The sequence below is a fragment of the Streptomyces sp. NPDC024698 genome (assembly GCF_055559015.1).
Genome location: NZ_JBVHLK010000006.1, coordinates 55396 through 170738 on the forward strand (window position 1 = coordinate 55396; position 115343 = coordinate 170738).

Consider the following 115343-nt stretch of genomic DNA (forward strand, 5'->3'; position numbering starts at 1 on the left):
GCCAGAGCGTCAACAGCCCGACGGCCGTACGCAGGGTCAGCGGATCCCACACCCGGTCGGAGAGGAAGCGCAGCGTGCTCGTCCAGTCGGGATGCTCCAGGGCGATCCCGTGCAGGCGGCGGGCGGCGCTCACGTCCAGTCGGCGCAGAGGCCGCCACTGTCCCTCGACCAGCACGAGGAGCAGACCGAACGGCACCGCGGTGATCGCGGCCACCGCGGCCGAGCCGAGCAGCCGGGCACCGAACCGCCGGTCGGCCGTCCGCCGGCGGTCCCGTGGGCCGAGGGTCGTCACGCGTGCCGCCATTCAGACTCCCGGATCGGGTAGGACCGGACCGGGACGCCGCGCCCGCGAGGCCTCCAGCTGCGCGGCGAAGGACAGTCCGAGGAACAGGGCTATCGACGTCAGATAGGCCCAGAGCAGGAGGGACATGAAGGCGCTGAGGGGGCCGTAGACGGTGTCGAAGCTGCCGCTCACCCTGAGATAGAGGCTCAGCAGCAGGGTCAGCGCCGTCCACAGCACCAGGTACACGGCGGCGCCGAACGCCAGCCAGGTGTATCCGGGCTGACGACGGCGGGGGGAGCGGCGGAAGATCGCGCTGGCCGAGATCAGGGCGAGGAGCAGACCGGAGGGCCAACGCAGCACGTCCCAGGCGGTCTTGGCGGCCCCGTCGAGGTGGTAGACGGTCACGACCGCGGAGGCCAGGTCGCCGCCTGCCACCATCAGCACGAAACCGAGGCCGAGCGGGATTCCCGCGCTCAGCGACATCACCAGGCCGCGCAGATACTTCCGGTGGAAGACGCGGTCGCGCTCGTTCCCGTAGATCCGGTTGGCACCGCGCTCGATCTGGCACATCGCGGTGGTCACGTTGACCAGGGAGAAGGCCAGCCCGAACCACAGGGCGACCTGCGCCCCGTCGCCCGCGGTGTGCCGGCTGCGGCGCAGCGCGTCGTCGACCACCTCGGCGCTCGGGCCCGCGCTGATCCGGCGGATCGTCAGTTCGGCGACCCTGCCGATGTCCTCGGTGTGCAGGGCCGAGGACAGACCGACGAACGCGATGGCCAGCGGGATCAGGGCCAGGACCGTCTGGAGGGCGAGCGCCCGGGAGTGGCTGAACCCGTCGGCGTAGCGGAACCGGATGAACGCGTCGCGCAGCAGGGGCCAGCCGCCGTACCGGCGCAGGGACGCCAGTGCCTCGTCGGCGGAGAGGTCCTCCCCGGTCATGGCATGGGTCTCCGGGACCCTGGTCGCGGTACCCATTCACTTCTCCCGGGAGGGCAGCAGCACGGTCAGCGCTCCGGGCTGGATCTCGGCGGTGAGGCGTCGGCCGCGGCCCACCGGATCCCCGTCGAGTTCCCGGGACTGAGGGGAGCCGAAGACGAGTTCGGCGCGCCGGAAGGTGAAGAACTCCACCGGGACCTCGTCGTGCTCCTCGCCCTCGGCCGCGAGGGTGCGCACGGTGGACGGGCGCGGTGGCCGCGCGTGCCCGCGCAGCAGGGTCCCTACGGCCCGCAGCCAGCCGCCGGGTCCGCGCGGGTCGAGCACCAAGAGGTCGAGCAGCCCGTCGTCGGGGCGGGCGGCGGGCAGCAGGGTGATCCCGCCCTGCACGGTTCCGACGTTGGCGACGAGCACCATGCGGGCCGTGCGGTGGAAGGCGGGGGATCCGTCCAGCCGGATCGTCACCCGCATCCGGGGCGTCCGCAAGGTCGTGATGCCCGCCAGCGCGTAGGCCGGCCAGCCGAGCGTGGCCTTGGCGCGAGGATCGGTGTGCTCCATCATCGCCGCGTCGAGTCCGGCCCCGGCCATCGCGGTGAACCGGGTGGCGCTCAGGCCGTCGCCCTCGATGCCCGCGAGGTCGAGCCGGCGCGGGCCGCCGCCCAGCGCGGCTTCGAGCGCGGCGACGGGGGAGAGCGGCAGACCGAGGTTGCGGGCCAGCAGGTTGCCGGTGCCGCAGGGGACGATGGCCAGGGGGACCCCGCTTCCCGCCAGGGCGTCGGCGACGGTGCGGACCGTTCCGTCCCCGCCGCAGACCACGACGAGTGTCGCGCCCTCACGGATCGCGCGGGCCGTCTGCCCGGCCCCGGGATCGTCCGCGGTGGTCTCCAGGAACCGGGGCTCGCGATGGCCGTGCCGTTCGAGGGTCCGCCGCAGCTCCTGGCGCTCGGACGCGTCGGTCACCGTCGGGTTGAGGATCACGGCGGTCGTCCCGGTCGGGCGCTCCTCCGCGGTGCGTACGGCCGTCGCGGCGGGCGCGGACGGCGCCGCGGTCACGGACCGGTCGACCAGCAGGGCGCGTCCCACGATCAGCAGCGACAGCCCGCCGTTGACCAGGCCGCCCATGACGTCCGTCGGGTGATGCATGCCCCGGTAGAGCCGGGCGAGGCCCACGAGCAGCGGCAGGAGCAGCAGCAGCCCGGCCATGACCCTGCGCCACGGTCCCCGGATCCGGGACAGCGCGAGGACCGCCAGTCCGGCGTAGAGAGCGGTCGCCGCCCCGGTGTGTCCCGAGGTGTAACTGGACGTCGGCGGCGAGGCGTCGAGGCGGTCCACGTCCGGCCGGTGACGGTCCACCGACTCGGTGATGGCCAGGAAGACCAGCGACTGGAGCGAGACGGCGACGGCGAGGAACACCGCCTGACGCCACATCGGGAGGCGGGGTATCAGGAGCAGGCCGAGACAGGCCAGCAGCGTGATGGTGATGACCGTGAGGGTGTTGCCGGCTTCCGAGGCGATGGACGACAGCGTTGTGAGGGTGCCGGTCCGGGCCCGTTCGAGGCGCTCGTTCACGGTGTCCTCGGCCGTCAGGGGCCACAGTCCGCGGGCGGGACCGGTGATGAGCAGCCCGAAGCCCACCAGGGTCGCCGCCTGGCACGCGGTCAGCGCGGCGATGCGCACACCGGTCCGGCCCGTGCCCCGGGGCAGTGCGAACCGGTGGGTGGAGCTCCCTGTCTCGGTCCGGCTGCCGGGCACTGCGGCTGCTCCGTCCGGTACGGCGGTCGGCATCGGGGACTCCCAGGGGCAGCGCGTGCGGCCGGATTTCGCCCGGGACGCGCTTCCCCCCGGGTCCACCGCCGTCTGCCCCGGATCGCCCCGTACAGGCCTCCCGGGGCGCGGACACGCTCCGGGAGCCCGGCTCAGCCGTGGTACCCGATGTACCCGTTCCCGTCACGGTCGTTCGCCGACTTGGTGTTCTCCGTCACGGCTCCGGCCTGCTGTGACTTCGCCCACGACCTCTTGTCCCGACAAGAAAGGCATACCTAAGTTCTGACCCATGGCCCCACGAAATCCCCCGCTCCCCGACGGCCCCGACGGTCCCGACGACGCCGGAGCCCCGCGCCCGGCGGGTCACGGCCGGCCGGAGGCCTCCGCGCTGGTCGAGTTCACCGTCGACCTGACCGCCCAGGAGGTCCTGCGGCAGGCCCAGGTCCTCGCCGCCCTCGGTCCCGACTGGGACCCGATGGAGGTGATGCGCCAGGAGGAGGCCGCCTACGCGCTCCTGTACTCCGGTCTCGACGAGGGACAGCGGCGCGTGTACGACGACCTCGTCGCGGCCGGTGTGCTTCCCCGCCGCGGAGACGGCCGTGCTGCCGCTTGACCCGGGGGCCGACATCGGGCGCCGCGCCTGGGTGGCCTGCCCGAACTGCGCCGACAGCCGCGGATGCGCGTCCTGCGAGCAGAAGCGGTCGTGCTCCGCCCACTGGCGCTACCTGCTCTCCAGCACCGGAAGCCTGCTCCATCTGCAATGCCCGTCGTGCACCCATGTCTGGGCCCACGAGACCGGATTCGGCGCGACCCGCTCCCTCTGGAGCCGCGTCAGGGGCGGCCGTCCCGGACGCTGACCCGGCGGGCCCGCATCGCGGGAGCGGACTTCGCCCACCCCCCAGGACCCGCACGTCACGGCGGGGTTATCCTCAGGGGCCCCAGGCGGGTCGAACTCGTCCGATGCGCCACTGTGGGAAGATCGCAACCCCGCGCGACAGCAGTCCGGGCCCGCGCACGCCATCGCTCGTAGATTCGAGGACGCTCGCGGCCCACCGGTGAATGACGGACCGGCCCGCGCGGGTAAAGAAACTCCATGCGCATCTGCGCGAACATCCCACTGCCCGAAGGACTGCCGGTCTTGGACCTCCCACACTCCGAATCACCTGCCGCGCGACGTCCTGGACGCACCTGGACCGTTCGCATCTCCGGCCACAGCGACCGCACCGCGTCGGTCACCTGCTCCTCTCCCTGCGCCATGCCGCCGCGGTCCCGTGACCTCGCCGCGCTGCGCCGCTTCGCCGAGGCCCATGTCGGCGCCCACGCCCGCGCGGCCACCGTCCACGCGGACGCCGCCTGCGCCTGCCGGCAGGCACAGTGCGCGTCCCACGAGGGCAGCCAGGTGCACTGCATGGGCAGCGTCCTGCTGGTGCTGCGTCACGATCCGGCCATTGCCCAGGTGTGGACACTCATGGAGGTCTGCGCCTCCTGTGCCCCGCTGATGACGCACACCCGCGTCCTGGGCCGCGCGGTGCCCCGCACCCGCACACCCTCCACGCCCTCCGCCCCGCCGGCCGCGGCCGGTGCCCCGGTGGCCGCTCCCGCGGTTCCCGGCGGCTTCAGCGCACCGAGCGGGCCCGGCTTCAACAGCGCGGACGCGCCCCCGGCGCCGTCGCGTCGCCGTGCCGGCGGACATGGCCGCCCCCAGCCACGGCAGGGCGGCCGCCGGGACCAGGGCAGATCCCGCGGCTGACCGCGGCCGGCTGACCGCAGCCGCGCCCGCGACCGGCTGACCGCGGCTTCGCCCGCATCGGACCGAGCGCGGTCCGCCCGCACCCGGGCAGGCCGCGATTCCGCACGCCCGGGCCGGCCGGTGGCCCGTCCCCCACCGGGCCGCCCACGGCGTCGGCGCGCCCACGAGGCGCGCGTGCCCGGTCGAACAGGGTCCATCTCGTGCCGGAGGCGGGCGCAAGGCCCGTATCGGGACGTTCTCGTGAACAGTGCCGCGGCGGTTGAGAGTTCACCATCGACTGAAAGATGTTGCATGACTTTGCGCAACTCTTGCAGGCGTTGCAAGGTGGCACGCGCCGCGGCTCCACGGCCGCCGCTCTCGCCGACATGAAGGACGCCTCCATGGTCACCACCAGCCGCTTCGCACGACCGCACGCGATCCGGACGGCTCTCGGCCTGTCCGTCGCCGTTCTGGGGTTGTTGGGTGCCGCCGGCGCACCCGCCACCGCGCTGGACGCGGGCCGGGGTGTCCTCGCCGCCGATGCCGCCGACCCGACGCCCGCCCCGGACTGCGTCCACTACTACAGCGACTGGCGCTACACGACCGTCGTGAACGACTGCGACACCACCGTGGACGTCACCGTGCAGTACACCGACGGGCAGGGCGCTCCGTGCCGCACCCTGCCGCCCCGGGCGATCGCCACCTTCGCCGGCTACGGCCCCCAGCTCAACTACGTCACCGGCCTGAGCGGCTGCACACCGCCGAGCGCCTGACGTCGCCGCGCCCGGTCACGGGCAGCGGTAGGTGAGCTCCGTCGAGACGGTGCGGTGCAACGGCGACAGCAGTCGCAGCTCGGCACGCGCCGCGTAGCGGCCGTCGCCCTGGAACGTCCACAACAGGTGCAGCCGCGCACGCTTCTGGTCGTGCGTCAGGTCCTCGTGCAGGACCTTCGAGGAGGTGCCGTCGCTGCGGACCCAGCGGTAGGTGAGCTCGCCCGGCCTGCCGTTGGTGGTGACCGTGCCGGTGATGTCGGCGGTCTCGTCGCAGCCGGGGGAGGGCGACGCGGTGGTGACCGTGACGCCCTCCACCGCGAGGGACGGCCCGGAGCGGTGCCACAGGAGGAACGCGACGACGATCAGCAGCACCACGGCCGGCAGCGCGTGCCGGCGCCAGGTCCGGCGGCGTACGGGCGCGGCGGGCGGAACCTCGCCCACCGCCCGGCGCATGGTGTCGGCGTTCACACCGGGGCCGAAGCGCAGCAGGGTGCCCTCGACCCGGTCGGGCGGGACCTCCGCGGCCGTGGTGCCCGACAGGACGAGGGTCTCCGAACCGCCGGTGAGGGCAAGGGTGTCGGAGGTCTCGGGCCGCTGGATCCAGTGACTGGCCAGCACCGTCGCGCTGTAGTCGTCGTCGGATGAGGGGGCGCCGGGGGCGCCGGAGTCGTCGGTCATGTCAGTGTGCACCGCCGGGTCAGAAGCTGCTGCCAGGCGCCACCGTCGGCGGAGGCCGGGCGGGTGCCGGCCTGAACGCCCCAGTAGCAGCCGGTTCCCGCGAACGTGTGGTCGAGGGCGATGGTGTACTGGGTCGCACCGCTGCGCTGGTACGTGTCCGCCGCCCCGTCCTGGGTCCCGGGCTGTCCGCCGACCTCACCGGTGAACCACGCGACCGTGAGGGTGACCGGTCCGGTTCCGTCGGTGGTGACGGTCACCGTGGCCGTCGCCGTCGCCGTGCCCGTCTGGCGGAAGCCGCTGAACGCGACCGACTTGACGCCGACGGTGACGCTGGGCGAAGGGGACGAGGTGGGGGGCGCGGACGTCACCGTGACCGGGGGCGTCGGGGGTGCCACGGTCGCCGAGGGGGACGCCCCCGCGGTCGTGGACGCCGTCACGGACGGCTGGGTGGTCGCGTCCGTGGCCGACGCGGAGGGCGTGGCCTGGGCCGACACGGACGACGAGGAGGACGGCGTCGGCGAGCCGGGGCCGTCCGTCGCCGTGGGGCCGCCGTCACCGGCCGGCCGCGCGCTGGTCGTCGCCAGGGCCTCCGCCGCCCCGCGTGGTGTGCCGAAGTCCGGGGCGTGCCGGTCGATGCCGTAGGTCAGCAGCAGGGCCGCGACGAGGGCGGCCCCGGCGACGAGGAGTCCGCGCAGGCTCGGCCGCCAGATCCGCAGCCAGTCGGGCACGCCGCCGAGCACCGTGCGCGCCGTGTCCGTGGCGTGCCGGGGCACGGCGGGGGTGGAGGGGAGCAGCAGCAGCGACAGGGCGGCGAGCGCCGCGAGCCGGCGCCTGCCCCGCTCCTCCCAGTCCGCGCCGTACGCGCCGCCGGCCGTCGCCTCCAGCTCCGCGACGAAGTCCTCGGCGTGCGCGGGCCGCTGATCGGGCGCCTTGGCCAGGCCGCGCAGGACGAGGCCGCGCACCGGCTCGGGGACCTCGTCGGCGGGGATGGTCCCGTCCACGTGCTGGAGGGCGAGCTCGGCGAGGTTCTCGCCCGTGTAGGGCTTGCGTCCGGTCAGGCACTCGAAGAACGTCGCCGTCGCGGCGTACACGTCGGCCGCCGGCGAGGCGGGCGCTCCGGTCCACTGCTCGGGTGCCATGTACGACGGGGTGCCCGCGATGCCGGCCGTCGTGCCGTCGGTGGCGGCGATCCCGAAGTCGACGAGTTTCGAGGTGCCGTCGGGGCGGACGAGCACGTTCTCCGGTTTGTAGTCCCGGTGGACCACGCCGAGGCGGTGGGCGTCGGCGAGACCGAGCAGGGAGCCTTTGAGGAGGACGAGAGCGGCTTCCGGTTCCAGCGGGGCCTGCCGGCCGAGCACGGCCCGCAGGGACACCCCGTCCACCAGTTCCATGACGATGGCCGCGCCCTCGGGCCCCTCCACGTACTCGTAGAGGCCGGCCACGTGGTCGCTGCGCAGCCCGCCGAGCAGCCGCGCCTCCGCCCGGAACTCCTGGACGAAGCCCGGCCGGGTGCGCAGCGACTCGCTGAGGTACTTCACCGCGACCGGATGACCGGTCCCCTCGTGAACGGCCAGCGCGACGCGTCCGCTCGCCCCCGAACCGAGCTCGCGGGACTCGGTGTAGCCCGGTACCGCCCATGTGCTCATGACTCAATGCCTCCCCGGGACGTGGAGCGCGCGCGGGGCATTCCGGTCCCCGCGCGCTCCAGCCGTGTGCTGAGACACGATCCGGGCCGCTTCGGTTGCAGAGGGCGCGGAACGGATCGCCGGGCGGTCCTCACCCCAGTTCGGCGAGGTCCTCCGCGGTCAGTTCGAGTGTTCCGGCGGCGATGTTCTCCTCCAGGTGCGCGAGGGAGCCGGTGCCGGGGATGAGGAGGATGTTGGGCGATCGGGCCAGCAGCCAGGCCAGGGCCACCTGGGGCGTGGTCGCGCCGTGGCGTGCGGCCACCGACTCCAGGTGCTCGGCGGTGACCGGCTGGAAGCCGCCGACCGGGAAGAAGGGGACGTAGGCGACGCCTGCCTCGGCGCAGGCGTCGACGAGGGGATCGTCGTCCCGCTGGGCGAGGTTGTACAGGTTCTGCACACAGGCGATCGGCGCGATCTTGCGGGCCTCGGCGAACTCGTCGGCCGAGATGTTGGAGACGCCGATGTGCCGGATCAGGCCCTCGTCGCGCAGCGCCAGCAGTGTCTCCAGCGGGCCGGCCAGGGACGCGGTGTCGGCCGCGCCGATGTCGCCCATCCGGAGGTTCACCGCGTCCATCCGGTCCACGCCGAGCGAGCGGAGGTTCGCCTCGACACCGCGCCGCAGATTGTCGGGGGTCAGGCCCGTCTTCCGCGCCTCGGGCAGGGAGATGTCGGCGCCCTCGACCAGCGCGCCCACCTTGGTCACGATCACCAGGTCGTCCGGGTAGGGGTGCAGCGCCTCCCGGATCAGCTCGTTCGCCGCGACCCCGTCCCGTGCGTAGTAGTACGAGGTGTCGATGTGGTTCACCCCGAGTTCCACGGCGCGGCGCAGAATCGCCAGTGAGGTGTCCCGGTCGGGCCGCTCGCCTCTCGGCCAGCCCGTCAGTTTCATCGTGCCGTAGCCGATGCGTGCGACGCTCAAGTCGCCGCCGAGTTCCCATCGTTCAGTCGTCGTCACGATCACCACCATAGACGGCGGGCGCGACGCGCCGCCGGGGCTGTGGACGAGTGACCCGGGTGACGTCCGCGGCCTGCGGCAAGGGCCGCGCGCCGGACGGTGTACGCCGTACGGCGCGCACCCGTACGGCGGGCGACACGCCGTCACTCACCCCGGGCTCCGCGTTTCCGTGCGTCGGTCGGGGACAAGCCGGTGTCCACGGGAGACGCTGCTCCCGGGCACGTCGACAGGACCCGGCACCGGGCCGCGTCGTGCCCCGGCCCGCACCGCCGCAGCCCCGCACGAAGGAGTCCCCCGTGACCGAGTCACCGTCGCCCTCGGCAGCCGACGACGCGTACCGCTTCGAAGACCTGCGGGCGCTGTTCATCAACTGCACGCTGAAGCCCGCGCCCGAGCTGAGCCACACCGAGGGTCTCGTGGACAAGAGCAGCGCGATCATGGAGGAGCGGGGAGTCACGGTCGAGGTCGTGCGCGCCGTCGACCACGACATCGCTCCGGGCGTCTACCCGGACATGACCGAGCACGGCTTCGCCACGGACGACTGGCCGGCCATCCAGGAGCGGGTGATGGCCGCCGACATCCTCGTCCTGGCCGGGCCGATCTGGCTCGGCGACAACAGCTCCGTGACCAAGCGGGTCGTCGAGCGGCTCTACAGCGGTTCGGGAGTCCTCAACTCCGCGGGGCAGTACGCGTATTACGGACGCGTCGGCGGCTGTCTGATCACCGGCAACGAGGACGGTGTGAAGCACTGCGCGATGAATCTCCTCTACAGCCTCCAGCACCTCGGCTACACGGTCCCGCCGCAGGCGGACGCGGGGTGGATCGGGCCCGCGGGACCCGGTCCCTCGTATCTCGACCCGGGTTCCGGCGGCCCGGAGAACGACTTCACCAACCGCAACACCACGTTCATGACCTGGAACCTGATGCACCTGGCGGCCCTGCTGAAGCGGTCGGGAGGCATCCCGGCGCACGGCAACCAGCGCTCGCTCTGGGACGCGGGCTGCCGTCCGGACGCCCCGAACCCCGACTACCGCTGAGTCACAGACTCCGCGCGGGCCAGTCGAGCAGCCGGGCGCCGATGACCGCGGTCTGGAGTGTGTAGCGGTGCGCGGGGTCGGCGGGGTCCGCGCCGGTGAGCTGGTGGATGCGTTCCAGGCGGTACGTCAGCGCGCGCACGCTCAGCGACAGCCGGCGGGCCGCCGCCGCGGCGACGCAACCGGTGTCGAAGTACGCGGTGAGCGTGTCCAGGAGCGGCCGGGCTCCGCCACGGGCTCTCGTCAGCGGACCGAGCGCGACGAGGACCAGGTCGGCCATCGCCTGGCGGTCCCGGGTCAGTACGGGGTAGACGAGCAGGTCGGCGGCGCGCAGCACGGGAGCGTCCAGGCCGAGCCGCTCGGCGAGTTCGAGGGCGTTGAGCGCTTCCTCGTAGGACTGGACGACCCCGCCGGCGCCGGGCCTGGGCCTGCCGATCGCCACCTGCCCGCCGTCGGTGGCCGCGTGCGCCTGCTCGGCGAAGTGGGTGAGGACGTCGTCCTGTTCGCCGGGGGCGATGCACAGCATCCGGCCGTCCTTGGTGGTGAACAGGATGTTGCGGTCACCGAAGCGGGCGATGAGGGCCCGTTCCACCTGGCGGGGCACGGGCGCCGACTCGTCGTAGGCGGTCGGGCCCTGCGCGACGGCGACGGCGTGCGTGGGGGAGAGCCGCAGACCGAAGCGCTCCGCGCGTTCGGCGAGGCGGCCCAGGTCGCTGCGCCCGTAGAGGAGGTCGTCGATGAACTCGCGCCGGGCGGCCTCCTCCTTGCGCACGGCGAGGAGCTGGGCCCTGTCGTAGCCCTCGGCGAAGGCGTCGATGACCTGCTGGACCGCGGCGAGCGCGCGGTCCGCCGAACCGGGTGAGGCGGGCCAGGCGGCGCGCGCGGCGGAGAGGTGGGCGCTGACGAGGGCGGGCAGTCCGTGACCGGCGTCGGCGGCCCGTTCGCCCAGGGAGCGCCGGGACTCGATCTCGTTCCGGGTGAGACGCCTGCCGGTGACGGAGACGTCGGCCAGTATCCGGGCGTAGCCCTCCAGATACTGCTCGGGTATCCGCCGTTCCATCCGTTCGTCCCCCGGTTCCTCGACGGCCCGGTGACGACTTCCTGATGGTGACCGGCACCCAGAGCCTAGGCAACGCTGCCGGGAACCGGCAATGCGCATGCCATGCAGCGCGAGGCACGATGACGGCAGGGGAGCACGCGGATGGTCCTGTACCGGACAGCGGCAGCGTCGCCGTTGTCCGGGACACGGATCAGGGTGCGGGCCAGTTCCGCAGCAGGGCGTCGAGGGCGTCCAGAATCCTCGCCCAGCTTTCCCCCGAGTCGGGGGCGCTGTGGCTGAATCCTCCACTCGCCTCCAGGCTCACATAGCCGTGGAACATGCCGCCCAGCATCCGGACCGCATGGGTCTCGTCCGGTTCCGTGAGGTCGTAGCCCCGCAGGATCGCCCGCATCATCCGCGCGTGCTTGACGCCCGCGCTCGCCGCGGCCGTCTCCGGGTCGAGCCTCAGCTGCGCGGCCGCGTAGCGTCCCGGGTGTTCCCGGGCGTAGTCGCGGTAGACGTTCGCGAAGGCGGTCAGGGCGTCCCGTCCGGCCCGTCCGGCCAGCGCGGCGGCGCCCCTCTCGGCGAGTTCGTCCAGGGCCAGCAGGGCGATCCGGGTCCTGAGGTCCTGGGAGTTCCTCACATGCGAGTAGAGGCTCGCCACCTTGACGTCGAACCGCCTGGCCAGTGCGGAGACGGTGACCTGGTCGAAGCCGACCTCGTCGGCCAGTTCCGCCCCCGCCCGCGTCAGGCGTTCGGCGTTCAGTCCCGCACGGCCCATGGCCTACCTGCCCTTCGTGTCCCTGGCGTAACTGATTATGCATTTGCCTAAAGCATTTAGGCAAATTACCGTGAGACCTATGAAGCCGTTGACCGAGCAAGAGATCCGTGCCGCGTTCGTGAACTGCACCAAGGGGGAGGCCAAGCGTCTCTCCGTGCCGCGCGACCTGGCGGACCGGCCCTGGGACGACCTCGACTTCCTCGGCTGGCGGGACCCGCAGGCACCCGACCGCGCCTATGTCGTTGCCGAGCTGGACGACGGTCTGAAGGGCCTCGCGCTGCGCTGCCCCGGCGCGAGCGTGGGGCAGTTGCGGCGCAGCATGTGCTCCATGTGTGTGACCACCCACACCGGAGGTGTCTCGTTGATGGTTGCCCCCAAGGCGGGAAAGGCCGGGCAGCAGGGCAACTCGGTCGGCGCCTACATGTGCAGCGACCTCGCCTGTTCGCTGTATGTGCGGGGGAAGAAGGACGCGGGCATGGGAGGTCGGCTCCGCGAGTCGCTGACCCTGGAGGAGAAGATCCGGCGGACCGTGGTGAACCTCGCCGCGTTCATCGACAAGGTGACGGCCTGAGGGGTGCGTCACGGCGGCGGGCCGCGGCGCGAACGCCGCGGCCGTGACACCGTGCTCCACGGGACTCCACCGAACCTCGCCGGATTCCACCGACCTTCGACGGACTCCGCCGAACCGCACCGGATCTCACCGGGCGAGGCGCAAGTCCCGCACGCGGGAGCGGGGTTGATGTGCCTGGGGCTCCCTAGGCGTCGGCGGTCTTCGCCTCCGCCTTCACCTTCGGCTCGCCCTTGGCCGGCTCTTGCGCGGCGGTCGACGGCGCCGACGGCTCCGCGGCGTCGACCGCTGTGTAGAACACCGAACTGCCCTGCTTGGCGCGGTGGGCATGGCTCTTGGCCACGAGGTTCTCCAGGGTGGTCCGGACGACATTGGTCTGGATGCGGCGCTCGGGATGGGTCTGGCCCAGGGCCGTCGAGACCTCCGCGGCGGACCGCGGTTCCCGCTGATCCGTGAGGTAGCGGCGGATGAGGTCGATCAGGGTGGGCTGTGCCGAGGCGTCCTTGGACGCGGGCTTCGCGGCCGAGGGCGTCCGTGCCGCGGTGGCCTTCGCGCCGTCGGCGTTCTTGGCCCGCGAACGCCTGCTTCCGAGGGACTTGACTGCCGTGGCCTTGCCGCCGGCGACCTTGTCCTCGACGGTCTTGTCCTCGGCGGACCTGGCTCCCGCGGTCCTGCCCTGCGGGGCCTTGCGCTCCGTGGACTTGCCGGACGTCTTCTGACGCGGCACCGCGGTGGCCGCCGGTTCGGGAGCGGTCCCGGCGACGACGCCGGCGGCCCCGAGTGCCTGCTGAAGGTTGGTGAGGACGGCGTGGTCGTGCCGCAGGGCGTTCAACTGCTCCTGGAGCGCCTCCATTTCCGCACCGACGCGTTCCTGCTCCTTGGTGTTGCGTTCCAGGTCGGCGTCCACCTGGGCGGTGTACTGCGATGTCAGTTCGGTGGGAGTCTTGGTCTCGGGCACGAGGGGACCTTTCTTAGGCGCGCGGTCGGCACATGAACACACCGGGAAGAAGGTGCTGTGGTGCGGGGCGTGTTGGTGTGGACCGGGCTGCGTGGCTGGGCGACCGCACATGATGCGTATGCCCCGGCTAACAGATAGTACGGACACTGTTGGCCCGTTGTTCCCTTCGCGTGCGGGTTCGCCCCAAAGGGGAGTTCGGGTCGTCCACCGGAATTGACTCCCGCCATCGGCGACGGTGCCGACTGCGCGGGCGGCTCGCGGGTACACGGCGGGTACGGGAGAACCCGGACAGGACGAGCGGAAGCGAGGTCGGGCGATGGCGGTCAAGGCGATGGGCTGGGCGCACTCGTTCCCGGTGTCGGGAGGGGTGGGCGCCGGACGACGCTGGACCCGACGGCAGCTCGAGTCCCTGGCGTGGACGGCGGACGAACCCGAGACGGTGGACGCCGTCGTGCTGTCGGTGTCCGAGCTCCTCACCAACGCCCATGTCCACGCCCACAGCGACGCGCGTCTCGTCCTCACCTGGGACGGTGAGTGCCTGCATGTGAGCGTCCACGACGAGGACCCCACACTGCCGCTCCAGCGGGACCCGGAGCCGGGAGCGGTGTCCGGCCGAGGGGTGGGAATCGTACGGATGCTCGCCGACGAGTGGGGCATGAAGTGCCAGCGGCACGGCAAGACGGTCACGGCGTGCTTCCGCCCGGCCGCCGCCCGGGAGCGCGGCGCCGACGGCTGAGGCCCGCTGTCCCCCTGCCACCGGCTGCGGCGCACGGCGAGCCCGCCCGGAGCCCACCCGCCGCTCGGCGCGTGGTGTGCCCGGACGGCCCACCCGCCGGGCGGCGCCGTGCCGTGCCGCCTACGTTGGCCGGGTGAGTGGCTCCAGCGTTCCGCCCGAGGACGGTGACGGCACGGTCAGGCCGGCACGTCACCGAACCGACTACGCCGGCGCCATCTACGGCTCGATCCTGGCCGCCTCCGTGGTGGCCACCGCCGGGACGACGGGGGAGTACCCGCGCCTCGAGGCCGTCGTGTTGCTGGAGGTCACCGGAGTGGTGTTCTGGGCGACCCATGTCTACGCGCACCTCGCTGGGGAGCGCATGGTGGGCCGGCCCTGGTCCCTGCGCCAGATCCGCCGGATCGGCACGCACGAGTGGTCCATCGTCGAGGCGGCCACCCTCCCGGCCGTCGCCGTGGCCCTCAGCGCGGTGTTCGGGATGAGCGCGAACACCGGCCTGTGGATCGCCCTGGCCGTCGCGGTGGCCCAGCAGGTCATGTGGGCGTGCCTCGGCGCCGTCCGCGCCGGCGCCACCCTCGGGCTGATCGTCGCCGAGGGCTTCGTCAACCTGGCCCTCGGACTGATCATCGTGGCGGCCAAGGTCCTCCTGAAGCACTGAGCATGCTGCTGGACGCGGCACCCCGCGTCCGTACGCCGTACCCGGTGCGCGCCCCGGGTCCGTACGTCCGAACCCCCCGGACCTCGCGGGAGTGGTTAGCCTGGAGCGGAGGGGGAGGCTCGGGTGACGGCCCAGAGGAGGCCGGTATGGCCGGTACGGCAGACATGTATTCCGCTGTCGGCGAGGACGGACTCCATGGCGCGCCCGGCGGCCCGTACGGCACGGGCAGCCCCCGCTACCTGCCGATCGCCGACCACGGCCTGATCGGCGATCTGCGCAGCGCGGCCCTGGTCGGCACCGACGGCACCATCGACTGGTACTGCTGCCCGCGCTTCGACGCGCCGAGCGTCTTCGCCTCGATCCTGGACGCCGACAAGGGCGGCTGCTTCGAACTCGCCGCGGACGTCCCGGCGCGCACGAAGCAGTTCTACTTCCCCGACACGAACGTGCTGATCACCCGGTTCTTCGCGGACGACGGGGTCGGGGAGATCCAGGACTTCATGCCGGTCGTCGACGGGTCGCGCGAGGCCGACCGGCACCGTCTGATCCGCCGTGTGGTGTGCGTCCGCGGAACCCTTCCCTTTCGCGCGCGGGTGGCCCCCCGCTTCGCCTACGGGACGGTCCCGCACACCGTGCACGTCGACTCCGGCCAGGCCGTCTTCACCACGCCCGCGCTCAGACTGGCCCTGACGTCCACGGTGCCCATCGAGGTCGCGGGGCAGGACGTGTGGGCGCTGTTCAAACTGAGCGAGGGGGAGACCGCGGTCTTCGCCCTGGACCGGATCACCGACGAGGTGGCCCCGCGGTTCTGCGCGGTCACGGAGGCCGAGCGGGACTTCAAGGCCACCGTGCGCTACTGGCGGCACTGGCTGTCGCAGTCGCGTTACCGGGGCCGCTGGCGGGAGATGGTCCACCGCTCCGCCCTCACCCTGAAACTGCTCACCTACGTCCCCACGGGCGCCATCATCGCCGCCCCGACCACCAGCCTGCCGGAGCGGATCGGCGGCGAGCGCAACTGGGACTACCGCTACGTGTGGATCCGCGACGCGGCCTTCTGCGTGTACGCGCTGCTGCGCCTCGGCTTCACCGACGAGGCCGAGGCCTTCATGGGCTTCCTGTCCGAGCACGTCCAGACGGGCATACCGGAGAACGTCGGCCCCGATGGCCCCTTGCAGATCATGTACGGCATCGACGGGCGCCGTGACCTGCCCGAACGCGAGCTGACCCATCTGGAGGGCTATCGCGGCTCCGCTCCGGTGCGGATCGGCAACGGCGCCGTCGGCCAGCTCCAGCTGGACATCTACGGCGCCCTCGTCGACTGCCTCTACCTCTACGACAAATGGGGGCAGCCCCTCTCCAGCGCGCACTGGGACAACATCCGCGGACTGGTCGACTGGGTGTGCGCGAACTGGGACCAGCCCGACGAGGGAGTGTGGGAGACCCGAGGGGGCCGCAAACCCTTCCTCTACTCCCGTGTCATGTGCTGGGTGGCCATCGAACGCGCCATGCGGCTGGCCCGGCACCGTGGTCTGCCCGCCGACGTCCTGCGCTGGGGTGACGCCCGGGACACGATCTACCAGCGCATCATGAGCCAGGGCTGGTCGAAGGAGCGCAACGCCTTCACCCAGGTCGAGAACAGCGACGTCCTCGACGCCTCGCTGCTGATGATGCCGCTCGGGAAGTTCATCTCCCCGACCGACCCGAAATGGCTCGCCACCCTCGACGCCCTGGGGGAGGACCTGGTCTCCGACTCCCTGGTCTACCGCTACGACCCGCAGACGAGCCCCGACGGCCTCAAGGGCGAGGAGGGCACCTTCTCGATCTGTTCCTTCTGGTACGTCGAGGCACTCACCCGTGCGGGCCGGCTCGACGAGGCCAGGCTCGCCTTCGAGAAGATGCTCACCTACGCCAACCACCTGGGCCTGTACGCGGAGGAGATCGGCCACACCGGCGAACAGTGCGGCAACTTCCCGCAGGCCTTCACCCACCTCGCCCTGATCAGCGCCGCGTTCAACCTCGACCGCAGGCTCGGCTGACGCCCGCGGACCCGGCGCTCGCCGCCGGTCCTCGGCTCAGGGCGCGGTGAACAGGCCGGGGAAGCGGGGCGCGAGCCAGGGCTTGCGGCCCCGGACGAGAATGCGGCCGCGGAGCAGGGGGCTGAACTGGCCCTGGCGGCCGAGCGCCATCAGCAGAAAGGTGACCGGCTCGATCGAGATGGTGCAGTCAGGGCCGGCCGGCGGCCGCTCGTCGACGCTCACCACGCCGTCGGTCAGCGTCACGCCGAACGCACCGCCGCCCCACAGGCGTACGACGTAGCGGGCGTTCATGCCGGCGGTGGTGCGCGGTTCGGCCACGCGCGGCATCGCCCTGAGGAGGAACGGCAGGGTCAGCGCGGCCCGGGTCCGGTCGATCATGTGCGGCCGCCCCAGGGCGCGGGCCAGGTCGTAGCCGTGGCCGAGCATGTGGGTGAGCAGATACGCCCCGAGCTCCTGCGGACTCATCGTGCCCAGCGGAGTGACCACCTGTCCCTCCAGGGAGCCCTTGTCCAGGGCTTCGGCGCAGGCGTCGGCGTGTTCGACGATCATCGCGGCCAGGGGCTCGGCCCGCCGCTCCGTGAACTCCGCCAGCGAACGCTCGTTGGCCTTGGCGAGACTGCTCGGTGTGCCGTCCCCGTAGGGGCGTGACTGTCCCGCCGCTATGTGGGCCATCAGTTCGTTGGCCAGGGCCAGATGCGCGGCCGCCTCGCCGACGTTCCACTCGGCTCCGGGGATCCGGCGCGCCATGTCGGTGCCGGGTCCGAGGAGCGCGGCGATCTCCGCGGCGGTCCCGTGGATCGCCGCGCCCAGCCCTTCGGGCAGCGGCCTGCGCACGTCCTGCCCCGTCACTGAGTCCACGTCGTCCGCCTCTTCTGCCGGCCCCGCGTCACCGGGCCGGAGGCGACCGTGCGGCGGCGGGGCGCCTTGTGCACACCGGTCGTACAGGAGACCAGGCATCGCGGGCGGCGGCAAGACCCTGAGCAGGGAGAACGTGTGGAGACGGCGGGATGTCGAGGGCAAAGCGGTCATTCGTCCCGGGGCCGGTGCCCGGTGCCCGGTGTGGCCGCACGCCCGGAAGCCGAGGGGGCCGGACGGGACACCGGTGAGGTTTCCCGTCCGGCCCCGGTCGGTTGTCAGCAGGTGCCCTCGTCCTGCCAGGGACCCCAGTCGACGCCGGTCGGCGTCTCGTTCTGGGTCCACCACTTGGCCTTCCAGTTGTGGTGGTTGTACGAGGCCTCGTTCCCGGCGGTGTAGACCGTGGCCGCGTTCCACGCCGTCTTGCAGGGGCTGCCCGGCGGCGTGGGCGTGGGGGTGGGGGTCGGGGTGGGCGTCGGGGTCGGTGTGCCGGTGGGCGGGGTCGCACCGGCGAACTTCACCGAGTACTTCGCGAAGTCCCAGGGGTTCTGGGCGACGCTGGAGCAGGTGCCCGACGTACGGCCGCCGTTGTCGGCGGGGGAGCACTGGCGGTCCCGGTTGAGGGACCAGAAGGTGAAGCGGTCCATGTTGTGGCTCGTGGCGAAGTCCAGCACGGTCTGGAAGTCGGCCTGGGAGAAGTACTCGCCGCTGTCGCTACGGCCGTTCATCCCGGAGAAGCCCTCATGGGCGTACGCGGTCGCCTGGTCCCAGCCGAAGGTCGACTGGAGGATCGAGTTGAAGCCCGCGAGTGCGCTGGTCTGGGACGCGGCGCCGTTGAAGCCGCCGTCGAACGGCATGATGGAGAAGTTGTTCGGGGTGAAGCCCTGCGACTTCGCCTCCAGCAGCATCTGCTTGCCGAACCAGCCGGTTCCGTCCGCGGTTCCCGCCGTGGTGACGGACACGTACAGGCCCGGGTTGTTCTGCTGGAGGATCTTGGCGGCGCCGATCTCGTTCCTGACGGCCGCCGTGTTCTCGTACTCCGGCTCCTCCAGGTCGAAGTCGATCGCGTGCAGACCGTACTTGGTGATGACCTGCTGGTAGGCGGCGGCGGTGGCGGCCGCGTCCGAGCAGGTCTGGCCGAGCTTGGTGCCGCCGTAGCCGCCGATCGAGATCGAGACGTCGCCGCCCTTGGCGCGGATGGTGTTGATGACCGACTGCACGGCGGTGTCCGAGGAGACCGCCGCCGTACCGCCCCAAGTGGGCGAACAGCCGCCGCCGTCGGGAGCGAGGACGAAGGCGAGCTGGAACGCCTTGAGGCCGGTCGCGTCCATGATGGCGGCCGCGTCCGGCGGGTCGTTGTCGATCGGCATCAGATAGGGGGCGGCGGCGTACCACCGGTTGCTGAGCGCGGTGGTCGCGCCCGAGGCGCTGCCCGCGACGAGGGCGGTCGTGCCGACCGCGGCCAGGCTCACGGCGGCGGCCGCGCCGAGAGCTGCGCGAAGACGTCTCACTGTGCCTCCAGAGGGGTGGGGGAGGCCCCAGCTTCCGGGTTCTGTCGCGATCACGTCAATATGTTGGACTAGACCAAATCGGTCTTTGGACTAGACCAGGCGAAGTCTTTACCCGGCGGCCGTTCCCGCCGCGCTCCCCGTGCTCCCACCGTGCTTCCGCGCGGCCCCCGGCTCTGACTCGACGCCCGGAAATGACGCACGCAGACATCTTGTCACTGAGTGACATCCGCTCCTACTCTCCAGTATGACTCGGGAGTAACTAACAGGCGTCGTACGGGACTTCGACGTCCGTCCCTGCCGAGGACACAGGAACAAGGCGGCACGGAACAACGGGAGACAGAGCCGAACGGCGAAGCCGCAGCCACGAGCCCTCGGGCTCCGCCGAACAGACCCCTCACACCACACTGCCTCGCCCGGCGTCGTACGACGCTCGGGTCGAAGCCGTACCACGCGCCGCCCGGCCGACGGCGCGCGGACGGCGCCTTCGTCCTGTCCACCTCCGCGACGCGGCTCGGCGTGGTCCCGCCCTGCCCGCGTCCGGATCCGAGTGCCGCCCTTCCCCCTCACCGGCCCGGAACGTCACCGGCGGTCCCGCGCCGATGGCCCGGCCGGCTCCCCGGCCGGCACCGGCGTCACGTCCTTGACGCCGTCGGCCGCCCGCACGACCCCCACGTTTTGACGAAGCAGGAGTGAGCCGCATGCAACGACCCCACAGCACGCGTATGCCACGAACGACGTCCGGCCGGCGCCCCGGCGCGAAGCGGTCCTCGCCCGCCACGAGCCCCCGGCCCGCCGCACGCGACGGCGGCCGCCTCCTCGCCACCGCCATCGCGGTCCTCGCCTGTCTGAGCGTCCAGGCGCTTCCCGCGGCGGCCGCGGACGCCGTGGTCTCGCGAGGCGTGACCATCCCCGCGTTCTACACGCCGCCCACCAACCTTCCCGCGGCCAACGGCGCCCTGATCCGCAGCGAACCCCTCCCGCTCGCGCTCAGCCTGCCCGGCCTCGACGGTCCGCTCCCCGGCACCGCGACCCGCCTGATGTACAAGTCGACCGACTCCAACGGACGTCCCGTCGCCGTGACCGGCGCCTACATCGAGCCCTCGGCCGACTGGCGGGGGGACGGTCCGCGCCCCCTCGTGGCCGTGGCCCCCGGCACCATGGGCCAGGGCGACCAGTGTTCGGCCTCCCTGGGCCTCCAGCACCCGATCACCCTCAACGGCCAGACCGTCTCGGTCGGTTACGAGGACCTCGCGATCTACCGGCTCCTGTCCGAAGGCGCCGCGGTGGTCGTCACCGACTACGTCGGGCTGGGCGCGACCGACCGGCTCCACACGTACGTCAACCGCCTCGACGGCGGTCACGCACTGCTCGACGCCGTCCGTGCCGCCCGCGGGCTGAGCGGAGCGTCGGTCACCTCCGGCTCGCCCGTCGGCCTCTACGGCTACAGCCAGGGCGGCGGCGCCAGCGCCTCGGCCGCCGAACTCCAGCCCACCTACGCCCCCGACATCACCCTCGCCGGCACCTACGCCGGCGCACCGCCCGCCAACCTCACCGACGTCATCAAGGGCATCGACGGCAGCGCCCTCGCCGGAGCCCTGGGCTGGTCCCTCAACGGCTTCCTCCAGGCCGACCCCGACCTCCAGGCCGTCGCCGACGCCAACCTCAACTCCGCGGGGAAGGCGGCGCTGAACGACCTCTCCACGATGTGCGTCGGCGACGCCATCCTCGGATATGCGTTCAGGAGCAGCACGTCCTGGACCAAGGACGGCGAGTCCGTCAGCGAACTCGTCGACCACATCCCGGCACTCCAGAACACCCTCGAGAACCAGCGCATCGGCAAGCTCAAGCCGACCAGCCCCGTACGCGTGGTCACCGGCGTCCAGGACGACATCGTCCCGCACGCCCAGGCACGTCAACTCGCCGTCGACTGGTGCCGCAAGGGCGCCGACATCACGTACGACGCCATCATCCTGCCGAACCTCGGCGACAAACTGCTCACCAACCACATGGCACCCCTCCTGACCGACCAGGGCGACGCCATCTCCTGGCTGACCGACCGCCTGGCCGGCAGGCGCGCCGTCTCCAACTGCTGGACCATGCCCCTCCAGCCCTGACCCGCACGGTGCGGGCCCGGCGCCGAAGCCACGGCGCCGGGCCCGTCCGGCCGCCCGTGTCCGATCCGAACGGCAAACGGTCGTCATCGCTCAACGAGTGCCTTTTAGCAGCAAAGTGCCGTGAACACGCCCGGAAATTCCTAGGCTCGCCTCCTGTTTCTCAGCATCCGGGAGGACCCGCGTGCCGCAGCACCATCGGACGAACGAGAACGATCTCGTCCTCCCGAGCGGTTTCGACGACATCGTCCGAGCGATCGACCGGTACGTCATCGACCGCCGGACCGGCATCCACCACCGACAGCGGAGCGCCCGGCACCGGCTGCCCGCCCTGCTCCTCACCCGCGAGGCCGCGGCCGGGACGACCGCGGTGGGCACCACCACGACCGGAGCCGCCGCGCGGGACACCGGGCAGGGAGAGCCCGACCCGGCGCTCTCGGCCCTGGTGCACGTCTACCACCACCGCCTGGTACGCCTGAACAGCGGCGAGACGGGCCATCTGGCCAGCCTCGCGCCCCACGCCATCGTCGACGAGGAACTGCTCGCCTGCGACCACCCGGGGGAGGACGCCGAAGGGCGCGACGGCCCCCACGTACGCCTGCTCGACCGGGTCGCCAGACAACTGCGCGCCACCATGCCGGACGGTTCCGGCACCTTGCGGCTCACGGAGTTCGACGCCTGTCTCTCGGTGCTGCGCGCGGCCATCGTCGACGGGGACGTCAGGGACGAACGACGGGCGCTGCGCGACCGGATCTACGACAAGTACGCCTGGAAGTTCGGGTTCGCCGCCGAGGTCAGCGCCCTCGGCGAGGAACTCGGCGCCCGGCAGTGGTCGGCCATCACGAGACTGGTGACCACACCGCTGGCCTGGCTGTGGCGGTGGTCCTACGGCGTACGCGTCGACCGCGGTGCCCGTTTCCGGTGGGTCGGCGGCATGCTGGACGAACCGGGGCGCAGCTTCCTCAACGCCGCCCTGTCCCTGCGCGACGCCCACCTGCGCTCCCGGGCCCAGGACCGGGCCGACCGCGAAGCACCGGCGGCGGCCGGGGCCCCGGCCGCCTCGGCCAGGTCCGCCGTGTCCGCCGTGTCCGCCCGTGACGAGGCCGTGGTCCGCCAGGTCCTGCTGACCGCGCTCATCCACGATCTGACGCGAGCCGCCCGGCCGCCGGTGTGGAGCGCGCGCAGGCCACGGCGGCGCTGGCCCTTCGTCCTGCTGCTGCCGACGGTCGGCGGCGACGACTCCCCGAGCCGCAAGCTCCTGAACTCCTTCTCCGCCGTGGCCGAGGAGACCGTGACCTGCCCCCTGCTGGTGCTCGCGGCCGCCACGGCGGACATCCCGCCGTACGCGGTCGGCCTGCCCCGGCCCGCCGTCCCGAGCCAGAACGCGCGCCCGAGCACCTACGGCGCGACCGCGCAGGCGGTGGCCTCCGTACTCGCCGCGGGCGCCTGCGGTCAGCCCGTCGAAGCGGTGCGCGCGGTGCCGCTGTCCCGGGTACCGGACAACGGGACGAGCGCCGAACGGCCCGCGGTGCAGCGGACCGTGCGCTCCCGCGAGCGGCGCGGGAGCGACTGGCTGCGTCCCGGTGTCGCCGCCGTCGCCGTGCTGGCGGTGCTCGCGGTGGTCGCGGCCGGACTGACGCGGGTGCCGGGGCTCGGCGGGACACGGCATCGCCCCGCACCCCGGCCCGTGGCCGCCGCCACCGACACCTGGTGTCCGCGGGTCGGTACGGGCGAACGAGTCGGGATCACCGACGGCAGCGACGGGTGCGACCTCGCCCACGGCCTGTACGCCGACGAACTCCGCACTCTCGAAAAGCGGTTGGGCCGCCAGAACGCCGAGGTCGACCGGTCCGGGCCGTATCGCACCCTGGTCTTCTTCGCTCCGCTGAGCGTCGGCTCCACCTCGCGCAGGACCGTGCCCACGGGCTTCCAGATGCTGCGGGGCGCCCTGCTCGCGCAGAAGGAGGCGAACGGCCTGCACCTCAAGTCCCAGATGCCGATCCGGCTGCTCATGGCCAACGCGGGCGAGTACTTCCGCTTCGGCTCGCACGGCGGACTCAACCGGACGAACCACAGCCGGGTCGACGTGGCCCGCATGATCGTCGACCGCATCCACCGGGACCACGTCGCCGGCGTCATCGGCCTCACCCAGAGCCGTCCGGAGTCCCTCCAGGCCGCCGTCGAGCTCGACGCCCAGGGCGTCACGGTCCTCGGCACCGGCGTGTCCGGCCAGCCCATGGTCGAGGGCGACTCCCCGGTGTCGTACTTCCAGCTCTCGGCCCCGGACGAACGGGTCGCGCGCGTCATGGCGTCCTTCGCCCGGCGCTCACCCCGGCTGGCGGCCCTGACCAAGGTCCGCCCGGGGCACACCGCCCCCGCCGCGGTCCTGGTCTTCGACCCGCACGACACCTACTTCAGCGCGGACCTGAAGAAGCGCTTCACCGACGCCTACGGTTCGGCGGGGCCCGTCTACCCGGTGCCGTACAGCGAATCGGGCGACGACAGCCAGACGACCTCCGTGGCGGCCGGGGTCTGCGCGCTGATCCACAGGACCGACGGCTTCGTCCTCTACGCGGGCCGGGCCAGTGTCATGTACGACCTGTTCTACTACCTCCAGAACGACAAACAGTGCCGTACGCACCAGGGCCGCATCGCCGTGATGGCCGAGAGCGCCGCTCCCAGCCTGGTGCTGCATCCCGAACTGATGGCGCAGCAGTACAGCTCACTCAGCCTTTTCTACAACCAGTTCAGCCTGCCCGATCAAAAGGGCTTCTTCGGCACCGAGTTCCGCAAGGACTACGGGGTCTCCTCCGACAGCGACGGCGCCGCCGGCTACGACGCGCTGAACGTCTTCTTCAAGGTGATGAACGAAATCGCCGTCACCGACCCGCAGTTCACCCCCAGTGCCGTGGTCACCTTCCTCCAGTCGACCGGAGTCACCGACTACGTGGGCGAGTCGGGGATCATGACCTTCGGAAAGGGACACAAGTACCCGGTGGACAAGGAGATCGACATCCGCGAGATCACCGGGGACGGCACCAGGATCACCGACCTGACGTGCGGTGCCGTCGCCGCGAAGGAGGACCCGGTGACGCGCTGGGGCCCCTCCCTCAACTTCCTCTGCCCCCAGGACGAATGACACGTCGTCATGACGTGCGTGCGGACACGGACCGTACGCACGGCACGGGCAGGAGGCAACCCTCCGGCATTCTCTTCCGTCCTCGTGGGGCGGGGGAGCGCTTCGGGACCGACGGGGCGACGGGGGTGTATGCCGACCAGGAGGAGAAGAACCTTGTTCCGTGTCCGGCGCATAGGTGTGGCCGCTGCGGTGCTGATCGCAGCGGTCGCGGGATCGCCAGGATCGACCCAGGCACAACAGAACACAGCCGGTTCCGCGCGGTCCGCGCAGCCGGTTCCGGCCGCCGACGCCGACGGCGGGCTTCCCGCCGGGTGGAGCGTCACCGGCCGGGGAGCGGCGCGGCAACTGGTCTGGCGCGCGGACCGGCCGGTGCCCGTCAGCGACTCGGGGGTGGCCTTCTACTCCGGGGACAGGTTCCTCGGCCGCCCCGCCGGCACGGCGGACGGCCGCACCTTCCGGCTCACCCTCGGCCCGGCACCACTCGGCGGGCGGCCCGACCTCCAGGCGCGGACCGGTGAACGGCGCCTGGACGCGGCGGGCGCCGGACAGGACCGGCCCGCCGCGCCGGTCGGGCCCGGAGGACGGCCCGGTCTGTCGGCCGGATCGTCGGCCCGGTTACCGGTGAACGCGGTCGACCCCGGCAGACCGGGCTCCTACCGGACGGCCACCGGCGACTACGAGCTCCCCTCGGTCCGGCTGCCCGGCCTCGCCGAACCCGTGGAGATGCGCGCCGTGGTGGTCGCGCCCACGAACGCCCACGGACACCGGCCGCTGGTCCTGTTCCTGCACGGCCGCCACGCCACCTGTTACACCGGCCGCGGTCAGGACACCGGCGGCGAGTGGCCCTGCCGCGCGGGCGCCCGGTCCATCCCCAGCTACCGCGGATATCTCGCCGACCAGAGACTGCTCGCCTCCCAGGGATACGTGACGGTGTCCATCGCCGCCAACGGCGTCAACGGACAGGACTACGCGGCCGAGGACGGCGGCGCACAGGCCCGGTCCTCCCTCGTACGGCAGCACCTGGCCCGCTGGGCGGATTGGTCCGCGCACCCGGCCTCCGCGCCTCCGATCGTGCGGCGCACGGCCCCCGCCGACCTCGCACGGGTCCTGCTCGTCGGCCACTCGCGCGGCGGTGAGGGGGTGAACCGGGCCGCCATGGACAGTCTCTATCGTGCCCCCGCCGGCCAGGACGGCTACCGCGGCCCGGTGCGCTGGCACATCCGCGGCACCCTCCTCATCGGCCCCACCCTCTTCGGACAGAACCCCGCGCCCGACGTTCCCTCGGCCACGATCCTGCCCGGCTGCGACGGCGATGTGTCCGATCTCCAGGGCGAGATGTACGTGGACGCGACCCGCGGAGTCAGCCGCGGCGCCGCCCTGCACAGCGCCGTCTACATGGTCGGCGCCGACCACAACTTCTTCAACAGCGAATGGACACCGGGCCAGGCCCAGGCGCCCGCGGAGGACGACTTCTGGAGCGGGAACGCGCCCGACCGGGTGTGCTCCCCCGGCACCGCGACGAGGTTGACGGCCCGTCAGCAGCAGAAGGCGGGCGCGACCTACATCGCCGCGGCGGCGCGGCTGTTCGTCGCCGGTGACGACCGCGTACGGCCGCTGCTCGACGGTTCGGGCCGGCGCGCGCCCTCCGCCGGTCCCGCGCGGGTGCTCACCCACGCGGTCGGCGGGCGCCGCACCCCGGCGTTCCTGCCGGACGGGCGGGTGTCCGTCGACGGCGGCAAGCTGTGCCAGGAGGTGACCGAGGTCGTCTCCGCGGCCTGCCTCGGCTCCGCGGGGAGCGGCGTCTCGCCGCACTTCGCCTCGTGGGCGCCCTCGCCCGAGCCCGGCCGGCGTGCCGTGGCTCTGCGTTGGACGGCCGCCGGCACCCCGGTCCGGGTCCGGCCGGAGAGGCCTGTCCCGCTCGCCGGTTCCACGGCGCTGGCGATGCGCCTGATCGTTCCGCCGAACTCCAGGGGCACCCGGTTCGACATCGGGCTGACCGACACCTCCGGCCGGCGGGCGTCCCTGGGGCGGATCCGCGTGGACGGCCTGCCCGGGACCGACCGCACCGCCTCCTACTGGGGCCAGGAGGTCAGGCTGCCGCTGGCCGCCGCCCGCCGCGCGGGAGTCGATCTGCGCCGGGTGAAGTCCCTGGAGATCGTCCCGCGCACCGGCTCGGGGAAGGCGTGGCTCATCGACTCATGGGGATGGCGCGCCGGAACCCCCGTGGTCCGGGCCGCGTACCTGGCCCGCGTCGACATCGGCCGGACGACCGTCGCCGAGGGCGACACGGGCGTGCGGACCTACCACGTCCCGGTGACGGTCACCGGGCACGGGAGCGGCACGGTCCGGCTGTTCGTCGCCGATCCGGACACGGGTCGGACCACCACGCGCGAGGTGACCGTACGGCCCGGCGGCCCGGCGCCCGTGGTGCCGATCGAGGTCAGGGGCAACACGCGTTACGGCTACGACGTGTCCCACGACGTCTTCGTGAAGGCGGTCCACGGCACCGTGACCGGTGCCTACCGGGGCGGTGTCACCGCGCGGAACGACGATCCGGCGCCCACCGTCGAGGTGACCCCGGCGGCCGCCGACGCCACCGAGGGCGGGAACCTGACCTGGCGGGTGTCGCTCTCCGCGGCGGCCGACGTGGAGATCTCGGCCGACGTCGTCGTCCTGCCCGTCACCTCCGGCGTCGAACTGTCCACCACCGACGTCGATTCCCACTGGCTGGCCACGTACTCCGCGGAGACGCCCCTGCCGTCGCGACCGCTGTCCCGGCTGCGCGGACTCTTCCTGTACGCCGACATCCCGCCCGGCCGGACGAGCGCCGGGATCACCGTTCCGACCGCGAGGGACACCCTGACCGAGCCCGCGGAGACGGTACGGCTGCGGCTGCGTTTCTACGACGACCGCACCGGCACGCGGCACGACGGCCCGGAGTTCACGGGCACGGTGCACGACCCGGTGTGACCTCGGCCGACCCGCGCGCCCGCGCCGGTGGGCCGGCCCCGCTCGCCGAGCGGGGCCGGCCCACCGGCCTCGTTCGTCACGGGTGCCCGCGTCACGTTCGGTCAGGGTCCGGTGGCAGGGCGGAGGGGTTGTCCGTGATCTTGCCCCCTGAGGTGAACCGCGTCTGATCACCGCCGTGTTGGCAGTAGGCTCAACCTGCTGCGGCGCCCCGATGATCACTCATGCTCGGCAGGGCATCGAGCCGTGGCGATCGACGGAACACCAACGGCGTGAGGATGAAGCACAAGTGCTGATAGCGGGGCGGTATCGGCTCCAGACCACTCTCGGGCGGGGCGCGATGGGGGAGGTGTGGCGGGCCCACGACGAGATGATCGGCCGGTCCGTGGCCGTCAAGCTGCTTCTCTCCCAGGACGCCGACCCGACGGCCGCGGCCCGGTTCCGTCTGGAGGCCCAGACCGCGGGTCTGCTCAACCACCGTCACGTGGTGGGTGTCCTGGACTTCGGGGCGTACGACAACCGGCTGTTCCTCGTGATGGAACTGGTCGAGGGCGACAGCCTCGCCGGTGTCCTCGCCGGCGCCGGGACGCTCCCCGCCGACCGGGTCGCGCGGATCGCGGCCGAGGCCGCCGCGGGTCTGGCCGCCGCCCATCAGCAGGGCATCGTGCACCGGGACATCAAGCCCGGCAATCTGCTCCTGGACGCCGAGGGCAGTGTCAAGATCGGTGACTTCGGGATCGCCCGCTTCATGGACGATCCGGCGGGCGGTCTGACCGCGACCGGCCAGATCGTCGGCACCAGTCTGTACCTGGCCCCCGAGCGGGCCCTCGGCAAGACCGCCGGGCCGCCGTCCGACATGTACTCCCTGGGCTGCGTCCTGTATCAACTCCTCACCGGACGCCCGCCGTTCCAGGCGAAGAGCCCCGTCGCGGTCCTGCACCAGCACCTCGACTCCACCCCCACTCCGCCGCGGGAGCTCGGCGCCGATCTGCCGCCCGCCTTCGAGAACTACCTGCTCGGCCTGCTCGCGAAGCAGCCCGAGGACCGGCCCACCGCGCACCAGGCGGCCGCCTGGTACAGCTCGGGTGCCTGGCAGGGGCGCCCCGAGCCGCTCCCGGCCGCGATGCCGGAGCAGGGACGGCACCGACAGGACGTCAGGGCCGCGGGTCCGGCGACCACGTACGCCCTGCCGTCGGTGGTACGGGACACCGCGGGCGGCGGCCACCGTTCGCGCCGCCGTCAGCGCTCCGGGGCCGCCGAACTCCTCGCCGAGCGGCGAAGACTCGTGCAGGCGGCCGCCGGAGCCGTGGTCTTCCTGCTGGCCGTGCTCGTGGGCGTGGCGATGTTCTCGCCCGACAGCAGCTCCGCCGAGACCCCGGGGCCCGGTTCGACCGGCGGGGTGAACTCCTCCTCGCCCGCCGCCACGACCCCGGACGGCCCTCCCGCCGGCTCGTGAGGGCGGGCGGGTCGGACGGGTCGGAGGCGGTGACCCAGGGGCGGTCCCGGCGGTGGGGCCGCGAGCCCGGCCTCGGGTGCGTCGATTGGCGTAACTCCCCTGTGTTTGTGGGGAGTTCGCCCATCTGGCACATGTGAGACGTGGCGCTTTCGTGCCATCGGGCCGTTGTTCCCCGCGCAGGTCCGGGGCCGGTAGAAAACGCTCCATGACCTCCCGCATACCTCCCCGCCGAAGCAGCCGAGGCAGCCGAAGGCCGCTCGCGGCCGCGGCCGGCACCCTCGCGGTCCTGACGTCCCTGGCCTCGCCGCCCGGCCTCGCCGCGGCTGACACCTCCTCAGCCCCGGCGAAGGCGAGCCCCGTTGAGGCCACCGGATCCGGACAGCACACCGTCACCCTCCTCACCGGCGATGTCGTACGCGTCGACGGCCTCGCCGGAGACCGGCAGACCGCCGATGTGACCCGCCCGCCCGGCGCTCTCGGAGGCGTGCGCACCGAGACCGTGGGCGGCGACCTCTACGTCTACCCGGACGAAGTCCTGCCCTATCTGGCCGCGAACCGGCTGGACCGGCGGCTGTTCGACGTCACCGCCCTGATCGAGCAGGGTTACGACGACGCCCACAGCGACGGCATCCCCCTGATCCTGGGCTACGGCTCCAAGTCGGCACCCTCGGCGCGGGCCACGCCCGACGGAGCCACCCGGGTGCGCGACCTGCCCGCCATCCACGCGACCTCCGTGCGCACCGCCAAGAAGCAGGCCCGCAAGCTGTGGCGTTCCGTCGCCCCTGCGGCCTCCGCCACCGGTGCCTTCGCGCGGGCCCCGAAGGAGGGATCGGCGTCCGCCGCGCCCCGGCTCGGCGAGGGCCTGTCCAAGATCTGGCTGGACGGCCGGGTCAAGGCGACCCTGAAGGACAGCACCGCGCAGATCGGCGCGCCCGACGCCTGGGGCAAGGGTCTCGACGGCAAGGGCGTCAAGGTCGCCGTGCTGGACACCGGCGCCGATTCGCACCACCCGGACCTGGCGAGCCGGATCAGCGCGTCGCAGAGCTTCGTCCCCGGCGAGACCACCGAGGACGGCCACGGCCACGGCACCCACACCGCCTCCACCGTCGGTGGCAGCGGCGCCGCCTCCGACGGCGCCGAGAAGGGCGTCGCGCCCGGCGCCGACCTGATGATCGGCAAGGTGCTCTCCAACAGCGGCTGCGGCCAGGACTCCTGGATCATCGCCGGCATGGAGTGGGCCGTCGGGCACGGCGCCAGGGTCGTCAGCATGAGCCTGGGCTCCTCGGACCCGTCCGACGGCACCGACCCGATGAGCCAGACGGTCAACAAGCTCACCGAGGAGAGCGGCGCGCTCTTCGTGATCGCGGCCGGAAACTCCGGCAGCGAGGCGAGCATGGGCAGCCCCGGCGTCGCCGACGAGGCGCTGACCGTCGCCGCAGTGGACGCCAACGACAAGCGGGCGTCGTTCTCCTCCCAGGGCCCCCGCCTGAACGACTACGCCCTCAAGCCCGACATCTCCGCCCCCGGCGTCGCCACCGGCTGGTACCAGTCGATGAGCGGTACCTCCATGGCGACCCCGCATGTCGCGGGCGCCGCCGCGATCCTCGCCCAGGAGCACCCCGACTGGAAGGCGCGGCAGCTCAAGGACGCGCTGATGAGCACGTCCAAGCAACTGCCCAACTACACGACGTACCAGGTGGGTTCGGGGCGCGTCGACCTCTCCGCCGCGGTCACCGCGACCGGGTCGGCGTACTTCGGCATCGACTCCTGGCCGCACAGCGACAGCACGCCGGCCGACCGCACGGTGACCTACACCAACACAGGCGACACCGACGCCGTACTGAACCTGGCGCTGAACGCCTCCGTCGCGGGCGGCCCGTACGACACCGACCCGACCGCGGGCAAGGGCACCCCGGCCCCCGACGGGATGTTCACCCTCTCCGCCGACACCCTGACCGTGCCCGCGCACGGCACCGCGACGGTCACCGCGACCGCCAGGCCGAGCCTGGGCGCCGACGGCCGCCGCTACCTCGGCCAGATCACCGCCACGGACGGCTCCGGCGCCACGCTCACCCGCACCCAGATCGGCCTCTACCGGGAAGACACCCGCCACACCCTGCACATCACCCTGAAGGACCGCTCCGGCGACCCGGCCGCGGGCTGGGTCGAGATCCAGCGGCTCGGCAGCACCGAGGACCCGTACAACGTGACCCTCGACGACAGCGGCAAGCTCGACCTGCGCATGCGCGAGGGCACCTACAGCCTCCTGACCTACCAGGACGTGCCCGGCAGCCACGGCCCCGACTCGCTCGGCATGGCGCTGATGGGCGACCCCGAGGTCGTCCTCGACCAGGACCGGGACGTCGACCTCGACGCGAGCCGCACCCGCGAGGTCACCGCGGAGGTACCGCGCCGGACCGAGGACCGGGCCCTGTCCATGAACTGGTACCGCGCGGACGGCCAGGCGGCCAACTCCTACGGCGTGGGCGTCGTGGAGGTGCAGTACCTGCTCGCGTCCGCCTACGACAGCATGTTCGTGCTGCCCACCCGCGAGACGACCCAGGGCGCCTTCGAGTACGAGACCCGCTGGCGCAAGGCCCTGCCGCTGCTCACCGTCACCGACGACGGCAGGCCCGTCCGGGTCGCCGCCCAGGCCAACTCCGCGCGCTACGACGGACACAGGCGCCTGCGAGCGGTGTACGCGGGGACCGGCACCCCCGCCGAGTACGCAGGTCTTGACGTCAAGGGCAAGGTCGCGCTGGTGACCCGCACGGACGCGCTCACCGGCGCGCAGCGTGCGCAGGCGGCGGCCGACGCCGGGGCCGCGCTGCTGCTGGTCGTCAACGACCGGCCGGGCAAGCTGATCCAGTCCGTCGGCACCTCCGCCGACAGCGCCGTACCCGTGTTCTCCGTGACCGCCCGCGACGGCGCCTCACTGATCGCCGACGCGAGGCGCGGCCGGCTGCGGCTGGACGTCGAGGGCGTGCCCAACTCCCCTTACGTCTACGACCTGTCCGACCCGCACCCCGGCCGGATCCCGTCCACCGGGCTGACCTACCGTCCCCGCCCGTCCGAACTGGCCACGGTGGAGATGCGGTTCCACGGCGCCACGCCCACCCAGAGCGGCGAGTGGCGGTCCGGCTTCCGTCCGTACCGCAAGTACGGCTCCGGGTACCTGCTGCGCCAGGACATGCCCGCCGCCCGCACCGACTACGTCTCGGCGCAGGAGGGGACGCAGTGGGTGGAGACCTCGGGCACCGGGCCGGGGTTGCTGCTGTCGAGCCAGAGCACGCGCACCACGTACCAGCCCGGCTCGTTCCAGGTCCGCGACTGGTTCAAGCCGGTGACGCACCCCGCCAACGGAGGCACCTACTGGTGGTCGCAGCGCCAGAAGACCTCGCTCGCGTTCAACATCCAGCCGTGGTCCGACAGCGGTGACGGCCACGGCGGCGTCATCCAGACCAGTGGTCCGGCGACGACCAGTCTGAAGGTCTACCAGGACGGCACCCTGATCAAGACCGTCAACTCGTCGGCCACCACCATCACCCGGCCGCCGGCCACCCCCTCGGTCTACACCCTCGACCTGATCGCCGACCGTGACGCGGACATCTACCGCCTGTCCCCCCACACCCACACGGTGTGGCAGGTCAGGTCGGACCCGGTCACCGACCCGACGGTGATCGACCGGGTGGCGGTGCTCCAGATGGACTACGGCATGGACACGGACCTGGCGGGTGACGCTCGTGGCGGCCGCCAGACGCTCCGGCTCACCCCGCACCACCTCGCCGGCGCGGCCGGCGCCGGGACGATCCAGGGCGCGACGCTGTCGGTCTCCTACGACGACGGCGCGACCTGGACCCCGGTCGCGACCAAGGGCAGGTCCGGTACGTGGACGGCCCGCTACGAGGCCCCGCACCACGGCTATGTGTCGCTGAAGGCAGAGGGCTGGGACGACGCGGGCAACCGCGTCACCCAGGAGGTGATCCGCGCCTACGGTCTGAAGTGATCCCCGCGTGAGGAGGCCGTCGCCCCGAGCCGTCACGTCGCCCCGGCGACAGGCGGGGCGACGGCCTCCGCGGCCGTGAAGGCCCGCTTCCGGCCCCGCGGCGATCCGCCCCGGCGCCGGCCGGGCAACCAATACGGGCGTTCGGCCGTCCTTTGGTCAAGGATCCCGGACGGGAGGCGCCGATGGGCCTGGTGCGTGCACTGCTGCCGTTGTCGCGGGCGCTGGCTCGGCTCGGCCCCGGTCCGGGGCGGCTGCTGGGCGCAGCCCTGACCCGCTGCGTGGCTCCCCACTGGGTGCTGCTGCGGCCTGCCCCGCCGTGGCGCCGGCTGGCCTGGGCCGAGGAGGCGACGGCCGTCTACCGGGCGCTGGCCGGGACGCGGGGTGCCCGCCCCCGGGACCGCGACCTGCTGGCCCGCAGCCTCGTTCTGTACGCCTACACGCTGGTGCTCATGAACCGCTGTGAACAGGCCTGCATGGCGCTGGACGCGGCCTCGGCCGTACCGGGCGCCCGGTGGCCGCCGGCGCAGCGGGCCCTCGGGCTGCATCTCCGGGCGCAGGCACGGTTCGGCCTGGCACGGCTGGACGACGCGCTGGGCGCGGCGGGGGAGTGCGTGGCCGCCTACCGCCACCTCGTCCCCACCCGGCGGGACCGCACCCTGGGCGGTCTGCCGGGTGCGCTGCGCACCTACGCGCTGGTGCTGGCGGCCCTGCACCGCACGGAGGAGTCGGTGGCCGCCTACGAGGAGTGCGCCGCTCTGCTGCGGGACATGTCCGTGAGGGAGTTGAGCCACACGGTCCTCGTACGGGTCCGCGCGCTCTGTGAACTCACCTTCGGACTGGAAGCGTTGGGCCGGTACGAAGAGGCGCTGTCCGTAGGTCGGGAGGCCCGGGACGTGGCCGACCCGATCATGCTGCGCGTCGCGCCCGAGATCGTACGGCCGTTGAGGGTGAGGCTCTTCACCGACCTGGCCCGTTGCCTACAGGTGACCGGAGACCTGCAAGCGGCGCGTACCACCGCCGCGGAGGCCGTGGCCGAGGCCCGGACCCTGGCGGGCCGGGACAGGGCGACGGGTGAACCCCTGCTCATCGTGGCGATCGACCGCCTGGGCGACCAGCTCGGGGAACTCGGCGACCGTACGGCCGAGTTGACCGCTCGAAAGGAGGCGGCCGAGCTCTCCGCCGCCCTCGCCTCCGAACGGCCGGACGTCTACGACCCCCTCCTCGCCGTCTGTCTCGACCGGCTGGCCGACTGCCACAGGGCGGCGGGCGACCCTCATGGCGCGGTCCTGGCCGGTGAACGCGCCGTGGCCGCCCACCGGCGTGCGGCGGACCGTGAACCCGCGGCGCATGAGCCGCAACTCGCGCGCGTCCTCGCCGACTTGAGCCAGTCGCGGCTTGACGACGAGGACCCCTACGGCGCGGTCGTGGCCGCACGCGAGGCGGTCGCCCTCACCCGCCGTCTGGCCGAGTCCGACTGGTCGGCCCACCACGCCCTGACGGCCCGCCGTCTACGGGTGCTCGGCCGCGCCCTGCGCGGCGCGGGCGACCACGGGGCGGCCGTCGCCTGCTACACGGAGTCGGAGTCCATCCTCCTCGACGAGTCCACGGGGTCCGACGCCGGCCGGTACACGGCCTCCCTGGCCGCCGCGCGGCTCGGTCTCGCCCTCACGCTCGACGCCGAGGCCCGGGCGCGTCTGGCCGACGGCCGGGCCGACGACGCCGTGGCCGCGCTGCGCTCGCTGCTCGCGCTCACCCGCCGCACCGATCAGGGGAACGTCCACGGCCGCTGCGTCACCTCGTTCGCGGCCGCCCGCGCGGCGTACCCGGACACGGTCGTGCCCGCCTGGACCCGGGCGACCGGACAGGACTTCCCGACCTTCGTGTACCGATGGTCCGCGGCCGTGAGCGGGGAGCGACCGCCGGGCGCATCGCGGGACTGAAGCGGACCGCTCGTTCTTAAGTGCGGGTTAAACGCGTCTTAAGCAACGATGGGTGCGGCGGAGCTCTACAAGTACTCGCAGGTCACGGGGATTTGGGTGCGCGGGCGGCGGTTGGTCTCTCCGCGACTCGTGCGTAGCATCGGGGCCCACGGTGCCGCCCGGCGGTCGCGGAGAGCGCTCTCACCGTTGCGTTCTCCGCGCCAGGACGGCGAAGGCGGGTGCGGCAAAGGTGCCGCAGCCGGGCGGCTTCCGTCACGGGCGTGATCCCCGCCGGTTCCCCCCCCCCGAGCCTTGCCCGGCACCCACCCCCACCGCCTCGCCGAGGCACACAAGTACCAGGGAGTACACCGAACATGACGGCTCGTCATCAGCGGAACCTGACCCGTCGCAAGGCACTGTTCGCCCTCGGTGGCGCGGCCGTCGCGGCGCCCGCCGTCGCGGCGATCGCCCCGTACGCCATGGCCGGGCCGACGCCCGCCTCCACCAAGGCCGCCGCGGGCTCGCTCCCGCTGACGATCGTCAACAGCAGCGGTTCCTTCGGCAACGCGTCGGTGCACGTGTACATCGTCGGCACCCAGGGCGGAAAGCAGGTCCGCGTCACCCAGGACGGCAGGCTGGTGCCGGTCTCCCTCGCGGACAACGGCGCGGACGGGTTCACCGACTACGCGCTCACGCTGGCCAAGAGCGGGGAGACGAAGCTCAGGCTCCCGTTCATGTCGGGCCGCATCTATGTGTCGCTGGGCGCGAAACTGAAGTTCAAGGCGATCAAGGACGGCAACGGCGACGCGGCCCTCCAGTTCCCGGCCGGCTGGGTCAGGTCCGACCCCAGCTTCAGGGTCCTCCACGACTGCGCCGAGTTCACCTTCAACTCGGCCGGCATGTTCTGCAACACGACCATGGTCGACATGTTCAGCGTGCCCATGAACATCCGGCTGACCGGCGCCAAGCAGCAGACGACCGGCGCCGTCCGCACCGGTGGACGGGCCGCCGCGTTCGCCGCGATCAAGCGGAACGCGGACTTCGCGCCCCTCGTCGTCGACGGCCTCCGCATCATCGCCCCGGGCCACGGTCTGGACGCGGGCCTGTTCGCCAAGGACTACCTCGCCCCGTACATCGACCAGGTGTGGAGCACGTACACCGGCAAGAACCTGACCGTGAAGACCGACGCGGGCACGTTCACCGGCCGGGTGCGCGCGGGAAGGTTCGGCTTCTCGGGGCCCGCCTCCGTCTCCTTCGCCAAGCCCTCCACGCGTGACGTCCTCTTCTGCGACGGGACCCTCGCCGCGCCCAACGACGGCACCACCGGACCGGTGGCCGCGGTGCTCGGTGCCGGGTTCAACCGCTCCACCCTGCTCAGCAACCCGGCGCAGCCGACCGCCAGGGCTGCGGACTTCTACCGGACCAAGCTCACCAACCACTACGCCCGGGCCGTTCACGCGGCCACCAAGGACGGCAAGGCCTACGGCTTCGCCTTCGACGACGTCGCCGACTTCGCCTCCTTCATCCAGGACACCGCCCCCACGGCGATGCGTCTGACCCTGTCGCCCTTCTAGGACCCCGGTGCCCCGCCCGTCCGGACCGCGGAACGGTGAGCCGCGCCGCGCTCCGGTCGCGCGTTGCCGCTGAGCGAATAGGGTGGAACTCTGGCAAAACGGAATGTTTAGGTGGTCAACGGTCTACGGAAGTGTCATGGGTGCATCCTTGGGAGGACCTGGCCGACCGGACCCGGAACTGGACAAGGCCGTTCTCGGGGCGCTCTTCACCGAGTCGACCGTGGGGCTGCACGTCTTCGACACGCGGCTTCGTCTGGTGCGCTTCAACACGGCAGCCCGCTTCGTCAAGGCCTTCGCCCTGGAAGAGGCCCTGGGGCGCCACCCCAGGGAGTGGGCCGGTGACTTCTACGCCGGGAACTACGAGTCGATCATGGCTCAGGTGCTGGACACGGGCGTGCCGGCGCTCGACGTCGAGGTACGCGGCCATCTGAAACCCGACCAGCCCGAACTCGTACTGTCGCTCTCCTGCTTCCGCCTGGAGGACTCGGCCGGGGGCGTTCTGGGGCTCGCGACGGCGGTCGTGGACATCACGGAAAGGACCCGGGCGGCGGCGCGTCTGGCGCTGCTGGAGCGGGCGGGCGGACGCATCGGCACGACGCTGGACATCTTCCGCACGGCTCAGGAGTTCGCCGACGAGTTGGTTCCCGCGCTGGCCGACACCGTGGTGGTCGAGGCGCTGGACTCCGTCCTGCGGGGCGAGGTCGGTGAGCCGGGCACCGTCCTGGAGTACGGGGCGCTGCGGTGTACGAGCCGCCGCTCCGCGGCCCACGACGCCGAGCGGTACCTGCCCTCCATCGGCGAGGCGGTCGGCCTCGCCGCCGCGACACCCTTCGCGCAGTGCCTCTCCGACCTCCGGCCGCGCATCGTGGAGCGGTTGAGCCCGGACGCGGACTGGCTGGTGCGGGAGCCGGTGCGCGGGCGGCGTCTGATCGAGGCCGGGGCGCACTCACTGCTCGTGCTGCCGCTCGTCGCGCGCGGATCCGTGATCGGGGTGGCCCACTGCTACCGCCACCGGACGGCACACCCCTTCGACCAGGGCGAGCTCGCCCTCGCCTCCGAACTTGCCGATCGCGTGGCCCTGTGCCTGGACAACGCCCGGCTGTACGCCAGGGAACGGTCGGCCGCCCGCATCCTCCAGCTCAGTCTGCGCCCGGCCCGGGTCCTTGGACACGGAGCGGTGGAGACCGCCTACAGCTACTGCCCGCTCGGCGCGGGCGGCGACTGGTTCGACGTGATCCCGCTGTCCGGGGCGCGGGTGGCCCTGGTGGCCGGTGACACCGTGGGCCGGGGCCTGGAGGCCGCCGCCACCATGGGCGAGGTGCGGGCCGCGATCAGCGCGCTGGCCGTCCTCGACCTGGCCCCGGAGGAGGTCCTGGAGCGTCTGCACGACCTCGTGACCAGGCTGCACGGCGAGCGGCCGCGGCCCCCGGACACCCCGGCGGACGACGAGCGCCGGGACACCACGTGCCTCTACCTCGTCTACAGCCCCGTCACCCGCCGCTGCGCCGTCGCGAGCGCCGGGCATCCGCCCCCGGTGCTCGCCCTGCCCGACGGGAGCGTCGAGTACGCCGTCACCCCCGCAGGGCCGCCGCTGGGCCGGGGCCTGGCGAAGTACGACACCGCCGAGTTCGAGGTCCCCGAGAGCAGCGTCCTCCTGCTGTCCAACACCGCCCTGCTGCGTGCGTTGTCCGACGATCCGCAGGAGCAACTGGGCCGTGTCAGAGACGCGTTGCAGCCCATGGGCCGGCCGCTCCAGGAGATCTGCGACGAGGTCCTCTACAAGCTGACACCGGAACAGATGGACAACGACGCCGTCCTGCTGCTGGCGCGCACCCGCGGCCTGGGCCCCGACCAGGTCGCCTCCTGGACGCTGCCCAACCATCCCGCGTCCGTCTCCGAGGCCCGCGCCCGCACCGAGCGCGCGCTGGAGGCGTGGGGTCTGGAGCGGCAGGCCTTCACCGTCACCCTGGTGGTCAGCGAACTCGTCACCAACGCGGTCCGGTACTCGGAGGGTCCCATCGACGTGCGGCTGATCCTCGACGGCTCCGTCCTCGTCTGCGAGGTGACCGACGACAGCAGCACCGTGCCGCACCTCCGGCACGCCGAAGAGGTCGACGAGGGCGGCCGAGGCCTCTATCTCACCTGGCAGGTCAGCAGACGCTGGGGGACCCGGCCCGAGACCCGCGGGAAGACGATCTGGGCGGAGGTCGCACTCTCCGAGGCCGAGGACGACTGAGCGCGCGGCGGGCCCGCCACGCCCCGGGGTGACGCGGCGGTCCCGCCCCGCCCCAGGTGACGGCGGCCGGCCGGCCGGACGGTCACCCGCCCGGATGCGCCCGCCGACCGTGTCGTCGGGCCGGGTCCGCAGGACCGTCCGTTACGCTCGCAGCGCCAGACCGGGCCCGAGGTGCGGAGGACACGACGGCGGGGATCAATCGCGAGCGCCTCGTCAGAACGCTGACGTTCTGGCTGCGTCCCGCGTTCGCGCTGCGCGTCCTGAACCGGTTCCAGAAGATCGTGGGCTTCGACCGCTCGATGGCCCTCGCCTCCAGCGCGCTCACCGCGCTCATCCCGCTCACGATCCTCATCGGCGCCCTGCTGAGCAGCTTCTCCGACTACGACGCGGCCGACCGGATCGTCCAGCGCTACGGCCTCACCGGACAGGGCGCCGAGGCGGTCAAGTCGCTCCTGGACCCCGCGGAGAGCGCCAGCGCGAGTGTGGGTGTCTTCGGGAGCCTGTTCCTGATCATCTCCGTGCTGAGTTTCGCGCGTGCCTCGCAGCGGCTGTTCGAGCAGACGTGGGAACTGGCCCCGCTGAGCGTCCGCAACACCAGGAACGGTCTGTGGTGGATCGTCGGGCTCGGCGGCTACGCGATCGTCACCGGGTGGCTCCACGCGCTGCTCGGGGGAAGCAAGCTCGGGGTGGTGGCCTCGGCGTGCGAGATCCCGGTCAGCGTGGCCTTCCTGGTCTGGAGCGGCTGGGCGCTGTCCGCGAAGCGGATCTCCTGGCGCGACCTGCTGCCCTTCGGCGTCACGGCGGCCGTGCTGACGGCGCTCTACTCGGTGGGCGCGTCCGTCTATCTGCCCCGGCTCTTCAACTCCTACGCCGGACGCTACGGGGCGATCGGCGCCGTCTTCGCGATGATCTCGGCGCTGTTCGCCGCGATGTTCGTGATGGTCGCCTCGGCGGCCCTCGGACGCGAGATGCGCGACGAACTCGACCGGATCCGCGCGGGCGACCGGCCCTCGGACGACGAGATCCGCCGCGAGTGGGACAGCGTGGTCGAACAGGCGCGTTCGCGCTGGCGCACCACCCGGGAACAGGTCTCCTCCCGCCGCCGCTCGAAGGACGCGAAGAAGCGGTAGCGCTGTCTCGCGCGGGCGGCAAACGGCGCTGTTTCGCGCGGGGGACCAGAGGGGCTACTTCGCGCGGGCGACGAGCAGGGCCACGTCGTCGTGGTCGTCGGAGTTGCGCAGACCGTACAGGAGCAGGTCGCAGATCTCCTCCAGCGGCCTGCTCCCCTCGTCGAGGAACGAGAGCATGAGGTTCAGCCGCTCGTCGATCGGATGCAGCCGGGTCTCGACGAGACCGTCGGTGTAGAGGACCAGCAGATCGCCCGGGTTGAGTTCGACCATGGTGGTCTCGAAGGCGATGCCACCGACGCCGAGGGGGGCGCCCGAGGGGAGATCCAGCAGGGTGGGGGCGGCGCCGTCACGGACCAGCGCGGGCGGCATGTGGCCGGCATTGGCGATGAGGCACTGTCTGCTGTGCGGGTCGTACACGGCGTACAGGCACGTCACGATGTAGTGCTCCAGATCGCACGTGATCTTGTCGAGATGGTGCAACACCTGGCCCGGGTCGAGATCGAGGTCGGCGTAGGCGCAGGTCGCGGTGCGCAGCCGGCCCATCGTGGCGGCGGCGTCGATGCCGTTGCCCATGACGTCGCCCACGACCAGCGCGGTCCGGTCGTCGGCCAGCGGGATCACGTCGTACCAGTCGCCGCCGACCTCGCTGGTGGACTGGGCCGGCTGGTAGCGGGACGCGACCTCCAGACCGGTCAGGTGCGGGGGATGCTCGGGCAGCAGGCTGCGCTGGAGCGTGACGGCGGTGTTGCGCACGCTCTGGAACCAGCGGGCGTTGTCGATGGCCACGGCGGCACGGGTGGCCAGCTCACCGGCGAGGACCACGTCGTCGTCGTCGAAGGGGAGCGGATTGCGGGTGCGCTTGAGATCGAGCGCGCCGAGCACCTCACCGTGCGCGATCAGCGGCACCGCGAGATACGAGTGGACGCCGGCCTGCGCCAGAAGGGCCGTGCCCTCGGCGTCGCGGGCGATACGCGGCAGATCGCGTTCGCCGACGTGCCGCACGAGGACCGGCCGGCCGGTGTGGACGCACAGGGTCACCAGACGGTCGCCGTCGTAGGAGGCCAGGTCACCGGGAGGGTCGGCCGCGCGCAGGGCCACGGTGGGGTGCGACGCCTTGAGCGCGAGGGCGCGGAAGAACTCCGGGCCGTTGTCCGGCTGGCGCCTGGGGCGGCAGGCCAGGACGGAGTCGAGGACGTCCACCGCGACCACGTCGGCCAGTTCGGGTGCGGCGATGTCGGCCAGTTCACGCGCGGTCTGCTCCACCTCCAGGGTGGTGCCGACCCGGGTCGAGGCGCTGGCGACGAGCGCGAGACGGCGCCGCGCGCGGTCGGCCTCGGCCGCAGCCCGATGGCGTTCGGTGACGTCGACGACCGAGGCGGCCGCGCCGAGGACCCGCCCGCCCGGGTCCTCCAGCCGGTAGAAGGACAGGGACCACGCGTGTTCGTGTTCGGGATCGGCGGGCGGACGGCCCACGTGGTACTGGTCGAGCAAGGGTGTGCCGGTGGTGAGCACCTGCCGCAGTGCCGACTCGACGGTGTCCACGTCGGGGAACGGCAGCGTCTCGCGCAGATGTCTGCCGACATGGTCCTCGGCGGGAATGCCGTCGATCCGTTCCAGCGCCGGGTTGACCATGAGATAGCGCAGGTCGGGATCCATCAGGGCCAGCCCGATGGGTGACTGGTTGATCAGCTGCTCGCACAGGGCCAGATCGGTCTCCACGCGCTGGAGCAGGGTGTGGTCGGCGGCGATGCCCAGGGCGTAGACGTCCCCGTGGTCGTCCAGGAGCCGCATGTTGCGGAACTCCATGAGACGGGTGCTGCCGTCCTTGTGGCGGATGGGGAACGCGCCCGCCCAACTGCGCCCCGTCTCCAGGACGTCGGCGAACAGCTCGCTGACGGACTGGAGGTGCTCCGGGTGGATGATCAGACGTGCCGCGTACTTGCCGAGGGCCTCCTCCGCCGTGTATCCGATGAGCTCCTCGGCCTGCGGGGTCCAGAACACGATGCGTCCGTCGGAGTCGAGGACCAGCGCGCCCACACGCAGCACGTCCAGCAGACCGGTCGGCCGGATCGCTCGGGGTTCCTGGCTGCCCGCACCGTCGAACTGCGTGGACTCGGCTGTCATACCTGGCCCTCCTCCACCGGCCGGCGCGGTGTGCCGGGCTCCGTGGCCGCCGCCGGGCATCTGGGTGCCGACCCCGGCCCTTCCATGCTGCGCCCTGGCCACGGGCTTGCCCACTCCAGAAGCCCCCTTTGGCATGTCCAAGTCCAAGGGAGGGGTGTGTGCCACCGTCCCGGGGTGGTGATCGTCCGCCGGGCCTGCACATCGGGCGGACAAGCAGGAACATGGTCCTGTAGAGGATGAGAGCTTCATGGCTGCTGCTCAGGAAGGTTCCGACGCGCCCGTGTCCGAAGGGCCGGGCGATCCCCTCGACGCGTCCACCGACGCCGTGGCCGTCGTCTCGGCCGACGGGGTGGTGATCGGCTGGACCAGGGGCGCCGAGGAGCTTCTCGGCCACCCCGCGGCCGAGACGGTCGGCTCCCCGGCCGCCCGGCTGCTCGCCCTGCCCAGGGACCCCTCACGGGTGGCCGCGGTCGCGGAGCGCTGCCGCGGCGGCATGGGCTGGAGCGGTCGCGTTCCCCTGCTGCACCGCGACGGCCGGCGCGTCGAGGTGGACCTGCGCGTCTCCGCCTCCTTCGGCATGGGCGGGAGCGAGTGCTTCCTGATCTCGGCACGGGACCGCAGACGGCACTGGACGGTGGGCCCGTCCTTCCTCGACGGCTTCCTGACCCGCTCGCCCGTGGGCATGGCGGTGCTCGACCTCCAGCTGCGCTACGTCTGGATGAACGACACCCTGGAGCACCTCGGCGGTGTGCCCCGCGGGCAGCGGCTCGGACGCCGGCTGACCGAACTGTTGCCGGGGCTCCAGGCGGAGACCATCGAGGGACTGATGCGCAAGGTCCTGGCGACCGGCGAACCGATGATCGACTACGAGTACCTGGGCTGGAGCTGGGCCGACCCCCACCGCCGGCACGCCTACTCCTCCTCCTTCTTCCCGCTGCTCGGCGTCGACGGTTCCTACACCGGCGTGTGCTACATGGTCCTGGACGTCACCGAACGCTGGAACGCCCGGCAGCTCCTGTCGCTGGTCAACGAGGCCGGGACCACCATCGGCGGGACCCTCGACGTCATGCGCACCGCACAGGAGATCGCCGACTTCGCCGTCCCGCGGTTCGCGGACTTCGTCATCGTCGACCTCCTGGAGTCCGTCCTCAGCACCGAAGGACACGGGGCCTGGCTGTCCGACGCGGGACCGGCGCCCGCCAAGCCGCTCATGCGGCGCGCCGGGATGAGCTCCGTACGGGAGGGATGCCCGGAGGCCGTGGCCCGGATCGGCGACCGGGCGGACTTCCTCCCGCCGCCCCACGACGTGCTGCTGCTCACCAGCGGCGAGCCGGTCCTGATCCCGGTCCTCGACCCGGACGACGACCTGTGGATCGCCGAGGAGCCCGCGCGAGCGGCCAGCATCCGCAGATACGGACTCCACTCCCTCATCTCCGTGCCGATGCGGGCGCGCAACACCGCCCTAGGACTCACCACGTTCCTCCGCTCGCTCAACCCGGTCTCCTTCCAGCCCGACGACGTGCTGCTCGCCCGCGAGGTGGTGGCGCGCGCGGCGCTGTGCGTCGACAACGCCCGCCGCTACACCCGCGAACACACGGCGGCCGTCACCCTCCAGCGCAGTCTGCTGCCCCACGCGCTGTCGGGCGGGACGGCCCTTGAGGTGGCCTCCTCGTATCTGCCCGCGGACCCCAGCGGCGGGGTCGGCGGCGACTGGTTCGACGTCATCCCGCTCTCCGGAGCCCGGGTGGGCCTGGTCGTCGGCGACGTGGTCGGCCACGGCATCACGGCGGCGGCCACCATGGGCCGGCTGCGCACCGCGGTGCAGACCCTCGCCGACATGGAGCTGCCCCCCGACGAACTGCTGGCACACCTCGACGACCTCGTGCTCAGGCTCAGCGAGGAGCGCACCCAGGAACAGCGCGTCGACGGAAGCGTCACGGACCAGGAGGCCGCCCGGCGCACCACGGACCAGGAGGCCGCCCGCAGCACCACCGCGTCCTTCCTCGGCGCGACCTGCCTCTACGCCGTCTACGATCCCGTCACCAGGCGCTGCACGATGGCCCGGGCCGGACACCCGCCCCCCGTGCTCGTCGCCCCCGACGGCCGCTTCTCCTATCCGGAACTGCCCGCGGGTCCTCCGCTCGGCCTCGGCGGGATGTCCTTCGAGAGCCGGGAGGTCGAACTCCAGGAGAACACCCTCATCGGCCTCTACACCGACGGCCTCGTGGCCGGAGCGCACTACGACATGGAGCTCGGCATGACCCAGCTCGGTGAGCTGCTCGCCCGGCCCGACCCCGATCTCGAAGGGCTGTGCTCGGCCGCCGTACGGCAGCTCGTGCCCGTTCCGCAGCCCGACGACATCGCCCTGCTCCTGGCCCGCACCCACAGCCTGGGCGACGAGCACGTCCTGTCCTGGGAGGTGCCGGTGGACCCGGCCGCCGTGTCCGAGCTGCGCGCCCGCGCCACGAGCGCCGTGGAGGCGTGGGGACTCGGGGAACTGACCATGACCACCGAGCTCATCGTGAGCGAACTCGTCACCAACGCGATCCGCTACGCCGTACCGCCCATCCGGCTGCGCCTCCTCTGCGACACCCGGCTGACCTGCGAGGTCTCCGACGCCAGCAGTACCGCCCCACGGCTCAGACACGCCCGGAGCACGGACGAGGGCGGCCGGGGCCTGTTCCTGGTGGCACAGCTCGCCCATCGCTGGGGCGCCCGCTACACGGCGGAGGGAAAGATCATCTGGGCGGAGCAGGAGATCCCTTGAGGGTCAGCCGTCCTCGGCGCGGCACCAGGTGCGGTACGCGGCGACCGCCGTGGGCAGCGTGGGAAAGATCCGGTCCTCCCCGACGGACTCGCTCAGCCCGTAGGCGTCCAGATCGTCGCGCAGATCCTGCTTGACCCGGGCCATCGCGAACTCCACGCCGCGCTCGCCCAGTTCGCGGCGCAGCTGGTCCAGTGAGTCCAGGGCGGTGATGTCCACCTCGACATTGGCCTCCGCGTTCAGCACGAACCACCGGACGGGGACCTCCTGTTCGGCCACCGCGTCCAGCGCGCTGCGCCGGAAGTCCTCCGCGTTGGCGAAGAACAGCGGGGAGTCGTAGCGGTAGACCAGCAGTCCGGGGATCACCCGGGCGTCCGGGAAGTCGTCGACGTCGTGCATGCCCGCGAGGCCGGGCACCAGACCCTGCACCGCGTCGTGCGGGCGGGCCACCCGGCTCAGCAGCTCGGCGACCGAGAGACCCACGGCCACCAGCACCCCGTAGAGGATGTCGAGGGCGAGGACGCCGACGAGACAGCCGACGGCCAGCAGGAGTTCGCGGAGCCGGAAGGACGCCAGGCGCCGGAAGCCGGCCAGGTCGATCATCCGGATCGCCGCGTAGACGACCAGCGCGCCGAGGACGGCCGAGGGCGTGTCGGTGAGCAGGGGACTCAGGAACAGCAGGACGGCCAGTACGGAGACTCCGGCCGTGAGCCCGTACGCCTGGGTGCGCGCGCCCGTGGACTGCGCGAGTGCCGTGCGGCTGGCGCTGCTGCTCACCGGGAACCCCTGAAGGGTGCCCGCGCCGAGGTTCGCCGCGCCCAGGGCCAGCAGCTCCTGGTTCGCGTCCATCGCCGTACCGCCGTCCTCGGCCGTGAAGGCGCGCGCGGTCAGGATGAAGTCGGTGTAGCCCACGAGCAGGACACCGACCGCGGGCAGCAGCAGCTGGGGCAGGGTGTCGAGCGGCGGGAAGTCCGGGCGGGGGAGTCCGGCCGGGATCTGCCCGATCACCGCGAGGCCGTGGTCCTGGAGGTCGAAGGCCGCCACCACGGCCGTCCCCGCGACCAGGACGAGCAGCGGTCCCGGGACACGCCAGCGAAAGCGCGTGGCCAGGTACAGGACGACCAGGGTCGCCGCGCTGAAGGTCAGCGTGGCGGGATGGATCTCGTCCAGGTTGCCGAGGAAGGAGGCCAGCTTCGGGAAGAACCCCGAACCGTCCGTCGGCACCCCGGTGAGCTTCGTGAGCTGATCCACCATCATGATCAGGGCCACGCCCGCCAGATAGCCGATCAGCACGGGCCGGGAGAGCAGATCGGCCACGAAGCCCAGCCGGGCCGCCCACGCCACCAGACACATCAGCCCGACGGCGACGGCGAGCGCCGAGGCCAGCACCGCGTACCGCTTCGGATCCCCGTCCGCGAGCGGCCCCACGACCGTCGCGGTCATCAGCGCCGTCGTCGACTCGGGCCCCACCGACAGGAGCCGCGACGAACCCAGGAGGGCGTACAGCACGATGGCGGGCAGGATCGCCCACAGACCCACCACCGGCGGCAGCCCGGCGACGCTGGCGTACGCCATGACCTGCGGCACCAGATAGGCGGCCACCGTCACCCCGGCCAGCAGGTCGCCGCGCAGCCAGCTCCGTCGGTAGTGCCTGAGCACCGGGAGTCCGGGCAGCGCCGGCACGGGGAAGCGCCATCCTCCGCCCGGGGTGCCGTGGTGCTTCGACACGGGCCAGTCCTTCGGATCGTGCCGGCGGGCTCCTGGACGGCGCCCGCGCGGTCAGTCGGTACTCCGCGCCCTGCGGGCGAGGAGCTTACCCACCTCCCACACGACGAGGAGCGCGACGGCGGACAGCAGGGCCCAGCCGAACTGCCGCGCGTCGATCTCGGTGGTGCCGAGGATGCGGCGGAACCCGTCCAGCTGGGTCACCGCGACCGCGAGGACGAACTGGGCGAGCGCGGTCCAGTTCATCTGCTTGCTGTCGAACGTGCTCGCCGTCAGCACCGATTCCGTCTCGCTGCGGCATTCGAACGCGGCCACGATCAGACAGAGCGCGAACGCCGTGAACGCGATCGAGCTGCCGACCTCGACGCTGTCGTAACGGGACTCGCCCAGCTTGATCAGCCCGAGCAGGATCAGGGTGATCGCCAGCCCGCTCAGGCCCACCGTCACCATCACCGGCCGGGTCAGCACCGACTCTCCCCGCGGACGCGGCCTGCGCCGCATGAGCCCCGCGCTCTCCTGGTCGAAGCCGAGCGCGAAGCCGAACGAGGCGTTGACCACGAAGTGGATCCACAGCACCTGCGGCGGAGTGAAGGGCTCACCGGCCGCGATGTTGAAGATGGTCGCCCCGAGGAAGGTCAGCACGAACGTGACCAGCAACAGCAGCACGAACCGGATGTACTTGGTGAGGTTGTCGTAAAGCTTGCGGCCCTGCTCCACGGCGTAGACGATCGTCGTGAAGTTGTCGTCGGACAGGATCATCCGGGCCGCGTTCTTCGCCACGTCCGTACCGCTGCCCATGGCGATGCCGATGTCGGCGGCCTTGATGGCGGGGGCGTCGTTGACCCCGTCGCCGGTCATCGCGACGACGGCGCCCTTCTTCTTGAGCGTGTCCGCGAGCATCACCTTGTGCTCGGGCGCGACCCGCCCCACCACTCCGATGCCGTCGATACGGGCGAGACGCTCGCTCTCCGGCAGCGCGGCGAAGTCGGCGCCGAGCACGGCCTCGCCCGGGATCCCCAGCTGCCGGGCGATGGCGGCACCCGTGGTGACGTCGTCCCCTGTCACCATCCGGACCCGGATGTGGGCCGCCTGGGCACTGGCCACCGCCGCCTTGGACTCCTCGCGGGGCGGGTCGACCATCCCGACCAGACTCGTCATCCGCAGCCCGGTGACATAGCCGAGCAGGTCGCCGTCCGGATCGAACGCGGCCGGGTCCAGGTCCCGGGTGGCCGCCGCCATCACCCGGCGTCCCTCCCCGCCCATGCGCTCGCCCTGCTCGTCGGCCCGCCTGCTGAGCTCCGCGTCCCAGGCGACGGTCGTGCCACCCGACAGCGCGGTCGTCGCACGCGCCTGCACCGCGGGGGCCGCGCCCTTGACGAAGCAGCGCACCACCGGACGCCCGCCGGCGTCCACGGTGGAGTTGAAGGTGGCCATCAGCTTGTACGTGGGGTCGAAGGGCAGTGTGGCGAGCCGGGGCATCCGCTCCCGGGTGGCCTCGACGTCAAGACCGGCCTTGTGGGCCAGCACCAGGAACGCGCCCTCGGTGGGATCGCCCACGACCTCGCCGTCCACCAGCTTGCCGTCGTTGGCGACGACGTACGGGAGGATCGCCTCCTCGATGCCCGCGGCGGAGCCCGCGGCGTGATGGATCCGCCCTTCGAGGCCGTAGCCCGTGCCCGAGACGGTGTAGCGGTCGGCGGGTGTCACCACCTCCACGGCCGTCATCTGGTTCATCGTCAGGGTGCCGGTCTTGTCCGAGTTGATCGCCGACGTGAACGCCAGGGTCTCGACGGACGGCAGTTCCTTCACGATCGCGTTGCGCTTCGCCAGGTTGAGACTGCCCACGGACAGGATCGCCTGGGTCACCGTGGGCAGGGCCTCGGGAATGGCGGCGATGGCCAGCGAGACCGCGCTGACGAACAGGGCGTCCCAGGCCTGGTCGCGGCTGCGGCCCAGCGCGAACATCACGATCATGGTCAGGCCGGCCGCGGCGGTGATCCACAGCGTCAGCGTGTCGAGTTCCGTGGTGAGCGGCGCCTCCTCCTTCTCGGTCGCCGACAGCATCTCCGAGATCTTGCCGAGTTCGGTGCCCTCACCCGTCCCGGTGACGACCACGAGACCGCTGCCGTGGGTGACCGGGGTGTGCATGAACGCCATGTTCGACTGATCGCCGGGTCCCAGCACGACCTTCGCCAGGGTCGCGGCGTCCTTCGACGCGGGGACGCTCTCGCCGGTGAGCGCCGACTCGTCGATCTGGAGCGCGTGGGCCTCGATGATCCGCCCGTCGGCGGGAACCTGGTCACCGGCGGAGATGTGCAGGACATCGCCCACGACGACCAGCTCCGCCGGGATCTCCGACTCGGTCCCGTCCCGCCGCACCCGGGCCGTCGCCGTGAGCATGGACTGGAGCGCGTTCATCGCGCTCTCGGCCTTCCCCTCCTGCCGCAGTCCCACGACCGCGTTCAGCAGCGTCAGCAGGAACAGGAGGATCGCGGTGCTCCACTCCGCGATCGCCAGCGAGACGACCGCCGCCACGACCAGCACGATCTGCATGTAGCTGCGGTACTGCTCGGCGAACCGCCGCCAGGCCGGCTTCGGCTTCTCCTCCGGCAGCGCGTTCGGCCCGTTCTCGGCCAGCAGTTCGGCGGCACGGGCCGCGGTGAGTCCGGACGCGGGGTCGACCCCGAAGGCCGAGGCGACGTCCTGCGGGTCACGCGCGTACCAGAGCTCCGGAGCGGCACGCTCCGGAGCCTTCGGGCCGCTCGACTGCATCGCCATCTCAGCTCTCCGATCCCGGTCCGGTCCGCCCTCGATGCCGCGCCGCGTACGGATCGGCCGGCGCGCCCTTCGGAGCGTCGGCCTCCAGCTCCCGCCGCGCGGCCCGGAGTTCCTTGCGCGCCTCCTTGCCGACGACCGGGTAGGAGGGATCGATGTCCATCAGCGTGTGCGCCAGGACCGCCGCCGTGGAGATGCGCGCGAACCACTTCCGGTCCGCCGGGACGACGTACCACGGCGCCCACGGCGTACTGGTGTGCGAGAGCATCTCGGAGAACGCGTGCTGGTAGTCGTCCCACCGCCGGCGCTCGCGGACATCGGCCGCGGAGAACTTCCAGTTCCGCTCCGGCAGGTCGAGACGCTTCATGAACCGGGTGCGCTGTTCCTCCTTGGACAGGTTCAGGAAGATCTTGACGACCTTGAACCCGTTGTCGGTGAGATAGCGCTCCCAGTCGTTGATCGCCCGATAGCGGCGGTCCCAGATGTCCGGCCCGCGCGCGTCCGCCGGCAGCCGCTGCCGGTCGAGGACCTCCGGATGCACCCGGACGACGAGCACCTCCTCGTAGTGCGAACGGTTGAAGATCGCGATGTCGCCGCGGGCGGGCAGCCGGGCCGCGTACCGCCACAGGTAGTCGTGGTCGAGCTCCTCGGCGGAGGGCTGCTTGAAGCTGCTGACCTTGACGCCCTGCGGGTTCACCCCGCTCATGACGTGCCGGATCGTGCCGTCCTTGCCCCCGGCGTCGAGCGCCTGGAGACACAGCAGGACGCCGTACGTGTCCTGGGCCGCCAGCCGTTCCTGGTACTCGGCGAGCAGCGAGACACCCGCGCGCAGCAGCTCCACGCCCTGCTTCTTCTTCAGGCCGCCCTTGTACCGGGGGTCGAAGTCCTCGCCCAGGTTCACCCGCGACCCCGGCTCGACCCGCAGCGGCTCGATGAGCTCCGCGACGCGTTCGGCTCTGGCATCCGTCATGACGACCCCGCCTCTTGTTCTGTCACGGTGCGCACCGCGTGGTCATGGGCCCTCACCGACACCGCCCAGGTCGGACGCGGAGGCGGGTGCCGGCCGGAGTCTGGCGGGGAGCAGGCGGCCCAGCAGGGGAGAGCGCCGCGGGCGCTCGGCGGACCGCTCCACCGTCCCCGCCGCTCTCGTCTCCCCGATTCCCGTCTCGCCCGGGGTCATGGGCGCGGGTGCGGTCCCTTCCCCTACGAGGCCGGAGAGCAGCGCGCGGACCCTGCGCTCGACCAGGATCGGGACGTACGTCTGCACCTTCGCCTGCCGGAAGGAGCCGCGGGCCGTGGCGACCACCTGGTCCACGACGGAGGGGTCGACCGAGGGGTACGCGGCCTTCAGCCGGGTGGCCAGCCGGTGGAGGGCGACCGCCTCGTCGTGACGGACGTCCTCGGGAGCCGTCGGCGCGGCCGGGGGACCGGTCCGCGTCTGCGGGGCGGGGGCGTGACCGGCCCCGCGGGCTGCTCCGCTCTCGTCGGCCGTGGCTGCCGGCTCGTCCGTCTTCATCGTTCGACCACCCGCGCGCTCGCAAGTCCCGAGCCTCAAGGGGCGAGGACCGCTTGGCCCACGGTCACGATCCGGCTGCCCCGAGACGGCTCGACGGCCGGGTTACGAGGCCGTCCCACTCATTCTGGGTCCGGTCGGTCGAAACCGCCTCACGGACGATCCGCCCCGGCCCGCGGTCTCACGGCTCTCGAACCCGCAGGGTCGGGTGGGGCGTGACCGCCCGCGCCACCCGACCCCTGCCCACGGCCGTGATCCGCGCCCGAGTCGTCCGACGGACGCGGACGGCACGGGATCGGGGGTATGGCCGAGGGAGGCGGGGCGGGTGGCGCGGGTCGCATGATGCTCGGTGCAGACGGGTTGGCTCGAATCACATCAGTGACGCGGGTAGACATAGGTCATCAAGTGCACATGCCATGAGGGGTGTTGCCTGTGCGGGGGCAGGGGGTCAGCCGAGGGCCTTGACCGCCTGGTAGTAGGTCCACGCGGTGCTGTCGCACGTCGTCTTCGAAACGCCGCTGTAGTTGGCGCAGACCCGCTCCAGGTCCGCATAGAGCATGCTGTCGAGGCGCGGTTTGTTGGCACTGAAGGTGCCGGCGGCCTTGTAGTTGCGATAGCCGAAGTCGTGCCGGGCGCACGAGGTGGCGAAGGGGAAGCCGAACGGGTTGTCCGGCGAGTCGGAGCAGTAGTCGGTGGACCAGTCGAACGCATACGCTGACCAGGCGGCCTGGTTGGCGCGGGCGGCCACCCAGGTGTTGTAGCTGGACGCGCTGGTCTGCGTCCAGTTGGACAGGACTTGGGGCTTGTCGGCGGGGGCGGCGCTAGCGGCTGTAGCGGTCGCCGTGACGGCGACGAGGGCCATGGCCGAGGCGGCGAGGCCGGTGGCGAGTCTTCGGTGCATCCCAACACCTCCATGAGGCTGCGACCCGCCCATCGGGCAGCAGGTTCATGACAAAGATGATCGGCATGACGACCCCTCTTGCCTAGAGTCTGGACCTCAACAATCAATTAACTCGCGGGACTTGGGGCTTCATGTTTCACGCCCGCGACCACCATGGCCGACTATGGCTGGATCTGTTCACCTGTTCTCGTCCGCGGGTCCCTGTACGTGTGTGCGCGGCGCCCCCATGTCCGCCGTCTGCCGTCTGCCGTCCGCCGTCCGCCGTCGGGCGCCGGAACGGAGTGCGGTACGTGACATCGGCGGTGCGCTGTCCGGCCGACAGGACATGGGCGCTGCGCCGCCTCGCCGAGAGGGCTTGACCGGGTGACCGGATCGGTCCGCTCCCGGACCCGATGAGGTCTGTCCCGACGGTGTGGGCGCCGGTCAGAGTGGAGGCATGACCCGAGCACTGATCGTCATCGACGTCCAGGAATCCTTCCGCGCCCACCCCCTGTGGGAGACCATCTCCGACCCGAAGATCAGCCACCAGGTGGACCGGCTCGTCGCGCTCGCCCGCCGGGCCGGGGACACGGTGGTGTGGGTCCTGCACTCGGAGCCCGGCAGCGGCGGCGTCTTCGACCCCGCCCTCGGCCATGTCCGGCTGATGGACGAGCTCACGCGCCAGGACGGGGAACCGCTGATCCACAAGACCTCGCACAACGCCTTCACCACCACCAACCTCCAGCAGCTCCTCACCGAACGCGGAGTCCGCGAACTCACGGTCTGCGGGATCCGCACCGAGCAGTGCGTCGAGACCACCACCCGGCTCGCGAGCGACCTCGGCTACCAGGTCACCTTCGTCACCGACGCCACCGCCACCAACCCCGTCCCGCACCGCGACGCCCCCGCCGGACAGAGCGTGGCGGAACTGCTGGCCGACCCCCGCACCCTGAGCACCGAGGACATCATCAGGCGCACCGAATACGCCCTGGCCGGACGCTTCGCCACCATCGCCACCGTCGAAGAGCTGGAGACCTCCGCCGCCTCTCGGGCATGATGACCGGATCGTGAGCCACATCGTCTTCTTCCTGGTGCCCGGAGTCCATCTGCTGGACCTGGCCGGCCCCGCGCAGGTCTTCTCCACGGCCACCGACTTCGGGCACCCCTACACCCTCGACTACGTCGCCGAGCAGCCACGGATCACCACCGCCCAGGGGCTGCCCCTGCTGGCCCGGACCGACTGGCCCGAGCTCGTCCCCGAGGACCTGATCGTCGTGCCCGGCTGGCGCGCGCCCACCCTCGGCGGCGGCCCTCCCATAGACGAGGAGAGCCTGCGGATCCTGCGGGAGCACCACACCCGGGGCGGCACCGTCGCCAGCGTCTGCGCGGGAGCCGACGCGCTCGGCCGCGCCGGGCTGCTCGACGGCCGCCGGTGCACCACCCACCACGACGTCCAGGACGAACTCGCCCGCCGCCACCCGAAGGCGACCGTGATCCGCGACGTCCTTTACACGCAGGACGACCGGGTGGTCACCTCGGCGGGCATCGCCAGCGGGATCGACCTGGCCCTGCACCTGATCGCCACCCGGCACGGCCCGGCCGTGGCCGCCCAGGTCGCCCGGGACATGGTGGTCTACGCACGGCGCAACGGCCACGAATCCCAGGCCAGCACGATGCTCCGGCACCGGTCCCACCTGGACGACACCGTGCACCGCGCCCAGGACCTGCTCGACGCCCGCTTCGACCACCCGGTGCCCCTGCCCGAACTCGCCGCCGCCGTGGGCGTCAGCGAACGCACCCTCACCCGGCTCTTCGCCCGCGCGACCGGCGGTCTCACCCCGCTGCGCTACCAGCAGGCCCTGCGTCTGGAGCGCGCCGAGCACCTCATCAGCCACGGGGTCACCGTCGACGCCGCCGCCCGCGCGGTGGGCTTCGAGGACGCCCGCATGCTGCGCCGCCTGCGAGCACGCGCGGCCTGACCTCAGGACTCCTGTCCGGCCCCCGTGAGCGTCGACCGCTGGCGCGCGGCGCGCACGGCCGCCGTCAGCGAGGCGATGTCGTACGCGCCGTAGTGACGCCGGCCGTCGACGAAGAACGTCGGCGTGCCCGAGACGCCGCTGAGGTCCGCCGACTCGACGTCCCGGGCGATCCGGGCCGCGCCCGCCCCGCCCCGCAGGTCCTCGCGGAAACGGCCGCTGTCCAGGCCGAGCCGGTCCGCGTACCGGAACAGGTCCTTCGGCCCCAGGTCGCCCTGGTGCCCCATGAGCAGGTCGTGCATCTCCCAGTAGCGGTCCTGCCGGGCCGCGGCCTCGGCCGCCTGCGCGGCGAGCTGGGCGTTGGGGTGCACATCGGTGAGCGGCAGATGGCGCCACACATAGCGGACGTCACCGAAGTCGGCGAGCAGTGCACGGACCACGGACTCGGCCAGACCGCAGTACGGACACTCGAAGTCCCCGTACTCCACGAGGGTCACCGGCGCGTCGAGCGGCCCGCGCACATGGTCGTGTTCCACGTCGACGGGTTCGCTCAGATCGACGATCGCCCGGCCGGTGCCGAGAAGCGCCAGCGCGCGGGAGCGCCCGGACAGAGCACCGATCACCAGCGTGACGACCCAGGTGAGCAGGAACGAACCCGCGACCGCCGCCAGAATCCCGATCTTCGCCTGCGCCAGCCGGGCGCCGTCGAAGGCCAGCGACGCGATCAGCAGCGCCACCGTGAACCCCACCCCGGCCAGCGTGCCGCCCGCGGTGATGGCACCCCAGCCCACCGGCGGGTGCAGCCGCCCTCGGCCCGCGCGCGTGGTCAGCCAGGTGCCGCCGATGACGCCGACGGGCTTGCCGAGCAGATAGCCGAAGAGGATGCCGAGCGTGACGGGGGAGGTGAACGCGTCGGCCAGCTGACCGGCGCTCAGCGTGATACCGGCGTTGGCCAGCGCGAACAGCGGCACGATCACATAACTGGTCCAGGGATGGAACATCCGCTGGAGCCGTTCGTTCGGCGAGAGCGTCGAGGCGAGACCGCGCCGCACCGTGCGCTCCAGCTCCGGCGTCGGCTGCTCGCGAAAACGCCGGAACAGCCGGCTGGCGTGCTCCAGATCGCTGCGCTCGGCCGCGTACGCGTACGTCAGCATGCCCATCGCCAGGCCCGTCACCACGGGGTCGACGCCCGACTTCAGGAGAGCCACCCAGATCGCCACGCCCAGCACTCCGTACAGGGACGGAACCCGCGCGCCGATCGTGCGCCGCAGCAGCAGGACGACCACGAACAGGGCGAGCGCCGTCAGCAGCGCGGGCAGTTCGATGGTGCCGCTGTAGGCGAAGACGACGACGGCCAGGGCCAGGAAGTCGTCCACGACGGCGATGGTGAGCATGAAGACCCGCAGGCTCCCGGGCAGCCGCGAGCCGAAGACGGCGAGCATGCCCAGGGCGAACGCGGTGTCCGTCGACATGGCGGCACCCCAGCCGTGCGCCGCCGAGCCGTGACCCCCGGTGATGGCCAGGTACACGACGACGGGGACGACCATGCCGCACAGTCCCGCCAGCAGCGGCAGGGTGACCCGGCGCCGCTCCCGCAGCTCGCCCAGATCGAACTCGCGCCGCGCCTCCAGACCGACGACGAAGAAGAACAGGGTCATCAGTCCGCTGTTCACCCACGCGCGCAGGTCCATCGACACCCCGCCCGACCCGACCCGGATCGACAGCTCGGTGCTCCACACCTTCTCGTACGTGCCGGGGCCGATGTTCGCCCAGGCCAGCGCCAGCAGCGCGGCGGCCAGCAGCACGGCGGCGCTGCCCGTCTCCGTCCGCAGGAACGCGTTCAACGGACTGCGGGCGCGGTTGCCGCACTGGGTACTGCCGGACATGGGCGAGGCGTCGGAAGACATGGTCACTCTCCGATTCTCGCCCCGGACCCGGCACTTCCCCACGCGACCGCGGCCCGCTGCCGGCCGCCGGCGCGGCAAACGGGCACCCGGACCGGTCAGGATGTGAGAAGCGCCGACGGCCCTGACTCGCCTAGCGTGGCGCAAGACGCCCCCGGCGCGCCGCGCGAAGCTGGTTGGATCGGGGGAGGCGATGCCGGCGGGGTCCGCGAAGGCGGCTCCGCCCGACAGATGGAGACACGATGAGCAAGGCCACGAGGACGGACCCGCGGCCGTCCGCGCCGCATGGTGCCGACAGCCACGATCTGATCCGGGTGCTCGGCGCGCGCGAGAACAATCTCAAGGACGTCAGCATCGAGATCCCCAAGCGCCGGCTGACGGTGTTCACCGGGGTCTCCGGCTCGGGCAAGAGCTCGTTGGTGTTCAACACGATCGCCGCCGAGTCGCAAAGGCTGATCAACGAGACGTACAGCAGCTTCGTGCAGGGGTTCATGCCCACGCTCTCGCGGCCCGAGGTCGACGTCCTGGAGGGCCTGACCACCGCGATCATCGTCGACCAGCAGCGGATGGGCGCCGACCCCCGCTCCACCGTGGGAACGGCCACCGACGCCAACGCCATGCTGCGCATCCTGTTCAGCCGCCTCGGCAAGCCGCACATCGGGCCGCCCAGCGCGTACGCGTTCAACGTCCCCTCGGTCAGCGCGAGCGGGGCCATCACCGTGGAGCGCGGCGCCAAGAAGGCGGTGAAGGCGACCTTCAACCGCACCGGCGGCATGTGTCCGCGCTGCGAGGGCCGCGGCGCGGTCTCCGACATCGACCTCACCCAGCTCTACGACGACTCCAAGTCCCTCAACGACGGCGCGATCACCATCCCCGGGTACGGCTCGGACGGCTGGAACATGCGGCTCTACAAGGAGTCCGGCTTCGTCGACCCGGACAAGCCGATCCGCAAGTACACCAAGAGGGAGCTCCACGACTTCCTCCATCACGAGCCGACCCGCATGAAGATCGCGGGCATCAACATGACGTACGAGGGACTCGTCCCGCGGATCCAGAAGTCGATGCTCTCCAAGGACAAGGAGGCGATGCAGCCGCACATCCGGGCGTTCGTGGACCGGGCCGTCACCTTCGCCGCCTGCCCCGAGTGCGAGGGCACCCGGCTCAGCGAGGGCGCCCGTGCGTCGAAGATCGAGCGCGTCAGCATCGCCGACGCCTGCGCGATGCAGATCAGCGACCTGGCCGCATGGGTCGGCGGCCTCGACGAGCCCTCCGTCGCGCCGCTGCTCGCCGCGCTCCGGCAGACCCTCGAATCGTTCGTGGAGATCGGCCTCGGCTACCTCGCCCTGGACCGCCCTGCGGGCACGCTCTCCGGCGGCGAGGCACAGCGCGTCAAGATGATCCGGCACCTCGGCTCCTCGCTCACCGACGTCACCTACGTCTTCGACGAGCCCACGGCCGGACTGCACCCGCACGACATCCAGCGGATGAACGACCTGCTGCTGCGACTGCGGGACAAGGGCAACACCGTGCTGGTCGTGGAGCACAAGCCCGAGACCATCGTGATCGCCGACCATGTCGTCGATCTCGGCCCCGGCGCCGGTACGGGCGGCGGCTCCGTCTGCTTCGAGGGCACGGTCGAGGAACTGCGCAAGGGCGACACCGTCACCGGCCGTCACTTCGACGACCGGGCCAAGGTCAAGGAGACCCCGCGCGAGCCCACCGGCACGCTGGAGATCCGCGGCGCGTCGGCGAACAACCTGCGGGACGTGGACGTCGACATCCCGCTCGGGGTGCTGGTCGTCGTCACCGGTGTCGCGGGCTCCGGGAAGAGCTCGCTGGTCCACGGGTCGATCCCCACCGACGAGGGCGTGGTGTCGGTCGACCAGGCCCCGATCCGCGGTTCGCGGCGCAGCAACCCGGCGACGTACACCGGTCTGCTCGACCCGATCCGCAAGGCCTTCGCCAAGGCCAACGACGTCAAGCCGGCCCTGTTCAGCGCCAACTCCGAGGGTGCCTGCCCCACTTGCAACGGCGCCGGCGTCATCTACACGGACCTCGCCACGATGGCCGGTGTCGCCACCACCTGCGAGGACTGCGAGGGCAAGCGGTTCGACGCCTCCGTCCTTGAGTACCACCTCGGCGGCCGTGACATCAGCGAGGTCCTGGCGATGTCGGTGGACGAGGCCGGGGAGTTCTTCGGCGCCGGTGAGGCGCACACGCCGGCCGCGCAGCGGATCCTCGCGCGGCTCGCCGACGTCGGACTCGGCTATCTCACCCTCGGACAGCCCCTCACCACGCTGTCCGGCGGCGAGCGCCAGCGGCTCAAGCTCGCCACGCACATGGGCGACAAGGGCGGCGTGTACGTCCTCGACGAGCCGACCACCGGACTGCACCTCGCCGACGTCGAGCAGCTGCTCGGGCTCCTCGACCGGCTCGTCGACTCGGGCAAGTCCGTCATCGTCGTCGAGCACCACCAGGCGGTCATGGCCCACGCCGACTGGATCATCGACCTCGGCCCGGGAGCCGGCCACGACGGCGGGCGGCTCGTGTTCGAGGGCACCCCGGCGGACCTGATCGCCGCCCGCTCCACCCTCACCGGCGAACACCTGGCCACGTACGTCGGCGCCTGACCGGATCGGATCGCGTGACACGGGGGCGGCTTCCGGCAGTGACGGGGAGCCGCCCCCGAGGGCGGGAGGGGGGCGGCTTCCGGCACCGATCGGGGCCGCTCCCGGCCGCGGGCACGCCCGTCCCCGGCGGCAGTCGGGGACCGGAGGCCGACACACCTGCCCCCGGCAGCGGGCTGGGGCGGTTCCCGGCGGACGTCGGGACCGGAGGCCGGCACGCTCGTCCCCGGCGGCGGTCGGGCCCCGTACGGGCAGGCCCGCCCCCCCAGCGGCTCCGCGCGCGCCCGCTGCGGATCGCACCTACGGTTGACGCACACAGTGGCGTCCGCGGACAGCGACTTCCTCCGCCCTCGGCGCCCCGTCACCGCATCAGGAGGCCGGCCATCATGACCACAGCATCCGACACCCCTGTTCTCGACACCATCGCCGCCATGACCGTCGACTCCGTCGAGCGGTGCGAACTGCCCCCGGACCAGCTCCTCCTCACGCGCATCGCCGCGCTCGCGGCCTCCGACGCGCCCCCCATCTCCTACCTCGCGCACATCGACCCCGCCATCAAGGCCGACCTGACCATGGCTCAGGTGCAGGACGTCCTGGTGGCCATCGCGCCCATCGTCGGCACGGCCCGGGTGATGACGGCGGCCGGCCACATCGCCACGGCGTTCGGCGTCGCGATCGCGGTCGCCGAGCAGGAGCTCGAAGGTCAGGGCTAGGCCTTACTCGCTCTCCGTGCCGCCCGGCCCTCCGGATCACCGCTCGAACGGGAGCCCGTCGCCCCGAGCGCCGGGCTCCGACCCGCTCCGCTGCTGTCTGCCCTGCTGGACCGCCGACACCAGGAGCCGGGCGGCCACGCCGATCAGCAGCACGTTCACCGCCATCTGCCCTGTCACCACCACCCGGGCCGTCTCACTGCGCGCGGTGATGTCCCCGAAGCCGACCGTGCTGAAGACCGTCACGGTGAAGTACAGGGCGTCGGTGCGCGTCAGTGTCTCGCTGAAGCTGCCCGGCGCGCTGCGTTCCATCACGTAGTAGGCCGTCGCGAACAGGAGCATGTACAGCGGTGCGCTGGTCGCCAGGGCCTCCATGGCCCGCAGTTCGGGCCGCGGCGCGCGGGTGATCTCCCTGATCTGCCAGGCCAGCAGCAGAGCCACCGCCGCGATGCCGCCGACGAGAGAGACGACGGTGGTCGGCGTGAAGGGCTTGTCCAGCGGGAGCAGGTAGTAGAGCGTCACGAGAACGGCCGAGGTCAGAAGCGATCGCAGGGTGGAGCGGATCGCCTCGCGATGGTTCCTCCAGAAACTCCTGACCACCGTTTCGCCCCGCTGCCGTCCGCCACCGCCCGAGCGACCGTGCCGACTCGTGGACCCAGCCTCGCCGGAGCCTCGGGCTCCACGCCGCAGGCGCACCACGTGGTCACCGGAATGGCGGAGCCCTCGTCTCGGCCCCTCGCCCGCACCGCCGCACCGGCGTCACCGCGCGGCGGCCCGCTCCCGCGCCTCCCGGAGCTCACCGCGCACGTCCTCGCGTCCCGCCTACGGGAAGCCCGTCGGCGTGGCAGCCGCCCCAGTCGCCCGCCGCCTTGCGCCCTCCCGCGGGGCGTAGCCAGGGCGCACGAGGGCCGCGCGGCACGGACACACCGGGGTAGCCGCTCCCTTCGCCGGGAACGGCGTCAGTTCGCCCCCGCCGACCGGTACGGCCGGAAGAACGCCCGCAGTTCCTCCGCGTAGATCCCGGGCTCCTCGAACGGGGCGAAGTGTCCGCCGCGGGGCGGCTCGGAGACGTGGGCGAGGTTCGTCGTGCGTTCGAGCCACGCCCTCGGCGGACGCACCAAGTCGGCCGGGAACAGCGAGAATCCGGAGGGCACCTCGACCCGGCGGGCCAGTTGCGCGGGAGGGATCGCTCCGTTCGCCCGATACATGCGCATCGAGGAGCCGATCGTCCCCGTGAGCCAGTAGAGCGTCACGTTCGTGAGGATCTCGTCCTTCGTGAAGGCCCGTTCGACGTCCCCGCCGCAGTCGCTCCAGGCCCGGAGCTTCTCCACGATCCAGGCCGCGAGCGCGGCCGGTGAATCGGTCAGGCCCACGGCGGCGGTCTGCGGCTTGGTGCGGTGCATCGCGGCGTACGCGCCCTCGGTGGCACCCCAGGACACCGCGCGCTCCCTCCACGCGCGCTCCTCGGGAGTGAGGTCGGCCGGGTCCCCGGTGAACACGGGCAGACCCCCGTCCATGCGGTGGACGGCCACCACGTGGTCGGGATGGTCCAGCGCGAGATAGCGGCTGACGTGGCTGCCGATGTCACCGCCGGCCGCGCCGAACCGCTCGTACCCGAGCACCCGCATGAGCTCGGCCCAGAGGCCGGCCACGGCGATCGAGTCGAGCGGCTCGCCCGCTGGGCGGTCGGAGTGTCCGTAGCCGGGCATGTCGGGCACGACGACATCGAAGGCGTCGGCGGGATCACCGCCGTGCGCGCCCGGATCGGTCAGCAGCGGGATCACCTTCGTGTACCGCCAGAACGAGTCCGGCCACCCGTGGCTGAGCACCAGCGGCAGCACGGGCCCGGTCGGCGCGACGGCCCTGGCGTGCACGAAGTGGATGCCCAGACCGCCGAGCCGGACACGGAAGCGGGGGAGCCGGGCGAGCTCCGCCTCCCGGGCCGGCCAGTCGAATCCGTCGGCCCAGTACGCGACGAGCTCGCGCAGATAGCCGAGGTCGGTCCCCAGCGACCACCCGGCGTCCTCGGGGGCGTCCGGCCAGCGCGTCCTGCGCAGCCGGGAGCGGAGATCGTCGAGCGCGGACGGATCGGTGCGCGCGGTGAACGGCACAGGACACGGCGGGACATCGGCCATGCCCGCATCCTAGAGAGCGCGCCGGGCGGATCGGCGCCACCGGCTCGCGCCGTGGCCGCTCGCGGGGCCGCGACGTCGAAGGGCGGGAGCCCGGCACAGGGTGCCCGACTCCCGCCCGGGGAACGCGTCCGCTCAGGTGCGGTAGGCGTAGTACGCGGCGTTCGGGTACGACGCGATGATGCTCGCCAGCGACCGGTTGTAGGTGTTGGTCGAGTGGTACGACACGTACGGCACACCCTGCGGGCTGCGGTACGTGACGATCATCGTGTGGTCCTTGGACCCGTCCTTGTTGAAGTCCATCTGGATGACGTCACCGACGTCGGCCTGATAGACGTTCGCGAGGCTGGTGACCCGCTTCGACGACAGCGCGAACCACGAGAACTCGTTGACACCGACGAACGAGTCCGACTGGATCTCGGAGTTGCCGAACCACTTGTGGAAGTCGGTCCCGTCACCGGGAACGTGCTTCCAGCCGCCGGCCTTCAGGGTCTGGCTGACGAAGTTCGTGCAGTCTCCGCCGGCGCCCTCCCCGTTGAAGTCCGGGTACGCCGGGTTGTACGTCTTCCAGTACTTCGCGGCGTACGCGGCCATCGCCTTGTAGTCGTAGCCGGTCGCCGAGAAGTTCTTCGGCTTCGCCGGCGCCGGCTGCGTGATGGCGGCACGGGTCGCCGAGGGCGGCGTGCTGTCACCGGTCATCGGCGTGACGACGGACGGCGCGGCCTGGACCTGGTTGACCGCGACCCCGGCGTCCGTGTCATGGACCCCCGTGAGCTGCCAGTCGCCCTTGCGGTCGGCCTTGAACGTCAGAGTGTGGTGCGCCTCGAAGCCGGTGGTCTTCGGCTCCGAGCCCGTGGCCTTGTCGTAGGCCAGCGTCGTCGTCTCGGTGACGTCGACCGTGGCCTGACGGCCCTTCACCCGCGTACGGTCCAGCGACACCGTGGTGTTGCCCGAACGGTACTTCTCGCCGAGCTCCGCCAGGCGGGCCTTGCGGCTCTCCAGCTTCGCCAGCGCGGACTTCTCGGCACGCGACTGGGTCGAGGACAGGCGTACGTCGCCGGAGAACCGAGACGTCTTCTGCTTCGTTGCGTCGCTGCCCACCAGGGCGTCGGTACGGTCGGTGAAGACCGCGTCCGCCAGCTTCTGGAAGGTCGCCCTCGTGGACGCGTCCACCTGCGGGTCGGCGGTGACACTCGCCGCGCCCGCGGACCAGTTGGGCAGCAGGGCTGCGCCGGCGACGACCGAGGCGGCCGCCGCCCCGACTATGGTCGCGCGTTGCCGCTTACGGCTCAGTTTCCTTGATTTCAATGGGGATCCCCTCTACACCGGTATTCGATACCGGAGCCGCATCCTCGCACGACGTGTGTGTCCCTTGTGAAGGGGGTTGCCGAAGCGGTATCGAGGCACGGCGGCCGAACGCCGCAGCTCCGCGCTCCGGCCGGCGGTCCCCGGCGGCGGCCGGTGGGCCGAGGACCGCAGGGCCGCCGGAAGGGACATCCACCGATTTCGGTGCCAGAGCGTCATATGCCGCTGGGGGAGGGCGTACTGGAGCAGGGGCTCCCGGCCGGACCGCTCTGTCCGGGTGCCCGCGCGAGCACGTCGAATGATCATGGCCCGCTCACCCGCGTACCCTCGGAACCGTGCCGCCATCTCCCCTGCGCCGCGTCGCCGTTCTCGTGCTCGAAGGCGCCAAACCCCTCGATGTCGGCATCGCCGCACAGGTGTTCACCACCCGGGCGAGCATGCCGTACGAGGTCAGGGTGTGCGGCGCGGAACCCGGCCTGGTCACCGGCGGCGACGGACTGTCGTACCACGTCGCCCACGGCCTCGAACAACTCGCCCGGGCCGAACTCGTCTTCGTCCCCGGCTACCGGTCCCCGGACCGTGAGGACCCGCCGCCCGCCGTCGTCGACGAACTGATCGCGGCCCATGAGCGGGGCGCCCGGCTCGCGGCCATCTCCACGGGCGCGTTCGCGCTCGCCGCCACGGGACTGCTCGACGGCAAGCGCGCCACCACGCACTGGCACTACACCCGGGCGCTCGCGGCGAAGCACCCGCTCGTCGACGTCGACGAGAACGTCCTGTTCGTCGACGAGGGCAGTGTGCTGACCTCGGCCGGAGCCGCCTCCGGCATCGACCTGTGCCTCCACATCCTGCGCGGCGACCTCGGCGTGGCCGCGTCCAACCACGCGGCCCGCCGCCTGGTCGCGGCCCCCTACCGCAGCGGCGGCCAGGCGCAGTACGTGCCGCGCAGCGTGCCCGAACCACTGGGCGAGCGGTTCGCCGCCACCCGCGAGTGGGCCCTGCACCGGCTCGGCGAACCCCTCTCCCTGGAAGCACTCGCCCAGCACGCGGCCGTCTCGCCGCGCACCTTCTCCCGGCGCTTCGCGGAGGACACCGGGTACACGCCGATGCAGTGGGTCATGCGGGCCCGTATCGACATGGCCCGCGAGCTCCTGGAGCGCTCGCAGTGGAGCGTCGAGCAGATCGCCGCGGGCGTGGGCCTCGGCACCGGCGCCAACCTGCGGCTGCACTTCCACCGCATCCTCGGCACCTCCCCGAGCGAGTACCGGCGCACCTTCACCCAGGGCGAATAGAGGGCCCCACACGGCCCGAGAGCGACTGGCGCGATCCTTGCGGACCATGGCGATCTCGCCGCTGTCACCGCCCGGCACCGCGCGCGAGTCTGGGAGGGAGCCGAAGGGACACCACTCATGACACGTATCGCCATCAATGGATTTGGCCGCATCGGACGCAACGTCCTGCGCGCCCTGCTGGAACGCGACACGGACCTCGAGGTCGTCGCGGTGAACGACTTGACCGAGCCCGCCGCCCTCGCCCGGCTGCTCGCCTACGACTCGACCTCCGGCCGGCTCGGCCGCCCTGTGACCGTCGACGGGGACACCCTGGTCGTGGACGGCAGGCGCATCAAGGTGCTCGCCGAACGTGAACCGGGGCAGCTGCCCTGGGCCGAGCTCGCCGTGGACGTCGTGCTGGAGGCCACCGGTCGCTTCACCTCGGCCAAGGCGGCCGGAGCGCACCTCGACGCGGGTGCGCGCAAGGTGCTCGTCAGTGCCCCGGCGGACGGCGCCGACGTGACGCTGGCCTTCGGTGTCAACAACGACGCCTACGACCCGGCCCTGCACACGATCGTCTCGAACGCGTCGTGCACGACCAACGCGCTCGCCCCGCTGGCCGCGGTGCTGGACGAGCTCGCCGGCATCGAGCACGGCTTCATGACGACGGTCCACGCCTACACCCAGGAACAGAACCTCCAGGACGGCCCGCACCGCGACGCCCGCCGGGCCCGTGCCGCCGCCGTCAACATCGTGCCGACCACGACCGGCGCCGCCAAGGCCATCGGCCTGGTGCTGCCGAACCTCGATGGCAAGCTGTCGGGCGACTCGATCCGGGTGCCGGTCCCGGTGGGCTCGATCGTCGAGCTCAACACCACCGTCGCCCGCGACGTGACCCGCGACGAGGTCCTCGCGGCCTACCGCGCCGCGGCCGAGGGCCCGCTCGCGGGCGTCCTCGAATACTCGGAGGACGCGCTCGTCTCCTCCGACATCACGGGAAACCCGGCCTCGTCGATCTTCGACTCGGCCCTCACCCGGGTCGACGGCCGCCACATCAAGGTCGTCGCCTGGTACGACAACGAGTGGGGCTTCTCCAACCGCGTCATCGACACCCTCCAGCTCCTGACCGCCGGCTGAGGCTTGAGCTCTGCGTCCTTGGCTCTGAGTCCTGGGCCCTGAGGTCCGCGTGGACGGCGGTGCGGCAGGATGGACTCATGAGCGTAGTCAAGATCAATGTCCTGACCGTGCCCGCCGAACAGCGGGAGACCCTCGAGAAGCGCTTCGCCTCGCGTGCCGGTGCCGTGGAGAGTTCGGACGGCTTCGAGTGGTTCGAGCTTCTCCGCCCCGTCGAGGGGACCGACGACTATCTGGTGTACACGCGCTGGCGTGACGAGGAGTCGTTCCAGGCGTGGATGGAGGGCCCGATGAAGTCGGCCCACCAGGGGGGCGGCGATCGTCCGAAGCCCGCTGCCAGTGGATCCTCGGTCTGGTCGTTCGAGGTCGTGCAGCAGGCGGCGCCGAAGAAGGCGTGACACCCGCCGGGAACAACACCCGCCCCGCACCCTGCGTTTGGTGCGGGGCGGGTTGCGTCGGGTTCCGTCAGGGGACGCCGACCTCGAACAGGACGTATCCGGCGTAGGAGCCGGAGGCGAGGGCCGCGACGGTCAGGACCGTGCACAGGACCGGGGTGCTGAGCCGGCGCATGGCGGTGGCGAAGGGGATCAGCAGGGGGAAGGCCGGCAGCAGGTAGCGGGACACGTTGCCGAAGATCTGTTGGCTGCCCAGGACGAGCGCGATGGTCAGCAGGGTGCTGACGGTCAGCACCGGTGGCGGGCGCAGCCGGAACAGCAGGGGCAGGCTGATCAGGGCCAGCAGGACGGTGCCGGCGGCGATGAGGTCTTCGTGGGGGAAGGCGAAGAGATAGTCGTAGTGGCCGACCATGAGGGACGTGAACACGTCGACGGTGTGCCGGCCCCCGTCGAACGAGTGGGCCCATGCCTTGTCCTGGAGCGTGAAGTACCCGCCGTAGTCGCCCATGCGGTGGCCGACCCAGCCGAGGTAGCCCGCCAGACCGACAGGGGCGATCAGCACGGCCGCGACGGGGCGCAGGACCGCGTCCAGGTCGCCTGCCGGTCGCGGGGCGGGGGAGCCCCTGTGGCCGCGCGCCGTGCGCCACTGCCGGACCAGGTCCAGGAACGCCGCCAGGGTGAGGGCCGCGATCAGCGCGGTGGCCGTGGGCCGGGTCAGGCCGGCGGCGCAGGTCAGCAGCCCCGCGGTGAGCCAGTTCCGGCGCATGACGGCGTAACAGGTCCAGGCGGCGAGAGCGACGTAGAGGGACTCCGAGTAGCCCGACCACTCGACACCGGACCCCGGCCACACGGCCCACAGCCCGGCGGCTGCCAGCCCGGCGCGCCGGCCGCTGATCAGGGCGGTCACGGCGCGGATGCCCAGCGCGGCGACGAACGAGGCGACGACGGAGACCACGAGGCCCGCGCCGAGCAGCCCGAGCCCGGTGCAGGAGGAGACCAGACGCATCAGGGCGGGGTACAGCGGGAAGAACGCGGCGGAGTTGCCCTCCAGGGTGATCAGGCCGGTGGCACCGCGCACCGGTACGAGGGCGGGGTGGTAGCCGTGCGCGGCGATCTGCTGGTACCACCAGCCGTCCCAGGTGGCCAGGACGTCCCAGACGTGGGCACCCCCTCCGAAGCGGGGGTTCTTCCGGCGGAAGTCACCGGAGGAGTCCAGCAGGCAGATGAAGACGCAGAAGCCGGTGAGCTTCATCGTCCCGTAGAGGGCGAGGACGGGACCGTGCCGCCCCGCCGCCCCGCGCAGCCGTCGGCGCCAAGTACGGTCGCCGTCCGGCACGGTGCTTTCGGGCAGGGTGGCCGTGGGCCAACGGACGCTGTTCCGGGGCCTGTTGTCCTGGCGGGCCGAAGCGACCGCGAGACCGGGCTCGTTCATCGTTCCCCGCCTCCCGTGTCGCCGGTCCGGGTCCCGGTGGTGAACACCCAGGTGCGCAGGAGCAGGAAGCGCAGCACGGTGGCCGCCAGACCGGCGGCGACGAGGACCATGATCTCGGTGGCGCGTCCGGGCGAGCGCGTCCAGTGGTGCAGCGCGGTCAGCGCGCCGCTGGTGAGCGCGAGGCCGAGGCCGAACACGGCCAGCCCCTTGGTCTGGTGACGCAGCGCGCCGCCCCGGCCGCGCAGCCCGAACGTGAGCCGACGGTTGGTGGCCGTGTTGGCGAGCGCGCACACGAGCAGCGCCCAGGCGTTGGCGGCCTGAGGCCCCGTCAGCGGGCGCAACTGCGCGTACAGGAGGACGTATCCGATCGTGCTGAGCGCGCCCACGGCGCCGAACCGCAGCAGTTGAGCCGTCAGGGAGGCCTGCGGCGCGCTCCCGGTGGCGTGTCCGAGCCGTGCCGTGGGCAGTGTGCCGCGGGCCAGCGCGCGGCCGATCCTCGCGATGCCCCGCAGATCGGCGACGGCGGTGGAGACCAGGTCGACCCGGCTGTCGGGGTCGTCCACCCAGTCGACCGGCACTTCGTGGATCCGCAGCCCGGCGCGTTCGGCGATCACCAGCAGTTCGGTGTCGAAGAACCAGCCCGAGTCCTCCACCAGGGGCAGCAGTTGCTCGGCCACATCGCGCCGGACGGCCTTGAAGCCGCACTGCGCGTCGGAGAAGCCGACCGCGAGGGTGGACCTCAACAGGGCGTTGTAGCAACGGGAGATGATCTCGCGCCGGGGTCCGCGGGTCACCCGGGAGCCACGGGCCAGCCGGGTGCCGATGGCGATGTCGGAGTGCCCGGAGATGAGCGGGGCGACGAGCGGCAGGAGTGCGTTCAGCTCCGTGGACAGGTCGACGTCCAGATACGCGAGCACCGGCGCCTTGGACTCCGACCACGCGGTGCGCAGTGCCCGGCCGCGGCCCTTCTCCTCGAGGCGTATCCATCGCGCCTCGGGCAGGTCGGCGGCCAGCCGGGCGGCGATGCGCGGGGTGGCGTCGGTGCTGGCGTTGTCGGCGACGGTGATGCGGAACGGGTACGGGAACGTCTCGCGCAGATGGGCGTGCAGCCGACGCACGCTCGGCTCCAGGTCCGTCTCCTCGTTGAACACGGGGACGACCACGTCCAGGACGGGTTCCGTGTGGTCCGCGGGCAGGGGAAGCCGAGCGGGCAGACGGTCCACGGGCACGTGGCGTGCGGGGAGTCCTTCCGGGCGCGGGGGCTCGCCGGGTGTGCGTTCCGGCGGGGGCTGCCTGTCGTGTCCCTCGAAGTCCTCCAGGTCCGCGAGACTCCCGAAGTCCGTGGGGGCGGACGGAAATGATTTCATCATGGTGTGTCCTGTTCTGTTCCCTGTCGCGGGGCAGGCCGAAGACGCTCACGGCCGAACCGCGCCGACTGGGTGGGGATGTGCGTGTCGTACGGACAGGGGTGGTGCCCGGTGGTGCTCGTGCCGGGCGCCGGGCCTATCCGGTGTTGGCCGCGGCCGACGAGGAGGATTCGGGTCCTGACGGCGGCGGCGAGGTCGTCGGGGTCCCGCTCGGCGTCGCGGGGCCTGTGGCGGGCGCGCTGGTCGTCGCCGTCCCGGGGCCCCCGGGGCCGGTGGGGGAGATGCTCGAACTCCCCGTCGCGCTGGGCGTGTCGGGCGGCCCGGAGGTCCCTGCGGTGCTCCCGGCCGTGGAGGTGGCCGACTCGGTAGGGCTCCCGCCCGAGGACGGGGTCGGGGACAGGGTGGCGTCCGGGGAGGTGGGGCTGACCGCGGGCCGGGGCACGGGACCCAGGGGGCGGTCGCGGTCCGGGGCGTGCGGCATCAGGAACAGCGCGACGCTGATCCCGGCCGCGGCCAGGACGCAGCTCGCGGCCTTCTGGGCCGAGCGGATCCTGCGGCGCGTGCGCACACCGGCCCGGAGGCTGTTCTGCCGCGCCGGCTCGAAGGGGGTGTGTTCCTGGGAGTCGCGCATCATCCGCGCCAGCTCCCGCTCGAAGTGGTCCATTCTTCCCTTCACCCCACCGGCTCGATGACATCCGCCAGGATCTGGCGCAGCCGCGCCACACCGCGTGACGCGTGGGAACGGGCGGTGCCCAGCGGGCAGCCCAGGACCTCCGCGACCTGTCGTTCGGGCAGGTCCTGGTAGTAGCGCAGCACTACGGCCGCCCGCTGCCTGGGCGGCAGTTGGGCGAGGGCCGCCTCCAGGCGCGAACGTTCCACGACGGCCGCGGACTCGTCGCCGGTGTGCGCGAGATCCGGCAGTGCCTCCACGGGCCGTTCGCCCCACCATCGCCGCCGCGCGGAGCGGGCCGCGGCGCGGGCCATGACCTTCCGTACGTACGCCTCGGGCGCCTCGTCGGCCACCTTCGGCCAGACGAACCACAGTTTGACCAAGGCCTCCTGGAGCAGATCCTCGGCGCGGTGCCGGTCGCCGGCGCAGAGCAGGCGGGCGAGGTGGAACAACGCCGACCAGCGGGCCGCGACGAACACGTCGAAGCCGCCGGTCCCCTCGGCTCTTGTCTGTCCCATCCGCACCGTCCCCGCACTTGCCGGCTCGTACACCTGGGGAAAGACGTCGGGGGGCGCCTCACTATGCACTTGTGTCACGTGATCTGGGTCACGCGGGCGGGGCGTGGCGATCGCCCCTCGTCGCGGCAGGACCTCGAAGCCCGCCGTGCGTGGGCCGCCCCGCCGATCGCTACCCGCTCGTCCCCAGCAATGAGGCCGCCGGCTGATCCGGTCGGCACCTCTCCAGATACTCCTGGAGGTCTCGGTGGAGGAACATGTAGCCCCCGCCCACCCGGCGCAGCAGCACCCGGTCCTCGGCGGCCCCCAGCAGTCGTGACAGGTCTGCGGGGAACAGACCGGAGGCCTCCGCGCCGAAGTAGGCGGCCCTGTGGCGCAGCCATGCTCGTCCGGGGCCGGCGGTCACCATGAAGGCCATGGTCGTGGGCAACGCGGCCAGAAGTGCCACCCACGGGCCGTCCAGCAGCATGGTGACGATGGTCGCGAGGAGCACCAGAACGATGAGCGCGAGCAGCAGCCCGTTGAGCCGCTGACGGGATGCCGCCAGGGCGCCGCCCCGGACTGTCGGCGGCTTCTCGTGATCAGGTGCGCTTCCTCCGGCCAGAACGCCGCCGCAGCCGAGGACCGCCGCCACGGCGAGAGCGGCACCGGCCGACGCGCCGGCGAGGAACAGCCCCCCGGACACGAGAGCGCCGAAGATGGCCCACGTGACCAGTCCGCGGAGGGCCGAGGCGCCTGACCAGGTCCAACTGGTCGCCGCGTAGATGTTGTACGTGTCGTGGCCGACGACAGGTCTGGCGAATCTCTCGACGACCGACGAGCGAAACACGAACAGGACCCCGAAGGTCAGCGCTACCCCGCAACCCAGCAGCAGAGAGCCGCCCAGGGCGGCGGTGACCGCGCCTCGGGTTCCGCGGACCAACGCCCCGAGTGGCGCGGCCGACAGGGCACCGGCCACCGCCGCCAGCCTCCCGCCGACCAGCCCGGTGCTGGTGTGGTCCCAGCCGACCTTGCGGGCGATCCAGCCGAGCGGCCCGCGGCGCTTGGAGACGGACCAGGAGGAACGGCGGTCGGGAAGCCAGGCCGGCGTCATCAGATCGGGGTAGAAGATGGTCTGTCCCTGCCGTGACATGAGGCGGGCCAGCCACACCAGGTGGTGGTAGATGTCCGCGGGTTTCAATGTCGCGGTGACCGTCGCGCCGTCCGCGGAACTCCTGAGGGCGCGGACCCGGTAGAGCATCTGGTGGACGTAGAGCCCGAACAGTGTCTGGCGGTAGTCACCCGTCGGGAGGTGCGTCCCCGGTTCGAGACGGGCGAACGCCAGGACGGCGATGTCGAGCATGAGCGGTGTGGTCAGGAGTTCGCGCACGGCGGGGACCTCCGCCACCGCCTGGCGCAGCGCGGCGAGTCCCGGTCCTCCGTTCGCCAGGGTGCGGGCTATCTGCTCGCCGTCCAAGGGCAGGACGCGTACGGCGCGAGATACCGACAAGCGCTGTCGCAGCTCGTCGAATTCCTGGGTGCGGCTGGTGAGCACGAGACCGGCGTCCCGGTATGCCGGATCGGTGCAGAATTCCTCGATGACTTCGAGGCAGCGGTCCCTCAGGGTCTCGTCGACCTCGTCGAGACCGTCGAGCAGCAGCATGACCGAACCGGAGGCCAGCCAGGCCAATGTGTGGGCCGTGTCGACGAGGTAGCGCTGACGTGTCTCCGCCGCGATCCAACCGGCCAGTCCGTCGGGGCCGTCCACCCAGGTGGACATCAACAGCACGAGTGGGGCGGGTATTCGGAGGTCTTGGCGCGCGGCGTTCACCTGGTCCGCCGCGAGTTCCAGCAGATGAGTGGTCTTTCCCGCCCCGGGGCTGCCGAGCACCAGCAGGCGAGCACCGACCTCGCCCCCGGTGACCTCTCGCAGACGCGTGCCTGCGGGCAGTTCCGCGCCGTCGACCAACGCCAGGGCCGTCGCTGCCCCGAAGGGGTCCTTGACCACCCCGAGTTGCTCTCCGAGGCCGACCTCCAGCCGCACCGCTGACGCCAGTGATTCCTCAAGAGCGTCGCGCACCCAGAGGCGCTCCGTCGTGTCGAGCAGGCCACGGCGCGCCGCAGCTTCTCTGTCCGCGTGCATCATGGCCGGTTCCTCGCCTTCGTCGGTGTGCCGTCTCCAGACGACAGCTGCCGTCCCTGACACGAGTACCGCACCGCACACGATCAAAAAGGCGGTCCGGTCGGAACCTTTCATGAAGAGCATGGCCAGGAGACAGACCGTCAGAACCAGGCTGACGAAGAAGAGGAAGGGGACGACCGTGTCCCGGCGGCCTCTTGGAGCCGTTGCGAACGAGAAGAGTCTGTACTCGGTGTGCCGAACCGAGGAGCCAGGACCGAGCGCATTGTGGTGCGCGTGACTCCCCGCGACCGCGTTGTGGTCACCGTCCGCGCGCGTGGAGTCTCTGTCGGCCTCGGCCTCGGCCTCGGCATCGTCCCGGTCCGGGTCCAGCAGACCTGTCATCGGGTCTCACTTCTGCCTCGGAACCGGCTCGGCGCCGCCGCCCCGAGCGATGACCGGCAGCCTACGGTGCCGGTGGCCCGCGTGGTCGGAAAACGCCTGAGCTTGCCTACGGGCCGTGATCCTTTACGACTTTCCCGGCGTATCGGGTCTCCGGGTCAGCACACTGATGAACGGCCGTGTGGAGCAGGACGGAAGGGGAGGTCGAGTGGCGGACGAGAGGTGGGGCATGGCCCGCGACATCGGTGTCGGCGCGGTGGCCTTCCTGGCGGGACTCGGCGCCGCCTGGGCCGTGTGCGGGTGGGTCGGTCACCCCGTGGGGGACGGAAACCGCTGGGCTCTTTGCATCGGATTCGCCACCGTGCTGGCGACCGCTGCCGGTACGGCGGCGCATCGCCGGATCGCAGGAAGCGGGAGGACGGCCCGCACGACGGTGACGGGCCATCACAACCGCGTGGCCGGAGCGGGAGCGCACGGGAACGACTTCGGCGATCGCCTGCCTCCGACGGAGCCCGTGCCGGCACCGCCCGCCCCGCCGGTCCCCTCGGCGGGGCCGACGGGTGAAACGGCGTCCGACGGCGATGTGCGGGTGGAAGGAGAGCGCAACCGGGTGGCAGGACCGAACGCGTCGCACAACCGCTTCGGCGACGGAGCACCGATGCCGGGCGAGGAGAGCGGTCGCCCGGCCCCGGGTTCCGGCCCGGGGCAGACGTGAGGTCCCCCGCCTGGCCGCGTTCGGGGCCGGACCGCAGGAATCGGGTGGTCGCGCGGAGTTGCCTATGAGTGCGGGCCCCGGTCCGCCCGATCGAGTATCCGGCTCTCGGCGGCGCCGGTTCGGCCGGTGGCCCCCCTTCGGGCCCGGGACGCGCCCCTGCGGCGTTCCTTCTTCAGTTCCCTGAGATAGGTCCGCGCGTCCACCTGGATGGTGTGACGGGTCGAGGTGACGTAGCGGCGGGCCAGACTCGCGCGGTACGCGCTCGTCTCGCGGCGCATCCGCTCCGGCTCAGGGAGTCCGCACCGGCCCTCCAGGAGGTCGGCCACCCAGTGCGACTGCGCCTCCGCGAGCGGCATGATCGCGCCGAGGGGCTGGACCAGTCCGATGAAGTAGAGGCCGGGGCGGTCCGGGGCGACCACCCGGTGGTAGAGGTCGATGGCGTTGTCGGACGGATCGATCAGCTTTTCGTCGAGGAACGGGAACGCGATGTCGTAGCCCGTGCAGTGGACGATGGCGTCGAACTCCTCCGTGCTGCCGTCCTCGAAGGTCACCCGGTCGCCCCCCAGCCGTACGGGAGCGGGCTTCACGGTCAGGTCGCCGTGGCCGAGGCGCGAGAGCAGGTCGTCGGAGATGGTGGGGTGGGCCCCCAGTACGCGATGCCGGGGTGTCGGCAGTCCGTAGTCGCTCAGCCGGCCCCGGCTGAGCCGCAGCAGGAGCCGAAGTCCCTGCTCCTGCACGGGCAGTGGAGCCCGGGCCAGCCAGGAGCCGGTGAGATGGTCGGTGGGGACGCCGAAGAGGTACTTGGGCAGGATGTGCGCGCCGCGCCGCATCGCGAGGACGGTGCGCCGGGACACCCGCGAGGTCTCCACCGCGATGTCACAGGCCGAGTTGCCGATGCCGAGGACGAGAACGCGCTTGTCCGCGAAGGGTTCCGGTGTCCGGTAGTCGTGGGAGTGCGTCTGGGTGCCGGTGAACGTCTCGGTCCCCGGCAGCGACGGCCGGGGCCAACGGGGCTTCCAGTGATGGCCGTTGGCGACCAGGACGGCATCGTAGAGGCGTTCCGCGGTCTCGCCCGAGTCCAGTCGGCGGGTCGTGACGTTCCACTGTCCGCCGGGGGCGGGTTCGGCTCGCACCACCTCGGTGCGGAAGGCGATCGACGGCCGCAGCCCGAAGTGGTCCACGAAGCTGTCGAAGTACCGGGCGATGTGGACATGGCTGGGGTAGACCGGACAGTCCCGCGGCATCGGGAAGCTCGCGTACTCCATGATCTGGCGTGAGGTGTTGATGTGCAGCGAGAGGTAGGCGGACGACATCCCGTTGTCGTTCAGATAGCGCCAGTTGCCGCCGACCTCGGAACCGCTCTCGTAGCAGTCGTACGCGATCCCGCGCGCCGCCAGCACCTGGCAGGCGGCGATCCCGGACGAGCCCGCCCCGATGACACACACCCTTTCCATGCCCGCCCCTTCCCCTGGACCCGTCCGTGACCACCTGGTCACATGACCGGGTGGTCACAGGCTGAGGCGCGAGACCCGTCGTGTCAATGACCTTGACCGGAGCGGCAGTTCGGGTATCGGGTGCGGCAACGGGCTTGTCCGTGCGCGTGTTTGCCGTCGGCTCCGATTTCCTGTCGCATGCGTTGACAGCGCCTGTTCACGCCGCCGACGATGACCGGGCGGTCACATGACCGCCCGGTCATACGCGGGAGCACGCATGCCCACTTCCACCTGGACCCGTCTGTCCCCGGTGCGGCGCGAACGGGTCCTGGTCGCCGCCATGGACGAGTTCGGCACCCACGGCTACTCCACCGGAAGCCTCAACGTCATCGCCCGCGAGGCCGGCGTGGCCAAGGGCTCGCTGTTCCAGTACTTCGAGGGAAAGCTCGACCTGTTCGCCTACGTGGCCGAGCAGACCTCGCTGCGCATCTACGCCGCCATGCGCCCCTGGCTCGACGGATACGACGGCTCAACGGAGTTCTCCCGCCATCTGACCGGCGCCCTGGAGGCGTGGTTCGACTACTTCGCCGGACATCCGCTGGAACGCGGGGTCACCGCGGCCACCAACATGGAGCTCGACCCGGCCGTCCGCGGCGCCGTGCGCGTCCCGGTGCAGGACATCTACCTCGCCGGCCTGCGCCCCCTGGTCGAGCGGGCCGTCGAGACCGGCGACCTGTGCGACGGAGCCGACACCGACGCCCTGCTGTCCCTGCTGCTCGTCCTGCTGCCGCACCTCGCGCTCGCGGCCCACGCACCCGGCTTCGAGGGCCCGGTGCGCCTCGCGGGCGAACCCCCGGAAGTCCGCCGGGCGAACATCGCGCGCCTGATCGGCCCGGTCCTCGCCGACTTCGTACCGAAGGGGCCCTGATGGCGACGCCCGACTACGACGTGCTCGTCATCGGCTCCGGATTCGGCGGCAGTGTCACCGCCCTGCGCCTCACCGAGAAGGGCTATCGCGTCGGGGTCCTGGAGGCCGGCCGCCGCTTCGCCGACGCCGACTTCCCCCGGACCTCCTGGCAGGTGCGCGACTACCTCTTCGCCCCGCGCCTCGGCTGCACGGGCATCCTGCGCATGACCCTGCTCGGGGACGTCCTCGTCCTCACCGGCGCGGGCGTCGGCGGCGGCTCACTCGGCTACGCCAACACCCTCTACGAGCCGCCCGACGCCTTCTACGAGGGCTCGCTCTGGGCCGGCATCACCGACTGGCGCGGCGAACTCGCGCCCTACTACGCCCGGGCCCGCCGCATGCTCGGCGTCACCGCGAACCCCCTGTTCACCGACGCCGACCGGCTCCTGCGGGACACCGCGAGCGACCTCGGCCGCGCGGACACGTTCAAGGCCGTACCGGTCGGAGTGCACTTCGGGCCGCCCGGCACCGCGGCGGGCGCCCGCGTCGCGGACCCCTACTTCGGCGGCGCGGGACCGGACCGCGACGCCTGTCTGCACTGCGGCGCCTGTATGACGGGCTGCCGGCACAACGCCAAGAACACCCTGCCCAAGAACTACCTGGGCCTGGCCGAACGCGCCGGGGCCCAGGTGCTGGCCCTGCGCACGGTCACCGACGTCACCCCGGACGGCGAGGGATGGGCCGTCACCTCGGTACGCACCGGCGCGGGACCGGCGCGCCGCCGACGCACCCTGACCGCCCGGCACGTCGTGTTCGCGGCGGGTGCCCTTGGCACCCAGAACCTGCTGCACCGCCTGCGCGAACGCGGCTCCCTGCCGCGGGTGTCGTCCCGCCTGGGCCGGCTGACCCGCACCAACTCCGAGGCGATCCTCGGTGTCCGGTCCCGGGACGCGTCCGCCGACTTCAGCCGCGGAGTCGCCATCACCTCCTCCGTGCACCTCGACGAGAACACCCATGTCGAGGCCGTCCGGTACGGCCGCGGCAGCAATCTGCTCGGACTGCTCGGCGCGATGCTCGTCGACCCCGTGCCGGGCCGCTCCCGGCTGCTCACCGGACTGGCCGCGATGGCACGCAACCTGCGGGACCTGCCGAGCCTGCACAACCCGCGCCGCTGGTCCCAGCAGACCGTGGTCCTGCTGGTCATGCAGTCCCTCGACAACTCCGTGACGACGTACCTCCGCCGCACGTTCACCGGGCGCGGGCGGCTGACCAGCCGCTCGGGCGAGGGCACCCCGAACCCGACCTGGATACCCGCGGGGCACCGGGCGGCCCGCAGAGCGGCCGAACGCAGCGGCGGCCAGGCTTGCGGCACCTGGGCCGATCTGTTCGACATCCCCACCACCGGACATCTGATCGGGGGCTGCACCGTCGGCGAGACCCCGGAGACCGGTGTGGTCGACCCCTACCACCGGCTGCACGGACATCCGGGCCTGCATGTCGTCGACGGCTCCACGATCTCGGCGAATCTCGGGGTGAACCCCTCGCTCACCATCACCGCCCTGGCCGAGCGGGCCGTCGCCCTGTGGCCCAACCACGGCGACGAGGACCCCCGGCCCGCACCCGGCCGGCCCTACCTCCGTGTGCCGCCCGTACCGCCGCGCCACCCGGCCGTGCCGTCGGGCGCACCGGCCGCCCTGCGGCCGGATCCCCCCACAGGAAAGGACACCCCGTGACGAGCTACCCCGAGGAACCCTGGCGGTTGGGCGGTCAGATGTATCTGTCGCTGTGGCTGGTGCCGGTCCGCGAACTGCCCCGGGTGGCGGAGGGCACCCGGCCGGTCACCGTCGCCGGGCGCGGCGCGGTCGGCGCGGCCTGGGTCGTCTACGAGAACGACAGCGTCCTGCACTACAACGAACTGCTCCGGGCCGTCCTCGTACGGGACGGCCACCGCCCGCGGGTCTGCATCACCGACATCTGGGTGGACAGCGCCGCCTCGATGGCGGGCGGCCGGGAACTGTGGGGCATCCCGAAGGAGTTGGCGGACTTCGACATCGACAGGACCGCAGGTCTACGGGCCGGGGCCGCGACGGAGAAGGAGGTGCTGGCCACCGCGGCCTTCGAACCGGGCCGCCGGATCCCGGGCCGCTGGCCCCTCGCCTACCGCGTCGCACAGAACCTCGACGGCGCTCTCAAGACCAGTTCCGTGCGCTCGCGTTCCACCGTACGCACGGCACGGGCCCACTGGATCGCACAGGGGAGCAGCCCGCTGGGGGAGTTGAGCCGCCGCCGGCCTCTGTTCAGCCTCGCCCTGAACGACTTCGCCATCCGGTTCGGGGACGCCGTCGCCGATTCCCCCACGCACCCGGCACGGAGCGTCACGCCCCGCTGATGGAGCGTATCCACGCCGGGTGAACTCGCCGACGATGGATGAGAGTTGGACAAGTGGAGGGGGATCAAACCCTGTTCCGGCGGCCTACCGGCCGGTATACAGACCAGGTCGGGTCTGCCGGGACAGGAGCCGTCCGGTCCGCCGCGGCGCCGCGATCCCGCGCGCCATGGAACACCGGTACCCGTTCAGCAGGCTGTCAGGGTTTCAGGGGAGGGGCACGATGAACGATCACACGCGTCCGGAAAACGCCGATCCGAAACGGCGGCGCGCCATGGCGTTGGGGGCCGCGCTGAGCAGTTGCGCGCTCGTCGCCGGTGTCGCGGCGGCGACCCCCGCCGAGGCGGGCGAAGGGCACACGGGGCACGGCGTGCACTACGTCGCGCTCGGCGACTCCTACACCTCCGGGCCGCTGATCCCGCAGCAGATCGACGCCAACTGCGCGCGCTCCGACCACAATTACCCCACGATCACCGCGGCCGCCCGCAAGGTCGCCTCGTTCACGGACGTCAGCTGCTCCGGCGCCAAGACCGACGAGATGTGGAAGGCACAGGGGACCAACGGGCCGCAGCTGGACGCGGTCAAGCGCGACACCGATCTGGTGACCCTCCAGATCGGCGGCAACGACGTGGGCTTCGGCCCGATCATCGCCACCTGCGCCGGGCTCAGCTCGAAGGACCTCGCGGGCAACCCCTGTCAGCAGTACTACGGCGCCGCGGGCTACGACCAGCTCACCGTGAACATCCTCCAGACGGCCCCCAAGGTCGCCCGGGTGCTGCGCGAGGTGCACGCCAGGGCGCCGCACGCCCGCGTGGTGGTCGTCGGCTACCCCGACCTCCTGCCCGACGACGGCAGCGGCTGCTACCCGACGGTGCCGTTCGCGGCGAAGGACTTCCCCTATCTGCGGGACACCGGCAAGCGGCTCAACCTCATGCTCCGCGCGGTGGCCTTCCTCAACCGGGCCGAGTACGTGGACACCTACACGCCGACCGTCGGACACGACATGTGCAAGGCCCCCGCCGACCGCTGGATCGAGCCGCTGCGCCCGACCTCGCCCGCCGCTCCGGCCCACCCCAACGCCAAGGGCCAGGAGGCCATGGCGAGCGCCGTGCTGGCCGAGCTGGGCCGGGGAGCGGGCCACCACCGCCGCTGACCGGCCGGTACCTCCGGCGATCGACGGTGTCCCTGTCGGCGAGCGCCCCGCGCGCTCGCCGACAGGTTCCGCGGCCCGGCCGTGTCAGGAAGCCGGTACCTCGTCCACGAACGCGGTGCCGGCGCCGCGGTAGGCGGCCACCTTGGAGGAGACCTGGGCCGGGGTGAGCACCTGGTCCTTGACGTGCAGCACGTAGTCGACCTGTTCGTCGTACGCGCGCGCTCCCGTCGAGGTCTGTCCGGCGAGGTCGATCAGCCACTGGTTGAAGTTGATCGACATCGGCCGCTCGGGCAGGTACTGGGCGTCGTGGGTGCCGAACAACTGCCCGTCGATGTAGTACTTGATGCTGCTGTCGTCGATGGTCAGCACCAGGTCGTGCCAGCCGGCGTAGCTCTGCCGCGACTCGGTGTGCTGGTTGACGGCCTGCCAGGGATCGGGGTTGTACGTCTCCCACGAGGTCGTGTAGAGGATGTTCCCCGGCTCGCCCCAGCCGCCGTTGGGCAGGTACTCGAAGTCGTACTCGGCGTAGTCGTCGGCCATCGGCGCGGTGAGGTCGTTGATGGTGAAGAACGTCTGCACCAGGTGGTCGCCGTCCGGGCCCGCCTTCGGCGCGTCGGCGAACTTCACCCGCGCCGCGTAGGTGCCGTTCTTGAACTTCATGCTCTTGGAGACGACTTCGGTCTGCCGGGTGGACTCGGCGGTGCCCGCGGTCGAGGTCTCCAGGTTCATCACCTTGTTGCCGGACACGGTGGGGAAGGTGACCTTGGACGGGTCCCAGGTCGCGCCGGGGACCCCCGGACCGCCGGAGGTGGAGCGGACGTTCCAGCCGTGCGCGGAGATCGCGGGGTCGCTGTACGACGTGTAGCTGAAGTCGTCGAACAGGGCCTGGCCACCGCCGGGCGGGTCGGTCGGACCGGTGGGGCCGGTCGGGTCCGTCGGGTCGTTGCCCTCGGGCGCCGTGCCCCACACGGTGGTCCCGGCGAGCTGGGCGGTGACCTTGCTCCAGTCCGCGTACGAGGTCTGCGCGCCGCCGAAGGAGTAGTCGTCCGCCTGGTTCACGGGCTGCCAGCTGGACTGGTAGAAGCGCAGCTGCATGTCACCGGTGTCGGCGCCCGGTGCCAGGGTGCCGGCCCCGGAGGTGAAACCGATCTCCAGGTAGGTGTCCGCGGTCCCGGTGGGATGGGCCGGCGCGCCGAAGGTGCCGGTGACGTTCGCGCAGCCCTTGACCGCCCAGGAACAGGCGAAGCGGTACGTGGCGCTCGCGGAGTCCGCCTTGAAGTAGTAGCGGATCTTCACCTGACTCAACTGCACGTTCGCGGAACCGGTGTTGCGTACCTTGAACCAGGGCTCGCTCTGGTCGGCGGTGGCTCCGGGGGCGCTGGTGCGGTACTGGACGGCGAGGCTTCCGGCCGCGGCGGCGGGGGCGGACATCGGCACGGCCACCAGGGCGGTGCCGCCCATGAGGGCCGACAGGGCGAGAGCCACGCGGCGGCGGCCCGAGAGGGGACGGCCCGAGGGGGGACGGTTGCTCATGTGGGTTCCTTTCGATGGGCTCCCGCCGGCCGCGGGAGGTGGGGGTGCTCAGGAACACGTGGAGACTTGCCGTGCTTGACCAGTTGAGCCGGTCGGCTTTACCAGTTGGCGTCGCCTGAAAGTGGCATAGACCAATGCGCTCGTCAACCCCCCTGTAATCAAAGGGACTTGGTGCGACGAGGATGATGTCCGCCTCCCGTCCGGTCGAGCGTGCCGGAACCGATCCCCCCGAGCTGTGGACCAGTTAGGGTCGGAGGGCATACCAGTTGGCCGGGCACCGACGACGAGCGAGGTCGCGTATGGAGATCGATCCCGCCGCCTCCCGCGGGGTACTGAAACGGGAAAGGGTCCGGGACGCGATCCTGGAACTCATCGAGGAACGCCGTCCCGGCGACGCCATCCCCTCCGAACGCACCCTGTGCGCACAACTCGGGGTTTCCCGGCCCACTTTGAGGGCGGCCGTGGACCAACTCGTTCTCGCCGGACTCCTGGTGCGTGAACACGGCCGGGGCATGTTCGTGGCGGCCGAGAAGATCACCCAGGAACTCGTCCCGGACACAAGGACCTTCAGCCTGCCCCGGGCCGCTGGCACCTGGACCAGCAGACTCCTGGAGTTCAGTACGGTGCCCGCCGGCGCCCGGGTGGGACGCAGACTACGCGTCTCTCCCGCGGCGGACATCCGGTACGTGGCACGGCTCCGGCTCGTCGACGGCTCACCGATGGCCATCGAGTACCTGCACGTCCCCGCCCGTCTGGTGCCGGACCTGACCAGTGACGAACTGGAGAACGGCGACCTGTACGAACACCTCGGTGAACGGCACGGGATCCAGGTCTCCGAGGCGGTCCAGTCGATCGAGCCCACGGTCCTCACCCGCGACGAGGCGGGCCTGCTCGATGTGCCGGAGCTGTCCCCCGCGCTGCTCTTCGAGCGTCTGACCTCGGACGCCACGGGCCGCCCGGTGGAGTACGTCCACTCGATCTACCGGGGGGACCGCTACCGCATCGTCTCCCGGCTGGCCCTCGGCCCCCACCCGGAGCGCCCGTCGCCCGGCGGCGGGCACCATCCCGGTATTCCGCCGGGCGACTTCCCGGCGGGCGGACCTGTCACCTTCTCCACGCGGGGCGTGGTGGCCGACGGCTACTTCGGACCCGATGCGGGGCGAGGGGAGAGCGGCCCCGCGACGTGACGGCGGCGGGCGTGCCGCCGCTCACCCGCTCCAGGCCGGCGGACGCTTCTCGGTGAACGCCAGCGCGCCCTCGGTCGGTACGGCCCACGTCGAGCCGGTCGGCGTCAGGGAAGCGGGCCTCGTCCCGGTTGGCGGAACCGATCAGGAGGCTGACGATGTCTCCCTTCCGGATCAGCCGGCCGTGCAGGCTGATCGGTTCGGCGGCGCACCGGAAGGTTGCGTCCCGCACGGGGGAGTCGTGGCGCAGCAGTTCCTCGACCGCTGTGCCGAGGAGCGCCGGCCCCGCCTGCGGCGCGGTCAGCCGGGCGGCCTGGTCCGGGTTCCGGAGCAGTGCCAGCATGCCGTTGCCGATGAGGTTCAGCGGAGCCGCGACGGCCGCGATCACGTCGACGTGGGTGTCGTGTTCGATCCGGTCCAGCAGTCGGTCGGCGGTGTCCGCGATGAAGGGTTCGAGACCGGCGATACGGCGGGGTACGAACGCCGCGTTCACCAGGGCCCGAAGACGGGTGTGGTCCGGGGGGTCGGCGTGGACCAGATGCCGGTTCAGCCCGGCCGGCCCCGGAACGTATCCGGCTACCCGGTCCGGGTCCTTGCTCAGCCGTCCGTCGGTCAGGAGGGCTCGGACGTCCGCGTAGCGGGAGATCTGCCACACGGTGGGCCGACCGGACCTGCGGTCCGCGTGGGCGGGCGCGTGCCGGCGCAGCCAGGCGAAGTACGGATAGGGATCCCGCACCCGTTCGGCCAGGAGGCGAGGGGGCGGGGACGGTACGAAGGGAGCGGACACTCGGGCTCCGGACTCGGTGATCGATTCGGACACCGCGCCGACGTCCGGGCGCTGCCGAAAGAAACGGAAGCCGCCGCCACCGCGCGCCACCGGACAGGCAAGATCGCCCCGACGGCTCGGTCCGGGCCCATGGTCGCGGAGGTCGCGCCTTGGCTCGGGCCGGTGCGGTCCGCCGCGCCGCGGCGTGGCACCTGGGCTAGTGTGATCTGGACAACGTGCTCATTCCGGTTATTTCGTGCTGCCGGTCGTCCTGCCGCCCCTCGTGCGCCCACCGCTGATCCGCGAAGTGGCGCCGAAACCTCGTGGCATGCGGGACGTGAGGGCCGTCGCGGGGAGTCACCGGCGTACGCATTCCGGACCAGATGCGAGAGGACCCGTCCATGCCCTATGCCACCGCCAAGGACGGCACGCAGATCTTCTACAAGGACTGGGGATCGGGCCAGCCCGTCGTCTTCTCCCACGGCTGGCCGCTGACCGCGGACGCCTGGGACGCCCAGATGAAGGTGATGGCGGACAACGGCTTCCGGGCCGTCGCCCACGACCGGCGCGGTGGCGGACGCTCCGGTCAGCCCTGGGACGGCAACGACCTGGACACGTACGCCGACGACCTCGCGGCCGTCATCGAGACGCTCGACCTGCGGGACGTCATCCTGGTCGGCCATTCGACCGGCGGCGGCGAGGTCACCCGCTACATCGGCCGGCACGGCTCGGGCCGGGTGGCCAAGGCGGTCCTGGTCGGCGCCATCCCGCCGCTGATGCTGAAGACCGACGCGAACCCCGAAGGCCTGCCGATCGACGCCTTCGACGAGATCCGCAAGGGCGTGGAGACCGACCGGTCGCAGTTCTACCGGGACCTCAGCGCCCCGTTCTACGGCGCCAACCGTGAGGGATCGACCGTCACCCAGGGGACGCGGGACGAGTTCTGGCTCTGGGGCATGACCGTGGGCGTCAAGGGCGCCTACGACTGCGTCAAGGCGTTCTCCGAGACCGACCTGACAGAGGACCTCAAGAAGATCGACGTCCCGACCCTGATCGTGCACGGCGACGACGACCAGATCGTGCCCATCGTGGCCTCGGGCGACAAGTCCTCGAAGCTCGTCAAGGGCGCGGTCTACAAGGTGTATCCGGGCGCCCCGCACGGCCTTGCCATGGTGCCCAGGTTCGCCGACGTGTTCAACGCGGACCTGCTGGCCTTCGCGCGCGGCTGACACCGGCGCCTTCCTCCGGGAACGCCTCCCGAATACGGGAACGCCACCCGACGCACGGGACGGGCCCGCCGGGTCCCGCCGGACACCGCCTCAGGACGGTGAGCCGGGGGACCCGGCGGGCCCGTCCCCGTCCGTCCCGCCCGGATCGCCCGTCCCGTCCGCACCCTCGGCCGTGTCGGGGAGCGCCTGTTCGGTCCAGATGGCCTTGCCGTCCGGGGTGTAGCGGCTGCCCCAGCGCTCGCACAGGGCGTTGATGAGCTGGAGCCCGCGGCCCCCCTCGTCGGTGTCCGTCGCCCGCCGGATGCGGGGCATGGTCAGACTCGCGTCGGACACCTCGCACACGAGCGTCCCGCTGCACAGGAGGCGAAGCCCGATGGGGCCGTTGGCGTGCCGGATGACGTTCCCGACGAGCTCGCTGGCCAGCAGCTCCGTCGTCATGACGAGGTCCTCCAGGTGCCATTGGGCGAGCTGCTCCCGTACATGGCGCCGGGCCTCGCCCGCGGCCTCGGGACCCTCGGGCAGGGCCCATGAAGCCACCTGCCGGTCGGCCACGTGGTGCAGACGCGCGATCAGCAGGGCGGCGTCGTCGGCGGTGGGCCCGCCCGGCAGCAGTCCGGCGGTCACGGAGTCGCACAGCTTCTCCAGATCGGGGGTGCCCTCCTGGCCGGCGAGCAGCCCGGCGAGCTGTTCCATGCCCTGGTCGATGTCCCGCTGCGGCGACTCCACCAGCCCGTCGGTGTAGAGGACCAGCAGGCTTTCGGCGGGCAGCTCCAGTTCCGTCGTCTCGAACGGCGGGAACGCGGCGCCCAGCGGAGGGTTGACGGCGATCTCGGGGAAGTGGGCACTGCCGTCCGGGCGGACGACGAGCGGCGGTGGATGACCCGCCCTCACCATGGTGCACGATCCGTCGGTGGAGTCGTACAGCGCGAATAGACAGGTCGCGTACGAGTGATCGCCGAGGCCACTCACGATGTCGTTGAGGTGGCCCATGATCTCGTCGGGAGGCAGTTCCAGGGCGGCCAGCGTGTGCAGCGCCGTCCGCAGCCGCCCCATGGTCGCGGCCTCGGACAGACCGCGGCCCATCACGTCACCGGCGACCAGGGCCACCTGGCCGGAGGACAGCGGGATCAGGTCGTACCAGTCCCCGCCCACGTCGGAGGTCCCACCGGCCGGCAGATAGCGCGCCGCCGCGGTCGCCTCGGGCACGGTGGGCAGTCCCCTGGGCAGCAGCGCCTGCTGGAGTTCCTCGGAGCGGGTGAGCTCGGCCTCGTACAGCCGTGCCCGCTCCAGCGCGTGCGCCACCAGGGCACTGATGGTGATGAGGAGCGTACGTTCCTCGGACGTCAGACGGTGCTCGGTGTCGTAGGCGATGACACACACGCCGAAGGTGTGACCGGAGGCCGTCAGAGGCAGGAACGCCCAGGCTTCCTGGCCGGCCGGAGGCCGGTTGCCGGCGGCGGGGAAGTCCGCGGCCCATTCCTCGCGCGACGAGTAGAAATGCGGTGCGCCGGTACGGACCGCCTCCCCGGCGGGACCGGTGTCCGCCGGCTCCAGACCGTGCGCCGCGCGCATCGGCCCCGGGAACGATCCCGGACCGCCGACGGATCCGATCCGCACCAGCTTCTCGTCCTCCAGGACGAGAACGAGCAGGGCCTGGGCGCCGAACGGGGGCAGGACGCGCTGGGCGAGAGCCGTCACCACGTCCTCGGAGGTGGTCGCCGAGGCGAGCTGTGTGGTCAGCTCCGCGGTCCGGCTCGCCCGCTCGGTGGCGACCTCGACGGCCGCCACCTGCTCGGCCTCACGGCGGCGGCGGTCGGTGACATCGGTGAAGTACACCGTCAGGCCGCCGGGTACGGGGACGATCCGCAGGTCGTAGCAGCGTCCGGTGTCGGCCACCGTGATGTCGAAACCCGCGGCCGAGGCCTGCCCGTCACCGTCCCGGCACCGCTCCTCCAGCTCGGGCACATGGCGCAGCGCGGGCAGTTCCCACAGGCTCCGGCCGAAGAGCTGCTCGTCGGCCGAACCGAGAATGCGCTCCGCCTCCAGGTTGGCGAAGGTGATCCGCCAGTCGTCGTCCACCGACAGGAAGGCGTCGCTCATGTGCCGCAGGGCACGGCTGAGCGCGTCGCGGGTGGAGCGCGCCGCGTCGCTCGCCCAGCCCTTGCCGACGATGCGCGCGACCCGGCCCTCGCCGTCGAGCACCACATGACCGGACGCGCGGGTCCAGGTGTAGCCCCCGTCGCCGCGCCGGACCCGGTACTCGGCCTCGAACGGCGCGTGGGTGCGGATGGTGCGTTCGGCCGCGGCCAGGGTGCTCGCGAGGTCGTCGGGGTGCACGACCTTCATCCAGGACTCGACACCGGGCACGAACTGCCCGGGCTCGGTCTGGTACACCTTCATGGCCGCCGGGTCCCACAGCAGCTCGCCCGTGCGCACGTCCCACTCCCACGTGCCGACCGGAGTGGTGTCGAGGTCGGTGCGCATCCGGGTCGGCGCCGGCATCTTCTTCAGCCGGTTCGTGGTCCATTCGGCCACCGCGGTGAGGAAGGCCCGCTGTTCGGGCGTGGGTTCCTCGTTGTCTCCGGTGAGACAGGTGATCGCACCGATGGCGCGGCCCTCGTAGGTCAGCGGTACGGCGAACCAGCCGGACCGCGACAACAGCGGCGCCGTGGGCTCGTCCAGGTCGGAGGGGAGCGCGGCCACCCAGACGGGCCGGCCGGAACGCACGGCCCGTGCGGTCGCCGTGGGCCCGTCCTGGTCGACGATCTCCCATGCGCGCGTGACCGACGACGGCAGTCCGGTGGAGGAAACCAGACGCAGGGCCGACATGGGGCCCCGCAGGTAGACGGCCCCGCCGACGCAGCCCAGCTCCGCGATGGAGTGCTGAAGGGCGAGCCGGAAGACCTCGCTTTCCGTGATGCCGTCGTCAGCGGTGTCGAGTAGGTCCAGCCGCCTGATCACAGACCCAATATAGGGCGCAATGTCTTAAATGACATTAAAGCGATGGTGTGTGCGCGAGAGCGCCCCCGGCCCGGGTCCCGGGTTGCGGGGTGGGGTGCGCGACACCACGCTGGCCACGACACCCGCGTGATCGACGGCCCGGGACCGGTCGCCCGATTCCCTCCGGGGCGCGCGGTGGTCCGCGTCCGGGCGCGCGTGACGGGAGGGCCCGACGACGGGAGGACGGTGGCACACAGGTGAACGCCGGATCACGTCGTCCCGGACGACGGTCGGGTGAGCCCGGGACGGGTCCGCTCGGCGAACCCGGCACGGCTCACGGCCTGCCCCGGACGCGTCACGGCGCGGGGAACCGCTCCTCGCGCGGCACCCGGGCGGTCGCGCTGGCACGCACGGACGCCCGGCGCGGTACCGGAGGCCGCCAGGCGTTCCCGGTGAACCACGGGCTGGGGGTGGCCGCGGCGTACGCCTGGCGGCTGATCGTCGTCGGCGTCGTCGCCTACGCGGTCTTCGCGCTCCTGGGAAAACTTCAGCTCGTCGCCGTGGCCCTGTTCCTCGCGCTCGTCATCACGGCGGTCCTGCGTCCGCTCGCCGATCTGCTGGCCCGCCGCATGCCGAGGACCCCGGCGGTGATCGTCAGCATCCTCGGAAGCATCCTGGTGGTGCTCGGCGTGATGGCGCTGGTCGGGCGCGTCGTCGCGGGCGAGTCGGGGCAGCTGGGCCATGAGTTCGCCGGAGGCCTGGGGCGGATCGAACGATGGCTGGAGGGCTCGCCCTTCCATCTCAGCCACGCGGTGCTGTCGGGTCTCCAGGGCAAGGTGGTCAACTTCGTCTCCGAGCACCGTTCCGTACTGATCAGCAGCGCCCTCAACGGCGCGGGCCGAGTGGTCGAGTTCGTCACCGGACTGGTGCTCGCGCTGTTCTGTTCGCTGTTCTTCATCCGCTCGGGTGACAAGTTCTGGCGCTGGTTCCAGGAACTGATGCCGCAGAGCGCGCGGGACCCGTGGGACCGTGGCGGGCGGGCGGCCTGGCGGACCTTCGCCGGCTACACGCGCGGCATCATCATCGTGGCGGGCACCAACGCCGTACTCGTCGGCATCGCCCTCTACGTGCTGGGCGTCCCGCTCGCGCTGCCCCTGACGCTGCTGGAGTTCTTCGCCGCGTTCATCCCCCTGGTGGGCTCACCCGTCGCGCTCGGCGTGGCCACCGTCGTCGCGCTCGCCACCCGGGGGCCGGTCGTCGCGATCATCGTGCTCGCCCTGATCGTCGTCATCGGCCAGCTGGAGGGGCACGTCCTGCATCCCCTCGTCCTGAGCTGGGCGGTCCGGCTGCATCCCGTGGTCGTGGCCGTCTCCGTCATCGCCGGGAGCATCCTGGCCGGTGTGACCGGTGCGGTCGTGGCGGTCCCGATGGTGTCGGTCGCCTGGTCGGTGATCAGCGAGCTGCGGGCACGCCCCGAGCCGGAACCCTCCGGGCGCTCACCGGGAGGCCGGTCCGGGGCGCCCGAACCGGCCGCCGAGTCGACGGGCAAGGCCGGGGCGGGCGATCCGTGACGGCGATCCGCGAGGCGGGGGGTGGCGGGGCGGGCGCCCCGGCCCCGCCGGCGGCCGCACCGGTGGCGGCGCCGTGGCCCCGGCGCCGCCGTGACGTCGTACCCCGACCGCTGTGACCGTCAGGAGGCCTCGACGGCCGCCTTGATCCGTCGGCCGAAGGCGTCCGCGTCCTTGCGGGCCGCACTCAGCGCGAAGCCCACCAGCACCTTGCCGACGCCATGCCCTTCGAGGACGTTGAAGATCCTCACGCGGGTCGTCCCGGGGCCGGTGGACTCCAGGTCGTAGCCGCCCTCCTTCGCCATCACGATGTTCTTGGAGACCTCGGCCCAGCGGATCCGGCGGGACGGCTCGAACTCGGTGATCCGGAACTTGCGGCCCGTCTTCATGCCGGCGTCCTTGACCGTGCTCGTGAAGACGGTCCCCACGGCCGTCGGGCCCTCCGGGGTCTTCGCGATCGACTGCACCCTGGGGCTGAACTCGGGGTCGTTCGTACCGGCGGCGAGGAAGGCGAAGACCTCCTCGATGGGGCGGTTGATCTCGGTTGTCGCCTCGAACTGACCGGACACGGTTCCTCCTGTGCTGCGATCACGGACCGCCCGCTGGGGGGCGCGCGGGGCCTGGCCCACGCCCGTTCAGCCTAGGGCGTGTCCGCAAAGTCTCGCCTGCCCGGCGACGCCTGGCACGCTCCCCCAAGCTCTTCGAGCAGGGGGGACCCCCATGATGCCGCCGGGCCCGCCCTCCGGGCGCACGACGCGACTTTGCGGACACGCCCTAGGGGCGGACGGCCCGGCGGGCGCGGCGCACGGGCTTCTTCAGTGGTCGAATCCGTCGGTCAGGCGCACGGTGTAGCCGTCCTCCTCCATCAGGACGACGGTGACGCCGAAGGGGTTGGGATGGTCCAGGTCCATCGGAGTGAAGGCGTAGTCGACGGCGGCCCGGACCGGCGGCGGGAGCTCGCCGCCCGGCCGCGGCGCGAGGGCCTCGCTCCATGCGAGGGCGGCATGAAGGTCCTCCGGGGTCCCGGAGGACTCCGAGGGGACCTCTTCGCCGTACGGGAACTGGTGCAGCACATGGCCGTCCGGGGTGGCGCGGACCATGTTCAGACAGGGGGCGGGCCCGACGACGGGCAGCTCGCAGGCGGTGGCGACCTCGTGCGTCTCCCAGGCCAGGACGACCTCGTCCGCGCCCGCCGCCGCGGCGATGTTCGACAGCGCCGCGATGCCGGTGAGGGCGTCGGCCCCGGGCTTCGTCGGACGGACCCAGATCAGCCCGACCAGCTCGCCCCGCACGAGCGGCATGATGACCGGCCGGGGCACGGCACCCTCGCGCACTCCCTTGACGTAGGCGCTCTTCATCGAGCCGACCAGCGTGTCCCACGTGCTCGTGTCCACGGAAGCCCCTTCGCCGCTGTTGTCTTCGATCACCGCCGACCCTGTCACGCGGGGTGTCCCCGTGTCAGCGGGATGCCCGGCACGCGACCCCATCGGCGTCCCGAGCACCGGGACCGGACCCGCCGTGTTCAACCAGTTGGTTGACTACGGCGCGAGCCGGTCGTACGGTTATTCAACCGACTGGTTGATTACGTGAGGTGAGAGGTGTCCGACGACCGGCTGTCCCGGGTGTTCTCGGCCCTGGCCGACCCGACGCGGCGCGACATCGTGGCCAGGCTGGCCTCGGGGGACGCCACGGTCGGTGAACTGGCCGAGCCCTACGACGTGACCGTGCAGGCCGTGTCCAAGCACATCAGGGTGCTGGAGGACGCGGGTCTGGTCAGCCGCAGCAGGGACGCCCAGCGTCGGCCCTGCCATCTCGAAGGCGAGGTCTTCGACCTGATGACGCGATGGATCGAGCGCTACCGCCGCGAGGCGGAGGACCGCTTCCGCAGGCTCGACGCCGTCCTCGACCGGATGGCGGACGAACCGGGGGACGGCACCGCCGCGAACAAGGCGGCATCGTGAGCACGACGGACCCGCGCGACCGGCGCGAGACACGGATCGAGGCCGACCCGGCGCTGCCCACCATCCTCATCACCCGGGAGTTCGACGCCCCCGTGGCGCGCGTCTTCAGGGCGTACACCGATCCGGATCTGGTCGTGCAATGGCTCGGCCCGCGCCGGCTGACCATGCGGATCGACGTGTACGAGGCGCGCACCGGCGGCTCGTACCGCTACACGCACCACGAGTCCGACGGGAGGGAGTACGGGTTCCGCGGAGTGTTCCACGAGGTGCGCCGCGACGAGCGCATCGTGCAGACCTTCGCCTACGACGGCTTCCCGGACGGCGTCAGCCTGGAGACCACCCGGTTCGAGGACCTCGGCGGCCGGACCCGGGTCACCACCATCTCCCTCTTGGGGTCCGTCGAGGCGCGCGACTCGATGATCAGAAGCGGTATGGGCGGCGGTGTCCGCGAGGGCCATGAGCGGCTCGACGAACTGCTCGGCGGCCGCCCGGGCGGAAATCCCGGATCACGAACCGAGACGGAAGGCTTGAGACCATGACCAGCGCAGCAGACGAGCACCGCACCATCGCCGGGGTCTTCACGGAACGGGTGCGCGGAGTGCGCCCCGAGGCCTGGGACCACCCCGCGCCGGTCGAGGGCTGGGTCGCCCGCGACGTGGTGCGCCACCTGGTCGAGTGGTTCCCCGGCTTCCTGAAGGCGGGCGCCGGGGTCGAACTGCCGAAAGGGCCCTCGGTGGACGACGACCCGGTGAAGGCCTGGACGGTGCACAGCGACGGTGTGCAGACACTCCTCGACGATCCGGAGACGGCGCACAGGGTCCTGTCCAACCCGCACATCGGCGAGGTGCCGCTGGACCAGGCGGTCGACCGCTTCTACACCGCCGACGTCTTCATGCACACCTGGGACCTGGCACGGGCCAGCGGCCAGGACGAGCGCCTCGACCCCGGCAGATGCGCGCGGATGCTCGACGGCATGCTGCCGCTCGACGAGGTGCTGCGCGCGAGCGGGCAGTACGGGCCTCGGGTGGAGGTCCCGGACACCGCCGACGTACAGACCCGCCTGCTCGCCTTCATCGGCCGCCGGCCCTGAGGCGGTCCGGCGGGGAAGCCCGCGGCCCGGTCGGCTGACAGCTCCGGTGACCGCCCCCGACCCTGCCGACCGAACGGTCCTCCCCCCGTCCGGCCCGTCAGCCGTCCGCGCGGGCCGGGGTGTCGGGGGCGGTCACCGGTCGTGTTCCCTCGCCCCGGACCGGGGGAGGCGGCTCGTCCTGACCACGGCCGCCGATCCCGGTCAGCTCCGCCGCCAGGGTCCGCAACCAGGTGTCGATGTCGACCAGCGCGGGCAGCACGGGCGCCGGGGCGGAGGAGACGACCTCGTGCGGAAGGGGCACCGGCGCCGCCCGTACGCCGCCGGGCGGGAAGGCCGCAGCCCGGTCCATCGCCGTCGCCAGCCGGGCCGCCGACTCCCGCGCCCACCTGACCGCGTCGGGCGGCGCGGGACCGTACGCCTGCCGGGGCAGCCAGTGCGACCCGATCACCGCGTGCGAGGCGCAGTTGAGCGCCAGGTGCCAGTCGGGACCGCTGTCCACGGCATCCCTGCCGCCCTCCGTCCGGTACTGCGCGTAGGCGCCCTCGGCGATACGGAGCCGGTGCCGGGTCAGCCGGAGCGCCTCCTCGGCCGTGCCGTCCGCGGAGGCGCGATCGCCGGGCGTGCCGAAGGCGCCTGACGTCCCTGGCGCGCAGACGACGGCGGACGCGGTGACCCGCACCAGGGGCGCCGCCGAACGGAGCACCTCCGCCACCCCGCGCCGGACCTCGGCATGGGCCCCGGCGGGCCACGCGAGCACGCCGCACACCAGCCCGATCGTGCAGCCGGCCAGGACGTCGAGCAGCCGGGTCTCCGCCAGCCGCCAGTCCGCCGGGGCGAGCTGGCTGAAGGCCGCGGCCACGACCAGAGTGAACAACCCCTGCGCCCAGGCGGGCCCCGCGATCGGCCCCACGGAGAAGGCCACGAACATCATCGGCACCAGCACGACCGCGTACACCGCGACGGTGCCGCCCGCCCCGAGGATCAGCACCCCCGCGGCCAGCGCTCCCACCAGCGTGCCGACCGCCGCCGAGCGCACCGTGGACCAGGTCGCTCCCGCCGTCGTGCGCCCCAGTGTCAGCACGGCGAGCAGGACCCAGAACCCGTGCGAGAGTTCGAGCGCCCCGGCCACGAGACGAGCCGCGCCGAGCCCCAGGGCGGTACGTACGGCGTTCTGGAACAGGACCGAGCGCAGGGTGAGGTTGCCGGTCAGGCGCAGTGCCAGCAGCCGTGGTGCGGAGGGTTCCGCGTACCAGAACTGCTCGGCGGGCAGCCCCGCCGCGTCGCGCCGGCCACCGATCGCCACGGCCACAGCGGCCTGCGCGGTCAGGGCCGAGGCCGCGGTGACCAGCAGGTCGGACCGGCATTCCAGCAGGCGCTGCGAGGCCTTGGCGTCCGTGTCGAGCCCACCGTCGGACGGCCGTGCGCGGACGGCGACGAACTCGGCGACCATTTCCTCCAGGGCCTCGGGCCCCGGGACGGCGCGCGTGCCCCGCAGCGCGGCCGCCGTCGCGGTGCAGCCGGCCGCGACACCGCGCAGCAGCGCCTCGGAGGGCGGATCGGCGGCCGTCGCGGAGTCCGGCCGCTCGGTCATCCGGGCCAGCTGGTCCAGAACCCGCCGTGTCGCGGCTCCGGCCTGCGCCAGCCCGCGGTCCGTGCGGCCCGCTCCGGTCGGGCGCGAAGCCGGTGGCGCCTGCGACAGCCGCAACGCGAGCCCCGCGTCACGCAGGGTCCGGGCCCGCTCGGGATCGTGCCGGTGGCCCTGGGCGAACGCGAGCGCCGAGGCGGCCGCGAGATCCAGCGCGGAGGCGATCCGCGCGCGATACGGCTGCACGGACGGGGCGGGCAGGAGCAGCAGTTCGCACAGGACCAGCAGGGCGACACCGGCCACCAGGCCGCCGAGCCGCTGCGGCAGGGTGTCCGGTTCGTAGGGCGGGAAGCACGCGAGGACGTAGAAGAGCAGCAGTCCCGGTACGGCGCTCGCCGCGGCGGGTCCGTAGGCCGAGGCGAAGGAGATGGCGAAGCCGATCACCAGCATCCCCGCCACGGCGGAGGCGGTGGTCACGGCGAGCGTGGTGCCGAGCGCCGTCAGCGCCACCGCCACCGGCAGGGCGAACAGGACGGTCCGCGCCCGGTCCCGGCCACCCCCCGGGATCGGGGAGAGGATGCCGAGCGCGATCGGCGCGAACAGGGCGTAGACGGCGACGACCGGACGGTCCAGGGCGTAGAGAGCCGTGTAGAAGCCCGTGGCGGCCGCGACCGTGACCCGTGCGGACTGCCGCGCGGCCCTTGCACGACCGGGGGAGCGGGGCCGCTTCGGCATGGATGTTCCTTCCCCGGCGCCTCCCCGGGCCCGTCCCCGCCGTACGCCCATTGTCGGCCGGGACCGGGCCGGGGGCACGGTCAGCGCCCGCGCCGGGACGCGGACCCGCGTTCCGGGACATGACGTCCTCCGGTCCGCGGCCCGATCCGGTGGCCGCGCGGCGGCCCGTGATGCCCTCCGGGCTCCGCTCCGCGCGACCGGCGGTCCGCCGTCGCGGACGACGGCAACAGGGCCTGTCCACAGGGCAGTTGAGCAGGCCGAGGTCCGGAGCCTGCCGGGGCCGCGCCCGGCCCGTGACACGGTCCGCAAGCGGGTCGTCACCCGGCGGCCGACAGTGTGCCGCCTGATCAGGGGTTTCGCTACCCAGGAGCCGGACGAGCGCATAACATCCGGACGGGAAGTCACGCGGAAGGCACGCCGGGGCAACCTGCCGGGACCCGGGCCGCGCCCCCGACCACCCGTCACATCCGCGTCCGCTCAACCGTTCAGCCCTGCACGAAGGAACCATCAGTGAGCGAATCCGGATCCTCCGGAAGAGTCCAGCCGGCTCAGGCCGGCGATCCCTCCCGAATAGGTCCGTACCGGATCGTCGGTCGTCTCGGCGCCGGAGGCATGGGTACCGTCCACGCCGGAGTAGCCTCCGACGGAACGCGGGTGGCGGTGAAGGTGATTCACCCCTCGCAGGCCCAAGAACCCGAATTCAGGGCCCGTTTCAGGCGCGAGGTGGACATGTCCTCCCGTGTCACCGGCCCGTATCTGATCCCCCTGCTCACCTCCGACGCGAGCGCCGCGACCCCGTGGCTCGCCACCGAGTACGTCGCCGGACCCACGCTGAGCCAGCAGGTGCTCACCCACGGACGGGTCACCGGACCCAGTCTGTACGCCTTCGCCGCCGCCACCGCCCAGGCGTTGGCCGCCGTCCACGCGGCCGGCGTGGTCCACCGCGATGTGAAACCGCAGAACGTCATCCTCACCCCGTCAGGCCCCCGCGTCCTGGACTTCGGCATCGCGCACGCCGACGACGACACGAGGGTCACCAGCCCCGGAGCCACGACCGGCACCCCGGGCTGGATCAGCCCCGAGCAGTACCGGACGGGGGCCACGGGCTCCGAGGGCGACATGTTCGCCTGGGGCGCGCTCGTGGCCTACGCGGCCACCGGCAGATCCCCGTTCGGGACCGGAGCGCCCGACGCGGTCGCGTTCCGCGTGATGTCCGGCGAACCCGACCTGGACGGCGTCCCCATGCCCCTGCGCGAGATCGTGCGCGGGGCGCTGGCCAAGGAACCGGGGGACCGTCCGTCCGCCGCCGACGCCGCCGAGGAGTGCTACGAACTGCTGGCCGCGCAGCTCATCCAGGCGATGCGCGCGGACACGTTGTTCACCAGGGCGGAAGACATGATCACCGCGGTGTGGGACCTCCCGCCCGTGGACGATCCGGCGTGGCCGCGTCCCGCGAGACGCGGTCGAAGGCCCTGGGCGGGCATGCTCGTCGTCGCGGCGGCGGTGATCGGCGGCCTGGCGGGCGGAGTGGTGGCGCTGATGCCCGGCAAGCCGGAGGGCGGCCGTCACGGGACCTCCAACGCGTCCTCCGTTCCCGCCTCCTCCTCTCCCGTCCCGTCGGCCTCCGCCTCCTCGGCTCCCGCTTCCTCCCCGGCCGTCTTCCCCCTCCCGCGGTCCTCGGCCACGGGCAGGAGCACCGGGGCGGGCCCGTCGGCCGAGCCGGAGCGGGCCACGAGCGAGCGTCCGGCGAGTGCGGGGACCTGGGCCGAGGCGCGGCCGGCGCGGGGCCGGGGGGAGCACGACGTGGCGCGTGCCGTCCTGCGCGACCAGGCTGTCCTGGTCCGGCAGCTCGGCGAAGGCATCGACCTCGCCCCGGGAGCCGTGCGGTTCCACTCCCCGCGCGGGGAGGTCTACCTCTCGTACCGGCTCTCCTCCGACGAGCCGGGAACCATGTACGCGGAGACGGAGGCCGCCGGACTGATGTGCCGGACGCTGCGCGAGGCCGTCCTGCGGCTGCACCCGGAACTGCCGTACCGCGCCTTCGTCCTGGTCAAGGAGTCGACGGGTCATGACCCGCGGGTGACCTGGGACGACGACTTCCTCACCGGCGCGCGGTGCGCGTCCACCGACGACGGCGGCCTCGGCACGATCGCCGCGGGCACGGTCTGGGAGCCCGACGAACAGGGTCTCGGCCAGGCCATGATTCCCAGTACCGCCGGCGACGAGATCGACGTCGCCGACCGCGCGACCAGGACGATCATCGAGCGGACCGACGCGATGCGCGCGGCGCTCGGCACGGACCGAGCCCTCGGCAACGCCGAACTCAAGATGGGCTTCGATCCGGGCCACTCGGCGCTGTACGTGTGGTCGGAGTACGGGACATGGAACCGGCGGCAGGCCGAGGCCTGGGCGGACATGGCGGCCGGCGAGGCGTGCCGGGCCCTGGTGAGGCAGCGGGACAGCGCGGGTGACGCCTGGCCGTACTCCCGTTACGCCGTGGCCGAGCGGGGCGGCTCCGGCTATCTGATGATCCGTTGGGGCACGGCGGGGACACGCGCCGACTGCCCGGTCTGACCCCGGCTTGTCGCGGGTCACCCCCGCCTGTCGAGGATCACCCCCGCCTGTCGCGGGTCCCCCCCCGTCGTGGCTCGCCCGCGCCCGGGCGGGCTTGACCCTCGACCTGGTCGAGGCCGCAGGGTCTCGGGTGTGGAGAGCGAGATGCGCAGTATCGGCGAGATGGCCCGGGACAGCGGACTGAGCGTGAGCGCCCTGCGGTTCTACGACCGTGGCGGTGTGCTGGTACCCGCCTGGGTGGATCCGGTGAGCGGCTACCGCTGGTACGGCCCCGGACAGATGGAGGAGGCACGGCTGCTGGCCCGGTTGCGGCGGGCCGCGATGCCGCTGGCGGACATCCGTCTGGTCCTCGCGGGCTGGTCCGGCGTGGACACCGGGCTCGTACGCGGACTGCTTCAGGCACATCTGCGCCGGCTGGAGACGGGTCTGTCCGATGCCCGCGACGAGTTCTCCACGCTCCGAGCACTTCTCGACAGCAGGGAGAAACCCATGGCACCGCCCCGCACCGCCGTCGTCCGCCTGTCCGTCTCCGCGCCGGAACTCGCCGGCGCCCTGGACGCCGTCCGCTTCGCCGCCGGCCGGGACCCCGAACTGCCCATGCTCGCCGGTGTCCTGTTCGACATCGAGGGCGGGACGCTCGACGTCGTGGCCACGGACCGCTACCGGATGGCGGTCGCGCGGACCGCCATCACAGGGCACGGCGGCACGCGCGTCCAGACCATCGTGCCGACTCCGCTCGTGGACGCCATGCGGGCCCTGCTGAGCGCCGAGGAGCCGGTCCACCTCCGCGTCGACGGCGACCGCGTGACGCTGGAGAGCGGTGCCGGGCAGACGGCCGGGCCGTGCCTCGACCACGACTTCCCCGACTACCGCCGCCTCGTCCGCACGCCCGACGGTCACCGGGTTCCGGTCGGCACGGAGGCATTCCGGGAAGCGGTGCGGACCGGTCCCGTCGTCGCGGGCGAAGCGAGCGGGCCGGGCGGGACGGCCGCCGACCTGACCCTGCTCAAGGTGACGGACGACGCGACGGTGACGCTCGGCGACGACCGCTGGAGCGACCAGAACCAGGTCGCGGTCAACCGTGAGTACCTGCTGCACGCGCTCGACGCCGCGGCCCGCGACCGGCTCGTCCTGGAGATCGGCGCACCCACCACGCCGATCGCGATCCGGCGGCCCGACGACGAGCACACGTTCTCCCTGCTGATGCCGGTGCGTCTGGAGAGCTGAACCGAGGCGTTCCGGACGGCCGCGACACGCTCTCCACGCCCGGATCGGACCGGAGGGGCGTTACTCACTTTCGGGTGACATGCGGATGACGTGCGCTGACGGGAAAGATGGCCTGATTCGACCTAAATACCGCTGGAGTAAGGGAGTTGGGGAGGGCAGTCCATCACTTTTCAGCTTTCCGTAGTTAAAGGCCATATACAGACGCCTGTAACTGATATGTCCGTAATTGGTAACAGCGGTCTGGTGTCGCCCGTCCTGGGCGGGGATGTGCAGCAAGTTATGAGTCCTCGGCCACCGGGCCGGGACTCGCACAGGGTCGCACCGTGCGGGTTCCCCGTGAGGGGGGCCCGCACGGGGTGTGCCGGCTCTCGAACCTTGAGGAGCTTTCATGTCCCTTTCCACCTCTGTCACTGCCCGCCGGGTGGCGGCCGCGGCCATCGCCGCCGGCGCGCTGGTCGGTTCGGCCTCCGTCTCGGCCTCGGCCGCGGAGCCGCGCTTCGAGCGCTCCCACGTCGAGATCAGCCGGGTTCAGGCCGACGCTCCGGGCTTTGACGACCGCTCCGCTCGTTCGCTGAACGCGGAGTGGGTGGAAATCACCAACGCGGGGCGTCACGGAGTGAACCTGAACGGCTGGACGCTGTCGGACCGGGAGGGCAACCGCTACACCTTCGACCACTACCGTCTGGCGGGCCGTTCCACCGTCCGTATCCACACCGGACTGGGCCGTGACACCAGCCGTGACCTCTACCAGGACCGCCGCAACGAGGTGTGGGACAACCACTCCGACGTGGCGACGCTGCGCACCGAGCGCGGCCGCTTCGTGGACAGCGTCTCCTGGGGCCGGCATGACGACCGTTGGGGCCACGACCGCGACGGCCACTGGGGTCACTGGGGCCACGGGCGTGACGACCACCGTGACCACCGCGGCCACGGCGACGACCGCGGCCACGGCCGTGACGACCACCGCGGTGGCGACCACCGCGGTGACGACCACCGTGGCGGCGACCACCGCGGTGGCGACAACCGTGGCGGAGACAACCGGGGTGGAGACCACCGCGGTGGCGACAACCGGGGTCGCGGCCAGGGTCAGCAGGGTCAGCAGGGTCAGCAGGGTCAGCAGGGTCAGCAGGGCCAGCAGGGCCAGCAGGGCCAGCAGGGTCAGCAGGGCCAGGGCCAGCACGGTCAGCAGGGCCAGCACGGTCAGGGACTGGGGCACCTCCTCGGTCACTGAACAACCGCCGGCAGCACACCCGCTCGGGGTGTACGCGGGTGACATCCGGTCAGGACGTGGAGACGGCCGGCTGTAGTCCCGGGCCCGCACGGACCCGATGAAGCACGCATCCGCACGACGGCACCGCCACAGAGGACCCGCACCGATCGGTGCGGGTCCTCTGTTTCCGGGTACGGACGGATTCCCGGCCCTCACAGCACCCGGCGCCTGCGTCCCAGCCAGGTCTGCGCGATCACGACGACGGCCAGGAAGGCACCGCTGACCACCTGTTGGTAGGCGGAGTCCAGGGAGCCGATCTGGTTGATGACGTTCTGGATGACCTTCAGGAGCAGCACCCCGACGAGCGAGCCGCTGATGAAGCCGAACCCGCCGGTGAGCAGGGTGCCGCCGATGACGACCGCGGAGATCGCGTCCAGCTCCATGCCCGAGCCGAGGATCGTCACGCCCGACGCGAGCCACGCCGCGTTGAGCGCTCCGGCGAGTCCCGCGCACAGCCCGGAGAGCGTGTAGACGGAGATCTTCGTACGGGCCACGGGGGCGCCCATCAGAGCCGCCGCGTCCTCGTTCCCGCCCACCGCGTACACGTACTGCCCGAACCGGGTGCGCCGCAGGACCACGGCGCCGAGCACGAACAGTGCCACGGTGATCCACACGGGCACGCCGACGCCGAGAAGCGAGCCCTGCCCGAGCTTCGCGAAGAAGGACCCCTTGCCCACCAGATACGTCCGGGAACCCTCGTCGGTGACCGACAGCAGGAGGCCCCGGGCTCCCAGCATCGAGGCCAGCGTGACGATGAACGGGGCGAGACGGGAACGGGCGATCAGCAGGCCGTTGACGAAGCCGATCAGTCCGCAGACGGCCAGGGGCAGCAGCAGCGCGGCGACCGCTCCGTACCGGGACGCCCAGGCGGCGAGCACACCGCCGAGCGCGAAGAGCGAGCCCACCGACAGATCGATGCCACCCGTGATGATGACGAAGGTCATGCCGAGCGCGACCACGGCGAGGAACGCCGAGGAGAGCGCCATGTTCTCCAGGTTGTCGCCGGTCAGGAAGGTGTCGAAGCTGAGTGACGCCGCGGTCATCGCCACGATCAGGGTGACCAGCGCGCCGTGCTGCTGGGCGAGGGCGCTCAGCCGTTCGGAACGGCCGGCGCCGGCCGCCTCGTCCTCGGCCGTGTTCTTCGCGCGCACCGGGATGTCCACGTCGGTCGTCATCGCTTTCCTCGTTCCCGAGCCGCGTAGACGGCGAGGACGATCACCGCGGCCTGGGCGATCTGGGTCCACGACGGCGGCAGATCGTGCTTGATGAGGGTGGTGGTGAGCAGCTGGATGAGCACGGCGCCGGCGACCGTGCCGCCGATCCGGACACGGCCGCCGCTCAGCGGTGTGCCGCCGACGACGACCGCGGTGATGGCCGACAGCTCCATCAGGTTGCCGAGCGAGGACGGGTCGCTCGCGGTGAGCCGGGCGGTGGCGAGCACGCCCGCGACGGCCGCGAGGACGCCCGAGCAGACGTACACGAGGATGAGGACACGCCGTACCGGAAGTCCGGCGAGCCGTGCCGCGGGCCGGCTGTCGCCGATGGCGAGCAGACTGCGGCCGAAGGTCGTGCGGCGGACGACGAATCCGACGAGCAGCGCGAGGGCCGCCGCGATCAGGACGACATAGGGGACGCCCAGGACGTCGCCGGAGCCGAGGTCCGCCATGGCCGGGTCGTGGACGTCCTTGAGCTGGGGGAGCAGCACCAGGGCCAGCCCGCGTCCGGCGACCATCAGGGCGAGTGTCGCGACGATCGGCTGGACGCCGACGAACGCGATGAGCGCTCCGTTCGCCACGCCGACCACGGCACCGCCCACGAGCGCGGTCAGGACGGCGATCCCGGGCCCGTAGCCGAGGTAGAGGGACAGGAGCGAGGTGGACAGGGCCATCACCGAGCCCACCGCGAGGTCGACGCCCTCGCTGCCGATCGCCAGGGCCATGCCGAGCGCCACGATCAGGACCGGGGCGACCTGGACCGCCTGGGTGCGGAAATTCTCGGTGGACAGGAAGTGCGGGGTGAACACGGTGTTCACCAACAGCAGGACCACGACGCCCAGATAGACGCCGTACTCCTGGAGCAGGGACAGCAGGCGGTCGCGGTCGGCGGTCACCCGACCGAGTGTCAGATCAGTCATCGTGGTCTCCCGGGCCGGTGGCCTCACCGGTGGCCGCGGCCGTGACGGTGGGGGCGGCGGGTGCGGTGGCGATGGCGCGCATCAGCCGGTCCTCGGTGACGGCGTCGCCGGTCAGCTCCTCGACGACCGCCCCGTCCTTCAGGACGATCACCCGGTCGCTGCCCTCGATGAGTTCCTCGGGGTCGGAGGAGATGAGCAGGACGCCCAGTCCGTCCTCGGCCAGTTCGTCGATCAGCTTCTGCACCTCGGCCTTGGCGCCGACGTCGATGCCCCGGGTCGGCTCGTCGAGGAGCAGGACCTTGGGCTGCATGGCCAGCCAGCGGGCCAGCAGCACCTTCTGCTGGTTGCCGCCGGACAGTTCGCCCACCTTCTGGCGCGGGCTCGCCGCCTTGATCCGCAGGCGTTTCATGAACGTGTCGACGATCCGGTCGATACGTGCCTCGTCGACCAGGCCGAAGCGTGAGAGTCCGGGCAGCGCGGCGAGCGCGATGTTCTCCCGGACCGAGAGCCCCGGCACGATCCCCTCGGCCTTGCGGTCCTCGGGGAGCAGGCTGATGCCGGCCCGGATCGCGGCGGGCGTCGAGCCGGTGCGGACCCGCACACCCGCGACCACGACCCGCCCGGAGTCGACGGGCAGGGCGCCCGCGATGGCCTTCGCGGTCTCGGTGCGCCCCGAGCCGAGCAGCCCGCCCAGTCCCACCACCTCACCGGGCCGCACGGAGACGGACACGCCGTGCAGCTGGTGACGGATCATCATATCCGTTGCCTCCAGGACGGGTTCGGCCTCGGTGCCGTGACCGCCCGTGAACTTGGTCAGCCCCTCCTGCCGTACGTCCGCGATCTCCCGTCCCAGCATCAGCGCCACCAGCCTGAGCCGGTCGAGATCGGCGATGCGCCCGGTGTGTACGACCCTGCCGTCGCGCAGCACGGTGACCGCGTCGCAGATCTCGTACAGCTCGTCGAGACGGTGGCTGACGTAGATCACCGCGATGCCCCGCTCGCGCAGCATCCGGATCACCCCGAACAGGGTCCGCACCTCCCGGGGTTCGAGCGAGGAGGTCGGTTCGTCCATGACGACCACGCGGGCGTCGACCGAGACGGCGCGGGCGAGCGCCACCATCTGCTGTGCGCCGACGCCCAGTTCACGCAGCGGACGGCGGACGTCGACGTGGAGTCCGAGCTCGCCCAGCGCCTCCTCGGCCTGCCGGTGCATGCTCCGGAAGTCGATCAGGCCGAGGCGGCCGCGGGGTTCGCGGCCGAGGAAGAGATTGCGGGCCACGCTCATCAGCGGGACGAGGTTGACCTCTTGGTAGATGGTGGATATTCCCGCGTGCTGCGCCTGGAGCGGGGTGGCGAAACGGACCGGGGCGCCGTCGTACGTCACCTCGCCCTCGTCGGGCTGGTAGACGCCGGTGAGGACCTTGATGAGGGTCGACTTGCCCGCGCCGTTCTCGCCGATGAGGGCGTGCACCTCCCCGGCGCGGGCCGTGAAGTCCACCGAGGACAGGGCCTTCACGCCGGGGAAGGTCTTCGACAGGCCGTTCACTGACAACATGTCAGAAGGCCTTGCCCAGGTCGGCCTTGGCGTTGTCCTTGGTGTACGCGCTGTCCTGGATGACGATGTCCTGCGAGACCTTGTCGCCCTTGGTGAAGGTGTCCAGGGTCTGGAAGGCGAGCGGCCCGAAGCGCGGGTTGGACTCGATGACGCCGTCGATCCAGCCGTCGACGATGCCCTGGACGGCGTTCCGGGTGCCGTCGATCGTCACGATCTTCACCGCGCCCGGCTTCTTGCCGGCGCCCTTGAGGGCGTTGACCGCGCCGAGGCCCATCTCGTCGTTCTCGGCGTAGATCCCGGTGATGCCGGGCTTGGACTGGATGAGGTTCTCGGTGACCGACTGGCCCTTCTCCCGGGCGAATTCGCCGGTCTGCCTGAAGACGATCTTGAGGCCGGGGGCCTTCTCCTTGATGCGGTCCTCGAAGCCCTTGGTGCGTTCGGTCGTCACGTTGTTGCCGGCCGCACCGAGCAGGATGGCGATCTCGCCCTTGCCGCCGGTCGATTCGATCATCTGGTCCGCGGCCCGCTTGCCCTGTTCCACGAAGTCGGAGCCGATGAAGCTCACGTAGTCCTTGCAGGCGGTGGCGTTGATCTTGCGGTCGATGGTGATGATCGGGATGTGCTTGGCCGCCGCCGAGCGCAGGACCGGTTCCCAGCCGTCGGAGTTCAGCGGCGCGATCACCAGGAGGTCGGCGCCCTTGGCGATGAGGTCCTGTACGTCGCTGATCTGCTTCGAGAACTGCGACTGGGCGTTGGACGTCAGCAGTTTCACGCCCTCCTTGGCCGCCTCGGCCTTGATCGACGCGGTCTCGGCGATCCGGAAGGGGTTGGCCTCCTTCTCGGACTGGGAGAAGCCGACGGTGGCCGACTTCAGGTCGATCTTCTTGGCGCCGTAGGCGTCGATGGCGCAGGTCGGGCCCGAGCCCGTGGAGGGTGAGGCGACGACCTGGCCCTGGTCGCTCGCTCCTGCGGAGCTCGTGTCCTTGCCTGCGGTGTCGTCCTCGGACTTCGCGCATCCGGAGACGAGCGCGAGGCTCGTGATGAGGCCGGTGGCGAGGAGGGTCCTGGCGGAGGTGCGATGACGTGGTGCGAGCGGCTTCATGGAGTCCCCAAACGGCGCGGCCCCGGCGCTGAGAGCGCTCCCGGGGATGATCGGCTCTTGCGGTCAACTCGGTGTACTCGTCGTTCCGGGGAGGTTTTTACATCGTTGGAAGAGACCTGTAAAGCCCTCCACCCGAATCCCGTCAGCGCCGGCCCAGCGTGCTCTCGCGCTCGATGAGCCGGAAATCGGCGGTCAGTTCACGTCCTCCCGGCTCGGTCCGGCCCGACAGGCTGCGCAGCAGGGAGGCCACCGCCATCCGCGCGATGGCCTGTTTGTCCGGCGAGATCGTCGTCAGGGTGACCGCGCCGAACCGCCCCTCCTCGATGTCGTCGAAGCCCACCACCGCCACGTCCCAGGGAACCCGCAGGCCCCGCTCGTGCAGCACCCGCATCGCACCGATCGCGACCAGGTCGTTGTACGCGAAGACGGCGTCCGGACGCACCCCGGAGTCGAGCAGCCGGGCCATCGCCCGCGCCCCCTCGTCGCGGTCCCAGCCGCCCACCGGGACCACGAGCTCGTCGGGCGCCGGAACCCCGGCCTCCGTCAGCTCCGCGCGCCAGCCCGCCAGGCGCAGATGCGCCGGCCGGTTGGCCGAATCCGTACGGGCCCCGAGGTAGGCGATCCGCGAGCGTCCCCGGCTCAGCAGATGGCGTACCGCGCTGCGCGCGGCGGACACGTTGTCGATCGCGATGTGGTCGTAGGGCAGTTCGTACTCCCGCTCGCCGAGCAGCACGAGCGGCACGTCGTCGGTGCGCGAGCGCAGGTCCTCGTCCTCCAGCTCCAGCGGACTGAGGATCAGACCGTCGATCACATTGGCCCGGAACCCCTGGCTGACCAGCACCTCCTGCTCCCGGTCGCCGCGGGTGTGGTCGAGCAGCACGGTGAACTCGTGCTCGGTGGCGGCGTCGATGACCGCCCCCGCCAACTCGGCGAAGTACGGGTTGCCGAGTTCGGGGACGGCGAGGGCGATGATGCCCGTGCGCCCTTTGCGCAGATGGCGTGCCGTGAGGTTCGGCCGGTAGCCCAGCTCGTCGATGGCGCCCTGGACCCGGGCCCGCATGGCCGGGGTGACGTGCGGATAGTTGTTCACGACGTTCGAAACCGTCTTGATCGAGACGCCGGCGTGTTCCGCGACGTCCTTCAGGCTGACCCGCAAGGGATCTCCTCTTCATCGATGTGCGCCCCTGCCACCTGGGCGTTTGTCATGACCCTGGACAGAGACCGGGACCCGTGCTGTGATGCCCACTCCCGCTACTTCCAACGTTGTACAGACTGAAGCAACGAGCCGCCACCCTTCCTCAGCCAAGGAGGATCCGTGCGCAAAAGCAGACTCCGAACTCACCTGGCACTTCTGATCGTCGCGGTACTCGGTCTCGCGGGACTCACCGCGTCCCCGGCCGCGACCGCCGCGGACGACCCCGTGGAAGTCCACGGGCTGAAGGGTGAGTACTACACCCAGTCCGCCCCCGGTGCCTTCGACTTCCACGAGCTCAAAGCCACCGGATTGGACACCAACCTCGATTTCGACAACCTGGAGCCCCGGCTCGCCTTCGCCACCGGGCAGTCGGACGACGTCAACGTCCGCTGGACCGGCCGGATCGTCCCCGAGAAGACCGGCCCGCACACGTTCTCGATCATCGGCGACAACGGCTTCCGGCTCTGGGTCGACGGACACCTCGCCATCGACCACTGGGTCGACGACTGGGACCGCGAACAGACCTCCCAGCCCATCGACCTGACCGCGGGACAGGCCTACGACATCAAGGTCGAGTACTTCGAGCACTTCGGCGGCTCCAACCTCCATCTGCGCTGGACCCCGCCCGGCGGCCCCAAGGCGGCGGTCCCGCAGTCGGCGTTCCGGCTGCCCGACGGCTACGCCTACGACGGCGCCACGGCCACGACCGTCCAGGGCGACGGCCGCACCTTGCGCCTCGACTTCGCCCAGCCGCTCACCGCACCCCCCGCGGGTCTCACCGACCACGTCGAAGCCGTCATCGGCGGTGCCAAGTGGCCGTTGGCCTCAGCGAAGTTGGACCCCGCGAACCCCAAGTCCCTCATCGTCGGCCTGAAGGAACCCGTCGTAGGCAACAAGTCCGGCACGGCCAAGGGAACCGCCGACCTGCGCTACGACGGCAAGGGCGGTCTCTCCGCGGCGAACGGCAACGTTGTCAACGCTTTCTGGAGCAGCGGCCCCAACCGCTCCACCCATGAACTGCGGACCAAATGGGCCGACCAGGTGGAGGCCGGCAAGGCCCGCACCGAGTACCCCAGGCCCCAGCTCACCCGGGCCGACTGGCGCGACCTGAACGGCTCCTGGCAGTTCGCCGCCGCCAAGGCGGGCGAACAGCCGCCGGTCGGCAAGAAGCTCGCCGAGAAGATCCGCGTGCCCTACCCGGTGGAGTCCCAGCTCTCCGGCATCGAACGGCACGAGGACCGCATGTGGTACCGGCGCACCTTCACCGTCCCCCGGGACTGGAAGGTCGGCTCCGGCAAGAACCTCCGACTCAACTTCGGCGCGGTCGACTGGCGGGCCGAGGTCTACGTCAACGGCACCAAGGTCGCCGAACACCAGGGCGGCTACGACAAGTTCAGCGCCGACATCACCGCCGCGCTCAAGCCCGGCCGCACCCAGGAACTGATCGTCGGCGTCTACGACCCGACCGACGCGCAGGGCGGCGAGAACCCGCCGGTCGGCAAGCAGCGCCTCGACCCCAGCGGCATCTGGTACACCCCGTCCTCCGGCATCTGGCAGACGGTGTGGATGGAGCCCGTGGCCTCCGACCACGTCGACTCCCTCAAGCTCACTCCCGACGTCAAGAACGGCAGGCTCACCGTCGAGCCGAAGGGCGTGCGGGACGGAGTGCCGGTCACCGCGACCGCGTACGCCGGACACCGCAAGGTCGCCACCGTGAAGGGCCGCACCGGGCAGCCGCTGGTCCTGAGGATCACCGACCCGCACCTCTGGTCACCTGACGACCCCTTCCTCTACGACCTCAAGGTGAGCGTCGGCGCCGACCGCGTCGGCAGCTACTTCGGCATGCGGTCCATCGCCGTGGAGCAGGTGAACGGAACCCCGCGCACCGTCCTCAACGGCCAACCCGTCTTCATGATGGCCACCCTCGACCAGGGCTTCTGGCCCGACGGCCTGTACACCGCACCCACGGACGAAGCCCTCGCGTACGACCTGAAGGCGCACAAGCGGATGGGCTTCAACGCGGTCCGCAAACACATCAAGGTGGAACCCGACCGCTGGTTCTACTGGGCCGACCGGCTCGGCCTGATGGTCTGGCAGGACATGCCCGCCATGACCGCCGGAGTCGACCCGAGCGCCGCGTCCCGCGCCGAGTACGAGCGCGAGATGAAGCAGGTGATCGACGAGCACGTCAGCAGCCCCTCGGTCGTCATGTGGGTGACCTTCAACGAGGGCTGGGGGCAGTACGACGAAGCCCGTATCGCCGACCAGGCCAAGGCCTGGGACCCGACCCGCCTGATCAACTCCATGTCCGGCATCAACCTCGGCGTGGACGGCGGCACCGGCGACATCATCGACGAACACGGCTACCCGAGCCCCGCGCTGCCACCGAACCCGGACGGGAAACGGGCCCTGGTCAGCGGCGAGTACGGCGGTCTCGGACTCGCGGTGCCCGGACACGCCTGGTCCGTCCAGCAGTCCTACGTGGACGTCGACCCCTCGGCGTACACCGACGACTATCTCGCCCGCCTCGCCGAGGTGCACCAGCTCGCCTGCAAGGGCGGCAACGGAGCCGTCTACACCCAGATCTCGGACGTGGAAGGAGAACTGAACGGTCTGATCACCTACGACCGCAGGGTGGTCAAGCCCGACGTGGCCCGGCTGAAGGCCGCCCATGACGCACTGATCCACGACGCGTCCCAGGCGACACCGGCCCGCTGCTCCTGACGACCGGGCGCCCGGAACCCGCCTCCCCGCCGTTCCGCGCGCCCCCAACCACGGCCCCCTGACAGGCCGTCGGCGCGGTCCGCCCTCCTGCGAAGGACGGCGGACCGCGCCCGGGCGCGCGGTTCGCGCCCGCGTCCGGCGGCACGTCGGGCCGGACCGCGGCGGCCCACGACCGTTACTGTCGGCGGCATGGACGGTGATCGCCCAGGGTGGCGCGCGTGTTTGCTCAGCGGGGCGGTGTTCGCCGTGTGCATGGCCGGCACCACGCTTCCGACCCCTCTCTACGGCCTCTACCAGGAGAAGTTCGGCTTCTCCGAGCTCACCGTCACCATCGTGTACGCCGTGTACGCCTTCGGGGTCATGGGCGTACTGCTGCTCGCGGGCAACGCGTCCGACACGGTGGGCCGACGCCCGGTGCTCCTGTGGGGCCTCGGCTTCGCGGCGGCCAGCGCCGTCTGCTTCCTGGCCGCCACGGGGCTGGGCTGGTTGTACGTGGGGCGGCTGATGTCGGGCCTGTCCGCGGGCCTGTTCACCGGGGCAGCCACCGCCTACGTGATGGAACTGGCCCCGCCCGGCGGCGCCGCGCGGGCCACCTTCATCGCGACGGCCGCCAACATGGGCGGACTCGGCTGCGGACCGCTGCTCGCGGGGATCCTCGCGCAGTACGCGCCCTGGCCGCTGTACCTGCCGTTCGCCGTCCATCTGGCCCTGGTGGCGATCTCGGCCGCCGTGGTCCTGCGGCTTCCCGAGACTGTCCGCGAACGCCGCCCGCTGAACACCGTACGACCCCAACGGCCGGGCCTGCCCGCACAGGTGCGGCCCGTGTTCACGCCGCCCGCGATCGCCGCGTTCGTGGGCTTCGCCCTGTTCGGGGTGTTCACCTCGGTCAGCCCCGCGTTCCTCGCCGAGTCCCTGGACGTGACCAACCACGCGGTGAGCGGACTGGTCGTCGCCCTCGCCTTCTTCGCCTCGACGGCGGGGCAGCTCGCTGTCGGCCGGGTCGGCCCGGGACGGTCCCTGCCCCTGGGCTGCGCCGCACTCCTCGCGGGTCTCGCCCTCCTCGCCGGCGCGCTCCACTGGGACCTGATGGTCCTGGTGGTACTGAGCGCGATCGTCGGCGGAGCCGGCCAGGGCCTCGCGTTCCGCGGAGCGCTGACCACCGTCGCCCAGGCCTCGCCCGAACACCAACGCGCGGCGGTGATCTCCACCCTCTTCGTGGTCGCCTACGCGGGCATCTCCGTGCCGGTGATCGGAGTGGGCGTACTGGTGGGCCCGCTCGGCCTGGAGGGCGCCGGCCTGGTGTTCATCGCCTGCATGGCCGTCCTGGCGTCGATCGCGGGGGTCTATCTTCTACGGCAGCGGACTGCGGCGGAGGCCTAGGGCGTGGCTCGGGAGTGGATCCCTCCAACGGTCGATGGCCGCGCGCTGCGGCGAGGTCGAGGAACGGCGGACGGGTCATTCCCCGTTCGTCGGACGACCGGACCTGGTGATCGACCTGGTGCGGAGACTGATGGCGGAGCCGAGGACGGTCGACCCGTGGCGAACCGCGAGTCCTGAGGGATCCCGGGTCCAACTCCGTTGACATACCTGCTCCTTGCCCCTCGCGCTCGGCTCAGTACGGCCGCGCGCGGAACCAGCTGCTCCCGTGGTGGCGTGGGCGGTCGCCCCGTTCGTGGGCCGCGTCGGAGCGGTCCTCGGGTGCCGACAGCGCGGCCTGGAGCCGGAGGGTCGCCAGGCCGGCCAGTACGTCGTCACGGTGCTCGGCGGTCTTCATCCAGGCCGGCAGCCGGGCGAACATCGCCATCGTCGGGGAGGCACGACGTTCACGCAGCCGGGCGCCCACGAAGGCGGCCAGGGCGTCGACGTGCTCCACGTCGTAGGCCCACAGAATCCGTCCCGCGCAGCGGGTCTGAAGCCACAGGGGACGCCGGAAGAACGGGTCCTCGGTACCGCCGGGCACCGCGCCGACCAGGGCGCCACCCCGCTGCTCGGCCGTCCGGTCGGCGACCGTGGCGCAGCCTGGGCAGACGAGTCGGCGCGGCTGGAAGAGCAGCTCGGCGAAGTACTGCGGCGCCTCGACGCCGGGCCGGGGGACGACGAGGGCACGGCCGCCGCACTTCGGGCAGACCACGAGGATCCGCCCGGTGAACCGGGCGAGCCACGTGCCGTCGTCGCGATGGCGGACGGGACCGGGGTGCTCCGGCTCGGTGCTCATGACGAACACCCTGCCAGCTCCGCCCGGCCCCCGGCGACCGAGATACGGCGCGCAGCGCAGGCTGTACGAGACCGGTCGCGGGCGGTGCGGGGGCCGGCGGAGTTCTGGCCGGTTTCGAGCCGTGAACGCCCCTCGCGACGCGGGGGAGTTGCCGATTTCACGGCTCACGCGTGACTGATTATGATCTTGGCCATGTCTGTGCAGAACTCCGACAAGGCCCTGTCGCGCAAGCAGCGACTTCAAGAGAAGCAGCGTCGTCAGCTGGCGGTGGTCGACACCGTGGACAAGGCCGAGGCCAAGGTCCGCAAGGCCGAGGTCGAGGTCGCCATGGCCGTCGCCGAGGCGGTGCAGGTGTTCGGCGGCGTGCAGGAGGCGTCCGAGGGTCTCGACATGCCGATCCAGACGGTTCAGCGCTTCCTCGGCATGGCCAAGGACGAGGCGGCCGCCGCCAGTGTCGCCGAGGTCGTGGGCGCTCCCTGAACCTCTCCCTCGTAGCCGGCCTTCGGGAGGACCCGAGGCCGGCTTCGGTGTGCACGGAGGCAAGTCCCGCCCCCTGAAAGGCTGCTGGCCCCGAACGGTCCGGCAGTCCGGTCGCGGCCGCTCGGACACCCGTACCGGGACCGGGCACCCGGTGGGGCTCGGACGGCACCTCAAGCCGATGAAGTGCCCTCGGCCCGCGGTGAGGCCGGCGCACCCTCTCGGATCTCGTGCAGCGCCTCGTCGAACATGCCGCGGGCGCGCGTGAACCAGTCCGCCAGCACGGCGATCTCCTCCGGTCCGTACTCGCCGAACAGGGACGCCAGCCGCTGATAGACAGGGCCGTAGATCTCGACAACGCGTTCCTGGGCGGTCTCCTCCATCACCACGTACACGCGCCGGCGGTCGCCCGGGTCCGCGGTGCGCCGGATGTAGCCGGCCTTCTCCAGACGGTTCAGGACCCCCGTGACCGCGCCCGTGGTCAGTCTGGCCCGTTCCGCGAGATCACCCGCGACCAGTGACTCGCCGGCCGTCGAGGCCTCCACGAGGAAGCCCAGGCAGGTCAGGTCGGTGACGTTCAGGCCCATCCGGCGGGCGACGTCCTGCTGCCCGAACTGGGCGGTGGCGATCATCCGGTCCATGGCGTAGAGCGCCTGCTCCGCCGTCGCTGCCGGGCGAGCCTTGTGATCACTCACGAGTCCTCTTAGTATCTAAGATAATTAGCTCGCGAGATAAGAGATCTCGCGACGGGGTCAGCCCTACCATCTTCACAGCTCTTGAGGAGCGCGATCATGTTCATCCACGGTGACGACGACCACGACTTGGGCCACACCGTGGCCGGCTGGACCGGTGCGGGGATCGCGACGCTGGGATTCGGGCTGTCCGGGGTCGCGGTGGTGACGGCGTCCGGGCTCCTCGCGCTCGCGGGGGCGGCGGTGCTGGTCCTGGCGTTGCTGAGCACGTGGGTTCTCCACCTGACCGGCTGGGGCAAACCGAGCGGGCCCCGCCCGGCGGGCCAGTGGGACTGGCGCGTGAGGGACGCCGCCGCCAGGGACGGCCACGCCGACTGCGTCGGCTGCCGCCTCGCGGGCCGACGGCCGTCTCGCCGACGGGCCGCGGCCCCCACCGCCGAGCCCGCCGTCGCCGACGCCTGAGGCGAAGGGAAGACGCCGGCGTCGTGTCCCAGCGGGTGCCGAACCAGGGGTCAGTCACGGGCACGGGTGTGATCGCGGGAGCATCCCATGCCCGGCCGCGGCCGGAATCGGGTCCCCGGCGTGGAGCCGCATCGTGCGTCACACGGTCTCGGGTGCGTGTGCGATCGCCAGCAGCGCCACGTCATCGGCCATGCTGCCGCCCGTGTGCTGGTGCACGTCGGCCAGCAGGGCGTCGAGGAGGGCGTCCGGACGGGCGTGCCGCAACAGGTCGGACCTGCGGGCCGGCTCGTAGAACTCGCCCTTCGCGTCCCGGGCTTCCGTGAGTCCGTCGGTGTAGAGCAGCAGAGTGGCGCCCTTCGGGAACGTGACCGTGTCGACGTGCTCGGGACCGGCGGCCAGAGAGGTCAGGCCCAGGGGCAACGCCGGCCGGCTCGGTTCGACATATCGCACGGCACCCGGCAGCAACAACATGGGTGCGGGGTGACCGCGGTTGACCAGCCGGACCTTGTTCCCGTGCCGGGGGAACTCCGCGACCACGCTGGTGATGAACCCTTCGAGTCCGGTCACGCCCCCGGACTGTTCGATCTCGAGGGCGACGGCTCGCTCCAGTCGTTCCACGAGCGCGGTGAGGCTGGGTTCCTGCATGGCCGCCTCACGGAAGGTGCCGATGCTGTCGGCGACGGCCCTGACCGCGTTCAGACCCTTTCCGCGCACGTCGCCGATCACGCAGCGCACCCCGAACGGCGTATCGACCACCGCGTAGAGGTCTCCGCCGATCTGCGCGTCCGACTGCGCCGCCTCGTAGCGGGCGGCGAACCGCAGCGGCCCGCACGCCTTCGGCGGGTCGCGCAGGACGGCCCGCTGGACCGTGGCGGCGATGTCACGCGCCGACTGGAGCTGTGCGTGCAGGTGATGCAGGAGACGATGGAGGAAGGCCGAGATCACCGCCACCGTCGCGACCATGGCCAGTTCGCTGTACGCGGTGGCCGTCCCGCGGAACCCGAAGTAGCCGAACATGGCCAGGTCGAGAAGGAATGCCGCCACTCCGGTGAGGACGGTGCCGCGCAGGGAGAGCAACGGAGCGGCCGTGAGGATCGCGGCCGCGTAGAGAGCGGCGGCACTGACCGTGGGCGGCGTGACGAAATCGATCACCACGGCCGCGCACAGCAGAACCACCGGCAGCAGTGGCCTCCACCTTCCCAGCCGGTGCCACACCGTCAGCCCGGCCACACGCTGCTCCAGACGTCGACTGATCTTCCGGCCGCTCAGGCTATGGGTCGGCCGCCCGCCAGGCCGCCCCATCCCCCCGCGGCTCGCACGCCACGCGGAGGCTATGACCCGAACGCCGCACACCGGAGAGGCGCGCGCGGCGGATGATCCGGCGACGAGTGCCATCCACACAGGGCCCTTAGCACACGGATCGCTGGCCGCCCCGCAACTCCCGGATTCGCGCCCCGTGGCGTCCCGGCCGCCCGCACGATGCGGCATCCGGTACGGACGAAGAGGGGATCCGTGGCTCGTCGCACCAACACGTCCTGCCTGGGTATGGCCGTCAAGGGCTATCTGCTCCTGAACCTGTGGACGGCCATCGGCTACGCCCTGGCACTGCCGGTCACCCTGCCCGACCTGATGGCGGCTCAGGATCCACCGCTGCACGTCAAGGGCCCGGTGCAGTACGCGGTCCTCTACGGTGTGCCCGTCGTCGCCGCCGCGGGCGTGGCCCTGTTCGCGAGCCGCCGACGGTCCGTCGCCCCATGGGCCGTCGTCGCCCGCGCGGCGGCGGTGCTCGTGCTCGGTCAGATCGCCGCGCACGGGGCCGAGGCCGGCTTCGACGCGCCCGAGTGGAGTGCGCGCGCGATGGCGCAGTGCGCTGCCGCCGGACTCACCGCGTACCTGTGCCTCGTGGCGTTGCGCCGGTGGGACGACCGTGGTCTCCCCGCGGGAAGCCGTCGCCCGGGGCCGGGCGAGATCTGGCACGCCGTGGTTCCGTTCCGGGACAACGCGGGCAGCAAGGAACGCTACTGCCTGGTCGTCAGGAGCCGTCCCCACTACGCGGAGGTCCTCAAGATCACCAGCCAGAACAAGGACCACCGCGGCGACCACATCCGCATGCCCAACGATGGCTGGGACCACACCTCCGGCAAGGACCACTGGGTCGAGATCGGCCTTCAACCGCTCAGAGTTCCCTACCGGGACTTCACCGACGGACGCCCCAAGGGCCGTTGCCCCCGGCCGGTCTGGCGCCGGCTGCGCGCCCAGAGCCCGGCACCCGAGGCGTCCGTGGTGTGAGCATTCCGCACTTTCGCGGGTCACAGCTACGACACGAAGCGTTGATGATCATTCACTCCAAGTCACGCAGGCGCCAGACTGGCGGCGCTCAAGACCGTCCTTGGGGGGACCATGCACGCAAGAACCGATGGCGTCGGCCTCGCGACCGCGCCCGCCCGCTGCTGCTCCGCCGCCGATCGACAAGGCAGAGCCGTACGCGCCGACGGAGCCGCGGCTTCCAGGCCCGTGGACCGCTCGCAGGCCGGCTGGATGATCCGGTGCGCCGGACACCGGACCGGAACGATCAACTAGCCAGCTCGTGCAGAGGGGATCCACCATGCAACACCGTGCCGTCATCGTCGCCGTCACCACCGCCACCGCCCTGCTCGTCCCCGTCCTCGGCGCGTGCAGCAGCGCCTCGCAGTCCAAGCGTTCCAAGTCCTCGCCCTCGTACGCCGCCGACAGCATCAACGCGCGCTGCCTGGCGCAGGACTGGCCCCAGCCCATGCCCGACGTCCAGGGCGAACCGTTCGACCCGCTCGGCAAGGACCTGAAGTGCTTCGGCAGCATCCAGGCCATCGCGCCCGACGGACATGACGTGATGACCGACCCGAGCAGCGGGCTGGGTGCCTGGACCGTCGTTTCCAGCAGTCCCGGCCCCGGTGCCAAGGTCCGGATGTCCACGCCGATATCGCTCGAACTCCGGAGAGGCTGACAGCAGAAGGAGCGCGAGCGCCGCCCTCGCCCCACCCGGGCGAGGGGGCGTCCGGTCGTGGCACACTCGCCGTCCGTCCGGCACACACCGAGCCGCCCGTTGATGTCAGTGCCGCCTGCGAGACTCGTTCCATGATTCCGAAGCTGCCCCTGGACAGCCCTCGTTGGCGTGGTCTTGACGGTGTGAAGGTCGAGGAGCTGCGGGTACTCCTGGACCAGTTGGCCTCCGCGGCCGCCCCCGGGGGCGGCGACGCGTGGCTGCGGACCTGGAGAGACCTGTCCGGCGCCCTCTTGGATGACGGAGTCGTCGCCGACGGGGCCTACGCGGCGCTGCCACATCTCGTCGAGGCGGCAGCGGTCCTTCCTCCGGGACAGACCGTGGACTTGTGGGTGGACCTCGGATTCATGGTGACCGCCGACCACCGACCCCCCGTCCCGGCCGATCTCGCGGCGGGCTTAGGTGCCGCACTGCGGCTGGCCGAGCGGGCGGCGACCCGAAGCCTCCTCGCGGCCGGTACTCCCGGGCGGGTCTGTGCCCAACTCGCCCTCTCCTGCGTGGCCTTGGCCGGACACCCCATCGGCGAGGTGCTGTGGCAGTTCCCGGATCACCTCGAAAGCGGCCTCCTGTTGTCGTGCCCCGCCTGCGGAAGCGACACGGAGATCCCCGACCTTTTCGTGGACCCGGAGCGGCCGCCCCTCAATGCTCCGCAGTTGCCCGACGCCGCCCGAGTTCGGCGAGAAGGGCATCCCTGGGGCGAGGCTGCCGCGGCATTGCGGGAGGAGGTGCTGGGGGAGGGCTGGGAACCCTTCCTGCGGATGGCGCGTGACGTCGCGGCGAGAGGGGTGTCCCCTGAGACACCAGGACAGTCCGTCCTGTGTCTGGTCGCCGGGATGGTCGCCGTCAGGGGGACCCCGCAGGGGGCCGCGGCGGACCTGGCCCGCGGGCTGATGTCGCTCACCGGGCACTTCCGCTGCTGGGACTGCGAGCGTACGTGGACGATCGCGGACGGCCTGGTGGCGAACCCGGACGGCGCGCACGCCCCACACCGCCCGGCTCGGGTCCTGACGGACTCCGGCGGGTCGGCTGACGGGGGGCGATCAGCGGCGGCCGGAAGAACCGGCCGGGCGGCGATCCGGTTCCGGCAGGAAGGGAACGCGGTCGTCGCGGCCGACGGCACACCCTGGGGCCGTATCTCGGTGTTCTCCGATGCCGTGCCCGGTTCGTCCGGAGGCGTCGACGCCCTGGCGGTGGTCTCCCGCCCCGGTCGGCCGACCCTTGTGGGCGGCGGCGGGGACAAGGGCGTGGTGTGCCTGTGGGACGCGACCGACGGCCGACTCGTCCACGATCCGCTGCCGGGACATCCTGACGCCGTCCGCTCGATGACGACCCTGCCCCTGCCCGACGGCCGCGTCCTGCTGGCGAGCGGAGGGGACAGCGGGACGATCGCCGTGTGGAATCCCCTCACCGGGCAGCCGGTTCGCGAACCGGCCGGCGCCTGGCCCGGCGGGGTGACCACGATGTGCGCCGCCGTCGTCCCCGACGGCCGCACACTGCTCGTCACCGCCACCCCCAGAGGCGCCGTCAAGATGTGGGAACCGGACACCGGCGAGTGCGTCAAACACCTCAACCCCTACGGCAGTCCGATCCGGTCGGTCACCGCCGTCCCGATCTCCGCCCACCACACGCTGATCGTGGCCTCGGACACCGCGGGCCGCGTTCACGTGTGGCATCCGGCCGTCGACGACCCCTGGGACCGCGGCGCGGCCGTGCAACTGAGCGCACGCGCGCTCGCCGATGCCGACCATCGGGCGGCGGCCGTGGAGGCTGTCCTGACATCCGACCGAGCCATGCTGGCCACGGCGGACGACCTCGGCGCCGTCATGCTCTGGGATCCCGCCACCGGTGCCCGGGTCGGCGATGGCCTGCCCAGCTCCACGGGCACCGCCGGCCCGCCGCTCATCACCGCCGCCACCCTCCAAGGAGGCACCACGGTCCTGGTGACCGGCACCCGACTCGGTCACCGGCTGCGGGTGTGGGAACCGGAGACCGGCGTGGTGCGGCACATCGCCCTGGATGTGTCGCTCACCTGCCTGGCCACCGCGGGCGCGGACCTGATCGTCGGACATGACCGCGGAGTCCTCGGTCTCCCGCTCACCCGGCGAACGCCGGAGGGCGGACTGCTGTGTGGGGAGGGTAAGCCATGACGGATGTCGAGGTGAGCGACAGAACGCTGTGGAGAGTGCCGGGCGGGGGCGTGCTCCACCACACACCGGCGATGGCCGACGGCGCCGTCCACGTGTTTGACGACCTCTTCG

The 115343-nt window shown here is 71.8% G+C and carries 88 protein-coding genes and 1 pseudogene (2 of these 89 only partly in view); 48 read left to right on the forward strand and 41 right to left on the reverse strand.

The window, feature by feature from the left end:
* The 3 genes in view from ACZ4AA_RS15890 to ACZ4AA_RS15900 are tightly spaced (each overlapping or abutting the next) and all read right to left on the reverse strand, a layout consistent with a single transcriptional unit that may run on beyond the window.
* On the reverse strand, positions 1-304 hold the 5' portion of the coding sequence (locus ACZ4AA_RS15890) for a phosphatase PAP2 family protein (protein WP_467601487.1). Its footprint begins 476 nt before the window's first position; the window shows 304 of its 780 coding nt (coding positions 1-304); its start codon is at positions 302-304; the stop codon falls past the left edge of the window.
* On the reverse strand, positions 305-1258 hold the full coding sequence (locus ACZ4AA_RS15895; RefSeq protein WP_467601490.1) for a YihY/virulence factor BrkB family protein: 954 nt from the start codon (positions 1256-1258) through the stop codon (positions 305-307).
* A complete protein-coding gene (locus ACZ4AA_RS15900) occupies positions 1259-3001 on the reverse strand; it encodes a bifunctional phosphatase PAP2/diacylglycerol kinase family protein (protein WP_467601493.1) in 1743 nt (580 codons plus the stop codon).
* Between the two features lie 268 nt (positions 3002-3269).
* Here ACZ4AA_RS15900 and ACZ4AA_RS15905 point away from each other — a divergent pair, with 268 nt between their 5' ends.
* The 4 genes from ACZ4AA_RS15905 to ACZ4AA_RS15920 all read left to right on the forward strand — a co-directional run bounded on the left by ACZ4AA_RS15905 (position 3270) and on the right by ACZ4AA_RS15920 (position 5482).
* Entirely contained in the window at positions 3270-3593 is a 324-nt protein-coding gene (locus tag ACZ4AA_RS15905) for a DUF6400 family protein (RefSeq protein ID WP_467601495.1), read from the forward strand.
* Positions 3580-3837 carry a hypothetical protein gene (locus ACZ4AA_RS15910; protein ID WP_467601497.1) on the forward strand — a complete coding sequence of 86 codons (258 nt, stop codon included), beginning with the start codon at positions 3580-3582 and terminating at the stop codon, positions 3835-3837. Before ACZ4AA_RS15905 ends, ACZ4AA_RS15910 begins: the two co-directional genes overlap by 14 nt.
* Before the next feature lie 398 nt (positions 3838-4235).
* Positions 4236-4730, forward strand: coding sequence for a hypothetical protein (locus ACZ4AA_RS15915; protein ID WP_467601499.1), 495 nt, complete (start codon positions 4236-4238; stop codon positions 4728-4730).
* 317 nt (positions 4731-5047) lie between these two features.
* Entirely contained in the window at positions 5048-5482 is a 435-nt protein-coding gene (locus tag ACZ4AA_RS15920; protein ID WP_467601502.1) for a hypothetical protein, read from the forward strand.
* A 15-nt stretch (positions 5483-5497) separates the two neighbouring features.
* On the opposite strand, the gene ACZ4AA_RS15925 is transcribed toward ACZ4AA_RS15920, so the two are convergent.
* From ACZ4AA_RS15925 to ACZ4AA_RS15935, 3 genes are all read right to left on the reverse strand, one after another.
* Positions 5498-6160: a hypothetical protein gene (locus tag ACZ4AA_RS15925; protein ID WP_467601504.1), complete on the reverse strand. Its 663-nt coding sequence runs from the start codon at positions 6158-6160 to the stop codon at positions 5498-5500.
* Positions 6157-7806, reverse strand: coding sequence for a serine/threonine-protein kinase (locus ACZ4AA_RS15930; protein ID WP_467601506.1), 1650 nt, complete (start codon positions 7804-7806; stop codon positions 6157-6159). Before ACZ4AA_RS15930 ends, ACZ4AA_RS15925 begins: the two co-directional genes overlap by 4 nt.
* Before the next feature lie 130 nt (positions 7807-7936).
* Positions 7937-8734 carry an oxidoreductase gene (locus ACZ4AA_RS15935; RefSeq protein WP_467602452.1) on the reverse strand — a complete coding sequence of 266 codons (798 nt, stop codon included), beginning with the start codon at positions 8732-8734 and terminating at the stop codon, positions 7937-7939.
* A 362-nt stretch (positions 8735-9096) separates the two neighbouring features.
* On the opposite strand from ACZ4AA_RS15935, the gene ACZ4AA_RS15940 reads away from it, so the two are divergent.
* The gene (locus ACZ4AA_RS15940; protein WP_467601508.1) at positions 9097-9837 is read left to right on the forward strand and encodes a flavodoxin family protein; all 741 of its coding nucleotides are present in this window, start codon (positions 9097-9099) and stop codon (positions 9835-9837) included.
* Position 9838: 1 nt separating this feature from the next.
* On the opposite strand, the gene ACZ4AA_RS15945 is transcribed toward ACZ4AA_RS15940, so the two are convergent.
* Positions 9839-10894: a PucR family transcriptional regulator gene (locus ACZ4AA_RS15945; RefSeq protein ID WP_467601510.1), complete on the reverse strand. Its 1056-nt coding sequence runs from the start codon at positions 10892-10894 to the stop codon at positions 9839-9841.
* 190 nt (positions 10895-11084) lie between these two features.
* Positions 11085-11654, reverse strand: a complete 570-nt coding sequence (locus tag ACZ4AA_RS15950) for a TetR/AcrR family transcriptional regulator (protein WP_467601512.1) — start codon at positions 11652-11654, stop codon at positions 11085-11087.
* 79 nt (positions 11655-11733) lie between these two features.
* Between ACZ4AA_RS15950 and ACZ4AA_RS15955 the strand changes: the two genes are divergently transcribed.
* A complete protein-coding gene (locus ACZ4AA_RS15955) occupies positions 11734-12225 on the forward strand; it encodes an FBP domain-containing protein (RefSeq protein WP_467601515.1) in 492 nt (163 codons plus the stop codon).
* Positions 12226-12409: 184 nt separating this feature from the next.
* Here ACZ4AA_RS15955 and ACZ4AA_RS15960 read toward each other — a convergent pair whose 3' ends face one another.
* The gene (locus ACZ4AA_RS15960) at positions 12410-13180 is read right to left on the reverse strand and encodes a hypothetical protein (protein ID WP_467601517.1); all 771 of its coding nucleotides are present in this window, start codon (positions 13178-13180) and stop codon (positions 12410-12412) included.
* Positions 13181-13496: 316 nt separating this feature from the next.
* Between ACZ4AA_RS15960 and ACZ4AA_RS15965 the strand changes: the two genes are divergently transcribed.
* The 3 genes from ACZ4AA_RS15965 to ACZ4AA_RS15975 all read left to right on the forward strand — a co-directional run bounded on the left by ACZ4AA_RS15965 (position 13497) and on the right by ACZ4AA_RS15975 (position 16610).
* Complete coding sequence (locus ACZ4AA_RS15965; protein ID WP_467601519.1) at positions 13497-13916, forward strand: ATP-binding protein; 420 nt, start codon at positions 13497-13499, stop codon at positions 13914-13916.
* Positions 13917-14049: 133 nt separating this feature from the next.
* Positions 14050-14574, forward strand: a complete 525-nt coding sequence (locus ACZ4AA_RS15970; protein ID WP_467601521.1) for a hypothetical protein — start codon at positions 14050-14052, stop codon at positions 14572-14574.
* Between the two features lie 164 nt (positions 14575-14738).
* On the forward strand, positions 14739-16610 hold the full coding sequence (locus tag ACZ4AA_RS15975; RefSeq protein WP_467602455.1) for a glycoside hydrolase family 15 protein: 1872 nt from the start codon (positions 14739-14741) through the stop codon (positions 16608-16610).
* Between the two features lie 36 nt (positions 16611-16646).
* Here ACZ4AA_RS15975 and ACZ4AA_RS15980 read toward each other — a convergent pair whose 3' ends face one another.
* Positions 16647-17468, reverse strand: coding sequence for a maleylpyruvate isomerase family mycothiol-dependent enzyme (locus tag ACZ4AA_RS15980; RefSeq protein WP_467601523.1), 822 nt, complete (start codon positions 17466-17468; stop codon positions 16647-16649).
* 275 nt (positions 17469-17743) lie between these two features.
* Positions 17744-18976: a carbohydrate-binding protein gene (locus tag ACZ4AA_RS15985; RefSeq protein ID WP_467601525.1), complete on the reverse strand. Its 1233-nt coding sequence runs from the start codon at positions 18974-18976 to the stop codon at positions 17744-17746.
* Between the two features lie 722 nt (positions 18977-19698).
* Between ACZ4AA_RS15985 and ACZ4AA_RS15990 the strand changes: the two genes are divergently transcribed.
* The 9 genes from ACZ4AA_RS15990 (at position 19699) to ACZ4AA_RS16030 (ending at position 39514) form a co-directional block, all read left to right on the forward strand.
* Positions 19699-21090: a lipase family protein gene (locus ACZ4AA_RS15990; protein ID WP_467601527.1), complete on the forward strand. Its 1392-nt coding sequence runs from the start codon at positions 19699-19701 to the stop codon at positions 21088-21090.
* Between the two features lie 181 nt (positions 21091-21271).
* The gene (locus tag ACZ4AA_RS15995; RefSeq protein WP_467601530.1) at positions 21272-24226 is read left to right on the forward strand and encodes a type 1 periplasmic-binding domain-containing protein; all 2955 of its coding nucleotides are present in this window, start codon (positions 21272-21274) and stop codon (positions 24224-24226) included.
* 153 nt (positions 24227-24379) lie between these two features.
* Positions 24380-27196 (forward strand): alpha/beta hydrolase family protein, encoded by a 2817-nt coding sequence (locus tag ACZ4AA_RS16000; RefSeq protein ID WP_467601532.1) that lies wholly within the window; start codon positions 24380-24382, stop codon positions 27194-27196.
* A 286-nt stretch (positions 27197-27482) separates the two neighbouring features.
* Entirely contained in the window at positions 27483-28649 is a 1167-nt protein-coding gene (locus tag ACZ4AA_RS16005) for a serine/threonine-protein kinase (RefSeq protein ID WP_467601534.1), read from the forward strand.
* A gap of 205 nt (positions 28650-28854) precedes the next feature.
* The gene (locus ACZ4AA_RS16010; RefSeq protein ID WP_467601536.1) at positions 28855-32655 is read left to right on the forward strand and encodes a S8 family serine peptidase; all 3801 of its coding nucleotides are present in this window, start codon (positions 28855-28857) and stop codon (positions 32653-32655) included.
* A 182-nt stretch (positions 32656-32837) separates the two neighbouring features.
* Entirely contained in the window at positions 32838-34595 is a 1758-nt protein-coding gene (locus tag ACZ4AA_RS16015) for a hypothetical protein (RefSeq protein ID WP_467601538.1), read from the forward strand.
* A gap of 353 nt (positions 34596-34948) precedes the next feature.
* On the forward strand, positions 34949-36148 hold the full coding sequence (locus ACZ4AA_RS16020) for a beta-1,3-glucanase family protein (RefSeq protein WP_467601540.1): 1200 nt from the start codon (positions 34949-34951) through the stop codon (positions 36146-36148).
* Positions 36149-36284: 136 nt separating this feature from the next.
* A complete protein-coding gene (locus tag ACZ4AA_RS16025) occupies positions 36285-38384 on the forward strand; it encodes a SpoIIE family protein phosphatase (protein ID WP_467601542.1) in 2100 nt (699 codons plus the stop codon).
* A gap of 281 nt (positions 38385-38665) precedes the next feature.
* Entirely contained in the window at positions 38666-39514 is an 849-nt protein-coding gene (locus ACZ4AA_RS16030) for a YhjD/YihY/BrkB family envelope integrity protein (RefSeq protein WP_467601544.1), read from the forward strand.
* A gap of 54 nt (positions 39515-39568) precedes the next feature.
* Here ACZ4AA_RS16030 and ACZ4AA_RS16035 read toward each other — a convergent pair whose 3' ends face one another.
* On the reverse strand, positions 39569-41638 hold the full coding sequence (locus ACZ4AA_RS16035) for a SpoIIE family protein phosphatase (RefSeq protein ID WP_467601546.1): 2070 nt from the start codon (positions 41636-41638) through the stop codon (positions 39569-39571).
* A 247-nt stretch (positions 41639-41885) separates the two neighbouring features.
* On the opposite strand from ACZ4AA_RS16035, the gene ACZ4AA_RS16040 reads away from it, so the two are divergent.
* Entirely contained in the window at positions 41886-44405 is a 2520-nt protein-coding gene (locus tag ACZ4AA_RS16040) for a SpoIIE family protein phosphatase (RefSeq protein WP_467601548.1), read from the forward strand.
* A gap of 3 nt (positions 44406-44408) precedes the next feature.
* On the opposite strand, the gene ACZ4AA_RS16045 is transcribed toward ACZ4AA_RS16040, so the two are convergent.
* The 5 genes from ACZ4AA_RS16045 to ACZ4AA_RS16065 all read right to left on the reverse strand — a co-directional run bounded on the left by ACZ4AA_RS16045 (position 44409) and on the right by ACZ4AA_RS16065 (position 51316).
* Positions 44409-46130 carry a SulP family inorganic anion transporter gene (locus ACZ4AA_RS16045; protein WP_467601550.1) on the reverse strand — a complete coding sequence of 574 codons (1722 nt, stop codon included), beginning with the start codon at positions 46128-46130 and terminating at the stop codon, positions 44409-44411.
* A 51-nt stretch (positions 46131-46181) separates the two neighbouring features.
* On the reverse strand, positions 46182-48899 hold the full coding sequence (locus tag ACZ4AA_RS16050; protein ID WP_467602457.1) for a cation-translocating P-type ATPase: 2718 nt from the start codon (positions 48897-48899) through the stop codon (positions 46182-46184).
* A gap of 7 nt (positions 48900-48906) precedes the next feature.
* A complete protein-coding gene (locus ACZ4AA_RS16055; RefSeq protein WP_467601552.1) occupies positions 48907-49872 on the reverse strand; it encodes a polyphosphate kinase 2 family protein in 966 nt (321 codons plus the stop codon).
* Positions 49873-49914: 42 nt separating this feature from the next.
* Positions 49915-50418 carry a three-helix bundle dimerization domain-containing protein gene (locus tag ACZ4AA_RS16060; protein ID WP_467601554.1) on the reverse strand — a complete coding sequence of 168 codons (504 nt, stop codon included), beginning with the start codon at positions 50416-50418 and terminating at the stop codon, positions 49915-49917.
* 445 nt (positions 50419-50863) lie between these two features.
* Positions 50864-51316, reverse strand: a complete 453-nt coding sequence (locus ACZ4AA_RS16065; RefSeq protein WP_467601556.1) for a phospholipase — start codon at positions 51314-51316, stop codon at positions 50864-50866.
* A 436-nt stretch (positions 51317-51752) separates the two neighbouring features.
* Here ACZ4AA_RS16065 and ACZ4AA_RS16070 point away from each other — a divergent pair, with 436 nt between their 5' ends.
* Positions 51753-52352, forward strand: a complete 600-nt coding sequence (locus tag ACZ4AA_RS16070) for a cysteine hydrolase family protein (RefSeq protein WP_467601558.1) — start codon at positions 51753-51755, stop codon at positions 52350-52352.
* 10 nt (positions 52353-52362) lie between these two features.
* A complete protein-coding gene (locus ACZ4AA_RS16075; protein WP_467601560.1) occupies positions 52363-53274 on the forward strand; it encodes a GlxA family transcriptional regulator in 912 nt (303 codons plus the stop codon).
* A gap of 2 nt (positions 53275-53276) precedes the next feature.
* On the opposite strand, the gene nhaA is transcribed toward ACZ4AA_RS16075, so the two are convergent.
* Complete coding sequence (gene nhaA / locus ACZ4AA_RS16080; protein WP_467602459.1) at positions 53277-55178, reverse strand: Na+/H+ antiporter NhaA; 1902 nt, start codon at positions 55176-55178, stop codon at positions 53277-53279.
* Between the two features lie 239 nt (positions 55179-55417).
* Here nhaA and ACZ4AA_RS16085 point away from each other — a divergent pair, with 239 nt between their 5' ends.
* Positions 55418-57805 (forward strand): ATP-binding cassette domain-containing protein, encoded by a 2388-nt coding sequence (locus ACZ4AA_RS16085; RefSeq protein WP_467601562.1) that lies wholly within the window; start codon positions 55418-55420, stop codon positions 57803-57805.
* Positions 57806-58188: 383 nt separating this feature from the next.
* Positions 58189-58515 (forward strand): carboxymuconolactone decarboxylase, encoded by a 327-nt coding sequence (locus tag ACZ4AA_RS16090; protein WP_467601564.1) that lies wholly within the window; start codon positions 58189-58191, stop codon positions 58513-58515.
* A gap of 36 nt (positions 58516-58551) precedes the next feature.
* Here the strand turns inward: ACZ4AA_RS16090 and ACZ4AA_RS16095 are convergent, their stop codons facing one another.
* The 3 genes from ACZ4AA_RS16095 to ACZ4AA_RS16105 form a co-directional block, all read right to left on the reverse strand.
* Complete coding sequence (locus tag ACZ4AA_RS16095; protein ID WP_467601566.1) at positions 58552-59034, reverse strand: potassium channel family protein; 483 nt, start codon at positions 59032-59034, stop codon at positions 58552-58554.
* Positions 59035-59471: 437 nt separating this feature from the next.
* A complete protein-coding gene (locus tag ACZ4AA_RS16100) occupies positions 59472-60647 on the reverse strand; it encodes an epoxide hydrolase family protein (protein ID WP_467601568.1) in 1176 nt (391 codons plus the stop codon).
* A 132-nt stretch (positions 60648-60779) separates the two neighbouring features.
* Entirely contained in the window at positions 60780-61952 is a 1173-nt protein-coding gene (locus tag ACZ4AA_RS16105; protein ID WP_467601570.1) for an amidase domain-containing protein, read from the reverse strand.
* 332 nt (positions 61953-62284) lie between these two features.
* On the opposite strand from ACZ4AA_RS16105, the gene ACZ4AA_RS16110 reads away from it, so the two are divergent.
* From ACZ4AA_RS16110 to ACZ4AA_RS16120, 3 genes are all read left to right on the forward strand, one after another.
* Positions 62285-63241 (forward strand): GlxA family transcriptional regulator, encoded by a 957-nt coding sequence (locus tag ACZ4AA_RS16110; RefSeq protein ID WP_467601572.1) that lies wholly within the window; start codon positions 62285-62287, stop codon positions 63239-63241.
* A 117-nt stretch (positions 63242-63358) separates the two neighbouring features.
* On the forward strand, positions 63359-64357 hold the full coding sequence (gap, locus tag ACZ4AA_RS16115) for a type I glyceraldehyde-3-phosphate dehydrogenase (RefSeq protein ID WP_467601574.1): 999 nt from the start codon (positions 63359-63361) through the stop codon (positions 64355-64357).
* Positions 64358-64434: 77 nt separating this feature from the next.
* A complete protein-coding gene (locus ACZ4AA_RS16120) occupies positions 64435-64752 on the forward strand; it encodes an antibiotic biosynthesis monooxygenase family protein (protein ID WP_467601576.1) in 318 nt (105 codons plus the stop codon).
* Positions 64753-64819: 67 nt separating this feature from the next.
* On the opposite strand, the gene ACZ4AA_RS16125 is transcribed toward ACZ4AA_RS16120, so the two are convergent.
* From ACZ4AA_RS16125 to ACZ4AA_RS16145, 5 genes are all read right to left on the reverse strand, one after another.
* Complete coding sequence (locus ACZ4AA_RS16125) at positions 64820-66001, reverse strand: hypothetical protein (protein ID WP_467602461.1); 1182 nt, start codon at positions 65999-66001, stop codon at positions 64820-64822.
* Positions 66002-66177: 176 nt separating this feature from the next.
* Complete coding sequence (locus tag ACZ4AA_RS16130) at positions 66178-67404, reverse strand: bifunctional glycosyltransferase family 2/GtrA family protein (RefSeq protein ID WP_467602463.1); 1227 nt, start codon at positions 67402-67404, stop codon at positions 66178-66180.
* A gap of 280 nt (positions 67405-67684) precedes the next feature.
* On the reverse strand, positions 67685-68212 hold the full coding sequence (locus ACZ4AA_RS16135) for a hypothetical protein (protein ID WP_467601578.1): 528 nt from the start codon (positions 68210-68212) through the stop codon (positions 67685-67687).
* 8 nt (positions 68213-68220) lie between these two features.
* Positions 68221-68736, reverse strand: a complete 516-nt coding sequence (locus tag ACZ4AA_RS16140; protein WP_467601580.1) for a SigE family RNA polymerase sigma factor — start codon at positions 68734-68736, stop codon at positions 68221-68223.
* Positions 68737-68905: 169 nt separating this feature from the next.
* Positions 68906-71236, reverse strand: a complete 2331-nt coding sequence (locus ACZ4AA_RS16145) for an NACHT domain-containing protein (protein WP_467601582.1) — start codon at positions 71234-71236, stop codon at positions 68906-68908.
* A 205-nt stretch (positions 71237-71441) separates the two neighbouring features.
* Between ACZ4AA_RS16145 and ACZ4AA_RS16150 the strand changes: the two genes are divergently transcribed.
* A complete protein-coding gene (locus ACZ4AA_RS16150; protein ID WP_467601584.1) occupies positions 71442-71948 on the forward strand; it encodes a hypothetical protein in 507 nt (168 codons plus the stop codon).
* 62 nt (positions 71949-72010) lie between these two features.
* Here ACZ4AA_RS16150 and ACZ4AA_RS16155 read toward each other — a convergent pair whose 3' ends face one another.
* The gene (locus ACZ4AA_RS16155) at positions 72011-73402 is read right to left on the reverse strand and encodes an NAD(P)-binding domain-containing protein (protein ID WP_467601586.1); all 1392 of its coding nucleotides are present in this window, start codon (positions 73400-73402) and stop codon (positions 72011-72013) included.
* A gap of 256 nt (positions 73403-73658) precedes the next feature.
* Between ACZ4AA_RS16155 and ACZ4AA_RS16160 the strand changes: the two genes are divergently transcribed.
* From ACZ4AA_RS16160 to ACZ4AA_RS16175, 4 genes are all read left to right on the forward strand, one after another.
* Complete coding sequence (locus tag ACZ4AA_RS16160; protein WP_467601588.1) at positions 73659-74309, forward strand: TetR/AcrR family transcriptional regulator; 651 nt, start codon at positions 73659-73661, stop codon at positions 74307-74309.
* Complete coding sequence (locus ACZ4AA_RS16165; protein WP_467601590.1) at positions 74309-76021, forward strand: FAD-dependent oxidoreductase; 1713 nt, start codon at positions 74309-74311, stop codon at positions 76019-76021. Before ACZ4AA_RS16160 ends, ACZ4AA_RS16165 begins: the two co-directional genes overlap by 1 nt.
* Positions 76018-76677 carry an acetoacetate decarboxylase family protein gene (locus ACZ4AA_RS16170; RefSeq protein WP_467601592.1) on the forward strand — a complete coding sequence of 220 codons (660 nt, stop codon included), beginning with the start codon at positions 76018-76020 and terminating at the stop codon, positions 76675-76677. Before ACZ4AA_RS16165 ends, ACZ4AA_RS16170 begins: the two co-directional genes overlap by 4 nt.
* Positions 76678-76897: 220 nt before the next feature.
* Positions 76898-77827: an SGNH/GDSL hydrolase family protein gene (locus tag ACZ4AA_RS16175; protein ID WP_467601594.1), complete on the forward strand. Its 930-nt coding sequence runs from the start codon at positions 76898-76900 to the stop codon at positions 77825-77827.
* Between the two features lie 84 nt (positions 77828-77911).
* Here the strand turns inward: ACZ4AA_RS16175 and ACZ4AA_RS16180 are convergent, their stop codons facing one another.
* On the reverse strand, positions 77912-79288 hold the full coding sequence (locus ACZ4AA_RS16180; RefSeq protein ID WP_467602465.1) for a cellulose binding domain-containing protein: 1377 nt from the start codon (positions 79286-79288) through the stop codon (positions 77912-77914).
* A 371-nt stretch (positions 79289-79659) separates the two neighbouring features.
* Between ACZ4AA_RS16180 and ACZ4AA_RS16185 the strand changes: the two genes are divergently transcribed.
* Positions 79660-80547 carry a GntR family transcriptional regulator gene (locus tag ACZ4AA_RS16185; RefSeq protein ID WP_467601596.1) on the forward strand — a complete coding sequence of 296 codons (888 nt, stop codon included), beginning with the start codon at positions 79660-79662 and terminating at the stop codon, positions 80545-80547.
* On the opposite strand, the gene ACZ4AA_RS16190 is transcribed toward ACZ4AA_RS16185, so the two are convergent.
* The gene (locus ACZ4AA_RS16190) at positions 80465-81331 is read right to left on the reverse strand and encodes a cytochrome P450 (RefSeq protein ID WP_467601599.1); all 867 of its coding nucleotides are present in this window, start codon (positions 81329-81331) and stop codon (positions 80465-80467) included. The genes ACZ4AA_RS16185 and ACZ4AA_RS16190 overlap by 83 nt on opposite strands.
* 380 nt (positions 81332-81711) lie before the next feature.
* On the opposite strand from ACZ4AA_RS16190, the gene ACZ4AA_RS16195 reads away from it, so the two are divergent.
* Positions 81712-82539, forward strand: a complete 828-nt coding sequence (locus tag ACZ4AA_RS16195) for an alpha/beta fold hydrolase (protein WP_467601601.1) — start codon at positions 81712-81714, stop codon at positions 82537-82539.
* Between the two features lie 90 nt (positions 82540-82629).
* Here the strand turns inward: ACZ4AA_RS16195 and ACZ4AA_RS16200 are convergent, their stop codons facing one another.
* A complete protein-coding gene (locus ACZ4AA_RS16200; RefSeq protein ID WP_467601604.1) occupies positions 82630-85500 on the reverse strand; it encodes a SpoIIE family protein phosphatase in 2871 nt (956 codons plus the stop codon).
* 431 nt (positions 85501-85931) lie between these two features.
* Here ACZ4AA_RS16200 and ACZ4AA_RS16205 point away from each other — a divergent pair, with 431 nt between their 5' ends.
* Entirely contained in the window at positions 85932-87050 is a 1119-nt protein-coding gene (locus tag ACZ4AA_RS16205) for an AI-2E family transporter (protein ID WP_467601606.1), read from the forward strand.
* A 119-nt stretch (positions 87051-87169) separates the two neighbouring features.
* Here the strand turns inward: ACZ4AA_RS16205 and ACZ4AA_RS16210 are convergent, their stop codons facing one another.
* Together ACZ4AA_RS16210 and ACZ4AA_RS16215 are read right to left on the reverse strand one after the other, a co-directional pair.
* Positions 87170-87616 carry an SRPBCC family protein gene (locus ACZ4AA_RS16210; RefSeq protein WP_467601608.1) on the reverse strand — a complete coding sequence of 149 codons (447 nt, stop codon included), beginning with the start codon at positions 87614-87616 and terminating at the stop codon, positions 87170-87172.
* Between the two features lie 246 nt (positions 87617-87862).
* A complete protein-coding gene (locus ACZ4AA_RS16215; RefSeq protein WP_467601610.1) occupies positions 87863-88441 on the reverse strand; it encodes a hypothetical protein in 579 nt (192 codons plus the stop codon).
* 204 nt (positions 88442-88645) lie between these two features.
* Between ACZ4AA_RS16215 and ACZ4AA_RS16220 the strand changes: the two genes are divergently transcribed.
* From ACZ4AA_RS16220 to ACZ4AA_RS16230, 3 genes are read left to right on the forward strand one after another with little or no spacing between them, the layout of a single operon-like run.
* On the forward strand, positions 88646-89008 hold the full coding sequence (locus tag ACZ4AA_RS16220; protein WP_467601612.1) for an ArsR/SmtB family transcription factor: 363 nt from the start codon (positions 88646-88648) through the stop codon (positions 89006-89008).
* Entirely contained in the window at positions 89005-89547 is a 543-nt protein-coding gene (locus ACZ4AA_RS16225) for an SRPBCC family protein (RefSeq protein WP_467601614.1), read from the forward strand. Before ACZ4AA_RS16220 ends, ACZ4AA_RS16225 begins: the two co-directional genes overlap by 4 nt.
* Positions 89544-90098, forward strand: coding sequence for a TIGR03086 family metal-binding protein (locus ACZ4AA_RS16230; protein ID WP_467601616.1), 555 nt, complete (start codon positions 89544-89546; stop codon positions 90096-90098). Before ACZ4AA_RS16225 ends, ACZ4AA_RS16230 begins: the two co-directional genes overlap by 4 nt.
* Before the next feature lie 97 nt (positions 90099-90195).
* Here the strand turns inward: ACZ4AA_RS16230 and ACZ4AA_RS16235 are convergent, their stop codons facing one another.
* The gene (locus tag ACZ4AA_RS16235) at positions 90196-92418 is read right to left on the reverse strand and encodes an FUSC family protein (protein WP_467601618.1); all 2223 of its coding nucleotides are present in this window, start codon (positions 92416-92418) and stop codon (positions 90196-90198) included.
* 510 nt (positions 92419-92928) lie between these two features.
* Between ACZ4AA_RS16235 and ACZ4AA_RS16240 the strand changes: the two genes are divergently transcribed.
* The 3 genes from ACZ4AA_RS16240 (at position 92929) to ACZ4AA_RS16250 (ending at position 97450) form a co-directional block, all read left to right on the forward strand.
* Entirely contained in the window at positions 92929-94992 is a 2064-nt protein-coding gene (locus tag ACZ4AA_RS16240) for a serine/threonine-protein kinase (protein WP_467601620.1), read from the forward strand.
* Positions 94993-95136: 144 nt separating this feature from the next.
* On the forward strand, positions 95137-96219 hold the full coding sequence (locus ACZ4AA_RS16245) for a DNA polymerase III subunit beta family protein (protein WP_467601622.1): 1083 nt from the start codon (positions 95137-95139) through the stop codon (positions 96217-96219).
* A gap of 388 nt (positions 96220-96607) precedes the next feature.
* Positions 96608-97450 (forward strand): lamin tail domain-containing protein, encoded by an 843-nt coding sequence (locus ACZ4AA_RS16250; RefSeq protein WP_467601624.1) that lies wholly within the window; start codon positions 96608-96610, stop codon positions 97448-97450.
* Between the two features lie 191 nt (positions 97451-97641).
* On the opposite strand, the gene ACZ4AA_RS16255 is transcribed toward ACZ4AA_RS16250, so the two are convergent.
* The 5 genes from ACZ4AA_RS16255 to ACZ4AA_RS16275 form a co-directional block, all read right to left on the reverse strand.
* Complete coding sequence (locus tag ACZ4AA_RS16255) at positions 97642-98664, reverse strand: ABC transporter permease (RefSeq protein WP_467601626.1); 1023 nt, start codon at positions 98662-98664, stop codon at positions 97642-97644.
* Positions 98661-99623 carry an ABC transporter permease gene (locus tag ACZ4AA_RS16260; protein WP_467601628.1) on the reverse strand — a complete coding sequence of 321 codons (963 nt, stop codon included), beginning with the start codon at positions 99621-99623 and terminating at the stop codon, positions 98661-98663. The genes ACZ4AA_RS16255 and ACZ4AA_RS16260 overlap by 4 nt, the downstream gene beginning before the upstream one ends.
* Positions 99616-101178 carry a sugar ABC transporter ATP-binding protein gene (locus tag ACZ4AA_RS16265; RefSeq protein ID WP_467601630.1) on the reverse strand — a complete coding sequence of 521 codons (1563 nt, stop codon included), beginning with the start codon at positions 101176-101178 and terminating at the stop codon, positions 99616-99618. Before ACZ4AA_RS16265 ends, ACZ4AA_RS16260 begins: the two co-directional genes overlap by 8 nt.
* Position 101179: 1 nt before the next feature.
* On the reverse strand, positions 101180-102280 hold the full coding sequence (locus tag ACZ4AA_RS16270) for an ABC transporter substrate-binding protein (RefSeq protein WP_467601632.1): 1101 nt from the start codon (positions 102278-102280) through the stop codon (positions 101180-101182).
* A gap of 142 nt (positions 102281-102422) precedes the next feature.
* Entirely contained in the window at positions 102423-103436 is a 1014-nt protein-coding gene (locus tag ACZ4AA_RS16275; RefSeq protein WP_467601634.1) for a LacI family DNA-binding transcriptional regulator, read from the reverse strand.
* 159 nt (positions 103437-103595) lie between these two features.
* On the opposite strand from ACZ4AA_RS16275, the gene ACZ4AA_RS16280 reads away from it, so the two are divergent.
* Positions 103596-106199 (forward strand): PA14 domain-containing protein, encoded by a 2604-nt coding sequence (locus tag ACZ4AA_RS16280; protein ID WP_467601636.1) that lies wholly within the window; start codon positions 103596-103598, stop codon positions 106197-106199.
* Positions 106200-106388: 189 nt separating this feature from the next.
* Positions 106389-107579, forward strand: coding sequence for an MFS transporter (locus tag ACZ4AA_RS16285; RefSeq protein WP_467601638.1), 1191 nt, complete (start codon positions 106389-106391; stop codon positions 107577-107579).
* A gap of 232 nt (positions 107580-107811) precedes the next feature.
* On the opposite strand, the gene ACZ4AA_RS16290 is transcribed toward ACZ4AA_RS16285, so the two are convergent.
* Positions 107812-108414: a hypothetical protein gene (locus ACZ4AA_RS16290; protein ID WP_467601640.1), complete on the reverse strand. Its 603-nt coding sequence runs from the start codon at positions 108412-108414 to the stop codon at positions 107812-107814.
* A gap of 192 nt (positions 108415-108606) precedes the next feature.
* On the opposite strand from ACZ4AA_RS16290, the gene ACZ4AA_RS16295 reads away from it, so the two are divergent.
* On the forward strand, positions 108607-108894 hold the full coding sequence (locus ACZ4AA_RS16295; RefSeq protein WP_467601642.1) for a hypothetical protein: 288 nt from the start codon (positions 108607-108609) through the stop codon (positions 108892-108894).
* Positions 108895-109064: 170 nt separating this feature from the next.
* Here the strand turns inward: ACZ4AA_RS16295 and ACZ4AA_RS16300 are convergent, their stop codons facing one another.
* On the reverse strand, positions 109065-109532 hold the full coding sequence (locus ACZ4AA_RS16300) for a MarR family winged helix-turn-helix transcriptional regulator (protein ID WP_467602467.1): 468 nt from the start codon (positions 109530-109532) through the stop codon (positions 109065-109067).
* Between the two features lie 150 nt (positions 109533-109682).
* On the opposite strand from ACZ4AA_RS16300, the gene ACZ4AA_RS16305 reads away from it, so the two are divergent.
* Complete coding sequence (locus ACZ4AA_RS16305; protein ID WP_467601644.1) at positions 109683-110045, forward strand: HGxxPAAW family protein; 363 nt, start codon at positions 109683-109685, stop codon at positions 110043-110045.
* 138 nt (positions 110046-110183) lie between these two features.
* Here ACZ4AA_RS16305 and ACZ4AA_RS16310 read toward each other — a convergent pair whose 3' ends face one another.
* The gene (locus tag ACZ4AA_RS16310; protein WP_467601646.1) at positions 110184-111275 is read right to left on the reverse strand and encodes a PP2C family protein-serine/threonine phosphatase; all 1092 of its coding nucleotides are present in this window, start codon (positions 111273-111275) and stop codon (positions 110184-110186) included.
* A gap of 282 nt (positions 111276-111557) precedes the next feature.
* Between ACZ4AA_RS16310 and ACZ4AA_RS16315 the strand changes: the two genes are divergently transcribed.
* The 4 genes and pseudogenes from ACZ4AA_RS16315 to ACZ4AA_RS16330 form a co-directional block, all read left to right on the forward strand.
* On the forward strand, positions 111558-112334 hold the full coding sequence (locus ACZ4AA_RS16315) for a hypothetical protein (protein ID WP_467601648.1): 777 nt from the start codon (positions 111558-111560) through the stop codon (positions 112332-112334).
* Between the two features lie 316 nt (positions 112335-112650).
* Positions 112651-113028, forward strand: a complete 378-nt coding sequence (locus ACZ4AA_RS16320) for a hypothetical protein (RefSeq protein ID WP_467601650.1) — start codon at positions 112651-112653, stop codon at positions 113026-113028.
* A gap of 131 nt (positions 113029-113159) precedes the next feature.
* Positions 113160-115232 carry a WD40 repeat domain-containing protein gene (locus ACZ4AA_RS16325; RefSeq protein WP_467601652.1) on the forward strand — a complete coding sequence of 691 codons (2073 nt, stop codon included), beginning with the start codon at positions 113160-113162 and terminating at the stop codon, positions 115230-115232.
* Positions 115229-115343, forward strand: a pseudogene (locus ACZ4AA_RS16330) (outer membrane protein assembly factor BamB family protein) (its annotated part continues 92 nt past the right edge of the window); the annotation flags it as partial. The gene ACZ4AA_RS16325 and the pseudogene ACZ4AA_RS16330, both read left to right, overlap by 4 nt.

Excerpts from the sequence above, each read along its gene's own strand:
- ACZ4AA_RS16165 (WP_467601590.1), top strand. The coding sequence starts at position 74,309 with ATGGCGACGCCCGACTACGACGTGCTCGTCATCGGCTCCGGATTCGGC.
- ACZ4AA_RS15930 (WP_467601506.1), bottom strand. The coding sequence starts at position 7,806 with ATGAGCACATGGGCGGTACCGGGCTACACCGAGTCCCGCGAGCTCGGT.
- ACZ4AA_RS16255 (WP_467601626.1), bottom strand. The coding sequence starts at position 98,664 with ATGACGACCGACGTGGACATCCCGGTGCGCGCGAAGAACACGGCCGAG.
- ACZ4AA_RS16085 (WP_467601562.1), top strand. The coding sequence starts at position 55,418 with ATGAGCAAGGCCACGAGGACGGACCCGCGGCCGTCCGCGCCGCATGGT.
- nhaA (WP_467602459.1), bottom strand. The coding sequence starts at position 55,178 with ATGTCTTCCGACGCCTCGCCCATGTCCGGCAGTACCCAGTGCGGCAAC.
- ACZ4AA_RS16300 (WP_467602467.1), bottom strand. The coding sequence starts at position 109,532 with ATGGACCGGATGATCGCCACCGCCCAGTTCGGGCAGCAGGACGTCGCC.
- ACZ4AA_RS16120 (WP_467601576.1), top strand. The coding sequence starts at position 64,435 with ATGAGCGTAGTCAAGATCAATGTCCTGACCGTGCCCGCCGAACAGCGG.
- ACZ4AA_RS15975 (WP_467602455.1), top strand. The coding sequence starts at position 14,739 with ATGTATTCCGCTGTCGGCGAGGACGGACTCCATGGCGCGCCCGGCGGC.
- ACZ4AA_RS16260 (WP_467601628.1), bottom strand. The coding sequence starts at position 99,623 with ATGACTGATCTGACACTCGGTCGGGTGACCGCCGACCGCGACCGCCTG.
- ACZ4AA_RS16025 (WP_467601542.1), top strand. The coding sequence starts at position 36,285 with ATGGGTGCATCCTTGGGAGGACCTGGCCGACCGGACCCGGAACTGGAC.
- ACZ4AA_RS16235 (WP_467601618.1), bottom strand. The coding sequence starts at position 92,418 with ATGCCGAAGCGGCCCCGCTCCCCCGGTCGTGCAAGGGCCGCGCGGCAG.
- ACZ4AA_RS16100 (WP_467601568.1), bottom strand. The coding sequence starts at position 60,647 with ATGGCCGATGTCCCGCCGTGTCCTGTGCCGTTCACCGCGCGCACCGAT.
- ACZ4AA_RS16135 (WP_467601578.1), bottom strand. The coding sequence starts at position 68,212 with ATGGACCACTTCGAGCGGGAGCTGGCGCGGATGATGCGCGACTCCCAG.
- ACZ4AA_RS16195 (WP_467601601.1), top strand. The coding sequence starts at position 81,712 with ATGCCCTATGCCACCGCCAAGGACGGCACGCAGATCTTCTACAAGGAC.
- ACZ4AA_RS15900 (WP_467601493.1), bottom strand. The coding sequence starts at position 3,001 with ATGCCGACCGCCGTACCGGACGGAGCAGCCGCAGTGCCCGGCAGCCGG.
- ACZ4AA_RS16070 (WP_467601558.1), top strand. The coding sequence starts at position 51,753 with ATGACCCGAGCACTGATCGTCATCGACGTCCAGGAATCCTTCCGCGCC.
- ACZ4AA_RS16145 (WP_467601582.1), bottom strand. The coding sequence starts at position 71,236 with ATGACAGGTCTGCTGGACCCGGACCGGGACGATGCCGAGGCCGAGGCC.
- ACZ4AA_RS16250 (WP_467601624.1), top strand. The coding sequence starts at position 96,608 with ATGTCCCTTTCCACCTCTGTCACTGCCCGCCGGGTGGCGGCCGCGGCC.
- ACZ4AA_RS16035 (WP_467601546.1), bottom strand. The coding sequence starts at position 41,638 with ATGACAGCCGAGTCCACGCAGTTCGACGGTGCGGGCAGCCAGGAACCC.
- ACZ4AA_RS15915 (WP_467601499.1), top strand. The coding sequence starts at position 4,236 with ATGCCGCCGCGGTCCCGTGACCTCGCCGCGCTGCGCCGCTTCGCCGAG.
- ACZ4AA_RS15935 (WP_467602452.1), bottom strand. The coding sequence starts at position 8,734 with ATGAAACTGACGGGCTGGCCGAGAGGCGAGCGGCCCGACCGGGACACC.
- ACZ4AA_RS16160 (WP_467601588.1), top strand. The coding sequence starts at position 73,659 with ATGCCCACTTCCACCTGGACCCGTCTGTCCCCGGTGCGGCGCGAACGG.
- ACZ4AA_RS16265 (WP_467601630.1), bottom strand. The coding sequence starts at position 101,178 with ATGTTGTCAGTGAACGGCCTGTCGAAGACCTTCCCCGGCGTGAAGGCC.
- gap (WP_467601574.1), top strand. The coding sequence starts at position 63,359 with ATGACACGTATCGCCATCAATGGATTTGGCCGCATCGGACGCAACGTC.
- ACZ4AA_RS16180 (WP_467602465.1), bottom strand. The coding sequence starts at position 79,288 with ATGGGCGGCACCGCCCTGGTGGCCGTGCCGATGTCCGCCCCCGCCGCC.
- ACZ4AA_RS16065 (WP_467601556.1), bottom strand. The coding sequence starts at position 51,316 with ATGCACCGAAGACTCGCCACCGGCCTCGCCGCCTCGGCCATGGCCCTC.
- ACZ4AA_RS16290 (WP_467601640.1), bottom strand. The coding sequence starts at position 108,414 with ATGAGCACCGAGCCGGAGCACCCCGGTCCCGTCCGCCATCGCGACGAC.
- ACZ4AA_RS16090 (WP_467601564.1), top strand. The coding sequence starts at position 58,189 with ATGACCACAGCATCCGACACCCCTGTTCTCGACACCATCGCCGCCATG.
- ACZ4AA_RS16285 (WP_467601638.1), top strand. The coding sequence starts at position 106,389 with ATGGACGGTGATCGCCCAGGGTGGCGCGCGTGTTTGCTCAGCGGGGCG.
- ACZ4AA_RS16125 (WP_467602461.1), bottom strand. The coding sequence starts at position 66,001 with ATGAAGCTCACCGGCTTCTGCGTCTTCATCTGCCTGCTGGACTCCTCC.
- ACZ4AA_RS16055 (WP_467601552.1), bottom strand. The coding sequence starts at position 49,872 with ATGACGGATGCCAGAGCCGAACGCGTCGCGGAGCTCATCGAGCCGCTG.
- ACZ4AA_RS16325 (WP_467601652.1), top strand. The coding sequence starts at position 113,160 with ATGATTCCGAAGCTGCCCCTGGACAGCCCTCGTTGGCGTGGTCTTGAC.
- ACZ4AA_RS15950 (WP_467601512.1), bottom strand. The coding sequence starts at position 11,654 with ATGGGCCGTGCGGGACTGAACGCCGAACGCCTGACGCGGGCGGGGGCG.
- ACZ4AA_RS15965 (WP_467601519.1), top strand. The coding sequence starts at position 13,497 with ATGGCGGTCAAGGCGATGGGCTGGGCGCACTCGTTCCCGGTGTCGGGA.
- ACZ4AA_RS16295 (WP_467601642.1), top strand. The coding sequence starts at position 108,607 with ATGTCTGTGCAGAACTCCGACAAGGCCCTGTCGCGCAAGCAGCGACTT.
- ACZ4AA_RS16015 (WP_467601538.1), top strand. The coding sequence starts at position 32,838 with ATGGGCCTGGTGCGTGCACTGCTGCCGTTGTCGCGGGCGCTGGCTCGG.
- ACZ4AA_RS15955 (WP_467601515.1), top strand. The coding sequence starts at position 11,734 with ATGAAGCCGTTGACCGAGCAAGAGATCCGTGCCGCGTTCGTGAACTGC.
- ACZ4AA_RS15945 (WP_467601510.1), bottom strand. The coding sequence starts at position 10,894 with ATGGAACGGCGGATACCCGAGCAGTATCTGGAGGGCTACGCCCGGATA.
- ACZ4AA_RS15990 (WP_467601527.1), top strand. The coding sequence starts at position 19,699 with ATGCCACGAACGACGTCCGGCCGGCGCCCCGGCGCGAAGCGGTCCTCG.
- ACZ4AA_RS16230 (WP_467601616.1), top strand. The coding sequence starts at position 89,544 with ATGACCAGCGCAGCAGACGAGCACCGCACCATCGCCGGGGTCTTCACG.
- ACZ4AA_RS16175 (WP_467601594.1), top strand. The coding sequence starts at position 76,898 with ATGAACGATCACACGCGTCCGGAAAACGCCGATCCGAAACGGCGGCGC.
- ACZ4AA_RS16245 (WP_467601622.1), top strand. The coding sequence starts at position 95,137 with ATGCGCAGTATCGGCGAGATGGCCCGGGACAGCGGACTGAGCGTGAGC.
- ACZ4AA_RS15895 (WP_467601490.1), bottom strand. The coding sequence starts at position 1,258 with ATGGGTACCGCGACCAGGGTCCCGGAGACCCATGCCATGACCGGGGAG.
- ACZ4AA_RS16060 (WP_467601554.1), bottom strand. The coding sequence starts at position 50,418 with ATGAAGACGGACGAGCCGGCAGCCACGGCCGACGAGAGCGGAGCAGCC.
- ACZ4AA_RS16020 (WP_467601540.1), top strand. The coding sequence starts at position 34,949 with ATGACGGCTCGTCATCAGCGGAACCTGACCCGTCGCAAGGCACTGTTC.
- ACZ4AA_RS15905 (WP_467601495.1), top strand. The coding sequence starts at position 3,270 with ATGGCCCCACGAAATCCCCCGCTCCCCGACGGCCCCGACGGTCCCGAC.
- ACZ4AA_RS16155 (WP_467601586.1), bottom strand. The coding sequence starts at position 73,402 with ATGGAAAGGGTGTGTGTCATCGGGGCGGGCTCGTCCGGGATCGCCGCC.
- ACZ4AA_RS16185 (WP_467601596.1), top strand. The coding sequence starts at position 79,660 with ATGGAGATCGATCCCGCCGCCTCCCGCGGGGTACTGAAACGGGAAAGG.
- ACZ4AA_RS16270 (WP_467601632.1), bottom strand. The coding sequence starts at position 102,280 with ATGAAGCCGCTCGCACCACGTCATCGCACCTCCGCCAGGACCCTCCTC.
- ACZ4AA_RS16140 (WP_467601580.1), bottom strand. The coding sequence starts at position 68,736 with ATGGGACAGACAAGAGCCGAGGGGACCGGCGGCTTCGACGTGTTCGTC.
- ACZ4AA_RS15925 (WP_467601504.1), bottom strand. The coding sequence starts at position 6,160 with ATGACCGACGACTCCGGCGCCCCCGGCGCCCCCTCATCCGACGACGAC.
- ACZ4AA_RS16305 (WP_467601644.1), top strand. The coding sequence starts at position 109,683 with ATGTTCATCCACGGTGACGACGACCACGACTTGGGCCACACCGTGGCC.
- ACZ4AA_RS16050 (WP_467602457.1), bottom strand. The coding sequence starts at position 48,899 with ATGCAGTCGAGCGGCCCGAAGGCTCCGGAGCGTGCCGCTCCGGAGCTC.
- ACZ4AA_RS16040 (WP_467601548.1), top strand. The coding sequence starts at position 41,886 with ATGGCTGCTGCTCAGGAAGGTTCCGACGCGCCCGTGTCCGAAGGGCCG.
- ACZ4AA_RS16320 (WP_467601650.1), top strand. The coding sequence starts at position 112,651 with ATGCAACACCGTGCCGTCATCGTCGCCGTCACCACCGCCACCGCCCTG.
- ACZ4AA_RS16010 (WP_467601536.1), top strand. The coding sequence starts at position 28,855 with ATGACCTCCCGCATACCTCCCCGCCGAAGCAGCCGAGGCAGCCGAAGG.